At 65.6% G+C, this 113734-nt stretch carries 108 protein-coding genes, 2 tRNA genes, 1 other RNA gene and 1 other annotated feature (2 of these 112 running past the window's edge); of the genes, 44 read left to right on the top strand and 67 right to left on the bottom strand.

Translation table 11 applies throughout. From position 1 onward, the window contains the following. Together QYM46_RS05135 and QYM46_RS05130 are read left to right on the top strand one after the other, a co-directional pair. On the top strand, positions 1–452 hold the 3' portion of the coding sequence (locus QYM46_RS05135; protein WP_432791120.1) for a hypothetical protein. The gene continues 13 nt to the left of window position 1, outside the view; 452 of the gene's 465 nt are visible here — the last part of the coding sequence; its start codon lies beyond the left edge, outside the window; it ends in the stop codon at positions 450–452. Positions 453–956: 504 nt separating this feature from the next. Beyond that, positions 957–1691, top strand: a complete 735-nt coding sequence (locus QYM46_RS05130; protein WP_432791119.1) for a hypothetical protein — start codon at positions 957–959, stop codon at positions 1689–1691. On the opposite strand, the gene QYM46_RS05125 is transcribed toward QYM46_RS05130, so the two are convergent. The 3 genes from QYM46_RS05125 to QYM46_RS05115 form a co-directional block, all read right to left on the bottom strand. Continuing rightward, positions 1688–2038 (bottom strand): hypothetical protein, encoded by a 351-nt coding sequence (locus QYM46_RS05125; protein WP_432791118.1) that lies wholly within the window; start codon positions 2036–2038, stop codon positions 1688–1690. The two genes, QYM46_RS05130 and QYM46_RS05125, sit on opposite strands and share 4 nt — an antisense overlap. Beyond that, a complete protein-coding gene (locus QYM46_RS05120) occupies positions 2035–2553 on the bottom strand; it encodes an IS3 family transposase (protein WP_432791117.1) in 519 nt (172 codons plus the stop codon). The genes QYM46_RS05125 and QYM46_RS05120 overlap by 4 nt, the downstream gene beginning before the upstream one ends. Next, positions 2539–2667 (bottom strand) — a sequence feature (AL1L pseudoknot). Its footprint overlaps the gene before it by 15 nt. Continuing rightward, positions 2628–2945, bottom strand: a complete 318-nt coding sequence (locus tag QYM46_RS05115) for a transposase (RefSeq protein ID WP_432791116.1) — start codon at positions 2943–2945, stop codon at positions 2628–2630. (Overlaps the previous feature by 40 nt.) An 18-nt stretch (positions 2946–2963) precedes the next feature. Here QYM46_RS05115 and QYM46_RS05110 point away from each other — a divergent pair, with 18 nt between their 5' ends. Beyond that, positions 2964–4097: a site-specific integrase gene (locus tag QYM46_RS05110; RefSeq protein WP_432791115.1), complete on the top strand. Its 1134-nt coding sequence runs from the start codon at positions 2964–2966 to the stop codon at positions 4095–4097. 78 nt (positions 4098–4175) lie between these two features. Here QYM46_RS05110 and QYM46_RS05105 read toward each other — a convergent pair. Then, positions 4176–4248: transfer RNA gene (locus tag QYM46_RS05105), tRNA-Thr, on the bottom strand. A 209-nt stretch (positions 4249–4457) separates the two neighbouring features. On the opposite strand from QYM46_RS05105, the gene QYM46_RS05100 reads away from it, so the two are divergent. Next, positions 4458–5576, top strand: a complete 1119-nt coding sequence (locus QYM46_RS05100) for a M20/M25/M40 family metallo-hydrolase (protein ID WP_432791114.1) — start codon at positions 4458–4460, stop codon at positions 5574–5576. A 39-nt stretch (positions 5577–5615) separates the two neighbouring features. On the opposite strand, the gene QYM46_RS05095 is transcribed toward QYM46_RS05100, so the two are convergent. Both QYM46_RS05095 and tmk read right to left on the bottom strand, forming a co-directional pair. Further along, the gene (locus QYM46_RS05095) at positions 5616–6773 is read right to left on the bottom strand and encodes a DNA polymerase III subunit delta' (RefSeq protein ID WP_169251593.1); all 1158 of its coding nucleotides are present in this window, start codon (positions 6771–6773) and stop codon (positions 5616–5618) included. A gap of 1 nt (position 6774) precedes the next feature. Then, positions 6775–9597, bottom strand: coding sequence for a dTMP kinase (gene tmk / locus QYM46_RS05090; protein ID WP_432791718.1), 2823 nt, complete (start codon positions 9595–9597; stop codon positions 6775–6777). Between the two features lie 109 nt (positions 9598–9706). On the opposite strand from tmk, the gene QYM46_RS05085 reads away from it, so the two are divergent. Together QYM46_RS05085 and QYM46_RS05080 are read left to right on the top strand one after the other, a co-directional pair. Then, a complete protein-coding gene (locus QYM46_RS05085; RefSeq protein WP_432791113.1) occupies positions 9707–10462 on the top strand; it encodes a lipoate--protein ligase family protein in 756 nt (251 codons plus the stop codon). Between the two features lie 9 nt (positions 10463–10471). Continuing rightward, entirely contained in the window at positions 10472–10966 is a 495-nt protein-coding gene (locus tag QYM46_RS05080) for a GNAT family N-acetyltransferase (RefSeq protein WP_169251591.1), read from the top strand. 141 nt (positions 10967–11107) lie between these two features. Here the strand turns inward: QYM46_RS05080 and topA are convergent, their stop codons facing one another. Together topA and QYM46_RS05070 are read right to left on the bottom strand one after the other, a co-directional pair. After that, a complete protein-coding gene (topA, locus tag QYM46_RS05075; protein WP_432791112.1) occupies positions 11108–13927 on the bottom strand; it encodes a type I DNA topoisomerase in 2820 nt (939 codons plus the stop codon). A gap of 169 nt (positions 13928–14096) precedes the next feature. Beyond that, the gene (locus QYM46_RS05070; protein ID WP_432791111.1) at positions 14097–15755 is read right to left on the bottom strand and encodes a methyltransferase; all 1659 of its coding nucleotides are present in this window, start codon (positions 15753–15755) and stop codon (positions 14097–14099) included. A 34-nt stretch (positions 15756–15789) separates the two neighbouring features. On the opposite strand from QYM46_RS05070, the gene QYM46_RS05065 reads away from it, so the two are divergent. After that, positions 15790–18066, top strand: a complete 2277-nt coding sequence (locus QYM46_RS05065) for a DEAD/DEAH box helicase (RefSeq protein ID WP_432791110.1) — start codon at positions 15790–15792, stop codon at positions 18064–18066. 8 nt (positions 18067–18074) lie between these two features. Here QYM46_RS05065 and QYM46_RS05060 read toward each other — a convergent pair whose 3' ends face one another. The 9 genes from QYM46_RS05060 to QYM46_RS05020 all read right to left on the bottom strand — a co-directional run bounded on the left by QYM46_RS05060 (position 18075) and on the right by QYM46_RS05020 (position 26106). Then, positions 18075–18392, bottom strand: coding sequence for an Rv3654c family TadE-like protein (locus QYM46_RS05060; RefSeq protein WP_432791109.1), 318 nt, complete (start codon positions 18390–18392; stop codon positions 18075–18077). After that, positions 18389–18775 (bottom strand): TadE family protein, encoded by a 387-nt coding sequence (locus QYM46_RS05055; protein ID WP_169251587.1) that lies wholly within the window; start codon positions 18773–18775, stop codon positions 18389–18391. The genes QYM46_RS05060 and QYM46_RS05055 overlap by 4 nt, the downstream gene beginning before the upstream one ends. Before the next feature lie 6 nt (positions 18776–18781). Next, complete coding sequence (locus QYM46_RS05050; RefSeq protein ID WP_169251586.1) at positions 18782–19027, bottom strand: DUF4244 domain-containing protein; 246 nt, start codon at positions 19025–19027, stop codon at positions 18782–18784. Positions 19028–19214: 187 nt separating this feature from the next. Next, positions 19215–19817: a GNAT family N-acetyltransferase gene (locus QYM46_RS05045; protein WP_169251585.1), complete on the bottom strand. Its 603-nt coding sequence runs from the start codon at positions 19815–19817 to the stop codon at positions 19215–19217. Between the two features lie 42 nt (positions 19818–19859). Further along, complete coding sequence (locus QYM46_RS05040; RefSeq protein WP_169251584.1) at positions 19860–20450, bottom strand: type II secretion system F family protein; 591 nt, start codon at positions 20448–20450, stop codon at positions 19860–19862. Between the two features lie 2 nt (positions 20451–20452). Then, positions 20453–21148, bottom strand: coding sequence for a type II secretion system F family protein (locus QYM46_RS05035; protein ID WP_432791108.1), 696 nt, complete (start codon positions 21146–21148; stop codon positions 20453–20455). Further along, positions 21145–22317 carry a TadA family conjugal transfer-associated ATPase gene (locus QYM46_RS05030; protein ID WP_432791107.1) on the bottom strand — a complete coding sequence of 391 codons (1173 nt, stop codon included), beginning with the start codon at positions 22315–22317 and terminating at the stop codon, positions 21145–21147. The genes QYM46_RS05035 and QYM46_RS05030 overlap by 4 nt, the downstream gene beginning before the upstream one ends. Then, entirely contained in the window at positions 22314–23321 is a 1008-nt protein-coding gene (gene ssd, locus QYM46_RS05025) for a septum site-determining protein Ssd (protein WP_432791106.1), read from the bottom strand. Before ssd ends, QYM46_RS05030 begins: the two co-directional genes overlap by 4 nt. 244 nt (positions 23322–23565) lie before the next feature. Beyond that, a complete protein-coding gene (locus QYM46_RS05020; RefSeq protein WP_432791105.1) occupies positions 23566–26106 on the bottom strand; it encodes a hypothetical protein in 2541 nt (846 codons plus the stop codon). A gap of 336 nt (positions 26107–26442) precedes the next feature. On the opposite strand from QYM46_RS05020, the gene acs reads away from it, so the two are divergent. Both acs and QYM46_RS05010 read left to right on the top strand, forming a co-directional pair. Beyond that, positions 26443–28380, top strand: a complete 1938-nt coding sequence (gene acs, locus QYM46_RS05015) for an acetate--CoA ligase (protein WP_432791104.1) — start codon at positions 26443–26445, stop codon at positions 28378–28380. A gap of 177 nt (positions 28381–28557) precedes the next feature. After that, positions 28558–28965: a phage holin family protein gene (locus QYM46_RS05010; RefSeq protein WP_169251578.1), complete on the top strand. Its 408-nt coding sequence runs from the start codon at positions 28558–28560 to the stop codon at positions 28963–28965. A 95-nt stretch (positions 28966–29060) separates the two neighbouring features. On the opposite strand, the gene QYM46_RS05005 is transcribed toward QYM46_RS05010, so the two are convergent. After that, positions 29061–29792 (bottom strand): NUDIX hydrolase, encoded by a 732-nt coding sequence (locus tag QYM46_RS05005; protein ID WP_432791103.1) that lies wholly within the window; start codon positions 29790–29792, stop codon positions 29061–29063. Further along, the gene (nth, locus tag QYM46_RS05000) at positions 29789–30565 is read right to left on the bottom strand and encodes an endonuclease III (RefSeq protein WP_432791102.1); all 777 of its coding nucleotides are present in this window, start codon (positions 30563–30565) and stop codon (positions 29789–29791) included. Before nth ends, QYM46_RS05005 begins: the two co-directional genes overlap by 4 nt. Positions 30566–30810: 245 nt before the next feature. On the opposite strand from nth, the gene QYM46_RS04995 reads away from it, so the two are divergent. After that, on the top strand, positions 30811–31488 hold the full coding sequence (locus tag QYM46_RS04995; protein ID WP_025778077.1) for a Crp/Fnr family transcriptional regulator: 678 nt from the start codon (positions 30811–30813) through the stop codon (positions 31486–31488). A 137-nt stretch (positions 31489–31625) separates the two neighbouring features. Here the strand turns inward: QYM46_RS04995 and QYM46_RS04990 are convergent, their stop codons facing one another. The 15 genes from QYM46_RS04990 to QYM46_RS04920 all read right to left on the bottom strand — a co-directional run bounded on the left by QYM46_RS04990 (position 31626) and on the right by QYM46_RS04920 (position 48690). Continuing rightward, positions 31626–32390 (bottom strand): MBL fold metallo-hydrolase, encoded by a 765-nt coding sequence (locus QYM46_RS04990; RefSeq protein WP_432791101.1) that lies wholly within the window; start codon positions 32388–32390, stop codon positions 31626–31628. Further along, positions 32387–33361 (bottom strand): hypothetical protein, encoded by a 975-nt coding sequence (locus tag QYM46_RS04985; protein ID WP_432791100.1) that lies wholly within the window; start codon positions 33359–33361, stop codon positions 32387–32389. The genes QYM46_RS04990 and QYM46_RS04985 overlap by 4 nt, the downstream gene beginning before the upstream one ends. Next, positions 33351–33824 (bottom strand): RidA family protein, encoded by a 474-nt coding sequence (locus QYM46_RS04980; RefSeq protein ID WP_432791099.1) that lies wholly within the window; start codon positions 33822–33824, stop codon positions 33351–33353. The genes QYM46_RS04985 and QYM46_RS04980 overlap by 11 nt, the downstream gene beginning before the upstream one ends. A gap of 82 nt (positions 33825–33906) precedes the next feature. Continuing rightward, positions 33907–34062 (bottom strand): hypothetical protein, encoded by a 156-nt coding sequence (locus tag QYM46_RS04975; protein ID WP_009883339.1) that lies wholly within the window; start codon positions 34060–34062, stop codon positions 33907–33909. Between the two features lie 281 nt (positions 34063–34343). Further along, positions 34344–36668, bottom strand: a complete 2325-nt coding sequence (locus QYM46_RS04970; RefSeq protein ID WP_432791098.1) for a transglycosylase domain-containing protein — start codon at positions 36666–36668, stop codon at positions 34344–34346. Between the two features lie 103 nt (positions 36669–36771). Then, on the bottom strand, positions 36772–37719 hold the full coding sequence (locus QYM46_RS04965) for a metallophosphoesterase (RefSeq protein WP_432791097.1): 948 nt from the start codon (positions 37717–37719) through the stop codon (positions 36772–36774). Positions 37720–37807: 88 nt separating this feature from the next. After that, on the bottom strand, positions 37808–38716 hold the full coding sequence (locus QYM46_RS04960; RefSeq protein WP_432791096.1) for a metal ABC transporter permease: 909 nt from the start codon (positions 38714–38716) through the stop codon (positions 37808–37810). Beyond that, a complete protein-coding gene (locus tag QYM46_RS04955) occupies positions 38716–39582 on the bottom strand; it encodes a metal ABC transporter ATP-binding protein (protein ID WP_432791095.1) in 867 nt (288 codons plus the stop codon). Before QYM46_RS04955 ends, QYM46_RS04960 begins: the two co-directional genes overlap by 1 nt. 2 nt (positions 39583–39584) lie before the next feature. Next, positions 39585–40622 carry a metal ABC transporter solute-binding protein, Zn/Mn family gene (locus tag QYM46_RS04950; RefSeq protein ID WP_169251568.1) on the bottom strand — a complete coding sequence of 346 codons (1038 nt, stop codon included), beginning with the start codon at positions 40620–40622 and terminating at the stop codon, positions 39585–39587. A gap of 400 nt (positions 40623–41022) precedes the next feature. Continuing rightward, complete coding sequence (locus tag QYM46_RS04945) at positions 41023–42075, bottom strand: aspartate-semialdehyde dehydrogenase (RefSeq protein ID WP_432791094.1); 1053 nt, start codon at positions 42073–42075, stop codon at positions 41023–41025. Then, positions 42072–43397 (bottom strand): aspartate kinase, encoded by a 1326-nt coding sequence (locus QYM46_RS04940; RefSeq protein ID WP_432791093.1) that lies wholly within the window; start codon positions 43395–43397, stop codon positions 42072–42074. Before QYM46_RS04940 ends, QYM46_RS04945 begins: the two co-directional genes overlap by 4 nt. 363 nt (positions 43398–43760) lie before the next feature. Beyond that, positions 43761–43994, bottom strand: coding sequence for a helix-turn-helix domain-containing protein (locus QYM46_RS04935; RefSeq protein ID WP_432791092.1), 234 nt, complete (start codon positions 43992–43994; stop codon positions 43761–43763). Further along, complete coding sequence (locus QYM46_RS04930) at positions 43994–44623, bottom strand: hypothetical protein (protein ID WP_432791091.1); 630 nt, start codon at positions 44621–44623, stop codon at positions 43994–43996. Before QYM46_RS04930 ends, QYM46_RS04935 begins: the two co-directional genes overlap by 1 nt. 147 nt (positions 44624–44770) lie before the next feature. Then, positions 44771–45376, bottom strand: a complete 606-nt coding sequence (recR, locus tag QYM46_RS04925) for a recombination mediator RecR (RefSeq protein ID WP_025780860.1) — start codon at positions 45374–45376, stop codon at positions 44771–44773. Next, positions 45373–48690: a DNA polymerase III subunit gamma and tau gene (locus tag QYM46_RS04920; RefSeq protein ID WP_432791090.1), complete on the bottom strand. Its 3318-nt coding sequence runs from the start codon at positions 48688–48690 to the stop codon at positions 45373–45375. Before QYM46_RS04920 ends, recR begins: the two co-directional genes overlap by 4 nt. Positions 48691–48782: 92 nt before the next feature. On the opposite strand from QYM46_RS04920, the gene QYM46_RS04915 reads away from it, so the two are divergent. Genes QYM46_RS04915 through QYM46_RS04880 form a run of 8 tightly spaced genes read left to right on the top strand, consistent with a single transcriptional unit; the run spans position 48783 to position 54572 of the window. After that, complete coding sequence (locus QYM46_RS04915; RefSeq protein ID WP_432791089.1) at positions 48783–49445, top strand: DUF1707 SHOCT-like domain-containing protein; 663 nt, start codon at positions 48783–48785, stop codon at positions 49443–49445. Next, a complete protein-coding gene (locus tag QYM46_RS04910) occupies positions 49442–49696 on the top strand; it encodes a hypothetical protein (RefSeq protein ID WP_432791088.1) in 255 nt (84 codons plus the stop codon). Before QYM46_RS04915 ends, QYM46_RS04910 begins: the two co-directional genes overlap by 4 nt. 31 nt (positions 49697–49727) lie before the next feature. After that, on the top strand, positions 49728–50756 hold the full coding sequence (locus tag QYM46_RS04905; RefSeq protein WP_432791087.1) for a GNAT family N-acetyltransferase: 1029 nt from the start codon (positions 49728–49730) through the stop codon (positions 50754–50756). A gap of 24 nt (positions 50757–50780) precedes the next feature. Further along, on the top strand, positions 50781–51431 hold the full coding sequence (locus tag QYM46_RS04900; RefSeq protein ID WP_248279116.1) for a DUF4178 domain-containing protein: 651 nt from the start codon (positions 50781–50783) through the stop codon (positions 51429–51431). Then, entirely contained in the window at positions 51431–52042 is a 612-nt protein-coding gene (locus QYM46_RS04895; RefSeq protein ID WP_432791086.1) for a DUF2617 family protein, read from the top strand. The genes QYM46_RS04900 and QYM46_RS04895 overlap by 1 nt, the downstream gene beginning before the upstream one ends. Then, the gene (locus QYM46_RS04890; protein ID WP_211168068.1) at positions 52039–52476 is read left to right on the top strand and encodes a hypothetical protein; all 438 of its coding nucleotides are present in this window, start codon (positions 52039–52041) and stop codon (positions 52474–52476) included. Before QYM46_RS04895 ends, QYM46_RS04890 begins: the two co-directional genes overlap by 4 nt. Positions 52477–52494: 18 nt before the next feature. After that, entirely contained in the window at positions 52495–52923 is a 429-nt protein-coding gene (locus QYM46_RS04885) for a DUF350 domain-containing protein (protein ID WP_169251558.1), read from the top strand. Then, positions 52920–54572 (top strand): polyamine aminopropyltransferase, encoded by a 1653-nt coding sequence (locus tag QYM46_RS04880; protein ID WP_432791085.1) that lies wholly within the window; start codon positions 52920–52922, stop codon positions 54570–54572. The genes QYM46_RS04885 and QYM46_RS04880 overlap by 4 nt, the downstream gene beginning before the upstream one ends. A 111-nt stretch (positions 54573–54683) precedes the next feature. Here QYM46_RS04880 and QYM46_RS04875 read toward each other — a convergent pair whose 3' ends face one another. From QYM46_RS04875 to QYM46_RS04865, 3 genes are all read right to left on the bottom strand, one after another. Continuing rightward, entirely contained in the window at positions 54684–55085 is a 402-nt protein-coding gene (locus tag QYM46_RS04875; RefSeq protein WP_432791084.1) for a DUF4190 domain-containing protein, read from the bottom strand. 103 nt (positions 55086–55188) lie between these two features. Continuing rightward, entirely contained in the window at positions 55189–55779 is a 591-nt protein-coding gene (locus QYM46_RS04870) for a TIGR03085 family metal-binding protein (protein WP_169251556.1), read from the bottom strand. Positions 55780–55846: 67 nt separating this feature from the next. After that, positions 55847–56758, bottom strand: a complete 912-nt coding sequence (locus tag QYM46_RS04865) for a Sir2 family NAD-dependent protein deacetylase (protein WP_169251555.1) — start codon at positions 56756–56758, stop codon at positions 55847–55849. A gap of 167 nt (positions 56759–56925) precedes the next feature. Here QYM46_RS04865 and QYM46_RS04860 point away from each other — a divergent pair, with 167 nt between their 5' ends. From QYM46_RS04860 to QYM46_RS04845, 4 genes are all read left to right on the top strand, one after another. Then, positions 56926–57375, top strand: coding sequence for a flavodoxin family protein (locus QYM46_RS04860; protein ID WP_432791083.1), 450 nt, complete (start codon positions 56926–56928; stop codon positions 57373–57375). A 156-nt stretch (positions 57376–57531) separates the two neighbouring features. After that, complete coding sequence (locus QYM46_RS04855; RefSeq protein WP_169251553.1) at positions 57532–57954, top strand: hypothetical protein; 423 nt, start codon at positions 57532–57534, stop codon at positions 57952–57954. A 13-nt stretch (positions 57955–57967) separates the two neighbouring features. Then, the gene (locus QYM46_RS04850; protein ID WP_432791082.1) at positions 57968–58330 is read left to right on the top strand and encodes a winged helix-turn-helix domain-containing protein; all 363 of its coding nucleotides are present in this window, start codon (positions 57968–57970) and stop codon (positions 58328–58330) included. Between the two features lie 70 nt (positions 58331–58400). Continuing rightward, positions 58401–59807 (top strand): amidase, encoded by a 1407-nt coding sequence (locus tag QYM46_RS04845; protein WP_432791081.1) that lies wholly within the window; start codon positions 58401–58403, stop codon positions 59805–59807. Between the two features lie 15 nt (positions 59808–59822). On the opposite strand, the gene QYM46_RS04840 is transcribed toward QYM46_RS04845, so the two are convergent. From QYM46_RS04840 to QYM46_RS04825, 4 genes are all read right to left on the bottom strand, one after another. Next, entirely contained in the window at positions 59823–60488 is a 666-nt protein-coding gene (locus QYM46_RS04840; protein WP_432791080.1) for a DNA alkylation repair protein, read from the bottom strand. Between the two features lie 108 nt (positions 60489–60596). Continuing rightward, positions 60597–61667 carry an FUSC family protein gene (locus QYM46_RS04835; protein ID WP_432791079.1) on the bottom strand — a complete coding sequence of 357 codons (1071 nt, stop codon included), beginning with the start codon at positions 61665–61667 and terminating at the stop codon, positions 60597–60599. Between the two features lie 181 nt (positions 61668–61848). Then, positions 61849–63063: an RNA polymerase sigma factor gene (locus QYM46_RS04830; RefSeq protein ID WP_432791078.1), complete on the bottom strand. Its 1215-nt coding sequence runs from the start codon at positions 63061–63063 to the stop codon at positions 61849–61851. A 24-nt stretch (positions 63064–63087) separates the two neighbouring features. Next, positions 63088–63495: a YciI family protein gene (locus QYM46_RS04825; RefSeq protein ID WP_432791077.1), complete on the bottom strand. Its 408-nt coding sequence runs from the start codon at positions 63493–63495 to the stop codon at positions 63088–63090. 275 nt (positions 63496–63770) lie between these two features. On the opposite strand from QYM46_RS04825, the gene QYM46_RS04820 reads away from it, so the two are divergent. The 3 genes from QYM46_RS04820 (at position 63771) to QYM46_RS04810 (ending at position 66948) form a co-directional block, all read left to right on the top strand. Then, positions 63771–64469: a hypothetical protein gene (locus QYM46_RS04820; RefSeq protein ID WP_432791076.1), complete on the top strand. Its 699-nt coding sequence runs from the start codon at positions 63771–63773 to the stop codon at positions 64467–64469. A 250-nt stretch (positions 64470–64719) separates the two neighbouring features. Further along, on the top strand, positions 64720–65253 hold the full coding sequence (locus QYM46_RS04815) for a type 1 glutamine amidotransferase domain-containing protein (RefSeq protein ID WP_169251545.1): 534 nt from the start codon (positions 64720–64722) through the stop codon (positions 65251–65253). A 114-nt stretch (positions 65254–65367) separates the two neighbouring features. Next, positions 65368–66948: a SpoIID/LytB domain-containing protein gene (locus QYM46_RS04810; protein ID WP_432791075.1), complete on the top strand. Its 1581-nt coding sequence runs from the start codon at positions 65368–65370 to the stop codon at positions 66946–66948. A 102-nt stretch (positions 66949–67050) separates the two neighbouring features. On the opposite strand, the gene sfnG is transcribed toward QYM46_RS04810, so the two are convergent. The 3 genes from sfnG to QYM46_RS04795 all read right to left on the bottom strand — a co-directional run bounded on the left by sfnG (position 67051) and on the right by QYM46_RS04795 (position 69898). Beyond that, the gene (gene sfnG / locus QYM46_RS04805; protein WP_432791074.1) at positions 67051–68199 is read right to left on the bottom strand and encodes a dimethylsulfone monooxygenase SfnG; all 1149 of its coding nucleotides are present in this window, start codon (positions 68197–68199) and stop codon (positions 67051–67053) included. A gap of 569 nt (positions 68200–68768) precedes the next feature. Beyond that, positions 68769–68856, bottom strand: a tRNA-Ser gene (locus tag QYM46_RS04800). 145 nt (positions 68857–69001) lie between these two features. After that, on the bottom strand, positions 69002–69898 hold the full coding sequence (locus QYM46_RS04795; protein WP_432791073.1) for a helix-turn-helix transcriptional regulator: 897 nt from the start codon (positions 69896–69898) through the stop codon (positions 69002–69004). Positions 69899–70019: 121 nt separating this feature from the next. On the opposite strand from QYM46_RS04795, the gene QYM46_RS04790 reads away from it, so the two are divergent. The 3 genes from QYM46_RS04790 (at position 70020) to QYM46_RS04780 (ending at position 73362) form a co-directional block, all read left to right on the top strand. Beyond that, complete coding sequence (locus QYM46_RS04790) at positions 70020–71561, top strand: MFS transporter (RefSeq protein ID WP_432791072.1); 1542 nt, start codon at positions 70020–70022, stop codon at positions 71559–71561. Between the two features lie 2 nt (positions 71562–71563). After that, an RNA gene (gene ffs, locus QYM46_RS04785) (signal recognition particle sRNA small type) lies at positions 71564–71659 on the top strand. 191 nt (positions 71660–71850) lie between these two features. Beyond that, positions 71851–73362: an Ig-like domain-containing protein gene (locus QYM46_RS04780; RefSeq protein WP_432791071.1), complete on the top strand. Its 1512-nt coding sequence runs from the start codon at positions 71851–71853 to the stop codon at positions 73360–73362. Between the two features lie 47 nt (positions 73363–73409). On the opposite strand, the gene QYM46_RS04775 is transcribed toward QYM46_RS04780, so the two are convergent. Beyond that, complete coding sequence (locus QYM46_RS04775) at positions 73410–74438, bottom strand: iron-siderophore ABC transporter substrate-binding protein (protein ID WP_432791070.1); 1029 nt, start codon at positions 74436–74438, stop codon at positions 73410–73412. A gap of 178 nt (positions 74439–74616) precedes the next feature. Between QYM46_RS04775 and QYM46_RS04770 the strand changes: the two genes are divergently transcribed. After that, on the top strand, positions 74617–74976 hold the full coding sequence (locus QYM46_RS04770; RefSeq protein ID WP_432791069.1) for a helix-turn-helix domain-containing protein: 360 nt from the start codon (positions 74617–74619) through the stop codon (positions 74974–74976). Here QYM46_RS04770 and QYM46_RS04765 read toward each other — a convergent pair. The 5 genes from QYM46_RS04765 to QYM46_RS04745 form a co-directional block, all read right to left on the bottom strand. After that, positions 74973–75302 (bottom strand): SHOCT domain-containing protein, encoded by a 330-nt coding sequence (locus QYM46_RS04765; RefSeq protein ID WP_248279111.1) that lies wholly within the window; start codon positions 75300–75302, stop codon positions 74973–74975. The genes QYM46_RS04770 and QYM46_RS04765 overlap by 4 nt on opposite strands. Before the next feature lie 71 nt (positions 75303–75373). Then, entirely contained in the window at positions 75374–76048 is a 675-nt protein-coding gene (locus tag QYM46_RS04760; protein ID WP_432791068.1) for a response regulator transcription factor, read from the bottom strand. Then, positions 76045–77355 carry a sensor histidine kinase gene (locus QYM46_RS04755; protein WP_432791067.1) on the bottom strand — a complete coding sequence of 437 codons (1311 nt, stop codon included), beginning with the start codon at positions 77353–77355 and terminating at the stop codon, positions 76045–76047. The genes QYM46_RS04760 and QYM46_RS04755 overlap by 4 nt, the downstream gene beginning before the upstream one ends. Positions 77356–77435: 80 nt before the next feature. Beyond that, positions 77436–78017, bottom strand: a complete 582-nt coding sequence (locus QYM46_RS04750; protein WP_432791066.1) for a ClpP family protease — start codon at positions 78015–78017, stop codon at positions 77436–77438. Further along, positions 78014–78649 (bottom strand): ClpP family protease, encoded by a 636-nt coding sequence (locus QYM46_RS04745; protein WP_432791065.1) that lies wholly within the window; start codon positions 78647–78649, stop codon positions 78014–78016. The genes QYM46_RS04750 and QYM46_RS04745 overlap by 4 nt, the downstream gene beginning before the upstream one ends. A 145-nt stretch (positions 78650–78794) precedes the next feature. Here QYM46_RS04745 and QYM46_RS04740 point away from each other — a divergent pair, with 145 nt between their 5' ends. The 3 genes from QYM46_RS04740 to QYM46_RS04730 all read left to right on the top strand — a co-directional run bounded on the left by QYM46_RS04740 (position 78795) and on the right by QYM46_RS04730 (position 80749). Then, a complete protein-coding gene (locus QYM46_RS04740; RefSeq protein ID WP_432791064.1) occupies positions 78795–79433 on the top strand; it encodes an endonuclease in 639 nt (212 codons plus the stop codon). 52 nt (positions 79434–79485) lie between these two features. Next, entirely contained in the window at positions 79486–79791 is a 306-nt protein-coding gene (locus QYM46_RS04735; RefSeq protein WP_248279110.1) for a hypothetical protein, read from the top strand. A 136-nt stretch (positions 79792–79927) separates the two neighbouring features. Then, a complete protein-coding gene (locus QYM46_RS04730; RefSeq protein WP_432791063.1) occupies positions 79928–80749 on the top strand; it encodes a YidC/Oxa1 family membrane protein insertase in 822 nt (273 codons plus the stop codon). 98 nt (positions 80750–80847) lie between these two features. Here the strand turns inward: QYM46_RS04730 and QYM46_RS04725 are convergent, their stop codons facing one another. From QYM46_RS04725 to QYM46_RS04710, 4 genes are all read right to left on the bottom strand, one after another. Then, positions 80848–83397, bottom strand: a complete 2550-nt coding sequence (locus tag QYM46_RS04725; protein ID WP_432791062.1) for an ATP-dependent Clp protease ATP-binding subunit — start codon at positions 83395–83397, stop codon at positions 80848–80850. Positions 83398–83513: 116 nt separating this feature from the next. Continuing rightward, positions 83514–84305: a DUF3152 domain-containing protein gene (locus QYM46_RS04720; protein WP_432791061.1), complete on the bottom strand. Its 792-nt coding sequence runs from the start codon at positions 84303–84305 to the stop codon at positions 83514–83516. Between the two features lie 105 nt (positions 84306–84410). Continuing rightward, on the bottom strand, positions 84411–85079 hold the full coding sequence (locus tag QYM46_RS04715) for a VOC family protein (protein WP_432791060.1): 669 nt from the start codon (positions 85077–85079) through the stop codon (positions 84411–84413). After that, on the bottom strand, positions 85067–85768 hold the full coding sequence (locus tag QYM46_RS04710) for a VOC family protein (RefSeq protein ID WP_432791059.1): 702 nt from the start codon (positions 85766–85768) through the stop codon (positions 85067–85069). The genes QYM46_RS04715 and QYM46_RS04710 overlap by 13 nt, the downstream gene beginning before the upstream one ends. A 192-nt stretch (positions 85769–85960) precedes the next feature. Here QYM46_RS04710 and QYM46_RS04705 point away from each other — a divergent pair, with 192 nt between their 5' ends. Genes QYM46_RS04705 through QYM46_RS04680 form a run of 6 tightly spaced genes read left to right on the top strand, consistent with a single transcriptional unit; the run spans position 85961 to position 93721 of the window. Beyond that, a complete protein-coding gene (locus tag QYM46_RS04705) occupies positions 85961–87670 on the top strand; it encodes a TIGR04028 family ABC transporter substrate-binding protein (protein WP_432791058.1) in 1710 nt (569 codons plus the stop codon). Further along, positions 87667–88746, top strand: a complete 1080-nt coding sequence (locus tag QYM46_RS04700; protein ID WP_432791057.1) for an ABC transporter permease — start codon at positions 87667–87669, stop codon at positions 88744–88746. Before QYM46_RS04705 ends, QYM46_RS04700 begins: the two co-directional genes overlap by 4 nt. Then, on the top strand, positions 88743–89603 hold the full coding sequence (locus QYM46_RS04695) for an ABC transporter permease (protein WP_432791056.1): 861 nt from the start codon (positions 88743–88745) through the stop codon (positions 89601–89603). Before QYM46_RS04700 ends, QYM46_RS04695 begins: the two co-directional genes overlap by 4 nt. Next, positions 89600–91294 (top strand): dipeptide ABC transporter ATP-binding protein, encoded by a 1695-nt coding sequence (locus QYM46_RS04690; RefSeq protein ID WP_432791055.1) that lies wholly within the window; start codon positions 89600–89602, stop codon positions 91292–91294. Before QYM46_RS04695 ends, QYM46_RS04690 begins: the two co-directional genes overlap by 4 nt. A 5-nt stretch (positions 91295–91299) precedes the next feature. After that, positions 91300–92382 (top strand): putative FMN-dependent luciferase-like monooxygenase, encoded by a 1083-nt coding sequence (locus QYM46_RS04685; RefSeq protein WP_432791054.1) that lies wholly within the window; start codon positions 91300–91302, stop codon positions 92380–92382. Between the two features lies 1 nt (position 92383). After that, positions 92384–93721, top strand: a complete 1338-nt coding sequence (locus QYM46_RS04680; RefSeq protein ID WP_432791053.1) for an alkylhydroperoxidase domain protein — start codon at positions 92384–92386, stop codon at positions 93719–93721. A gap of 92 nt (positions 93722–93813) precedes the next feature. Here QYM46_RS04680 and QYM46_RS04675 read toward each other — a convergent pair whose 3' ends face one another. The 5 genes from QYM46_RS04675 to QYM46_RS04655 all read right to left on the bottom strand — a co-directional run bounded on the left by QYM46_RS04675 (position 93814) and on the right by QYM46_RS04655 (position 97206). Then, positions 93814–94233, bottom strand: coding sequence for a DUF779 domain-containing protein (locus tag QYM46_RS04675; protein WP_410710827.1), 420 nt, complete (start codon positions 94231–94233; stop codon positions 93814–93816). Next, the gene (adh, locus tag QYM46_RS04670; protein ID WP_432791052.1) at positions 94233–95756 is read right to left on the bottom strand and encodes an aldehyde dehydrogenase; all 1524 of its coding nucleotides are present in this window, start codon (positions 95754–95756) and stop codon (positions 94233–94235) included. Before adh ends, QYM46_RS04675 begins: the two co-directional genes overlap by 1 nt. Before the next feature lie 171 nt (positions 95757–95927). Further along, on the bottom strand, positions 95928–96548 hold the full coding sequence (locus QYM46_RS04665; protein WP_432791051.1) for a M23 family metallopeptidase: 621 nt from the start codon (positions 96546–96548) through the stop codon (positions 95928–95930). Beyond that, positions 96539–96982 (bottom strand): GNAT family N-acetyltransferase, encoded by a 444-nt coding sequence (locus QYM46_RS04660; protein WP_211168067.1) that lies wholly within the window; start codon positions 96980–96982, stop codon positions 96539–96541. Before QYM46_RS04660 ends, QYM46_RS04665 begins: the two co-directional genes overlap by 10 nt. Continuing rightward, entirely contained in the window at positions 96979–97206 is a 228-nt protein-coding gene (locus QYM46_RS04655; protein ID WP_432791050.1) for a hypothetical protein, read from the bottom strand. Before QYM46_RS04655 ends, QYM46_RS04660 begins: the two co-directional genes overlap by 4 nt. A 58-nt stretch (positions 97207–97264) precedes the next feature. Between QYM46_RS04655 and QYM46_RS04650 the strand changes: the two genes are divergently transcribed. After that, the gene (locus tag QYM46_RS04650; RefSeq protein ID WP_169251522.1) at positions 97265–97489 is read left to right on the top strand and encodes a hypothetical protein; all 225 of its coding nucleotides are present in this window, start codon (positions 97265–97267) and stop codon (positions 97487–97489) included. 17 nt (positions 97490–97506) lie between these two features. Here QYM46_RS04650 and QYM46_RS04645 read toward each other — a convergent pair whose 3' ends face one another. After that, positions 97507–98577, bottom strand: a complete 1071-nt coding sequence (locus tag QYM46_RS04645) for an AI-2E family transporter (protein WP_432791049.1) — start codon at positions 98575–98577, stop codon at positions 97507–97509. Between the two features lie 94 nt (positions 98578–98671). Here QYM46_RS04645 and QYM46_RS04640 point away from each other — a divergent pair, with 94 nt between their 5' ends. Both QYM46_RS04640 and QYM46_RS04635 read left to right on the top strand, forming a co-directional pair. Beyond that, positions 98672–101254: a M3 family metallopeptidase gene (locus tag QYM46_RS04640; protein ID WP_432791048.1), complete on the top strand. Its 2583-nt coding sequence runs from the start codon at positions 98672–98674 to the stop codon at positions 101252–101254. After that, positions 101235–101993, top strand: a complete 759-nt coding sequence (locus tag QYM46_RS04635) for a queuosine precursor transporter (RefSeq protein WP_432791047.1) — start codon at positions 101235–101237, stop codon at positions 101991–101993. The genes QYM46_RS04640 and QYM46_RS04635 overlap by 20 nt, the downstream gene beginning before the upstream one ends. Before the next feature lie 273 nt (positions 101994–102266). Here the strand turns inward: QYM46_RS04635 and tgt are convergent, their stop codons facing one another. Then, entirely contained in the window at positions 102267–103523 is a 1257-nt protein-coding gene (gene tgt, locus QYM46_RS04630; RefSeq protein WP_432791046.1) for a tRNA guanosine(34) transglycosylase Tgt, read from the bottom strand. A gap of 21 nt (positions 103524–103544) precedes the next feature. Here tgt and mmuM point away from each other — a divergent pair, with 21 nt between their 5' ends. Continuing rightward, on the top strand, positions 103545–104462 hold the full coding sequence (mmuM, locus tag QYM46_RS04625; protein ID WP_432791045.1) for a homocysteine S-methyltransferase: 918 nt from the start codon (positions 103545–103547) through the stop codon (positions 104460–104462). Positions 104463–104466: 4 nt separating this feature from the next. On the opposite strand, the gene QYM46_RS04620 is transcribed toward mmuM, so the two are convergent. Further along, positions 104467–105474: an isopenicillin N synthase family dioxygenase gene (locus tag QYM46_RS04620; RefSeq protein ID WP_432791044.1), complete on the bottom strand. Its 1008-nt coding sequence runs from the start codon at positions 105472–105474 to the stop codon at positions 104467–104469. A gap of 105 nt (positions 105475–105579) precedes the next feature. On the opposite strand from QYM46_RS04620, the gene QYM46_RS04615 reads away from it, so the two are divergent. Further along, positions 105580–106185: a flavin reductase family protein gene (locus QYM46_RS04615; RefSeq protein ID WP_432791043.1), complete on the top strand. Its 606-nt coding sequence runs from the start codon at positions 105580–105582 to the stop codon at positions 106183–106185. Between the two features lie 18 nt (positions 106186–106203). Here the strand turns inward: QYM46_RS04615 and QYM46_RS04610 are convergent, their stop codons facing one another. Next, entirely contained in the window at positions 106204–107580 is a 1377-nt protein-coding gene (locus QYM46_RS04610) for an FAD-binding oxidoreductase (protein ID WP_432791042.1), read from the bottom strand. A 32-nt stretch (positions 107581–107612) separates the two neighbouring features. After that, entirely contained in the window at positions 107613–108674 is a 1062-nt protein-coding gene (locus QYM46_RS04605; RefSeq protein ID WP_432791041.1) for a pyridoxal phosphate-dependent aminotransferase, read from the bottom strand. Positions 108675–108888: 214 nt separating this feature from the next. On the opposite strand from QYM46_RS04605, the gene QYM46_RS04600 reads away from it, so the two are divergent. Further along, the gene (locus tag QYM46_RS04600; protein WP_432791040.1) at positions 108889–110364 is read left to right on the top strand and encodes a malate:quinone oxidoreductase; all 1476 of its coding nucleotides are present in this window, start codon (positions 108889–108891) and stop codon (positions 110362–110364) included. A 101-nt stretch (positions 110365–110465) separates the two neighbouring features. Here the strand turns inward: QYM46_RS04600 and QYM46_RS04595 are convergent, their stop codons facing one another. The 3 genes from QYM46_RS04595 to QYM46_RS04585 form a co-directional block, all read right to left on the bottom strand. Continuing rightward, the gene (locus QYM46_RS04595) at positions 110466–111290 is read right to left on the bottom strand and encodes a bifunctional allantoicase/(S)-ureidoglycine aminohydrolase (RefSeq protein WP_432791039.1); all 825 of its coding nucleotides are present in this window, start codon (positions 111288–111290) and stop codon (positions 110466–110468) included. Between the two features lie 34 nt (positions 111291–111324). After that, positions 111325–112632 carry a DUF6986 family protein gene (locus tag QYM46_RS04590; protein ID WP_432791038.1) on the bottom strand — a complete coding sequence of 436 codons (1308 nt, stop codon included), beginning with the start codon at positions 112630–112632 and terminating at the stop codon, positions 111325–111327. Positions 112633–112738: 106 nt separating this feature from the next. Then, positions 112739–113734 carry the 3' portion of an NAD-dependent malic enzyme gene (locus QYM46_RS04585; protein WP_169251513.1) on the bottom strand. It continues 387 nt past the right edge of the window, so 996 of the gene's 1383 nt are visible here — the last part of the coding sequence; the start codon falls outside the window, past its right edge — the gene reads right to left on this strand; its stop codon occupies positions 112739–112741.

Here is a 113734-nt window from a genome sequence, read left to right as displayed (position 1 = left end):
CCCGCAGTATCGTTGGAGTACTTGCCACCGTGGCTCTCGCCGGCACAATTGCCGCGAGCCCCGCAAATGCTTCAACCAATCCCCAAGTCGAGCAGAACACTGACGGAAGCAAAGATGTAATCTACCCAATCACAGACAACAACTCTAAGGCCGGAGTCGTCTACGAAAAGGGTGTCCAGCCTCAACTCAGCGGCGGAAAAGACGGCAACGAGTTCTACGTCAAGCTCTCACCCAAAGATGTCAAAGCCGCCAAATCGGCTGCTGGTGGCGCAGCTGGCTGGGTTGTCGGAAAGCTGGCCGGTTCAGCAGCCGCAGGCATAGGCGCGGGGATACTTGCCCCATACTTTGCCGATATCCCGTGCAAGGCGGATGAAACTTACACAATCCGATGGAAGCCAGTCAACGCTCCCGAGCCCTATAATTACAAGGTAACGGGCACTAAGTGCGGGTGATGCAGATTGCCGAAAGACTCTATGATACGGAACTTTAAATTCTCAATAATTCTCGGAGTCTTGTTTCTGATTCTGGGAACACTCAGTCCATACTTCACCGATTTCATTCCCTTCTTTCGCGAGCATGAGCCTGCGCGCCTTGCTTTGGCGATAGTGTTCCCGCTGATCGGGGTTTCAATAGGGAGTCAGATTGATAAACGGTTGCAAGCGTCAAGCACAGCCGATTTGGACGACGCGTAGCGATAGTCCTGAGTGACGGGCTAGATCCTGAGCCAGCGTGTTCAGCAGTGTAATGCTGCGGGGCACGCTGGCTCAGTGACGCCCTGACTCGGATGGCCCGCATCACTGGCTCAGGGTGCGGTTGTGCTGCATGCAAACAAGCCGAGCCTAGACGCTTGCGGGCGGAACGGTTCGCATTCGAACGACCGCAAGGCCGATGGAAGACTTTCATGCGATAGTTCATCCCGTGACGCTGGATGTAGTTTTCCGGGGTAGGATGCTCGGATGAGTGACGACTTCAGCTTCATCTATTCCGAGCAGTTTCGGGATCACCTGAAAAGCATCAGGCAAGTAGCCATGAACACGCCGCAGGTGCGAAGTGCCACTCAGGCCGCGCTAGCGGCATCCCGTGCGGTCGGGCCCCAAAGTGTTGCCTCCGCTTACATGAGGACTAGCACGCCGGTAATTTCACGCGACATGCTAGCCACGATCTCAAAGGCAAATGCGACTTCAACTCGTGCAATTGTTGACGGCCTAGTCGGGCATCTACGGATGAACCCGCCCGTAGCAAAATTCGCCGCAGTCCCGGCTTCGACCTTGCCGGCTCTTAGCCGGATGGTGGCCACGAGCACTGTAGTTGGATCCCAGTTTGATACCAGTACGATCCAGGCACTATTTGAGCAGGTCCGGCGAGCTCCGCCTAAGGAGGAAGAAGACGTCCCTCCCGAGCTCGCGGGAGTGGTCAACGAAGAGTTCGAATCGATCCCGGAAAGCGATCGGCAGACTCTTACTCCACAGCAGGTGCGGCTGATCAAAGAGGTTGTCCGAAATCTTGTTATTTCAGCTCTTGTTTGCCTGTATCTCACCGCACAGGAAGGCAGTGACCTTTTTAAGCAGGCTGCAGATCTACTCGGTTTATGGGCGATTTTCGACAGGAGGGTAAGCACGATTGCAGACCGGGTAGTCGATTGGGCGGCCGCGCCGGAGGGCAAGGAAGACGCGGACGACGACGAAAGCTAAATGCCTCGTTCGTGCCCGCATCCGGGCCAGTGGTGTTCCGCGTCGGCGGCTGACTCACGATGGTGTGGTGGCGGGTAGACGTGGCCGATTCTGAGCTCTTCCGCCGTTGGTCTGTATGGGTCTTTCGGGTGGACGATGGTCAAGGTTGCCAGTTCCGGCCCGTCTTCCCCGATGGTCTTCCACCCGTAGCCTTTGCGCATGTCGGGGTTACTGGTTTTAATGTACTGTCCGCTCGTGAGCAGCCAGTGACGGTGCCATTCGCCGGGCGATTCTGTGGCCATGTGGTTCCAGTACTTCCGGCCCGGCTGGGGGCGGACGGTGCGGTTGATGTAGTCGCTGTCGGTCATGGTTTCTCCTTGATGAGATGCCGGCTGTGTGAGGGCACGTGGTCTAGCCAATGGCGGCCGTACTGGAACTGCTCGTATGTGATCCTGTGGCCGATGAGTCCGATTACCGCCTCCGTGGAGATCGGCGCTCCGAACTTCCCGCTCAGGTTCTCATCAACTCGGTCGACGACCTGCCTACAGTTCGCGCATATTGGCGGTTGGTCGCTGTAACCGCGCCCTGGTAGCGGCGGGTCTTCGATGTACGCCTCAGCGCAGAGCTGGCAACGTCGTCGGCGTGGTAGCAGCTGGAATCCGAGGTCTTTCATCAGGCGTTCGATCGTGCATCGGGCCACATGCCCGCGCCCTAACGGGTCGGGTTCGCGGTTGAGGACGATATGCATCTTCCTGGCTCCGAACGCATCGTAGTTGTTCGCGTGCACCGTGCTGATCTCCTCTTTCAGGATCTCGTCACGTATCTGCCTGTTCGAGGCTGGGCGCTGTTTGCGGGCATAGTAGGTACTCGGAGCGATCTTCACGCCGGCGGCACGCAGCGTGGCACAGATCGGCTCGACTCCGAATTCGTCCTTGTGCTCGTCAATGAAGTCGACGATTACTTCGAGGGGCGGTCGAGCTCCGCCGCGAAGAAAGCCGAGGCTGACTTCAGGATTTGGTTAGCCCGGCGTAGTTCCCGGTTCTCTTTCTCGAGATCCTTGATCCGCTGGGCATCAGCGGTGGTGGTGCCGGGCCGGTCGCCGGCATCGACCTGGTCCTGGTTGACCCACGACCTCAGTGTTTCCGGGTTCACGCCGAGCTGGTCACCGATACGGCGGAAAATGCCGCGGCGGGCACCAGGGTCAGCTTCGAGCGCATCGAGGACCATGCGGACCACTCGTTCACGAAGCTCGAGGGGGTATTTCTTTTGCGGCATGACACGGAAGTCCTTTCCGTGGCTTCACTGTCTCCATTATTCCCGGGGCGAATCAGTTCCGGCAGGCCTAATGGCAAGACCGTACCGCCGTTCCGAACCGGGGCCACAAAGGAAGCCGCACGCAACGCACTACTCGAACACCTGACCGAGTTGCGTGCGCAAACGATCGCCGGGGAAGTATCCGGCGCGGTCACCCTTGGTTCGTTCGCTGACGACTGGTTCACCCGGTGGCGCGAATCCGCGAACCCGCCGGCCTCCACTGTTTGCACCTACCGGGCTGCGGTGAAGTGGATCAAGGAAGAACTCGGCATGCTCCGGCTCACAGAATGCACCACAGGGCGCCTCGAACGAGGTGTTGGGCGTATCAGTGAAGCGCACGGGCAAACGACCGCGAAACAGGTACGTTCTGTGTTGCGGAGGATCTTCGCTAACGCGGTACATCTGGACGCCCTCACGGCGAACCCTGCTCTCGGTATCTCCACGGTGAAAGAGCAGCTGCAAGAAATTCGGGCGATGACCGCGGCCGAAGTTCAACAGCTGCGCACCGCGGCCCGAACATGGGAAGCGACACCGGTGACAGCGAACAAACCCGTGCGCCGAGAAATTGCGGACAGCATTGACGTCATGCTCGGCACCGGTGTTCGCATCGGTGAGCTCCTCGGCATTCGCTGGGACGACGTCGACCTCGAAGCCACTCCCCCGACGATCTCAGTCATGGGCACTGTCACTCTGGGTGCGGATGGTGGTGGGATGCAGTATCAGCCGGCTCCGAAATCGGAGACCTCGAAGCGGATACTATATCTGCCGACAATCGCTGTCGAAGCTTTGCGGCGACAGTTTGAGGACCGGGAGTTCAGGCCAGAGTCTGAGGCAGTGTTCGCGTCCGAGACGGGGACGTGGCGGGATCCGTCGAACTATCGGGCACATTTCCGACAGGTGCGGAAGATCGCGAAACTGGATTGGGTGACACCGAAGACGATCCGCAAGACCGTCGCCACGACGATCTACACCGCGGACGGCTTGGACAATGCGTCCCAGCAGCTTGGACACTCTGAGGTTGGGGTGACGGCGAAACACTATGTGCAACGGCTCAATATCGGCCCCGCCGGTGTAGTTGGGGTGCTCGACGAGTGGTTGCAAAGCGCATCGTAACCGCAATATCGGCGGGTGCCGGGCATGAAAAAATCCCCTCCCCCAGACCGTTAAGCCTGGTGGGAGGGGCTGTTGCCGAGCCGCCTGCGGGAATCGAACCCGCGACCTATTCATTACGAGTGAATCGCTCTGCCGACTGAGCTAAGGCGGCAACCGACCTAACTTTAGCCAACTTCTCTCCCGGCGGTCAAAACGACGATCGCCCTCCTGGGCGGTTCCGACCGAGAGCTTCGTCACCCCACGCTGACAGGCGACAGCCGAGCAACTGTACCGCCGTCGAGCGGGTGCCTCCGGGTATCGACGCGACACCCGTTAACCTTGAAAGGACAGTTGACACACAGACACGAGGGAGAGACATCCATGGCAGAGTTCGACTCCGACGACTTCATGAGTGACTTCCAGGCGCTCATCGAATGTGAGTCGTTCTCCCAGGATCCCGAATCGCTGGCTCGCAGCGCCCGACTCGTCTCGCGCATCGGCACCGGAATGCTCGGCGCCGCACCTCGGATCATCGAGACCGACGGACACCCGCATGTCCTGTGGCGGTTCGGCTCAGGACCCCGCAAGGTCGTGCTCATCGGCCATCACGACACCGTCTGGCCTACCGGCACGCTCGCCGACTTCCCGTATTCGGTCAAGGACGGAGTGGTCCGCGGACCCGGCGCCGATGATATGAAGGGCGGATTGCTCATCGCCATCTATGCGTTGGCGCTGGTCCGTACCCGGCTCGGCAGCCTCGACGGTGTCAGCCTCCTCATCACCGCCGATGAGGAACTCGGTTCCCCGGGCTCCCGGCAGATCATCGAGGACGAAGCGCGCGGAGCGAAGGCGGCTCTCGTGTTCGAAAGCGGCGCTGCCGACGGTGCCGTCAAGATCGCTCGCAAAGGTGTGGCGATCTATCGGCTCGAGGTCACCGGTCTGGCATCGCATGCCGGGGTCGAACCGGAGAAAGGCATCAACGCCACCATCGAGGTGGCGAACCAGGTCATCGAGATCGCGGCACTGCACAAACCCTCGGTCGGCACCTCCGTCGTCCCGACCGTGATGGCCAGCGGATCGACGACGAACACCGTGCCCGCCAAGGCCGTTGTCGGCATCGACTCCAGAGCAGCCTCGGTGGATGAACAGGTGCGCATCGATGACGCTCTGCGCGCGCTGACGCCCACAGTGGCCGGTGCGAAGATCGAACTCAAAGGCGGAATCAACCGTGCCCCGCTCGAAGAGAAGATGGCGATGGGCCTCTATGCCCGTGCCCAGCGACTGGCCGGACGGCTCGGACATCCCCCGCTGCGGTCGGTCGCCGTCGGCGGCGGATCTGACGGCAACTTCACTGCCGGGGTCGGCACCCCGACCATTGACGGCCTCGGCACCGTCGGCGGAGGATCCCATGCCCGGACCGAACACGCTCTGCAGATCTGGATTCCCCGCCGCATCGAGCTCACCGCGGCACTCGTCGCCGAACTCCTCGGCGACGACTGAAAGCCCAATCACTCCCCCAGCACCGGCGAACGTCGGCGATCAGATCGCGCCGGTGCGGTCCTCCTGCAGCCAGGGGTTCGACAGCAGCACGAAGGCTGCTTCGACGATGAGCACGGGCGACATGTTCGTCTGCAGTCTCTGCCGGGCCTCGGCGATCGCATCGATGCGCAGCAGCGTGGTGTCGGGTCCGTCCCGGTTCGCCTGTTCGGAGATGAGATCGATTTCGCCGGCATTGATCCATCCGTCTCGGATCCCCAACTGGTACATGAGGATGTCGCGGTAGAGGCTCATCAGCTCGAGGAAGATCCGGTCGAGTTCATCGTTGCGGGCCCGCACCGAGCGGCGTTTCTGCTCCTCCTCGAGCTTTCTGATCTGCGCTCTGGCCGAAGGCGGAATCGTCTTCTCCCCTTCGACACCCAACGTGGTCAGAAGCTGAGTCCGTTCGGCGGCATTGCGCTCTTCGACTCGTGACTTCGCGGTCTCTGCGGCGGCGTCGACGATGCGACCGGCCAAGCGGATCGTCGCCCCCACGGAGGTGAGTTTGCCCGGAATGGCGAGGATCTGCTTGCGTTCGGCATCGGCCGACTCGTTGAGCGCCAGATACTTCGCGCGCCCGATATGATTCTGAGCCACGGCCGCAGCCCAATGAGCGCGGTCCTCGGAGACGTTGTCACGCTGCATCAGCAGCTGCGCCACAGCATCCCGAGAGGGGATGCGCAGTCGCACCGGTCGACACCGCGACCGGATGGTGGTGAGCACATCGATCGGACTCGGCGCACACAGCAGCCACACGGTTCCCGGAGGCGGCTCTTCGATGGCTTTGAGCAGCACGTTCGCCGTGCGCTCCATCATCCGATCGGCATCTTCGATGATGACGACACGCCATTTCGAGTTCACCGGCGACGCCTGCGCCTTGGACACCAGTTCGCGGACCTCTTCGATCGAGATGACCGATTTCTGCGTCGACATGATCGTCAGGGACTCATGATGGCCCGACAGCACCCGGGCGGTCGCATCGTTCGATTCCGTGCCCCCGGAGATGAGCGCGGCGGCGAAGGCGCGTGCCGCGTTCGACCTCCCCGAGCCGGGAGGCCCGGTGAATAGCCACGCATGGGTCATCGCCGCCGGGTTGTCCAGGGCATAGCCGAGCTGGGTGATGACGTCATCCTGGCCGACGAGTTCGTCGAAGACGCTCACTTCAGGAATCCTCCGGGTTGGTGAAGCGACGGTTGCTGCGTTCGCGCTGCCTGCGCAGACGCTCCCTGGCCTGCCGTTCGATCTCGGCCTGGGCCTGCAACCGCTCACGGCTCATCTCACGTGCGCTGCGGACCGGCAGAACCGTGGTCTCCGCGTCCCCGGCAGCGGCCGAGTCATCGGCCGCGTCATCCGCCTCGGCCTCCACAGCCGGTTCGGGACGGTGGACCACACGGGTTTCGGCCTCATCGGGATCGACGCGGTTGACGATTCGGGTCTCCGCTTCGTCGTCCGTGGCGATTCGGTCCGTCGGCACTCCGTCGGCATCGTCGCTGTCGTCGATGAGCGCTTCCGAGGCGGACCCGCTGGCCGGCAGCACAGTGGTCGCCGCGTCCTCGTCAGAACTGCGCGTGCCCTTCGCCTCTAAGAAGGACGGGGGTTCCTCCCCCGCCGAGGCGGCCCGATCCTCCCGCAGATCGGCACCGAGGTCGACGCGTTCGGTGGGAACGGCGCCGGAGATCTCAGCATCGGCGTCGGTGACGGCAGAGGGAACGAACCGGTCGCCGGAGGCGGGAACGAAACGGGGTCCACGTTCGTGTACCGCGTCATCGCCGATCGTGTCGTTTTCGTCGGTGTCGCTGTCGTCTGCGACTGTTTCGTCAGCCTCGTCATTGCCGTCGACGGCGGTGTCGTCGGGCTCGCTCTCACCGTTCACATCTGCGGAGCTCTCACCGGACGCGTCGGCGGCCTCGTCGTCGGCCTCCGCCGGATCACCTTCGTCCGCGGTGCCGGCGGCCACGGCAGCGATCGGCACGGAACTGCGTTCCGGACCGCTGTCGGGCTCAGCGTTCGACGTCGAGGTGGGGGCCGCCTCGGTGCCGGTATCGCGTTTGACCAGCGTCTGCGGAAGCCTGGCGCGGATGGCGGCGAGGATCTGTTCGGTGAGTTCATCGGCGTCGACCGAGGCGTCGAGGACGACATACCGGTCGAGTTCCTTATGCGCACGGGACAGGTAGGTCTGGCGCACGCGCTGATGGAACTGCTGGTTCTCCTGGTCGAGGTAGTTGCTGTCGCCGCGCTTGCCCATCCGTTCGGCCGCGACCTCGGGTTCGATGTCGAGGACGATCGTCAGGTTCGGCACGAGCCCCTGGGTGGCCCACCGGCTCAGTGCGAGGATCGTCTTCTCGTCGAAGCTGCGGCCGGCCGACTGGTAGGCGATCGTCGAATCGATGTACCGGTCGGTGATGACGATGTTTCCGGCATCGAGGCTGGGGTCGACCAGGGATGCCACATGGTGGGCCCGGTCGGCGGCGAAGAGCAGGGCTTCGGTGCGCGGGCTCGGCGGATCCGAGTCGAAGAGGACGGAGCGGATCTTCGTGCCCAGCTCGGTGCCGCCGGGTTCGCGCGTGGACTCCACGTGATAACCGTCATCGGCCAGGGCAGCGGAGATGCGTTTGATCTGCGTGGATTTGCCCGAACCGTCTCCGCCTTCAATGGCGATGAAGAACCCGGCGCCGAGGCGTTCGGCGGAGTTCCCGAGTCCGCCGGCCGCGGTCTCCGGCTGGCTGGGCGGACGGAATCCGTGGACGATGTCGACGGACAGGCCCTGCAGTCTGTGCGGGTCGAAGGTGAAGAGTCCGATGATTCCGGCGATGAGAGCGGCGATGCCGAAGACGAGGAATGCGACGTCGCTGGGTGCCAGCACCCAGTCGGGGCTCGAGCCGACTTCGACCGTGCCGCCGAGGTCGAGTGCGTTGATCACCAAGGCCAGGCCGGCGCCGGCGACGGCACCGTAGCGGCGGGAGAAGTCATAGGGCTGAGCGCGCACGCCGATGCCGACGAGGAACGCGATCGCCGCCGAGAGCACGACCTTGCCGGAGAGCTCGTTGATGCTGCCGGTGGCCAGGAGGAGCACACCGGAGACGAGCAGAGCGAAAGTGGACACGCGCGGACGGGACATTCCGGGAGCGAAGGTCGGCCCCATCTCGAATCCGATGGCCCAGCCGACGAGGCAGCAGGCGATGATGACCGCGAAACCGGCCTGACCGTAGCCGTGGCCGATCGCAGTCGGCTGAGCGAGCATGAAGGTCGCGCCGAGGGCGGCGAAGAGGCCGATGCACACCCACGGGTTCGCGATCGCCTCGGCGGGACGGGCCACCCGGGCTTTGAACTCGGGGAACTGCCCGGTCGTCGCGGACTCCGCATGCAGGGCACGTTCGGGGGTGAGGAAGATGATGACGGAACCGGCGGCCATGCCGATGCCCACCAGCAGAGACACCCAGCCGAGAGCTTGGGTTCCCGCTGCGGAGCCGCCGAGGATCTGGAAGGCACAGGAGACGAAGACGAGGACGGCCGCGGGAATGCCGACGCGACGCCACGGCTTCTCGTGTCTGAACGGGTTGATGCTCATGAGCAGGCCCACCACGGCGCCGAGGAACAGGGCCGCGACCCACGTCAGCCACGCACTGGGAGCGAGGCTGAGGACGACGAGGAGTGCGGCTTCGACGATCGCAGTGATGCTCAGAGCGGTCTTGCGCACCGCCGGAGGTCGGGAGGCGAACACCTTGGCAGGGATGAAGAGGCCGGCGCAGGAGAGGGCGAAGACGATGAGCAGAGACAGACTGCCCATCTGGTTGTCGAATCCTCCGGCGCTCAGCGACTCCCCCATGGCGGTGTACGCGCGTCCGCCCACCGTCGCGACGAGTCCGCTGGTTCCTGCCACGACATAGCTGATCGCGACAAGAACGATCAGGGCACCCCAGGCGGCGGTCTCGGTGACCAGGCGGCCGGGGGCTCCGGGCAGTCGGTGTCCTGTAGTCGTCAACATGCTCACAGCCCTACACTATCTGCCCGAACTGACATATCTCTTGGAAACGAGTGCGATCTGCGACAACCCGAACCCGACCGACGCCTGCCGATCCTCTACTCTTGAACTCGTGCACAGAGACTCACAGGCGATGACCACGGTGGCCGCAGACGGCTTGGGCCCGGTGGAGGAACTCGCGTTCGCCCGCGTCCTTCTCGATTCGGTCAAGGCCGGACGTCGCGGGGCGACTCTGCGGATGTACCGACCGGCCCCGACCTTGGCGTTCGGCGCCCGGGATCGTTTCCTGCCCGGTTTCGCCACCGCTGTCGAAGCGGCCCGTGACCACGGCTTCACGCCTGCTCTGCGCAGCCTCGGCGGACGTGCGGCTGCCTACCATCCGGGGGCCCTGGTCATCGATCACATCGAACCGAGTGATGCGTTCATCACGAACACCAATGCCCGGTTCACCGGTTTCGGGCAGGACTATGTCGAGGTGCTGCGGAGGCTGGGCATCGATGCCCGCCTCGGCGAGATCCCCGGCGAATACTGTCCGGGTGAACACAGCGTCAACGTGGCCGGTCGGATCAAGGCGATCGGCACCGCGCAGCGGGTGGTCTCCGGGGCGTGGCTGTTCTCGTCATCCGTCGTCGTCGAGGATCCGGATCCGATCCGCGCGGTGCTCACCGATGTCGAAGCCGCCCTCGGGATCGATTGGGAGCCGTCCACGGGCGGATCGATCAGTGAGATCCACCCCGAGGTGACGATCGATTCCGTCGCCGAGGCGTTCGCCGCCTACTATTCCGATGCGAATCCGCATACGCCTCTGTCCCCCACTGCCGAGGAGCTGGTCGATGTGGCCGCTCATGCGGACAGACATCGCCTCTGAGGACACACCATGACCGTCACCATTCGTGAAGCACAGCCTGCGGATCTGCCCGACATCCTGCGGCTCGTCCGCGAACTGGCCGTCTATGAGAAGGAACCGGATGCGGTCGAGGCCACCGAGGCGGACTTCGCGGCAGTGATGTTCCCCGACGATGGGCACGCGAACACGTTCGGTCTCGTGGCCGAGGCGGACGGCGACGTCATCGGCATTGCGATCTGGTTCCATTCGTTCTCCACCTGGACGGGCAGGAACGGCATCTGGCTCGAAGACCTCTTCGTCTCCCCCGACCATCGCGGCTCGGGCGCCGGGAAGGCACTTCTGGGTCGGCTGGCGCGGATCTGCCAGGAGCGCGGACTGACCCGACTCGAATGGTGCGTGCTCAAATGGAACACACCGTCGATCGGGTTCTATGAATCTCTGGGTGCGAAGCCGCAGGACGAATGGGAGACCTATCGCCTCGACGGAGAGGCGCTCACCGATTTCGCGGATTCATCGCGCGACTGAGCTCGCCCCTGAGGCACTGCTGACCTCGTCCCAGCAGTCACAGGCCACGGGAGAAGAAACGACTTTCGCCACCGGCCCGGAACTTCAGGCAGGTGGCGAAAGCAGTCCAAAGCGAATGCCGCGGGCTCGGCGGCCGTCGGCTCAGGGAGTCTTCGGCTTGGCCGTGCTCGTCTTCTTCGCGGCAGTGGTCTTCGTCCCTGTCGACTTCGTCGCTGCGGACTTCGTGGTCGTCGACTTCTTCGCGGCAGTGGACTTCGCCGCCGTCGTCTTCTTCGCTGCCGTCGTCTTGGCTGCCGTCGTCTTCTTTGCGGGTGCCTTCTTCGCCGGAGCCTTCTTCTTCGCCGGTCCCTTCGCGCGCTTCTCAGCGAGCAGAGTCGCGGCGCGTTCGAGCGTCACGGCTTCGACGGAGTCGTCCTTGCGCAGGGTCGCGTTCGTCTCGCCATCGGTGACGTATGGTCCGAAGCGGCCGTCCTTGACGACGACGGGCTTCTTCGTCTCCGGGTCCTCACCGAGTTCCTTCAGCGGTGCCGCGGCACGACGACCGCCGCGCTGCTTCGGCTCGGAATAGATCTTCAGCGCCTCCTCGAGGGTGATGTTGAAGATCTGCTCCTCATCCGTCAGCGAACGGGAGTCCGTGCCCTTCTTCAGGTACGGTCCGTAGCGGCCGTTCTGTGCGGTGATGTCCGTGCCCTCTTCGTCCTGACCGACCACACGCGGCAGGCTGAGCAGCTTGAGCGCGGTCTCGAGGTCGATCGAGTTCAGATCCATCGACTTGAACAGCGAACCGGTGCGCGGCTTCGGCTTCTTCGCGCCCCGCTTCGGCTTCTCCTCGGGCTCGGGCAGCACTTCGGAGACATAGGGTCCGAACCGACCGTTCTTCGCCACGATGGTGTGTCCGGTCTCCGGGTCGACACCGAGCTCGCGGTCGCCGTCGCCCTGGGATTCGATGAGTTCGGCCGCCTTCGCCGCCGTCAGCTCATCGGGTGCCAGATCGTCGGGGACGGAGACCCGCTTCGGGTCCTCGCCGTCCTTCTCCGCGGCGACCTCGAGGTAGGGGCCGTAGCGGCCCACCCGCAGGTTCACACCTTCGCTGATGGCGACGGTGTTGACCTCGCGCGCATCGATATCGCCGAGGTCGTCGACGATGGCCTTGAGGCCCTCGCGGTCGTGGACCTTGTCGCCGAAGTAGAACCCGGCCAGCCAGTCGTTGCGGTCCTCCTCGCCCATCGCGATCCGGTCGAGTTCGGATTCGAGGTCGGCGGTGAACGCGTAGTCGACCAGACCGGTGAAGTGCTCCTCGAGCAGGCGGACGACGGAGAACGCCAACCAGCTGGGCACCAGTGCGTTGCCGCGAGTGGTCACATAGCCGCGGTCCTGGATGACGGAGATCGTTGCAGCATAGGTCGAGGGACGGCCGATGCCGAGCTCTTCGAGCTGCTTGACCAGGCTGGCTTCGGTGAAACGGGGCGGCGGAGCTGTGGTATGTCCGTCGGCTTCGGCCTTGATGACCGACAGCGACTGGCCCTCTTCGACCTGCGGCAGCCGCGACTCCCCGGACTTCGTGTCGTAGCGGGACGCGTCCTGGCCCTCTTCATAGGCGGCGAGGAACCCGCGGAAGGTGATGACGGTGCCGCTGGCGCTGAATCCGGCTTCATGACCGTCGGCGAGAGCGGCACTGACCTTGATGGTCGCGGTCTTGCCCTTCGCATCGGCCATCTGGCTGGCGACGGTGCGCTTCCAGATGAGGTCGTAGAGACGGAATTCGTCGCCGTTCAGCTGCTTGGACACCTGCGCCGGGGTGCGGAACGAGTCACCGGCGGGTCGGATCGCCTCGTGGGCCTCCTGCGCCGATTTCTGCTTGCTCGCGTACTGGCGCGGCGAGTTCGGAACGAATTCGGGACCGTAGAGTTCGGTCACCTGCTTGCGGGCGGCGGCGATGGCCTGGCCCGACAGCGCCGAGGAGTCGGTACGCATATAGGTGATGTAGCCGTGCTCGTACAGCGACTGGGCGGTGCGCATGGCCTGACGGGCGCTCATGCGCAGTTTGCGTCCGGCTTCCTGCTGCAGGGTCGAGGTCGTGAATGGTGCGGCCGGGCGACGGGAGTAGGGCTTCGACTCCACCGCGGTCACCGTCAGCGCATCCTTGGCGCTGCCGTTCAGCTCCGTGGCCAGGGATTCCGCGCGGGCCTGGTCGACGATCGTCGCCGAGGTGTTCTTCAGCTCTCCCTTGTCGTTGAAGTCTCGGCCGGTGGCCACCCGCGACCCGTCGAGGGTGGTGAGGTTCGCGGCGAACGGGTTCGTCCCGTCCGGCAGACCGAGGTCGATGTCGAGGTCCCAGTAGTCGGCGGGCACGAAGGCCATGCGCTCGCGTTCGCGTTCGACGACGAGTCGAGTGGCCACGGACTGGACGCGTCCGGCCGAGAGCCCTGCGCGGATCTTGCGCCACAGTACGGGTGAGACCTCGTAGCCGTAGAGGCGGTCGAGGATGCGGCGGGTCTCCTGCGCGTCGACGAGCGAGGTGTCGATATCACGGGTGTTCTCCAGGGCACGGTCGATCGCCTCAGGCGTGATCTCGTGGAAGACCATGCGCTTGACCGGGATCTTCGGTTTGAGGACTTCGAGCAGATGCCACGCGATGGCCTCTCCTTCGCGGTCCTCATCCGTTGCCAGATAGAGTTCGTCGGCGTCCTTGAGCAGGCGCTTGAGTTCGGTGACCTTCTTCTTCTTGCCCGGGTCGATCCGATAGTAGGGGTCGAAGTTGTTGTCGACGTCGACAGCGAACTTTCCGTACGGCCCCTTCTTCATATCGGCGGGCAGCTCCGAGGGAGTGGGCAGGTCGCGGATATGACCGACTGAGGCCTCGACGTCATAACCGTCGCCGAGGTATCCCACAATCGTTCGCGCCTTCGTCGGAGACTCGACGATGACGAGGCGACGGGGCTTCTTCTCGGTTGTGGTCACGCTTTCACATTCCTCTCACGGCATCAGCTGCCCGCTGCAACGGACGATCCGGCCCAATGTAACACTGTTGATCGGGCACGTTCCTCATCGGCCCTTGCGGCCCGGACGCTGCCCGGACATCGTCCGATCTCGGCTCGGGCACGGGGTCAACGGTTTTCCGATCCTATCCCTATTCCGCAGACGACCGAGTCGCCGAGCTCTCGAGTCCACCGCTGACGGGCAGCAGCGCTCCCGCCGCGCACAGGGCTCTGACCTGTGCGACGAGCTGGTCTTCCAGGGCCGTGGGATCGACTTCGAGAAGCTGAGCCAGGGCCCCGGCCGTCTGTCTCAGAGTCAGTGTCCCATCCGCGACGGACACGAACCCGGCCAGTGCCGTATCGAGGTCGAATACCTGCCCGAAGCCGATCCCCTGTTCCAGGGTGATCGAGTTGGGTTCCGACGCTCCGGGAACGAAATGGCGATGTTCGACGAGGTCGGGTGAGCGGGTGAAAGCCGTCCCGGCGATCTCCTCCGGCCCGGCCGCTGCCAGCCAGGATCGGATCGCGATGATCGTGGAGAGGAACTCCGCGAGTCCGTGCGGATTGTGCGCCAGCGCCGAGGTGACTCTCACCCGGGCCTTGAACACTCCCTCGGCCGTGCCCGACAGTCCACCGACGAGGCCCGGCTGATCGTCACCGACCGCGGAGTCCGGAGAATCAATTGTCGGCGCATCGTTATCGGACTTTGTCATCGATACGTACCCGAAGACGATTTCGTCCACAGCTCTGGTGGCGAAGTCGTCGAGCCATGCGGCGACTGCGTTATTCCAGACGGTGCTGGCGCGAGGGGTCCCGCCGTCGCGGATCCACGTTTCGGCGTAGGCGATGGGGTCGAGGGCCTCGCGTTCGATGACGAACACCGACGTGTCGTCATCGCCGACCCAGGCCTCCGGCCCTTCGTCCGTCCCCGAGGCGGATTCCCAGTTTCCGAGGCAGACGCTGCGTCCGCCCGGGGTGAGGATCTCCGGGATCCGGGTGAACAGCTCCCGGACGAGGCGGTCTCCGGTCATTCCGCCGTCCCGGTATTCGAAGGTGGTGTCCGTGCTGCGCGGGGTGATGACGAACGGCGGATTCGACACGAGCAGATCCACGGGTTCGTCCAACGGTTCGAGGAGGGACCCGTGCCGGAATTCGATCGTCGTCACCGCGTTGAGTCCGGCCGAGAGTTCGGCTAGGCGCAGGGCTCGACGGGAGATGTCGGTGGCGATGACTCGGTCGCTGTGACGGGCCAGCAGCAGAGCTTGGATTCCGCAGCCGGTGCCGATGTCGGCGGCCACACCCACGTGGTCACGCGGGGTGATCGACACCAAAGTCCGGCCGGCTCCGCCGAGTCCGAGTACGAATTCTCCGTCGAGGACATCCGGTGTGGTCAGGGTGCCGTGGTCGGCCACGAGGTAAAGGTTCTCGTCCCCGGGACGGAAGCCGCGCGGGACACCGACGGGAAGATCATAGGGGGTCAGGGCGAAGGGGGCGACCACCTCGTCGTCGTCCACGGTGATCAGCCCCGCCTCGGCGGCGGTGTCGAAGGACTCCCCCAGCAGCGCTCGGACGTCGGTGACCGGGACTGTGCGGTGGAAGTGGAAGAGCAGCGCCGCGCTGGCCAGGGCCCGGTCGGCGACCGTCGACGACTGGTCCGCCAGCGTCCGGGTGCAGTGGTGGATGGCGGGTGCGGCGTTGTTGCGCAGCAGCGCCTCCGAGGTCGGGCCGCCCCAGAACTGGCGCAGCCGTGGTTCGGTGTATCCGGAATGGTAGAGGGTCTCGCCCAGGTGGGCCAACGGCAGATCAGTCACAGAAGAATCCTAGCGACTGCGCCATAATTGACTCATGGCCTCCTCTGCTCTTCTCGACATCGTCACCGGTTTCGGTGCCCGGAATGAGCGGATCGTCCATGTCCGCGATATCCCGCAGCGTTTCGAACGCGACGCCGCGTGGCCTGACTGGATCGACGAGGAACTCAAGCACGCATGCCATGCCATCGGCGTCGACGCTCTGTGGCAGCACCAGCTCGAAGCGGCGCAGACGGCCAGGGACGGTTCCGACGTCGTCATCGCCACCCCCACCGCCTCAGGCAAGTCTTTGGGATTCTGGCTGCCGGTGCTCGAAGCGATCCAATCGACTCGCGGGAAGCTGCGCACCGCCTCGGCGATCTATATCGCGCCGACGAAGGCACTGGCCGCCGATCAGCTGGCCAAACTCGAACGGTTCGTCATCCAGGGCATGCGTCCTGCCAGCTATGACGGGGACACCTCGCAGGTCTCGAAGGACTGGGCCAGGCAACATGCGAACATCATCTTCACCAACCCGGACATGCTCCACCGCAGCGTTCTGCCCCAGCACGAGCGCTTTTCCCGGATGTTCAAGAACCTGCGATTCATCGTCATCGATGAGGCCCATCGCTACCGCGGAGTCTTCGGCTCCCATGTCGCACTCATCCTCCGCCGCCTGCTGCGCATCGCCGCCCATTACGGGGCAACACCGGTCGTCATCGGAGCTTCGGCGACGATGGCGGACCCGGACGCAGCCTTTGCGAAGCTGACCGGGCGGTCCGCGCATGCGGTGACCGAGGATTCGTCCCCGCGCGCAGCCGGCAGCTTCGCCCTGTGGGAGCCTCCCGTGTCTCCCGGCGGGGACCGGCGCAGCGGTCTGGTCGAAGCCGCCGATGTCATCACCGATTCCATGTGCGCCGGTTTTCGGTCGATCACGTTCATCGCCTCCCGCCGCGGCACCGAAGCCCTTGCCCAGACTGTCCGCGACCAGGTGGGGCAGGTGGATGAGACCCTGACCGGCAAGGTCGCCGCCTACCGCGGCGGGTATCTGGCCGAAGAGCGCAGGATGCTCGAGACCGCGCTGCGTTCGGGTCAGCTGCTGGCCGTGGCGTCGACGAATGCGCTGGAGTTGGGCATCGACATCTCCGGACTCGACCTCGTCATCATCTCCGGCTGGCCGGGAACCCTGGCCTCCCTGTGGCAGCAGGCGGGGCGCGCCGGCAGAGCCGGACAGCGGTGGATGGCCGTGTTCATTGCCCGTGATGATCCGCTCGATACGTTCGTCGTCCATCATCCCGAAGTCATCTTCGACTCCCCCGTCGACGCCGGCGTCATCCATCCGGGCAACCCGCATGTGCTCTCCGGTCACCTGTGTGCGGCCGCCGCCGAGGTGCCTCTGAAGTCGGCCGACCTCGTGCACTTCCCGGACAATTCGCCCGCCGTCATCGACGACCTCGTGGAGGCGAAGATGCTGCGGGCACGGCCGACCGGATGGTTCTGGGCAAAGGACCAACCGGCGGCCGACCTGTCCGATATCCGCGGCGCCGGCGGCGGACAGTTCAGCCTGGTCGAGGCGAGCACCGGCACCCTGCTGGGCACGGTCGACGAATCGGGTGCACATACGGGAGCCCATCCGGGAGCGGTGTACACGCATCAGGGCATCGACTTCACCGTCCTCGATCTCGACCTCGAGGACCGGATCGTCGCCGTCGAACGCGCCGAGGTCGACTACACGACTCAACCGCGCTCGCAGACGGAGATCTCGATCGTCGACACCGATGCGCAGCGGGTCCTGCCCTCCGGGGTGGCTGTGTGCAGCGGAACCGTCGACGTCATCGATCAGGTCGTGGCCTACCGGATGCGGGCCAAACGCGGTGGAGCGATCATCGCCGAACACGAGCTCGACCTGCCCGAGCGCACGCTGCGGACGAAGGCCGTGTGGTGGACGATTCCGCAGAGCATCCTCGACGAGGCCGACGTCGTCTCCGGAGACCTGCCCGGAGCCGTCCATGCCGCCGAGCATGCCTCGATCGGTCTGCTTCCGCTCTTCGCCGGCTGTGACCGCTGGGACATCGGCGGTGTGTCGACGGCGCTGCATGCCGACACCGGACTGGCGACGGTGTTCGTCTATGACGGTCTGGCCGGGGGCGCCGGGTTCGCCGAACGCGGCAGCGAGGTCATCGAAGAATGGTTGGGTGCGACCAGGGACGCCATCGCCGCATGTGAGTGCATCGACGGCTGCCCGTCGTGTGTGCAGTCGCCGAAGTGCGGCAACGGGAACGAACCGCTGGAGAAGGACGCAGCGCTGCGGCTGCTGCGCACCGTGCTCAGGTAGCAATCCCCTCATTTCCCGGCGACGGCCTCCTCTCTGACCTTCGGCAGAGGCCCAGGGATGTCGACTTCGATGACGACGTAGGCGGATTGCTCACTCAGCGAGGCACGGCAGTCCTTGAGGTGACCGCCATTGCGAATCGCCACCTCCTTCGCCATCTCACACGGTTCTCCGGTGGCCAGTCCGCGCACGGCGTCCGCGGCGGCGAGCGCCGCCAGGTCCGCGGCGCTCTGCGCCCGACTGTGGGCCACGAAGGCCTGGCCGAGGCTGCCGATGGCGGCGACGAGGACGAGCACGGTCGAGCAGAGCCCCACAACGATGTTCGTCATGACGGCCCGGACCTGTCCCCTTCGAATCGCGCAGTGGCATGCGCATCGACGGCGTCGAGGAAGAAGATCGCAGCCGGCAGTTCGATCGTGACGGTCACGACCGAGTATCCGCCGTCGGCTCGGACGCGGACCGACGAGGACTCACCGGCGTGCTTCTTCGCTTCGGACACGACGGCGGCTCGGGGTTCGCCGCGGGCGATCTCACGGGCCGCGGACCGGGCTGCGTCGAAGGCTCGCAGCTGGGAGAAGCCGACCGCGGCGGCTCCCGTGAGCAGCACGATGAGAAGCACGACGGCCGGCATGACGACGGCGAATTCCGCGGTCGCCGTTCCCGAATCGCGATCCCAACCTCGCTGCCGCTGACGGGAGCGTCCGCGTGCCATGACGGTTCAGCTTCCCAGACCGAGCGCCGTGGAGATGACCCCGGTGATGAGTTCCTTGATCGGTTCTGATTTGAGGACGACGACGAGCAGTGCGGCGAATCCGCATGCGGCCAGAGTGGTGATCGCATACTCTGCGGTGGTCGCTCCGGTGTCGGAGTCCCAGAACTGGTCGATCTCAGTGTGGTCGGCGACCGGTTCGATCTGACCCGTCGGCGGATCCTCGATCTCCGGGGGCGGTGAAGTTGTGGCCATGCTCTCCTCCTTGGCTGAAACCCCGTTCGCACTCTGCGAGCGGACCTTCAGCCTGGGAGTGAGCGCACTGTCGTGTCCAGACGCGGTTTCGTGCCTGTGGAAACGGGTTCGGCGTCCACAGGCTCACCATGGACGAGTGGAGAGGTCGTCCACAGGAATCGGCGTGCGAGTCAGCGCCGCCGGTGCCTCAGGTGTTGCCGGCCCAGTCGTCTCTGAGGATGGCCATGATGACTTCGTCGTGGCGGCGGCCGTTGAAGAACACGGCTTCTCGTCGACGGCCTTCTTCGACGAAACCGGCCTTGGTGTAGGAGGCGATTCCGCGGGTGTTGAACGCCCAGGTCTGCAGCTCGATGCGATTGAGTCCCAATTGGAGGAACCCGTACTTCACGGCCAGTCGCACCGCATCCGATCCGTAGCCGCGCCCGTGGAATTCGGGGCCGAGGACGATCGCCAGAGTGGCGGACTGGTTGATGGGGTTGCGTCCGTAGAGGGTGACGTGGCCGACGAATTCTTCGGTTTCGGTCAGCTCGATGCTGAAGCCGACCGCTTCGCTCGATCTGTTCGCGCTCCACTGTGAGAACTGTTCGGACACTCCCCCTTCCGGCCGCGGCAGAACCGTGTGATTCTGCAGGACGACGATCGAGGGATCGAACCACCACTGCTCGAGATAGGGCAGATCATCCTCCCTCAGAGGCCGCAGACGCACGGATCGGCCGACGAAGAGGTTCTCGGCGTAGTCCTCGGCTTGTTCGACAGTGGACAGCTGATTGAAGGGTGTGACCGGTGCCATGTCCCGAGCCTATCGGTCGAGTCTGAAAACCAGGTCACCACTTCAGAAGAACACGGTCGTGAGGTCGGTCAGCAGCGAGATGACGACCGGGACGACCGAGAGCAAGAGGAACGCCGGCAGAATGCACACACCCAAGGGCAGCACCAGCTGCACACCCAACGAGGCGGCGGCCTCCTGCCGACGCCGGCGTGAGGACGCCCGCAGCTCCTCGGCCACGGACTCGATGAGTGGTGCCGGGCCGACACCGGTGTGTTCGGAGAATTCGAAGACTTCGAGCACCGGCAGCAGCCGATCGTCGTCGGCGAGCCTGCGCCCTCCGATCGTCATCGCACGGGCGATCCTCTGCAGATCCGATCGGTCATCGGTCGCCTCGGCGGTCAAGGTCAGCGCCACGGGAATCGGCAGGCCCGAGGTCAGACAGATCGCTACGAGATCGAGGTCGAATGCCAACTGATCATCGGCCACTGCCGGCTCTGTCCCCGACTCGGCCGGACCCGCCTCCGGGGTGGCCGCCTCGGTGCCGGTCGGATCGGTCCTGCCCTCGCCGAGGAGGCTCTGCAGTCTCCGGCGGGTCGATCCGGACCACAGCAGCACGCCGAGTCCGACACAGGCACCGATGAGCACAGCAAGCATGGTCACCTCTGCGCTCGCAGCATCATCGTCCGCATCCACCATCGGCCGGCCCCGTACAGGAGGAGTCCGGCACCGATGCTCAGCTGTCCCGGCAGCCCGCTGATGAGTTCCAGGGGTCGGACGCCGATGAGCAGTCCGAGACCGACGCCGATGAGCGGCAGCCAGCTGAGCACCCGCACCGTCGACCGCGGGCCGGCCATGGCGATGCGACGTTCGCGTTCGGCGTCGAGGGCGTCTCTCTGGGCGGCCGCGTAACGCAGGATCATCTCGGCTGCGGGGGCTCCGGAACGTTCGGACACCGTCCACACGGCGGCCATTCCGGTCAGTACGTGAGCGGCGGCCTCCGACAGCGCGCTGCTGCGGGTGGCGATGGCGCGTCCGGGCTCCTCACCCAACGAGATCGCTCGTGAGATCGGGGCCAGTGCGTCATTGTGGCGGCTGAGCGTGGTCATCACCGCCTGCGGAGTCATCCCCACCTTGAGCAGATGGGCGCAGTTCTCCACCGCGGCGATCGCCCACAGCCGCTCGGCCTGATCATCGGCGGTGTGGCCGCCTCGGCGAAAGACGGCACGCACTCCTTTCGGCACTGATTCGCCGTCCTCTGCACGGTGCAGGAGTTCCCGCAGTCTGACACCCGGGTCCGGGGGCGCCGCAAGGACGATCCCGGCCGCGATCAGAGCGGCGGTGAGGACGATCATTGTGCGGATTTCTGTTCGAGCACGGCTTCGAACCGGGCCAGGGCCCGGCGGTTGACGGTGCCGGTCGTCGACGGCGAGGGGCGGCCCCACACCGGTTCCATGACGACTCCCTCGGCTCCGACCCTCGTCGGAATCGCCAGTTCCGTGATTCCCCGCTCGGAACCGCTGCGACGCAGATGAATGACGAGGTCGATGGCGGTGGAGAACTGCGAATACACGGCGTCCGGACTCATCTGCGCCAACGCACCGAGCGCGGCCACCCGGCTGGGCACGGCTTCGGCGGTGTTCGCGTGGATCGTTGCACACCCGCCCTCATGACCGGTGTTGAGCGCGGTGAGCATGTCCCGGACCTCCGCGCCGCGGCATTCCCCGACGACGAGGCGGTCGGGCCGCATCCGCAGGGCGTTGCGCACGAGGTCGGTCAGAGTCACCTCGCCGCCGCCTTCGACGTTGGCCTGGCGGGCTGCGAGTTGGACGGTGTGCGGGTGGGTGACGATGAGCTCGCGGGAGTCCTCGACGATGACGATGCGCTGGATCGTCTCGACCAGGGACAGCAGAGCACCGAGGAGGACTGTCTTCCCCGTGCCCGTCCCGCCGGAGATGAGGATGTTCGCCCGTGACGTGACCGCCTCGGCGATGAGGGGGCTGATCTCATCGGGGACGAACCCTGAGTCGCAGAGTTGGGAGTAGGGGAATCCGGAGCGTTTCGGCACGCGGAAGCTGATCGTCGTCGTGTCCCCGGAAATGGGAGGGACGATCGCGTTCATCCGCACCCCGTCGGGCAGGCGCACATCGACATAGGGAGAGGAATCGTCGAGGCGACGCCCGCCGAGGGCGGCCAACCGGACAGCTAGGGACCGCACCTCCTCTTCGGATCCCAGGGACAGGTCGAGCAGCCGAGGCCCGCCACCGGTGTCGGCGAAGATCTCACGCGGTCCGTTGACGAACACGTCCGTGGTGCCGGGCACCTCAAGCACGGACTGCAGGGGTCCTGCCCCGGACAGCTGCGCGGACAGCCGGGTGACGAGTTCGAGCAGGGCGGACGAACCGAGCACGCGTCCGGTGCGTTGGACCGCCTCGGCGACGGCGGCCGTGGTCACCGGTCCCGGCTTGTCGAGCAGCGTTTTGCGGACATCGGCGACCAGCGAGGCGTCGAGCCATTCGCTCATTCGACCCACTCCCCCAGCAAGCGGTCGACGAGGCGGCCGAGGTGCGCGCCACCGGGGATGCCCTCGCCGCGGTCGACGGCGGCGGACAGTCCCCGATCATCGCGGATGCTCCCGGCCAAGCTCAGACCGATGGAGTCGGCGAGGAGCTCGGCGTCGAGGCCTCCGGGTCCGGTTTCGCGGACGACGAGGCGCACATCGGGGTGGGCCTGGGACAATCGCTTGGCCACTTGGGAGGAGGCGACGGCCGACCGGACCCGGGCCGGGGAGACGAGAAGGACATGATGGCAGCGTCTCGTCCACTGCGGTGGGGCGTGGCGGGGCAGATCGACGATGACGAGGTCGAAGGCCTGACCGGCTGCGGCGAGGAAGTCGTCGAAGACGTCGGGGTCGAGGTCGACCGTGTCGTCCCGACCCCAGGACAGCAGCGCGAGTCCGTCGTGGCGGGGCAGCGCATCGGCCAGGGCAGAGGGGCGCAGCTGTCCGCGAGAGGCGCTGAGGTCGGTCCACCGGGGCCCGGGCACCGCTTCGGCGCCGAGGACGAGGTCGAGTCCCCCGCCGAGCGGGTCGGCGTCGACGAGAACTGTGCTGTGATCAGCTCCGGCCCGTCGGGCGAGTGCGCATGCGAGCACGGAGGCTCCCGCTCCTCCGCAGCCGGCGACGACGCCGACCGTGGTCCCGGGTGCACCAGGCGGTTCGACGGCGGCGATCATCCGTCCGCTCAGCCATTCCGCAGCGGCGGGCAGCACGGCGAGCTGGTCGACGCCGAGGTGGGCGGCCTTCGCCCAGGTCGAGGAGGGTTCGTCATCGTTGAGGACGACGAGGATCGTGTCCGATCTGTCGGTGGCGGGGGCTTCGCGGACGTCTTCGCCGAGGAGGATGAGCGACGCTGACTGCCAGCCTCCGGAGTCGGGAGGCAGAACGGTCAGGGAGATGCCGATGCTTTCGGCGACTCGGGCGCATTCTTCGGTGATCGCACCGAGGTCGGTGATGAGGGCTACCTGCATGCACCGAGCCTGGACTCGAGCGGTAGCCTCCGGCCAGGTCGGAGCGCTGCCCTGTGGAGGGGACGACGAAGGGGCGCCTCCTGTGAGGTTGAGTCACAGGAGGCGTCCCAAGTGGCAGCCTGCAGCTTCCATCCAGGTCAGCCGCGGTGGGTCGGCCGCTCGGTCACATCATGTGGTGCCGATGGGCACCGGCTCGACCGCGGCGTGTCCACAGCGCTGACGTGCGAGTGGAAGCCGGACCGAATCAGCCGCGCTGGATTCCTTCGATATTGCGCAGGACACCGGTGGTGCTGCCGTCGGAGTCGCGGACCTTGAACGAGGATCCGTTGTCCTCGAGACTGAGGTACCAGTCGCCGGGGTAGATCGTGAACACCGGCATTCCGGTGGTCTCGTCCACGGCTTCGCGCGGCTCGGGAACGGCGAACCAGAACGCCTGGATGATGGGGCGTCCACCGTCCTGGTTCTGTGCCTGACCGTTGTCCTGACCGGCGTTCCGGCCGTTGTTCTGCTCATCAGCAGACCGGTTCTGACCGGCATCGGCGGGCACCGGCTGGTTGTCGACGGCCGTCTGCGCCATGGTCTCGTCGGTCGAGCTGTCCGGGCGCCCGTCGGTCTCCGGACGGTTGGCATAGTCGGCGACGGGAACGTACTGAGTCGGCTCTTCGCTTTCGGGAGCGATCGTCCGCTCCGCACTGGTGGCCGGCTCCATCACAGCGGTCGCCTGCCCGTCGTCGTCCCCCGCCGTGTCGTCGCCAGCAGTTGCCGTGTCATCGCCCGCAGACGCCGTGTCATCGGCCGGAGTGCTGACAACCGTAGCCTCGGTGGAGCGGACATTCGCATCGTCGTCTTGACCCTGCACCGGGGCTTCGTCGGTCGAGGCCGAAGAATCCGATGGCGAGGCGGTCGAGGACTGTGCAGCCGATCCCGCGCCGGCGACTTCTGTGTCTTCTGCGGAGTTCGTATCCGAGGACTTCGCGTTGACCTTGGAGACCAGGTCGCTGCTCTCGGCCGGCGACACGACCGTCGGGGTGTCGTCCTCCTTCGCCGAGGCGGCCATGGACCTGTCCGCAGACGTGTCCTCGTTCGCCGCATCGGTCTCAGCAGCCGGCACGGAGTCGGTCTCCGATTCGGGAGCGGCGTGGCGGCCACGCCGACGTTCGGAGTCCGAGTGTGCGGCGGCGACACCGGCAGCACCGGCGCCGATCACCCCGGCGCCTGCAGCAGCGGCCGCAGCGCCCGGGTGTGTCTTGTCTCCTGTCTCGGTGGGCTGGGCCTCGGCTTCAGCGGCCTGGCCGCTCGCGCCGGTGGGCTGACCGTCGGCCGCATCGGCCTGCGGCCGGCCGGCTCCGACTCCGAATGTCTGAGTCGGTTCGCTCTGCGAATGCTGCGGGGCGTCCGAATCGCGACGGCCCAGATAGGTCTGACCGTCACCGGTGCTGTGCACCGGTCCGTCGGCCGAGGCCTGATCAGTTGTCGCGTCCTCGTATCCGGGCGCAGCGCCCGCCTCCGAGGTGCCGGCAGGTGCGGCGAAGGAGCTGGCAGAACGCTCGGCGTCCTGCTCCTGCGGCGGAGCGTAGGGGCTGGGCTGGTTCTGCTGTTCCGGACCGCCGAAATGACCCGACTGACCGAACTGGTCCTGCTGACCCTGCTGTGCAGGCTGACCCGACTGTCCCGGGCCGCCGAACTGGTCCGACTGTCCCCGACCGCCGAACTGACCCGACTGTCCTGACGCACCGAACTGAGTCGACTGGCCCGACTGTCCCGGCGCACCGAACTGAGTCGGCTGGCCGGACTGTCCCGGGCCGCCCGGCTGACCGAACGGAGACGGCTGGCCGGGTCCCTTCTGTCCTGCACCGGCCGGAGCGGCACCATACGGTGCGAATCCGGGTGCGCCGGCACCCGGTCCGGTCGCACCGGGCACATTGGCCACTGGTGCCGGATGCTGGGTGTGCTTGGTGACGGGGCGAGCCTTCGGATGGGTTTCGATGTCCTCGCGGCCGGCGAATTCCTTGGCGAAGAACGGCAGCATCGTGAACACACCGGCGAAGAATGCGATGAGCCCGGCGAAGAACGTCAGGTACGAGCCCACATGCCAGTAGACCGCCGAGGTGAGCAGGTCGATGAACACATAGGTGAAGGCGATCGCCGAGAGCACGGAGATGAATTGGTCGAGGCTGAGGGATCCGACCCGCAGTCGGCTGCTGCCGAGCTTGTTGACGAGTACGGCCGCCACGAGGAGCAGGATCGTGAGCACCCCGAATACGAGCGCGCCCATATCCGCGACGTTCCAATGCCACAGAGTCGTCGTCTCATGTCCGAAGCCGTAGCTGTAGCTGCGGTAGGGCACGAACAGGGCGATGAAGGCGAGCAGACCGGCGAAGAGGAGGAAGAGATCGCGCAGAGTCAACGGGCCGAGGATTCCCGGGCCGGTCTTCCGCTTGGGCGCAGGCGCTTGGCCGAACTGACCCTGGCCCGGCGCTGAGCCGTACGGTCCCGGTGCCGATCCGTACTGCCCGGGAGCAGAACCGTATGGTCCGGGTCCCGACCCGTACTGGGCCGGAGCCGATCCATAGGGTCCTTGCGCGGCGGGCTGTCCGGGTGCCGAACCATAGGGCCCGGGTGCGGAACCATAGGCCGGCGCGGGAGCCGCACCGAACTGTCCCGGTCCCGACCCGTAGGCTGGCGGCTGACCACCGGGCTGCTGCGCGTTCTGACCCGGGTACTGCGGGGGCTGATCCTGCCACGGCTGTGGCCCGGACCCGGTTGGATGCTGCGGCGAACTCATCGCTGACTCCAGTCGATCTCGGGGAAAGGTAACAGTGTTTCCGTGTCCGCGCGGGTCGGATCCCGACGGACTCTGACCCCATCCTTGCAGAACACAGGCCTCCTGTGCACTCATACGCGCTTTCTCAGGCACGTCGGGAACCGCGCATTCCCGCACCGAGGAGGCTCTTCGGTGACCTCATCACCGTCGAAGCCATGTGACCCATACCACGACAATTGCGCGGCGGCTACCCCCGATTTCCCCGTTCATCGGATGAAACTGCCCTCCACTGCCCCCGACCACCGGTATACAGTGCAACTAGAATTTTCGATCCACCAAGGAAGTCGGAGGGAAAGCATGACCGAAACCGCTGCCGAGCAGACAGAGACGTTTGCCCCGCCTGAGCAGTTCGCCTCAGACGCCAACGTCAAGGCCGACGAATACGAACGTGCCGAGGCAGACTACTTGGGCTTCTGGGCCGAGCAGTCCCGCGAGCTCGTCGACTGGCACGAGGACTTCGATGAGGTCCTCGATTGGACGAATCCGCCGTTCGCGAAATGGTTCGTCGGCGGGAAGCTCAATGTCGCCTATAACTGCCTCGACCGCCACGTCCTCGCCGGCAACGGCGACCGGGTGGCCATCAACTTCGAAGGCGAACCGGGCGATTCCCGTGCTTTCACCTATGCCGAACTTCTCGCCGAGGTGTCGAAGGCGGCGAACACGCTGACCGACCTCGGCGTCAAGAGCGGCGACCGGGTCGCCATCTACCTGCCGATGATTCCCGAAGCCGTGATCTCGATGCTCGCCTGCGCTCGCCTCGGTGCTGCACATTCGGTCGTCTTCGGCGGATTCTCCGCCGATGCACTGCACTCGCGCATCATCGACGCCGAAGCCCGCGTCGTCATCACCGCCGACGGCAGCTACCGTCGCGCCAAGCCCACGAGCCTCAAGCCGGCCGTCGACGAAGCGATCTCCCGGGGTGACACTCCGGTCGAGCACGTTCTCGTCGTCAAGCGCACCGGACAGGACGTCGATTGGGTCGAAGGCCGCGACCAGTGGTGGGAGGATTCCGTCGGCCGGGCCAGCGACGAACACGAATGCGAGTTCTTCGACTCGGAGCACCCCCTGTTCATCCTCTACACCTCCGGGACGACAGGAAAACCCAAGGGCATCCTCCACACCACCGGCGGCTACCTCACTCAGGTGCTGTACTCGATGAAAGCGGTCTTCGACATCAAGCCCGAGACGGATGTCTTCTGGTGCACCGCCGACGTCGGCTGGGTCACCGGTCACTCCTATGTCGCCTACGGCCCACTGGCCGCCGGCACCACTCAGATCATCTACGAAGGCACCCCGGACACTCCGCATCAGGGTCGCTGGTGGGAGATCATCGAGAAGTACAAGGCCACGATCCTTTATGCCGCCCCGACGGCGATCCGCACGTGCATGAAGTGGGGCGAGGAGATCCCGGCGAAGTACGATCTGTCCAGTCTGCGCCTGCTCGGCAGCGTCGGCGAACCGATCAACCCCGAGGCCTGGCGCTGGTACCACCGCGTCATCGGCGGTGAGCGCTGCCCGATCGTCGACACCTGGTGGCAGACCGAGACCGGGGCCCATATGATCGCTCCCCTGCCCGGCGTACTGTCGACCAAGCCCGGCTCCTCACAGCGTCCGATTCCCGGCATCTCCGTCGATGTCGTCGATGATTCGGGTGAGAACCCGGCCGGCCCCGAAGGCGGGCTGCTCGTCATCCGCCGCCCATGGCCGTCGATGCTGCGCGGGATCTGGAAAGACCCGGAGCGCTTCAAGGAGACCTACTGGTCGCGGTTCGAAGACACGTACTTCGCCGGCGACGGGGCCCGCCGCGATGAGGACGGGGACATCTGGTTCCTCGGCCGCGTCGACGATGTGATGAATGTGTCCGGTCACCGCCTGTCCACCGCAGAGATCGAGTCCTCGCTCGTCGCGCATCCCAAGGTCGCCGAGGCGGCTGTGGTCGGCGCTGCCGACGATACGTCCGGTCAGGCCGTCGTCGCGTTCGTCATCGTCTCCAATGGAGTCGAGGACTCGCCAGAGACCGCTGAGGAGCTGCGTCAGCATGTGGGCAAGGACATCGGCCCCATCGCGAAGCCGAAGAAGGTCCACATCGTCACGGACCTGCCCAAGACCCGCTCCGGCAAGATCATGCGTCGCCTGCTCAAGGACGTTGCCGAGAACCGCGAGGTCGGCAATACGTCGACCCTCGCCGATGCCTCGGTGATGGACCAGATCGAAAAGTCCGTCGCAGAAGCCTGAACCTCGCTCTGAGGCCGAGGTCGGATGACCCGTCGGTGACAGACGGCCCTGCCGCATAGCGGCCGTCGTCGGGATCCGACGGGTTTTCCAGGTTCCCCGCCGATTCGCCTTTGGCCGCAGGGCGCGATCAGACTACTCTTAAGTTAGATTGTCCTCGTTCTCGATTTAGGAGCTCTCATGGCCGAACGGTCCATCAGCGAACTGATCAAAGGCATCAGCGACGATTCCAAAGCGATCGCCGAAGAAGAGATTGCCCTCGCCAAGGCCGAAGCCACTGCCGGCGCGAAGAACCTGGGCATCGGAGCCGGACTGGCCGTTGTCGCTCTCTTCCTGCTCTTCCTGTCCTCGTTCATGGTGATCTTCGCCGGTGCGGCCGCATTCCATGAGGGACTGGGCTGGCCGTGGTGGGGCAGCTTCCTCATCGTCTTCGGTATCCTCGCCGTCATCGCGATCGTCCTCGTTCTCATCGCCCTTCCGCTGTTCAAGAAGGGCAACCCGGTTCCCGGCACCGCGATCGGCTCGGCCAAGTCGCTGGTGGCCTCCGTCAAGCGCGCAGTGAAGAACCCCTCGGGACCCAGGTACTGACACTCCTTGCGATACTGAGAACCGCGGCAGGAACGAAGGCGGCGCCGGACATCAAGTCCGGCGCCGCCTTCGCATCTGCCTCAGAAATCGATGTCTCAGAAATCGATCGCGATTGGAGCCGTCTTGTCCCATGCGCCCGCCCAGCCGAGGTGGTCGAGGGCGAAATCGAGGATGCCGGCAGTGAAGCCCCAGACCTTGAGCACTCCGACGTCGAAGGCCGGGGTCGAGATCTTCAGATCGGGACGGGAGAAGGTGCCGCGATTGGCAGGGGCGACGAGATCGGCGATGGCCACCCGGTAGACAGAATACGACTCCCGCTGATCCATCACATGCACCCGACCGGGCTGACGCCAATAGCCGACCACCGGTGTCACCTCGAACTTCGAAACCGGGATATAGAGCGGATCCATCTCTCCGAGCACTTCGACGGTGTCCGGGGCGATTCCAGCCTCTTCCTCCGCTTCACGCAGTGCGGCGGCCGCCATGGAATCGTCTTCGGGGTCACGGCCCCCTCCGGGAAAGGCGACCTGGCCGGGATGATGGCGCAAGGTCGCAGCCCGCTGGAGGAGCACGATGTCGACATCGGCGACGCCGAGTTCGGTCAGGCGCTTCTCTTGTGCTTCTCCCGCCTCGGTGCGGGCTTCTCCCCCACGCCCGAAGAGCATGAGCACGGCGGCGTCACGGGCGGCAGCCTCGGCCGTTCCCTTCTGTCGGCGCAGCCACAGCGGGGACCCGTGCGAGACGGCGAGGGCTTCGAGCTGCCCGCGCAGGGCTCCATCGGCGATCGTCGCCGATTCGGGTGGAAGGTCGGGGATTCGGGCGCTCACGGTCCGTCCTCGGCGACAGCCTCCTCGGCGGGAGTGGCCAAGGGTGCCATTTCGAACCGGAGCATGGCGCGTGCCTTCTCCGGGTCGAGCTCCCCGATGCCGAACGAGGGGCACAGCGCGGTCAGGGGGCAGGCTCCACAAGCGGGCTTGCGGGAATGACAGATGCGGCGGCCGTGGAAGATCACCCGATGCGAGAGCATGGTGAGGTCCTTCTTCGGGAACAGGGCCGCGATCTCATGTTCGGCCTTGACGGCATCGGTCTCCTCCGTCCACCCGAAGCGGCGCGCCAACCGTCCCATATGGGTGTCGACGGTCAGTCCTGGAGTGTCGAAGGCGTTGCCGAGGACGACGTTCGCGGTCTTGCGCCCGACTCCGGCGAGCTTGACGAGCTTGTCCAACTTGTTCGGCACCACACCGTCGTACTCGTCGACGAGTTCGTTCGCGAGCTTGACGATGTTGCGGGCCTTCGCCCGGTAGAACCCGGTGGAGCGGATGTGCTCCTCGACCTCGATGAGATTGGCCACGGCCAGGGCATGAGCGTCGGGGAAGGCGGCGAAGAGGCTCGGGGTGACCGAGTTGACGCGGATATCGGTGGTCTGAGCGGACAGGACGGTGGCGATGAGCAGCTGGAACGGAGTCTCGAAGTCGAGCTCGCATTTCGCGTTCGGATACACCTCGGCGAGGATGCGATGGATCTTCCGGGCCCGGCGGGTCCGCCCCAGCAGGGTCTCCTTCGCGAACTTCCGCGCGCTCTTCTCTGCCACAGTCAACACGACTCACCATCCTAATCCGTGCCCCGCCATTCCGCAGTCACGCCGGTCACACCCTCGGCTCAGGCATGTGTGCCCGGATCCGCGCGCCGGGACGCGACCGTCTGCGGAAACGGTGAGGTCGGGAGTCGCGTCGGGCGATGCGGCAGAGGTTTTCAGACTGATGGGCCACACTCCCGCGTCTTTGCTGGTATCGATGCAGATGACCAGGTAGATTTATGTGTGATTATCACGACAAGGAGGAACCAGTGGATATTGAAGTGGTGCGGGGCGCGACGCTCTTCGCAGGTCTGGACGATGAAGCCACCAGTGCATTGATGAAGTTCATGAACCCGCGGAGTCTCCGTCGGGGAACCGTGCTCTTCCATGAGGGCGATGCCGGTGACGAGCTCTACATCGTCTCCTCGGGCAAGCTCAAGATCGGCCGCGAGTCCTCCGATGGCCGTGAGAACCTGCTGTCCGTGGTCGGCCCGGGCGAGATCATCGGCGAGCTCAGCCTCTTCGATCCCGGCCCACGTTCGACCTCTGTCACCGCGGTTTCCCAGTCGGAGCTGCTCAGCCTCAGGCACGAGGACCTCACCACCTGGCTCAACGAGCGCCCGCAGGCCGCGATGAACCTGCTCAAGGCTCTCGCCCAGCGTCTGCGCCGCACGAACGAGACCGTCGGCGACCTCGTCTTCTCCGACGTGCCCGGCCGTGTCGCCAAGGCCCTGCTCGACCTGGCAGCCCGCTTCTCGAAGCCGGCACCCGACGGTGTGCTCGTCGCTCACGACCTCACCCAGGAAGAGCTCGCTCAGCTCGTCGGCGCCTCCCGTGAGACCGTGAACAAGGCGCTGGCTGACTTCGCCGCCCGCGGCTTCATCCGTCTCGAGGCTCGCTCCGTCGTCATCCTCGACATGGACAGGATGCGCAACCGCGCCCGCTGATCCTCCTCGCGGCGTCGTAACCGCCACAGCGCACGAACGCCCCAGCCGCTTCGGCTGGGGCGTTCGTCCTGGTCGGGACAATTGTGCGACGTGACCGGCGCTCGCCGTCGAAGTGGCTGTCGCGTCAGCGGCGTGCTTCAGGCATCGGCTGCGGGCAGAGCGTCGAGGTAGGCCAGCTGGGCCTTGACGATCTGTTCGGCTGCCGGCCGCACGCTGTCATCGACGTCGTGGTAGACGATGTCACAGACCCCCGAGGCGGTGCTCGCTCCCTGCTCGAGTGCCGCTTTGACCTGCTCGATGCGTTCGAGTCGGTGGGACCGGTAGTAGTCGATCACCTCGGCGGGTGCGTCGATACGCTCGCCGTGGGCCGGCTCGATGATCGCGAACTCACCGGCGTCGAGCAGTTCTCTCAACCGGTCGAGGGAATTCAGGTAGTCACGCAGCGAACCTTCCGGGTGGGTGACGATCGTCGTCCCCTCCCCCAGGATCGTATCGCCGCTGTAGAGGGCACCGGAGTGGATGAGGCTGATGCTGTCGCTCGTGTGGCCGGGGGTGGCGACGACGCGCAGGACATCCGCCGGGGTGCCGCCGAAGGCGACCTCGTCGCCGTCGACCACGGGATCCGTGTGCCGGGCGAAACGCTCGAGCACAGCATAGACGGGCACCTCAGGGGCCCACTGGTCGATGCTTCCGAGCATCTCGGAATGGTCGGCGTGCTGGTGGGTGAGAACGATCGCCGCCAGATCACGGTCGGCCACCTCGGCGAGGAAATTCTCACGGTGATCGGCCATCTCCGGTCCGGGATCGATGACGACCGCGGAGGTGTCGTCCTGACTGGTGAGCACGTAGGTGTTCGTTCCGGTCAGGGTCATCGGGCTGGGATTGTTCGCACGGATTCTCATGAGTCGTCGCTCTCCTCGTCTGTCGTTTCGTCGTCGTCATCGCCGCTGAAGGTCAGGAAGCCGGGGTTCTGGTCGGTGTCGGTCTCGCCGACGGCAACCGCACGGTCGCGCAGACTGCCTTTGCTGTGAGGGTCCTTGCCGGTGTGGATGACCACTTTCCAATCGCCGTCTTCGGCGATGATCTCCGGCCGCAGCGGGTGAACGTTGCGGATCTGTGCCATGGCCGCCCCCACAGACGGGACCCCGGTGAGGCTTTCGACGATGATGCGGGCGGCCGCGCTGATGCGGTTGGGGTCCCCACCCACCTCGGCGAGGATCTGTCCGGGGCGTTTCCAGCCGGCGGAGGTCTCGTTCGGGGACAGGAAGTCGACTTCCTGGCCGAAGGGGACGGTGGCGATGAAGTAGGTGGTGTCGAACCGGTGCAGCTGGGTGGGAGTGTTGATCCAGCGCAACCACGGTTTGCACAGATCGGGACGCAGCCGCAGGTCACGGTCGCGTAGGACCTGCGACCAGGACACCTCGTTCGAGAACAGCCTCGACCGGGTGGTGTGCCAGTCTGTCTGCGGTGAGGCCACGATCTCCCGGTCGACATCCTCGGCGAGCAGGATTCCGGTGGCGGCGAAGGTGATGCGGGCGGCCGCGGAGAAGTGGTGAAGGGCGCGGGATTTGTTCTCGATGCTCAGCGCACGCGCGCACCGGGCCGAATTCCATCCGGCCAGAGGCAGCTTCCGCACATCTCCCGGGCGCAGGCTGCTGGTGGGAAATGCCCACCGGTTGCGGTCTTCGACGCCGCGAGCGTCGAGCTGCCGGGTGATGAAGAGTTCCAGCCCGTCCGCGGAGTCCCGGATCAGCACGATCGCCGAGGTGGGGCGCGGGGCTTCGGGGACGGGCCACCGTCCGTCGGACTGCCAGTGGTCGAGCAGCCACCGCAGTTCCGACGAGACGGGAAGAGTGCGTCCGCTAAGCGGCATCGCCTGAGACCTCGACGATGACTTCGACCTCGACGGGGGTGCCCAGCGGCAGGGTGTTCACGCCGACAGCGCTGCGGGCGTGCTGCCCGCGGTCTCCGAAGATCTCGCCGTAGAGTTCGGACACGCCGTTGATGACGGCCGGCTGCTGGGTGAAGTCATCGGCGGAGTTGACGAAGCCGGTGACCTTGACGACGCGCACGATCTGATCGAGGTCGGCGATGACTCCGGCGATAGCGGCAAGGGCGTTGAGCCCGGCTGTGCGTGCCAGCTGGTAGCCGGTGTCGAGGTCGACGTCCGTGCCCAGGTGTCCGGTGGCGGGCAGTTTGCCGTCGACAACCGGAAGTTGGCCGGAGGTAAAGACGTAGTTCCCGGTGCGCAGTGCAGGGACGTAGGCGCCGGCAGGGGTGGCGATCTCGGGCAGTTCGAGGCCGAGTTCGGTCAGACGCTCAAGGGTCTTCGACATGGTTGCTCTTTTCGACGTAGGTGGTCAGGAGGGTGATGGTGGTGCGGGGATGCTCAGCAGCCGCCTCGGTGCCGGAATCGGATCATTCCTTCGGTCGTTTGAGGTAGGCCACGAGTCCGTTGTTGTCAGGACCCGGGACGACCTGCACGAGTTCGTATCCGTCCTCACCCCACTGGTCGAGGATCTGCTTCGTCGCATGGACGATGAGCGGCACGGTGACGTATTCCCACTTGGTCATGATTCTCCTCAGTTGTAGATGCGTCGCCGAGGCGGTCCGAAAGTGATCCGGTGTGCCGACTATCTCTGATCTGATCGACGACGCTGGTCCGTTCCCCACACTAGCCCAGACCGGGCGAGCCGGGCACCTGCGTTCCGTGACGGCCGTGTGCTCGGCTCAAGTGGGTGCGGGCCTGCAGGCACACGGGACTGTGAAGGCGGGGAGGATCTGGTCCTCCCCGCCTTCACAGGAACGGTGTCCGATGGCTTCTATCAGCCGGTCACGGTCACGAGGTCACCGGTTCAGTTGCCGCCGAGGCCGGGAGCTTCGTCGCCGTCGTTGCCACCGTTGTTGCCACCGCCGTTTCCGCCGCCGTTGTTGCCGCCGCCTCCGTTGTTTCCGGAGTTGCCGCCTCCACCGTTTCCGCCGTTTCCGCCGGTGCCTCCGCCGCCGGTTCCGCCGTTGCCTTGGCTGCCGCCACCGCCGCCTCCACTGCGGTTCGTGCCGGACGAGGAGCTGCCTCCACCGGACCCACCGCCCTGGAAGAACTTGCTGCTGGGCTTCGGGAAGCCGGTGTTGCCCTTGGTCTCCTTGACTGCCTGGCTCATATACGCCTGCCAGGTCTTACCGGAGATCGTGGCACCGTAGATGTGGCCGCGAACAGCGCCGGCACCGTTCGTGCGCCAGTCATGCGTACCGCTCGGGTCTCCCGTCCAGACCGCGGTCGACAGGGTCTTTGTGAACCCGAGCAGCCAGGTGTGACCGACCTCGAAGTTCGTCGTACCGGTCTTCGCACCGGCCGGGACGCCGATTTTCAGCTGACTGGTCGTACCGCCGTTGAACGTCTGCGTCAGTGCGTAGGCGACGCCCCTGGCCACATCCTTCGACAGGACTCGCTTGCAGCCTTCACCCGGCAGGTCGAGCTTCTCGCCCTTGCGGTCCTTGATCTCGAGGATTGGTTTGGGACCGCAGAACTCACCCTCGTTGGCGAAGGTGGCGAACGCCGCGGCCATGGCGATGGGCGTGGTCTCCGTCGTTCCGAGGATCGACGACGGGGACAGGGCCTGGATGAAGCCGGACTTGTCTTCATAGTCCAGGGTCTCACCGCTTCCGTAGCGGATGCCCAGATCCATCGCGGTGTCCATGATGTCGCACATGTTCATCTGGTTGCCCATGGCCGCGTAGCCCGTATTGACGGAATTCTTCGTTGCCTCGAGCGCGGTCATTGAGCCCTTGCCTTCGCCGTCGCCGGCGTTGTTCGGGTCCCAGTCTCCGGCCATGTTCGGACAACCGTCGTACTTCCAGGAGCTTGCCGGGAAGTTGCGTTTCGTCGCATTGACCGTGGTGTTGAGGCTCTTGCCTTCCTTCAGCCAAGCCGTGAGCACGAAGGGCTTCCACGTCGAACCGACCTGGAATCCGCCGCCGCCGTTGTGCTTCTTGTCGACGGTGTAGTTGATCGAGGTCTTCTTGTTCTTGTCCTTCTTCTTGACTTCTCCCGCGGTGTACTCACGGTTCTCTGCCATTGCGATGACTTCACCGGTTCCCGGTTCGATCGTCACCAGGGCATGTCCGGCGCCGGAGGGGTCGCCGACGGGGACGCGCTTCTTGACCTCTTTGTCCGCGATCTTCTGAATATCCGGATTGAGGCTGGTCTTGATCGTCAGGCCCCCGCGTTGGAGGAATGCAAGTCTCTCGTCGGCAGTATCCCCGAAGGTCTCATCATTCATGATGACGTTCTGTACGTAGTTGCAGAAGAATTCGCCTTTGCTCTTCGCCGCGGAGCAGCCATTCGGCGTCTCGTGCAGATCGAGATCGAGGTCGGTCTTGACCGCCTTGTCGTATTCCTTCTGCGTGATGTGATCGTACTTGAGCATCTGTCCCAGCACGGTGTTGCGACGCTTGAGCACCTGATCGGGGAACCGCTGCGGGTTGAACGCCGAGGGGTTCTGCACGATTCCGGCGAGCATCGCCGACTGCTGGATGTTGAGATCCTTGGCGTGGATTCCCCAATACCGGTAGGCGGCAGCTTCGACGCCGTAGACGTTCGGGGATCCCGAGTAGTTGTTGATGTTCATGTAGCGGTTGAGGATTTCCTTCTTGTCGTACTTCTTCTCAACCGCGACAGCGAGTTTGGCTTCGCGCAGCTTACGTGCGTAGCCGGCAGTGCCTTCGGACTCCTTCGCCGCCGCCACGCCTTCGGAGTTGTCCTCGGCGTGCGCGTTCTCTGCGAGCACGTTCTTCACGTACTGCTGGGTCAGCGTCGATCCGCCCTGAGTCGTCGAGGACACCATATTGTGCACCGCTGCACGAGCGATGCCTTCGATGTCGACACCGCCGTGTTCGAAGTACCGGTAGTCCTCGACCGCGATCGTCGCGTTCTGCATGTCCTGCGAGATCTTATCGAGAGGCACTTCCTGGCGGTTCTGCCAGTAGAACTCCGCGAGCTCAGAACCGTCGGAGGCGAGCATCGTCGACTTCTCTCCGAGGTCCTTGATCTCCAAGGTAGCGGGAAGCGAATCGAAGATCTCGACAGCACTGTTCGCACTGGCTGTTGCGACGCCGACGCCGGGAATGGCCAGACCGGCCGCGACGATTCCCGCCACCGCACTGACGGCCACGAACTGCATGAACGCGCCCATTTTTGTGGGTGGGGCGTTTGACTCAGGAGACACCATGGTAGTCAGTTTAACGAATTCGCCTTGTGCAGATCTTCAGAAATCGCTGAACGGCCTAGGCTCTTGCAACGAGTTCCAGGACGCTGACTTCCGGTCGGCAGGCAAAACGCACTGGTGAGTACGGTGAGAAGCCGAGTCCTGCGGAGATCGTGACGAGACTCTGCCGGTAAGGGAAAACTCCGCGTGCGCGTGTCCGATCGAGGTCGCAGTTCGTCACCGGTGCGCCCCAGAAAGGCACACGGATCTGTCCGCCGTGCGTGTGTCCGGCCATGATGAGATGCGCCCCCGCCGAGGCGAATGCCTCCAAGGTCCGCGAATACGGAGCATGTGTCACTCCCACTTTGAGACCGGCCGACGGATCGAATTGCGGATGCTCGAGGTCGCCCTCCCCCGGTTCTCCCCCACTCCAGCGGATCCGATCACGGTCGATATGGGCGTCGCCGAGGCCCGAGAAGTGGATACGGGTGCCCTTGATCGTCAGGGCCGCCTCGGTGTTGTCGAGGGAATGCCATCCCTGCCCGCCGGCCCTGGAGACCGACGCGGATGTCGGTTCTTCGAACCCGCGGACGAGGGACTTGACGTCGAGGTCGGGGTTGACGCGGTGCTTGACCTGGGACGGTGAGCGCAGATACTTCGCAGGGTTCTTCAGCTGCGGGGAGAAGAAGTCGTTCGACCCGAGGACGAACACACCGGGGATGTTGAGGAGTCCCGAGTAGACGTCGAGGACCTCGGGCACGATGTCGGCGGAGAGGTTGTCGCCAGTATTGACCACGAGGTCGGGTTCGAGGCGAGTGAGCGCTGTGACCCAGGCGGCGCGATGCTTCTGCCAGGGAGCCAGGTGCAGGTCGGCGACGTGGAGGATCCGGATGGGCTCGGCTCCGGCAGGCAGGATCGGCAGGGTGTGGCGGCGGATGGCGAAGAGGTGCGGTTCGATGACCGCACCCCAGATTCCGGCGGCCGCGGGAACGGCAAGAGCACCGGCGAGGAGAGCGCGCTTCTTCATTCCCCCAACTCTATCCGCTCCCCCAATTGCTACCTGACGGCGGCCCAGCAACCTCGCGCGAGGTTGCTGGGCCGCCGTCAGGTAGTAATCAGGGGGTGGGGATGGGGGTGTTGTGTTCTTTGGCGGCACGGTGGGCGCGGCGGCGGTGCAGGGATCTCATCCGGCGGCGACCGACGAGGCGGCAGATGACGTAGATGAGGAACGAGATCGTCGTGACGAACGGGCTGATCGGCACCACCGGCGAACCGAGGGCGATGAGGATGCCCCCGACCGAGGCAGTCACGGCGAAGATCACGCTGAGGACCGGCACCCACACCGGGGAGGCCGAGAGCTGAGTCGCCGCGGCGGCCGGGGTGATGAGCAGCGCAAGGACGAGGAGGACTCCGACGACCTGCACGCTCAGTGCCACGGCAAGTCCGAGGGTGAGCATGAAGACGATGGTGAGCACGCTGACCGGCACGCCCTTCGCCCGAGCCACGTCAGGGTCGAGGCTGGAGAACATGAGCGGACGCCACACGATCGCCAACACCACGAGCACGGCCAGCGCGCAGATGATGAGAGTGAGGATCTGGCCGGGAGTGATGGCGACGATCTGGCCGGTGAGCAGCCCGAATTTGCTCGCCGCCCGCCCGTCGTAGAGGGCAAGGAAGAGGATCGCCAGGCCCAGGCCGAAGGGCATGAGGACGCCGATGATCGCGTTCTTCTCCGAATCCTTGGCCCCGCCGATGCCGATGATGAGAGCGGCGACGATGGATCCGACGATCGACCCGGTCACGACGTCGAAACCGACGAGCAGAGCGAAGGCGGCACCGGCGAAAGAGAGTTCGGAGACTCCGTGAACGGCGAAGGGAATGTCGCGGGCCATGACGAAGACGCTGATGAGACCTCCGACGACGCCGAGGAGCCCAGCGGCGATGAGCGAGTTGGCCAGCAGCGCGACGAGTTCGCCGTAGTCCTCGAAGGTGAAGAGGTTGGCAAAGATCTCAGGAACACTCATCAGTTCACCACCGTCCCGTCGAGGTCGAAGGAGTCATCGGGCAGATTGTGGTGGTCGACGCACTCCTCTTCACCGCCGACGACGACGAGGCGTCCGCCGACGCGGACCACTTCGACCGGGGAGCCGTAGAGCCGGGACAGCGATTCGGTGGTCATCACTTCAGAGGGGGTGCCGATGAGGAAATGCCCGCCGACGATGTAGAGGACCCGGTCGACGTACGGCAGGATCGGGTTGATCTCGTGGGTGACGAAGACGACGGCGGCATCGCGTTTGACCCGCTGTTCGTGCAGCAGAGCGGCCACCACCTGCTGGTGGTGCAGATCGAGCGACAGCAGCGGTTCATCGCAGAGCAGCACTGCGGGATCATTGGCCAGGGACTGAGCCACTCGCAGCCGCTGCAGCTCTCCGCCGGAAACCGTGCCGGCGGGGGCATCGGCATAGTCGGTGGCGCCGACGGAGGCCAAGAGTTCCTCGACCTTCTTCTTCCGACCCCGGGACAGCAGGCCCATCCCCCACCGGTGACCGTCGATGCCCATACGGACCAGATCGCGGCCGCGCATCGGGGTGTGCGGGTCGATTCCGCGCTGCTGCGGAATGTAGCCGATGGCAGGGTTGCCCTTATGCACTTCCCGACCATCGACCTCGGCGGTTCCGGCCGACAGTGTGTTCTGCCCCAGCAGCACCTTGAGCAGTGACGTCTTTCCTGTGCCGTTGGGGCCGAGCACGGCGAGGAACTCCCCCGGCGCGACGTCGAGGTCGAGATCGTGCCAGAGCACCCGCGGGCCGAAGCGCAGTTCGGCATCGCGCAGTCGAATCACCGGCTCCCGGGGTGCAGGTTGTGCGGAAGCGTCGGATTCTTTGGCCATAGTCAGTGCTTGTGTCCTTCGAGTGCTGTCGAAATATCGGTGATGTATCCGTCCATCCAATCGACGTAATGCTCGCCGTCGGGCATGGTCTCGGCGAGGTCGACGACCGGAACATCGGAGTCGTCCGCGGCAGACTTCAGCGCTTCCGCCTGGGGACCTGCCGCCTGAGTATTGTATCCGAGCAGCACCGCCTCGCCGTCGGAGATCTGCTTCTCCGCTTCCTTGAGCACGAGCGGCGGCACATCGTTGCCTTCTTCGACGGCTTCGAGGAATTCGTCCGACGTGATGTTCTCCAGGCCCATATCGGCGAACAGCCACAGCGGCACCGGCTCGGTCGCCGCGACCTTCTCACCGTCGTGGTCCTTCTTGGCCGCGTCGATCTTCGTCTGCAGTTCGCCGAGGCTCTTCTTGTACTCATCGGCATTGGCGGTGAAGTCATCCTTGTGCTCCGGCACCGCCTCGCCGAGGTGGATCGCCGCCTCATCGACGAGTTTGGTCATCGTGGGCACCGAGTACCAGACATGTTCGTTGAACTCGCCGTGGTCATGCCCCTCATGGTCGTCGCCCTCATCGGAGTGCTCGTGGCCGTCGTCGTGCGTGTGTCCGCCGGCCTGAGCCTCGTCTTCGTCGTGGCTGTGGTCATGAGGTTCGTTTCCGAGATCCTCGGATCCGGGCAATCCCGAGATCGAGACGGCATCGATCACCTCGGGATCGGCGTCTGAAGCCTCGAGCATCGTGGTCATGAAGGCGTCGTAGCCGCCGCCGTTCTCGACGACGAGGTCGGCTTTCGACAGCTTGAGGCGGTCCTGGGTGGTCGCTTCGTAGGAGTGCGGGTCCTGATTGGGATCATCGATGATCGGGCTCACCTCGGCGTAGTCGCCGGCGACTTGGGAGACGATGTCGGCGTAGACGTTCGTCGAGGTCACGACCCGCAGCTCGCCCGATTCCGAACCGGAGGCTCCTCCCCCGCAGCCGCTGAGGACCAAGGCCGTCGAAGCGGCGATGGCTCCGGTGGTGAGAGCGATTCGCGAAGATGTCATGAGGAGCCTTTCTAAGGCATCGAGGATCAAACAACATCATCGACGATACTCAGATCAGAAGTCCGGCACTAATATAAATATTTATATATAGCAACGCTTTTATACGTCCCCACCCCTTTCAGCACTCTGCGCGTACGCCCAGGGGTTTTCGGCCGAATGGCGTGTATGAGCGGCTTCAGAATTCATACGCGGTGATCTTGATCAGGGCGTATGAATTTCGAAGCCGCGAGTGCCGACTTTCCGTGGGCCGTGTGCCGTCCGCTCTTGCGCTTGTACGAGTCTGATGGGCAGTCGAGCACAGTCGCCGGAGACGACGAACCGCCCGGAAGCGGGTGCTTCCGGGCGGTTCGTCGGCCGCTTCGCCTCACCGATCAACACCGGGGGGCACCAGCAGAGTTTCTCAGGCGGCCTTCGCTTCGAGCTTGGCAGCCAGCAGGGCAGCGATCTGCACGGTGTTGAGTGCCGCGCCCTTGCGCAGGTTGTCGTTGGAGACGAAGAGGACGAGCCCCTTGCCAACTGGCGCCGACTGGTCGGCGCGGATGCGACCGACGAAGCTGGCGTTCTGACCTGCGGCCTTGAGCGGGGTCGGGACCTCGTCGAGGGAGACTCCGGGTGCCTGCGACAGGATCTCGGCGGCCTGTTCGGGGCTGATGTCGGAGTCGAATTCGGCGTGGATGCTCAGGCTGTGTCCGGTGAAGACAGGCACGCGCACGCAGGTGCCGGCGACGAGGAGGTCGGGCAGTCCGAGGATCTTCCGGCTCTCGTTGCGTAGCTTCTTCTCTTCATCGGTTTCATTCTGCCCGTCGTCGACGACCGATCCGGCCATCGGCAGGACGTTGAACGCGATCGGTTCGACGTAGTTGTTCGGCTCCGGCAGATTCACCGCAGTGCCATCGGTGGTGAGCTTGCGGGCATCGGGCAGACCCGCTTCGAGCTGGCCGGCGAGTTCCTCGACTCCGGACAGACCCGAACCGGACACGGCCTGGTAGGTGGCCACGATGAGACGGGTCAGCCCGGCCTTGTCATGGAGTGCCTTGAGCACGGGCATGGCGGCCATGGTCGTGCAGTTCGGGTTCGCGATGATTCCCTTGGGCGGCTCGTCGAGGGCGTCGGGGTTGACCTCGCTGACGACGAGCGGAACCTCCGGGTCCGAACGCCAGGCCGAGGAGTTGTCGACGACGGTGACTCCGGCGGCGGCGAAACGCTCCGCCTGCGCCTTGGACGTCGCCCCACCGGCGGAGAACAGAGCGATGTCGAGTCCGCTCGGATCCGCCTCGGCGGCATCTTCGATGGTGATGGGCTGGCCCTTGAAGTCGATCGTCTTCCCGGCTGAACGGGCCGAGGCGAAGAGCCTCAAAGAGCCGATCTCGAATCCGGGATCATCGGCCAGGAGGTCGAGCATGACTCCGCCGACCTGGCCGGTTGCTCCGACTACTCCGATATTGACGCTCATCGTCCGGTACCTCCGTACACCACTGCTTCGTTGTCTTCGCTGTCGAGTCCGTAGGCGGCATGGGCGGCACGGACCGCGTCGTCGAGCAGGTCTGCTCGGGTGATGACGCTGATGCGGATCTCCGAGGTGGAGATCATGTCGATGTTGACCTGGGCTTCGCTGAGCGCTTCGAACAGGGTCGCGGTCACGCCCGGGTGCGAGCGCATTCCGGCGCCGACGACGGAGAGCTTACCGATCTGGTCGTCGTAGCGAACCTGGTCGAAACCGATCTCGGCCTTCACCGCGTCGAGAGCTTCAAGCGCCTTGGCTCCGTCGTCCATGGGCAGGGTGAAGGAGATGTCCGTCTTGCCCGGTTCACGGGTGGAGATGTTCTGGACGATCATGTCGATGTTGGCCTCCTGCTTGGCCAGAGTCTTGAAGATCTCAGCGGCCTTGCCGGGGACATCGGGAACACCGACGATCGTGACCTTGGCTTCCGAGCGGTCGTGGGCGACGCCGGAGATGATTGCCTGTTCCATGGTGGACTCCGTTTCTGGTTCCGCTGCCGGGATCGATGAACCCCGGCCCTGGCGGAAGGCTTCGGGGATGGGTGAATCGGTCACCCAGGTTCCTTGGTTGCGAGAGAATGAGGACCGCACATGTACGGGCACGTTGTAGCGGCGCGCGTATTCGACACAGCGGAGCATGAGGACCTTGGCGCCCGAGGCGGCCATCTCCATCATCTCTTCGTAGCCGATCTCATCGATCTTGCGTGCCGTGGGCACGATGCGCGGGTCGGCGGTGAAGACGCCGTCGACGTCGGTGTAGATCTCGCACACATCGGCATCGAGCGACGCGGCCAATGCCACAGCCGTGGTGTCCGAGCCGCCGCGGCCGAGGGTGGTGATGTTCTTCGCGGTCTGGCTCACACCCTGGAATCCTGCGACGATGGCGACGTATCCATCGTCGAGGGAGGACCGGATGCGGCCGGGAGTCACGTCGATGATGCGGGCCTTGCCGAACTGCTCATCGGTGATGACTCCAGCCTGGGAACCGGTGAAGGACTGGGCTTCGAAGCCGAGGTTGGCGATCGCCATGGCCAGGACCGCCATCGAGATGCGCTCACCGGCGGTCAGCAGCATGTCGAGTTCGCGGGCGGGGGGCATGGGGGAAACCTGTTGGGCCAAGTCGATGAGATCATCGGTACTGTCACCCATGGCCGAGACCACGACAACTACTTCGTGGCCGGCTTGACGGTACTCGACAATTCGTTTGGCCACCCGCTTGACCGATTCCGCATCGGCTACCGAGGACCCACCGAACTTCTGGACGACTATGCTCACTGCAGTATCTTCCTTATCGCTGATAAGTTCCGTGCCAGGCGATCGATTCCATGGTTCCAAACATGGAGGTCTCGTGCTGCATCGATCAGGATTTCAGCCGTGTCGGGCTCCCGGCACCTGAACCATTGTATGAGGTAGGTCATTTCGGTTCACCTTCGCCCGTCATTCAGACACCGCCTGACCGGGCCGAACGCCCAGTCCTGCGACCCCGCGCGATGACCGTGCACACGGGCGAGACGGCGGTTGGTCACCGTGCACTCAGCCCCTGCTCAGAAATCGTTATAAATGGTGGCCTGCGGAACGCCGGATCCACCCGCCGAGGCGGCTCGCCGGCTTCGTGCCGACGGGGGCTCCCCTTGACGATCAGTCTGACCGTCGCTCCACCGTGAAGAGGTCACCGGGCTGACAGTCGAGGACCTCACACAGGGCGATGAGCGTCGAGTAGCGCACGGCCTTCGCTCTGTTGTTCTTGAGCACGGAGAGGTTCGCCAGCGAGACCCCGACGCGCTTGGACAGTTCGGTCAGGCTCATGTCTCGCCGGGTCAGCAGACTCTCGAGGTGGCAGACGACCTTGGCGGAGTTGAATTCCTCGACCATCAAACGAGTCCTTCGAGCTCTTCTTGAGCCGCGCGTCCTGACCTGAAGCACCGCCGCAGCAGTTCGGCGCCGCCGACGATCCCGAGAACGAGGAAGGCGTGGACGACGGTGAGCCCCGATCCCACGTCGTCGGCAATGCCGATATCGGCGGAGATCCAGTTGCCGCCGGGAATCTTGGTGACGAAATGCAGGATCCACCCGATTGCCACGATCCATTCGAACGCCGCGAACGCTCGGCATGCCCGAGGCGTGAAGGGTGTTCCCGCTGCGATATCTCGGATGACAGGCACCAGGGAGATCGCGGCGGCCAACACCGTGAGGATGAGAGTGACCTCGGCGATGATCACGAGCACCACCGCTCCTGCCGAGACGTCGGCCGTCGGAACGACGATCTCGGTGAGCCCGGTCAGCGATGCCGCTCCGGTCCCGGCGTCGAGCGAGGATTGTGCGCCTTCGGAAAAGTCCACCGTCACCGCCACTTCGGAGTGGATCATTCGTGTGACGAGGTCAGTGACGGCGTAGATGACGTAGAACCCGACCGCCAAACCGATCCAGAGTTCGTACCCTGTGCCGAAAGCTTTGCGCTTCTGTGGTTCGTCGTCCGGCTTCTGTTCTGCAGTCGGTGTCATGACTGTGCCTTCCCGTCTCGGCGAGGAGCTGGCGAGCCTATTCCTCTGACCTCTGCCCCATTCGATGACTTATCGTTTGTCGATATATCGATAATCAATATGTTTCACGATTATCGATATGGTGTCAAGAGGGCGAAACTGAGGCGGTCAGTCGATCTCGCGGCGGCCGGAGAACGCCCGGCCGAGAGTGACCTCGTCGGCGTATTCGAGGTCTCCGCCGACGGGCAGCCCCGAGGCCAGGCGGGTGACGGTCACACCGAGCGATCCGAGCAGCCGGACGAGGTAGGTGGCGGTGGCTTCACCTTCGAGGTTCGGGTCGGTGGCGATGACGGTCTCCTTGACCTCGCCGTCCTGCAGGCGGGTCATGAGCTCCTTGATCCGCAGATTGTCGGGCCCCACCCCGGCCATCGGGTCGATGGCTCCGCCGAGGACGTGGTACAGCCCCCGGTACTCCCGGGTCCGTTCGATCGCGACGACGTCCTTGGGTTCTTCGACCACACAGATCATCGACCGATCGCGGCGCGGATCCTGGCACACCGTGCACTCGGCTTCCTCGGAGACGTTTCCGCAGATCTCGCAGAACCGCACTCGCTTCTTCACATCGGTGAGTGCCTGAGCCAGCGCATTGACGTCCTGCGAGTCAGTCTGCAGGATGTGGAACGCCAGACGCTGGGCCGATTTCGGCCCGATGCCCGGAAGCTTGCCGAACTCCTCGACCAAGTCCTGGAGGGCACCTTCATATACAGCGCTCATACTTCTCTTTCGTCAATGATCTCGCCGCCGAGGACCCGTGCGATCACGTCGACGCCCATCTGCGGCGCTTCGGAGACGTCGAGGTCCGTTTCCGGATCATACTCGTCCTCGTCCGATCCCGACCGCTGCGGGGAGGGGTTCGGTCCCGGCGCCGAGGCGGCACCCGGTCCCGATCCGCCCGCCGGGTTGACCGTGGGTGCAGATCCGTAAGCGGATCCGGCAGGCGGAGTGGTGGTGACACCGTGCTTCTCGGCAAGAGCTGCAAAGCGCGATTTGAACGGCTTCTCTCCTCCCTGAGTCGAAGCCGGCGGCGGAGACTGCACGGCAGGTGCCGACTGGTCGAAGGAGCCTCCTCCGAAGCCGCTCGGGGTGTCGGCGAGATCAGGATCGTCGAGATCGTCGTCGGGCGGCGGAACGACGACGGCTCCGACGTCGACGGCTCCGCTGCCTGCGCTCGTCTCGTCGATGTCGGCCGAGGCTGCGGCGGTCGACGCAGCGCCTGTCGGTGAGATGTCGATCGGCGAGGGGCCGTCGTTCCAGCTCGGTTCCTCCCACCGCGGTTCGACGTACTCCATCGGCGAATCGTCGCCGAATTCGGATGACCTTGCTGGCGCTGGTTCCTGCCGGCGGGAGTGGTCAGACCGGCCGAAGTCGTCTGCCGGTGCATTGCCGGAACCTGTCGAATCGGTTCCGGCGTCCGTCGGCGTACCGAAGAAGTCGTCGTCGGACAGATCGGGCACTACGACATCCGGGACGGCTGTTTCGGAAGAGTCATGGTCAGGAACGCTCGGTTCAGGAGCGTTCCAGTCTGGGGTTTCGGAGACGGACGAGTCCGAAGCGGGAACCTGTTCGACCGAGGATTGTGGATCAGAACCAGCCGATTGCTCTTCGGTCTGCTCAGCCGGTCCGACGGGGTTGTCCTGAGGTGTGGGTTCAGTTTGTGGACCCGGCTGTTCTCCCTCCTCGTCGTCGGAGGACCAGGGGCCCTGTGTCGGACCACTGGGTTCCCAGAACTTCTCGTGGTCGACCTGGGGTTTGTCGACTTCACGGGTGCCGACGACTGCGGCGACTTCCTGCGGGCTCGGGCGGCGCTGGCTCGGCGCCGGTCCGTGATTTCCTCCGGAGTCGTTCACGGGCGGAGCAGAGGACCCCTTGCCCTGGCTGCCACCGCCGGCACTTCCTCCGCCGATCCGACCGACATCGCCGATGTCGATTCGAGCCTGGATGCCGAGGACGTCGTTGATCGCTGCCGCGAGTTTGGCCGCATGATCGCGCTGCTGGAACCCCTGGACGGATCCGGCATTGTTGAAGCCGAGGTAGACGACTCCATCGGAGAACGATTGGGGAATCGCATTGGCTGCGATGATCGCGCGAGTCAGACGGCTGCGCTTCTCCACCGAGGCGAGGATGCTCGGCCAAGCGCGGCGGATCGCTTCGATCTCACCGCCGATGTCGCCGGGTCCCGCCACCGAGGTGGCTTCCGGTGCCGCTGCCTGCTCGGTCATCTGACGCTGATGCTGGTCCGCCGGCGCCGAGTCCGGCGCCGAATCCGGCGCGGAGTCCGGTCCGGAGTCCGTTGCGGAACTGGGCGCTGAGGCACCGGCAGGGTCGTACCTCTGCTGATTGTCCTGCACAGATTGCGACTCAGTTCGCGGCGCACCCGCCGCTTCGACCGAAGGCTCGGGCGACGAATCGGCCGAAGGCTGCGGTTCCTGCGCCGGCCGGCCCACATCTGCGCTCCGGGGGTCATCAGCAGGCTGCTGCTGCGGACCCGCGTCCGCGGTCTGAGATTGCGGCTCGGACTGCGACGCCGGCTCCGGCTCGGTCTGACGCTGTTGCCCCTGCTCAGGTTGTTGCCTCGGCTGCGCCGGAGATTCGTTGAGCATCGACTCGGCAGCTGCGGCCATGGCTGCGATGTCGTCGAAATCATCGTGAGCTGCACTCTGAGACTTCCCGGCGGGCGCATTCGCAGCAGGTGCCTGCCCCTGGCCTGCCCCATCCGCCGACGGCCGACCGCTCGCGTGTCCCTGGTCAGCTGCAGGTGCCTGCCCCTGCCCTGTCCCGCCGGCCGGAGCTCCCGGCCCAGCGCCCTGATCGGCACCCTGGTCCGGGGTCTGCGCCGGCGGCATGTTTGCGGCCACGCCGGTGGCCGACATCCCGATGCGACGCTCCATCCGCTCGACGCGGCTGAGCACAGCGTCTCGGCTGCGACCGGAGCCGGGCAGCAGAATGCGGGCACAGATGAGTTCGAGCTGCAGCCGCGGCGAGGTGGCACCCGACATCTCCGTCAGGCCCACATTCAGCAGGTCCGCGGCACGGGAGAGCTCGCCCTGTCCGAAGCCGTTGGCCTGCAGGGTCAGCCTCTCCAGACGGTCCGGCGGCACTTCGGGCAGGAAGGCATGGGCCGCCTCGGGGGCGGCATGGATGACGATGAGATCGCGGAAGCGCTCCAGCAGGTCCTCGACGAAGCGCCTGGGGTCCTGACCGGATTCGATGACCCGCTCCACCGCGCGGTACACCCCGGCCCCGTCACCGGCGGAGAACGCATCGACGATGTCGGACAGCAGCGAATCCGGAGTGTATCCGAGCAGAGCGACGGCTCGACCGTAGTCGACCCCGTCGGGCCCGGAACCGGCGATGAGCTGGTCGAGGACCGACAGCGTGTCACGCACCGAGCCTCCGCCGGCCCGGACGACCAACGGCAGCACGCCCTTGGCCACCTGCACACCTTCACGCGTGCACAGCTCGTCAAGGTAGTTGCCCAGGGCCTCCGGCGGCACCAGGCGGAACGGATAGTGGTGGGTCCGCGATCGGATCGTGCCGATGACCTTCTCGGGCTCGGTCGTGGCGAAGACGAATTTGATGTGCGGCGGCGGCTCTTCGACGATCTTGAGCAGAGCGTTGAAGCCCTGCGAGGTGACCATGTGGGCCTCATCGAGGATGAACACCTTGTACCGGTCGCGCGCGGGCGCATAGACGGCGCGCTCACGCAGGTCACGGGCGTCGTCGACGCCGTTGTGACTGGCTGCGTCGATCTCGACGACGTCGAGTGAACCGGGTCCGCCGTTGGCCAGATCCCGACAGCTCGGGCACTCCCCGCACGGAACCGGAGTCGGCCCCTGCTCACAGTTGAGGCACCGAGCCAGGATCCGCGCCGAGGTGGTCTTTCCACACCCGCGCGGGCCGGAGAACAGGTAGGCATGGTTGATGCGGCCACGTTCGATGGCGGCCTTCAGCGGATCGGTCACATGCTCTTGACCGATGACCTCGTCGAAGGTCTCTGGGCGGTATCTTCTGTACAGTGCGGTGGACACGTCCCCTAGCCTAATGCCAACGACTGACACGGGATACGGCTCCCCGAGTCCCGCCGTTGTCGCTGACCTCCCGATCAGGCACGATAGAGATCATGAGCTCAGCCACCCCCTCCCCCGGCGAGAACGACCCCGCGAAGACCTTCCGCATCGGCCACAAGGAACGCGACGAGGCGATCGAGACCCTCCGCGAGGCCGCCGGCGACGGTCGGATCACGGTCGACGAGCTCGACGAACGGATGGAGAAGGTCCAGGCTGCGAAGTTCCCCATCGACCTCGACGCGGTCCTCGCCGACCTCACCACCGAGCTGCCCTCCGATCGCTTCCGTCCCACCTCGGCGCTCGCACCCGCCGCCGGTCACGCCATGGCGATCCAAGGCCACGACCGCTTCGATCCGCTCGTCATCAGGGCCGGCTGGGAGTCCGAGGTCCGCCGCGCGCGATGGGCTGTCCCGCCCTTCATCCGCTGCGAACCCTCGATGTCGAACATCGAGCTGAACTTCCTCGAGGTCGAGACCGATCTCGAGGTCATCGAGATCGAGGTCGTCGCCGGTATGGGCTCGGTCACCGTCGTCATCCCCGACGACTGGGCGGTCAACGTCGACCAGCTCTCAAAGTCCTGGGGAAGCGTGAAATCCGTCGTCGACGCCGTTCCGACCGGCCGCCGTCCTCTCGTGCGCGTCGGCGGATCGATCGGGATGGGAACGTTCAAGGCCCGCTTCGCGAACTACTTCGACCGCCGTCGATTGGCGAAATGATGGAGACCGGACTCGGCGCTGTCATCTTCCTCACCGTCTGCATCATCGTCGTCTTCAGCATCGGCGCCTGGCTCGTCTATCGGGTGATGACGAAACCGGGTGCGCACATCGGCTCCCGCCTGCCCAAACACGACCCCCACATCGAGGCGGCCCCCACCGACCCGCCCGACCGCGGATCCGCTGCGGACCGAACCGGAGCAGACGACCCCGACGACCCCGACAGTCCCGATCACGGTCACCGGCATCCTTGAAAACCGGTCCCCGCCGTGATCGACTTTCACTATGTCTGAGATCCAGATCACGCGCATCGCTGCCGACGATGAGTCTGCGCTGCTGACATGGAACGACGTCATGCGCACCGCCTACACCGAGGGCCGCACCGCCGCCTGGTGGCGCAGCGCCGAGACGACGTTGACCCAATTCGCCCACCCGCGCCCGGGAGGGCAGGACATCGCCCTGGTGGGCCGCCTCGGCGAGGAGATCGTCGGCGGCGTCGAGATCAGCCTCTCCCCCGACACACCGACAGATATCGAACTCGGTGTCCTCTCCGTTCACCGTCGTCGAGGTTTCGGCACGGCCCTCGCCGAGGCGGCCGCGCAGTTCCTTGGAAACGATGACCGATCCTCGGCGATCGTGCAGACCGAAACCTACTGCCCGGCCGGGGTCGCCTTCGCGAAAGCGCACGGGATGAGCATCGGCAACGCAGAGCACCGGCTGCTGCTCGACCTGCCCGCCTACCTGGCGGCCGATGCGAATCGGTACAAGGATTCGGGGGCGTCGACGGTCGTGCCCGTGATCAGGGAGGACCCGGACTTCTCGGTCACCTCATGGATCGGAGCCTGCCCCGAGGACGTGTTGGAATCCTGGACGCAGCTGCGGGAGCAGATGGATGAGGACGTGCCCGTCGGCGACCTCACCCGCTCCGCCACCCATGCCAGCACCGCAGCGATCCGCAGCCATGAGGAGCGGATGGAAGAGCAGGGCTGGACCTTGGTCAGCTCGATGGCGCATGTGGGCGACCTCGCCGTCGGCTATACGGAGATCATGGTCTCCGCCCACGATCCGCAGATCGTCATCCAGGAGGACACGCTCGTCGACCGTGCCTTTCGAGGGCGTGGGATCGGTCGGGCCCTCAAGGTCGCGAACCTGCGTCAGCTGCCCGCGGTCGCCGCGACCGCCTCGGCGGAATGGGTGCAGACGTACACGGCGACGGACAACGAACCGATGCTCGCACTCAACCGGGACCTCGGGTTCGTCATCGCCGATACGATGACCGCCCTCGAGAAGAAGATCGAGCGCAGCCACGCGTGACAGTCCGGTCGACTAGAGTGGACGGTGACCCGTCCGGCCATCGAATCGAAGCAGACCGCCGTGCCCTCAGAACTCCTCATCGCCGTCCTCGTCTTCATCATCGTCGTCCTCGTGACCGTGCTCGTCATCCGCTCCCGTGCGAAGAAGGCCCGCCACGACGCCGAAGCGAAAGCACCCGCCGCCCCACGCGATCCCTTCGCCGCCGACCAGAACACCGGCGGTGACCCGGAGACCATCAAAGCCGGGGACCTCCTCGAATTCGGCAACGAGAAATTCTTCGTCCGCGGCACCCTGCGCATCTCCGAAGGCGGCTACGACTGGGCCGAGCACTTCTTCCAGGCCGACGCCTCGGCGACCCGCATGTGGCTGAGCGTCGAACGCGACCCCGATGTCCAGATCGCCCGCTGGCGCGACCGCCCCGACCTCGACATCGAACCGAAGGCCCGGACCATCACCATCGACGGCACCGATTACGACCTCGTCGAACACGGCACTGCCTCCTACCGGTCCGAAGGCACCACGGGACTGAACGAGAAAGGCGGTGTCGACTATGTCGACTACGAATCCGGCGACGGCCGCCTGCTCGCCTTCGAACGCTTCGACCACGGGCGCTGGGAAGTGAGCACCGGAGAGACCATCCCGACCGGCTCCTTCACCATCTACTCCGGCAGCTGATGCTCACCCTCCCCCGCCCGCTCGACGTCCCCTTCACCGACACCAGTGCCGAGGCGCTGCGGCTCAGCCTCGACCACGACCGGATCGCCCCGCTGGCTGCCCGCAGCATCGATGTGTCCACCGTAGCTGCACCCACTGACACAGGGTCCACCTTCGCCGAGGCGGCGCCAGAGCTGACCCTGACCCTGACCGTCATCGGATCTTCTCACCAGGCGATCCTGAGCGCCGGGCCCACCGATGCGTTCACCGAGACCTTCGCCTGCCTCGGCGAGGATGCCGACGATTCGTCTCCGAACCGACCGCAATGGGACCGCGAAGTCATCCGCCACGGTCGGTGGGCCGGTTTCACCGAACACCGATTCACCGCGACCCGCACGAGTGTGCACGGGGATTTTCCGGGCGCCGCCGCCGAGGTGCTCGCCGCCGGTGCCGACCGCGCCCTTTCTGCAGACGACCACCTTTCGGTCGCGTTCCCCGGACAGCCCGGCGCACTGACGGCATTGTCGCTGACGTGCGCGGGACCTGACCGGATAGCCTGGCAGTCGTGGCACTGCTACCCGCAGCATCAGGAGATCGTCCACAGCAGCTCCGAACTGAGGAGGTCGACATGAGTCAGGGACCGAACGTCTCGATGAGCGGAGGCTCCTTCGACTTCGACCGTGCAGGAGGCGGCGGGAACGGCCCGCAGCGCCCCGGCGGACCGCATCGTCCCGGCAGCGGACCCGGGCGAAAGCCGCGCCGCGTCGGCTGCGGAACCATCATCGGAATCGTCATCGTCCTCGTCGTCCTCGGCAATGTCTTCCGCGGCTGCGGATCGTCCGCGAGCGCCGACTGCGGTGACTACGACCTGACCAACGGCCAATACGTCTCGAACCCCGGCAAGGGCGACTACGAGAAGAACGGCAGCAGCTATGACTACGTCGGCTGCGACACCTCCCGGTCCGGAGGCGGCGGATTCTTCTTCCTCCCTTTCTTCACCGGCGGCGGATCGAACTACGGCGACGGCTCGGGCTTCCGCGGCGGCGGACCGGGCACCGGAAAATAGGCACAGCGAAAGGCAGACATGCTTCTGAACTACCTCATCTACGAGACCGGAGTCGTCCTCTCCTATGCGGGCTGCGGACTCCTCCTCATGGTCATCGGCTACTTCGTCGTCGACCTGCTCACCCCGGGCAAGCTCCACGTCATCCTGTGGGAGCAGAAGTCGCGCAATGCCGCAGTCCTCGTCGCCTCCGACCTGGCCGGAGTCGCGATCATCGTCATCGCCGCCATCCGTGCCAGCTCCGATGACCTGGCCGCAGGCATCCTGTCGACCCTCGTCTTCGGCATCCTCGGCATCATCCTCATGGCCGTGAGCTTCCTGCTCATCGGGCTGCTCACCCCGGGCAGGACCGGCGACCTCATCAATTCCCCGCAGATGCACCCCGAGGTCTGGGTCAACGCCACCGCCCACCTGGGCATCGCCGGCATCATGGCCGCAGCCCTCCTTTGAGCACCGCTGACGAATCCGGTCAGACGTCGGCCGAAACCGCACCGACCGACACGACCACCGACACCGTTACCGCCACCGAGGCGGCCCGTCCGATCACCCTGCCGATGCGTCCGGGTCCGGCTCGGTTCTTCGTCCTGCTCGCCGTGTTCATCTGCGCGAGCTGCGGAATGGTCTACGAGCTCGCGCTCGTGGCCTTGGGGTCCTATCTGCTCGGCGACACCATCGTCCAGGCTTCCATCGTCCTGGCCGTCATGGTCTTCGCCATGGGTGTGGGGTCGCTGGCGACCAAACGGCTGACCGGGTTCGCCGCGGTCTCCTTCGCCCTCATCGAAGCGGCCCTGGGCATCATCGGCGGCCTGTCCGTCATCCTCCTCTATCTCGCCTTCGCCTTCGCTGACGTCTACACGGTGGCCATGGTCGCCCTCGCCTTCGTCATCGGCGCGCTCATCGGCGCGGAGATCCCGCTGCTCATGGAGCTCGTTCAACGCATCCGCGCGCAGAAGGCCTCGAGCGCGGTGGCCGACCTCTTCGCCGCCGACTATGTGGGCGGACTCATCGGCGGGCTCGCCTTCCCGTTCCTCCTGCTGCCGCTGCTCGGACTGCCGCGCGGTGCCCTGGCGGTGGGGATGACGAATGCGCTGGTGGGCATCCTCATCGTCCTCTGGCTCTTCCGCTCCGAACTCAGCCGTGCCGCGACACTCATGTTGGCAACGCTGCTTGTGCTCATCCTCGGCGGGCTCACCGTGGTGTGGGTGTTCACCGATGACATCGAAGTCACCACCCGGCAGCGTCTCTACCGGGATCCGATCGTGTATTCGCAGCGGTCGGACTACCAGGAGATCGTGCTCACCGAGGCGAAGAGGACCGGCGATACGCGGCTGTTCCTCAACGGGGATCTGCAGTTCGCCTCGGCCGACGAGTACCGTTATCACGAAAGCCTCGTCCATCCTCTGCTGAACGGTCCTCGCCGCAACGTCCTCGTCCTCGGCGGCGGCGACGGACTGGCGGTGCGCGAAATCCTCAAGTATCCCGACGTCGAGTCCGTCACCCTGGTCGACCTCGACCCGGCAGTCCTCGAGCTTGCGAAGACCTCGGAGCACTTCACCGCGTTCAACGACGACTCCCTCGACGATCCGCGGGTGAGAACGATCGCCGCCGATGCCTTCACCTGGCTGCGGGAGGCGAAGCACACCGCCTATGACGCGGTCATCGCCGATCTGCCCGATCCCGATGACGTGGCGACGTCGAAGCTCTACAGCATCGAGTTCTACGGGCTCATCCGCCAGGTGATGTCCGCGGAGGCGCGCCTCGTCGTCCAGGCCGGCTCCCCATACTTCGCCCCTGAAGCCTACTGGGGCATCGGTGAGGCCGTCGCCGAGGCGGGACTGTCGACGACTCCGTACCACGTCGATGTTCCCAGCTTCGGTGATTGGGGATACTTCCTCGCCGATCTCGGCGGAAAGGGCCCCGAGGTGTCCGTGCCCGATGATGCTCCGGACGGGTTGAAGTTCGCCACCGCCGAGGTGCTCGCCTCCTCGACGACGTTCCCACCGGACCGTGATCGCGCGTCTGTGGGCACGGTCGAAGCTTCGACGCTGCTGCACCCGCGGGTGCTCGATCAGGAACGCGGAGCCTGGGTCGGCTACTGACGGCGGCGTCTGACACGGGCTTCTGACAACGGCGTCCGACTGCGGCAGAGGGCCGACCCAAGCGGGTCGGCCCTCTGCCGTTCCTCTGTCGGTGTTGCCTCGTTGTCGCGGTCAGCCGGCCATGAGGCTGGCCAGGCCGCCGACGATGCCGAAGGAGATTCCGAGTGCCCATCCGAGGACGAGGAGTCCGAGGAAGACAAGGCCCAAGATGAAGCCCCATTTGCCCATCTCGTTGTCTCCGTACCCTGCTTCCTGTGAGCGCTTGCGCGCCATGTGTCCGGTGATGATGCCGATGACTGGTCCGATGAAGTTGAATCCGAGGAAGGTCGACAGACTCGCCACGAGCGAGACGATGCCGAGCACCCTGCCCGGATCCTCCTCGGCGCGCTGGCCGTAGCGATTCTGCGTCGGATAACTCTGCGGTGCCTCGTACTGTCCGGCGGACGGGTGGGGGTACTGACCCGCGGAGGTCTGATCGAACTGATCGGGCGTCGGGCCGGGTGCTGCGTTCATGGTGCTGGTCTCCTCTGTATCGGCTGTTGGCACCAGCCTAGGAAGACCTCACCGGCTGCCGACAGGGACCAATCCCCCGACCCGGAGGGGGTTTTCCCGATATTCAGTGCACGTCGACAAGTGCGTGGTCTTCTCGTCCCATGAGATAGAGAAGCAGCTCGAGCGGTGCCCCGGTGATCGTCGTGGCCTCACCGCTGCCCTTCTTCCCCGCTGTGCGGGTACCGAAGCCCGGAGCTTCGATCGTCACGGGACCCTTCGCCTTCGCCGCGTAGGGCAGGAGGGCCACCTTCGTCTGTGCCCAGACGGTCGCGGTCTCTGCTTTCGACAGCCGACGCGGAATCCACTCGATCGCGGCGCGGCGGATGTCCTCGTGGTGGACGAGGAACTCGGTCGTGTTCATCACCGTCTCCACTCCCGGCAGGGCGCCCGGGGTCCACTTCGGCGGCGCGGCGACGAGTCCGAGCAGCCGACTGAACGGCATCTCGGCGTACTCGTCTTCCTTCGCCCGCAGGCGGTCGGAGAACCTCGGCATGAAGATGCCCGCGGCTGCCCGTGGGTGGCGTTCGCGGATGACGAGGTGGGTGGCAAGGTCCCTGACCGTCCACCCCTCACACAGGGTGGGGGCGTCGTCCCCGGCGCGGCGGGCGGTGTCGACAAGGCGCAGTCGTTCGGCTCGAGCCAGATTGTCTCTCATGATTCTCAGTCTTCCATTCCCGGCTTGGACTCTCCTGGATGCCTGGCCGAACCGCCGCCCGATCGCCTCACCGGCCCGCCCACGCGGTGACGAAGTCGGCGACGCGGGAGATCGACCGATAGTCGGCGAGCTCGTCACCGCGGGTCGGTCCGTCGGTGACGATGACGACGGGTTTGCCTTCTTTCGCGGCCGCCCTGACGAAGCGCAGTCCCGACAGCACCGCCAGCGAGGACCCGAGCACCACGAGACCTGCGGCTCCGTCAGCGATCCGATTGGCTGCCTGGACCCTGGCGGCCGGGACGGAATCGCCGAAGTAGACGACATCGGGTTTGAGCAGCCCACCGCATTCGGGGCAGTCGAGGACGGCGAAACCGGCGGTGTCCTCGAGTTCGACATCGCCGTCGGGTGCGGTTTCGACGTCGATGGGGTCGATGCCGACCTCCTCGGCGAAGTCCGGGTTGAGTTCGCTCAGTCGCCGCTGCACCCAATCGCGGTCGAACAGGTGCCCGTTGCTCAGGCAGATCACCCGGTCGAGGCTGCCGTGGAGGTCGATGACGGGACTCGGCGCCGGCGCTCCGGCACCGTTCCCCCGGTCGGCGGCGACCGCCTCGGCGGCGGCCTGATGGAGTCCATCGACGTTCTGGGTGATGATTCCGGCCACGGACAGCTCGGCCAGGGCGAGGTGGGCGCGGTTGGGTCGGGTGCCGCGCATCCGCGGCCAGCCCATCCATGATCGCGCCCAGTACCTGGCTCGCTGGTCGGGGTGGGAGTGGAAGGTCTGGATCGTCATCGGCTTCCGCGGCGGGGAATCCGGTCCGCGGTAGTCGGGGACGCCTGAGTCCGTGCTCATTCCCGCCCCTGTCAGCACCGCCCAGTCCGCATTCGCATGCTGCCTGGTGAGGACGTCGATGATCTCGGCATCGGAGTGGCTCGCTTCCGGACGCACACGTCCGCGCAGGGGGTCGAAGATGACTGCCATGGCTCCACTGTAGACATCGGATCCGCCCCGTCGCCCAGTTAGGTGGGGCCAGATTGCCATTTTCGCGTCGAGAATGTGCAATCTGGCCCCTCTTAAGTCTCGCCGGCGGGGCGCGCCTGCGACAGCACGGGGCTGACCGGGCGCTCGCCGAGGTCTAAGGTGGGTGCATGGTCACAGTTCTGCTCGTCCATCATTCCCCGTCAGCGGCGACGGTACAGATCGCCGAGGCGGCCGAATCCGGACTGCGCATGCCCGAGCTCGGCGACATCGACGTCACCGTCGGTCCGGCGCTGGAGGCGAGCGTCGAGGATGTGCTCGCCGCTGATGCCTATGTGCTCGGCACGACCGCGAACTTCGGCTATATCTCCGGTGCCCTCAAGCACTTCTTCGACACCACGTATGACGCGGTGCGCGAGCCGACTGCCGGCAGGCCGTTCTCCTACTGGATCCACGGCGGCTATGACACGACCGGGGCCGAGACCGCGATGAAGCAGATCACGACGGGCCTGGGCTGGAAGCTCGCCTTCGACCCGCTCATCTTCACCGGCGAAGTCACCAAGGCGCATTTGGAGCGGGCCACTGAGCTGGCCGCCACAGTCGCAGTCTCCACCCCCTAATTGCTACCTGACGGCGGCCCAGCAACCTCGCGCGAGGTTGCTGGGCCGCCGTCACGTAGTAATTGGGGAGTTTTTGGTGAAAGTACTTTCCAATATGGAAAGTAGTTGGTACTGTGGAATCACTTCCACAGAGCAACCCCAATCAGAGGAACCGACATGAACGCCAACCCCACCCCGCAGCAGGCGGCAGATCTTCTCAGCCAGGTCGAAGCGAACCAATCCCAGGCCCGCGGCGGAGATGCGTGGCCGCTGGTCACACTGCTCTTCGTCCTCTCTACAGGACTTTCCGTCGGGCTCATGGCCATCGGCATCATCGACGACAACACCACCCAGCTCGTCGTCGCCGGAGCCGGACTGAGCTGGATCATTCCTGCCCTGGTCGTCTACCTCGTCAAGGCCCTGTCCTGGAGCCGCCGCTCCACGGCTCTGCTGCTGACATGGCTGGGCGTCATCATCCTCGCCTTCGTCGCCGGCGTCATGGCCGATTCGTTCGCAGTCGGCGGTCCGATCCCGTTCATCGCCGCAGGACTGCTGTGGGTCGCCGCCCCGTTCTTCTCCCTGCTGGCCCTGCGCCGCTGAGGAGGGACCGACGATGACTGCGAAACACAACTCCGCGACCGAACCAGAGGACGCGCGCACCGAAGACGAGACGATCCCCCACCTCGGCGACTCACTGACCCGGCTCGAACCGGAGCTCAACAACCCCACGAGGCTCGGCATCGTCTCGAGCCTGAAGAACCGGGACAGAGCTGAGTTCAAACTGCTGCGCGACAGTCTCGGCGTCTCCGATTCCGTGCTCTCCCGGCACATCACCGCACTCGAGAAAGCCGGAATGATCGAGGTGAAGAAAGGGTACGTGGGCAAACGCCCGCGCACCTGGGTCTCGATCAGCAAAGACGGGAACACCCGTCTCGAGGCACACATCCAAGCACTGCGGGAACTGGCCGGCGCATAGGCCTGAGAATCACTGTTCCCCCTGGTGAGAAGATCAGTTAGGGTGATGGAAACCGATGCAGGGAGGCATGATGACCACACCGACGAGCACCGAGATCCCGCTCCTCGAACTCCACGAAGTCTCGACACTCATTCGGACCAGGCAGCTGTCCTCGCGTGAGGTCACCGAGGCGATGCTCGAGCGCATCGACACCCTCGAACCCCGACTGCAGGCCTTCGCCACGGTCATGGCCGAATCGGCCCTCGCCGAGGCCGACCGCGCCGATGCACTCCTGGCCCGCGGAAACTGGCTCGGCGATCTGCACGGTGTCCCCGTAGCGGTGAAGGATCTCGCGAACACCCACGACGCACCGACTGGTGCGGGCACTACGATCCACTCAAACTTCCGCCCCGACTTCGATGCCACCGTCGTTTCCCGACTGCGGTCCGCCGGAGCCGTCGTCCTCGGCAAACTGCGTCTGACCGAGGGCGCGTTCACCGGCCATCATCCGGACCTGCCGACCCCGGTCAACCCGTGGGATGCCGACACCTGGTCGGGGGTCTCCTCCTCCGGTTCGGGTGTGGCCACCGCGGCCGGGCTCTGCTTCGCCTCACTCGGCTCGGACACCGGTGGATCGATCCGCCTGCCGTCCTCGGCCAACGGCGTCACGGGACTCAAACCGACCTGGGGCCGGGTCTCCCGCCACGGCGTCTTCGCCCTCGCACCCAGCCTCGACCACATCGGGCCGATGACCCGCAGCTCCCGTGACGCCGCGATCGTGCTGCGCGCCATCGCCGGCCACGATCCTGCCGATCCCACCTCGTCGCTCGAACCGGTCCCCGACTATCCACAGGCTCTGCGCGTCGACCGGGCCCCGGTCGTCGGCTTCGACCGCAAGTTGGCTGAAGAGCACTTCGATGCCGCGACGAATGCGATGCTGGAGGACACCATCGAAACGATCACCGACCTGGGATGGCGGGTGCTCGAGGTCGAGACTCCCGGTTTTGAGGCCGCGGCCAAGGAATGGGCGGCTCTGTGCGGGGTCGAGACCGCCGGTGTCCATTCGGAGACGTATCCGGCCCGGGCGGACGAATACGGTCCCGACCTGTCCGGTCTCATCGAGATCGGGCGCGGACTCTCCGCCGTCGACTACCATCGGCTGCTCGAATCGCGGAGAGACTTCACCGGCCGTATGCGCACTCTCATGGCCGATATCGATCTGCTCCTGCTGCCGGGAATCGGCGTCGGCTCACCGACGATTGCGCAGATGGCGAATCTGGGGTCCGATCAGAAGCTGTTCGCCGCGGTCACGGTGCCGACGGCTCCGATCGACAACTGCGGAATGCCGTCGATCACTCTGCCCGCAGGGTTCACCGAGCGGGGCACTCCCCTGGCCGCGCAGTTCGTCGGCGGTGACTTCCAGGAGGCGCACGTTCTGGCCGCCGGTCACGCCTTCCAGCAGGTCACAGGCTTCCACACCCGCCATCCGGCAGTGTAGAAGCAGCACCGCGGCTCACTTCGCCGCGCTGCGGGCCACCATCTCCGTGATCCACGTCGGGGCGAAGGGCGAGGTGCATCCCGGTGAGGTCGGGTAGTCGCGGAGCACGCCGAGGCGCTCACCGATGTCGATGGCCCGGTTCCGCAGGTCCGGGTTCTCGATGCCGATATAGGACAGCGTCTCGTTCATCGCCCATTGCAGACGTTCGGGTGCCTCCGCCATCTCCGCTTCGATTGTGTCCAACAGTCCGGACAGATCGAGGCCATCGGGTTTCCGGTTCACCCGCTCGCTCGTCAGCGCCCATCCGGCGGAGGCGACCACCGGGTCCGGATCGTCCATCCAATCCCGGCGCAGCGCCTCGGCGTGGGGCGACTTCTTGACGATGTAATTGACCAGCCACCCGTGGACCTTCGGGACTCGGGAGTCACGCAGCATCTCATCGAGCTGTGCTTGACTCCAGGCCTTCGGGCGCATGATGAGAATTGCGACGAGGCGGGCCGCGGTGTCTCCCGACGCCCAGAGTTCAGCGGCGAGTTCGTCGTTCTTCTTCAGGTCTTTCGCTACGGCCCGCAGCTTCGTGAGGTTGACCGCGTGGTCGTCGCCGTGGCGGGCGTTGACGGCACGGATCTTCTCATCCTCGAGCGAGGCCAGAGTGGCGAGCACTTCGGTGCTGGTGGTCATGGTGTCCTCCCGGATCGGGTCCGTGTCGGCGCCGAATGCGCGCATCGGTGTGAGCCGATGATAGCCGACGCACAGGCGACGCGGCAGAAGTTCTGTCGGCAGTCCGGCTCAGTCGTCAGCATCAACATGAGGTGAGGCATCGAATTCGGTGCGCGCCTTCTTCGCATGGCTGAAGCCGACGATGACGACGATCATGCCGACGGCGGCGCCGATGACGGTTTCGATGGCGCGGGAGGCCAGCAGCTCCGGAACCGGGTGCGGGGCGCCGATCTGGGTCATGAGCAGGGCCAGCAGTGTGATGAAGAGCAGAGCCACCGAATAGTTGCGCAGCACGAAGATCTCGGCGAGGAACTGCAGCAGGATCACCCACACCACCAGCTGCCACGCCTCGGTGGGGAACGACAGCAGGAACGCGGTGACGATCACGCCCAGCAGGGTTCCGACCACACGCTGGACGCCGCGCTTGAGACGGGCCGAGCGGCCGGGCGGAGTGATCGGGGCGACCGCCGCGACCATCGCCCAATAGCTGTGGGACAGAAGCGGCAGCACATCGATGAGCAGGGTGCCGAGAATTCCGGCGATGAACGGGGCGATCGTGAATCGGGCGGCATGGGCTGCCAGGTCGGACTTGCCCACCGGCGACAGCCCCACCCGCACATAGGTCTCCTTCTCCGGAGGCATGCGTTCCCCGGCGAAGTGGGCAAGCGCTCCGAGACCGATGCACACCAACGCCGAGGCAGCCGCCACTCCCATCGCCACCGGCACCGATGCGCCGCCCGGAATGGATCCGACGGCTCCGGTGGCGAAGATGAAGAAGATCGACCCGCCGGGTTTGAGCCGGAAGCGCAGGGCGATGGCCGCACCCGCACCGGACACGAGCGAAGTGATGACGACGAGCACCCACACCGAGGCTCCGAGGCTGCTGAGCAGGGCCCCGATCCCCACGCAGATGACAAGGACGGCGGCTGCGATCGACTGGCGTCTGGTCCGCGATCGTGGGGATTCGAAGCGCGCGTAGATACCGGTGAACGCACCGAAGGCGGCATAGACGGCGAGGTCGAGGCGGTCGATTCCGAGCAGCACGAGGAGCGGGACGGCGACTCCCAAGGCGATGCGGAACGCGGGAATATGGTCGCGCTCGCCCGGTGGGATGCGGAAGAACTCCTGTACGTGGCTCAAACGGATTCGGCCTCTTTCGACATCGGAAACGGACCCCGGTGACGGGATCGCTGACATGGGTGGGTGAGCTGAGTGCTCCCTTCGATCGTAGTCCGCCGCAGGCGCGCTTCGATGTCATCTGCCGACAGGAGTGATCAACCTCGCTCGCCGAGGCGACCGACCGAGACCGTGAACGCCACCGTCAACGTCGACGAGGCCGAATGCGGTCATCCTGTCCCGTCCGAACGCGTGCCGCCTGCCGGTTGAGATGGTCGCGTTCGGCGAGGCTGCCGGCACGTTCGGCGGCCCGAGCGTAGAGGTCGGCGGCCCGCTGCGGCTCCCCTGCCCGTTCGCGCAGGTGCGCTTCGACGGCGAAATAGCGCGGCAGGCCCTCGTCCAGGCCCCGAAGCTCGGTCAGGCCCGCCGCCGGCCCGTCGGCCTCCCCGACGGCCACGGCCCGATTGAGACGCACTATCGGGGTATCGCGCAGCGCCAGCAGTTCGTCGTACCACTGAACGATCTGCACCCAGTCGGTGTCCTCGACACTCTGCGCGTCGGCGTGGAGAGCCGCAATGGCAGCCTGCGCCTGATATTGGCCGATTTCGTCGCGGGCAAGCGCCGCCTGCAGGAGATCAATGCCCTCGACGATGAGCCGTCGATCCCACAGGGTGCGGTCCTGATCGGCCAGGGCGATGAGTCGGCCGTCCGGGCCGAACCGGGCGTCGCGGCGGGCGTGGTGGAGGAGCATGAGGGCGAGCAGTCCGTCCACCTCGGCGGAGTCGATCATCGACGTAAGCGTGCGCGTCAGGCGGATCGCCTCGGCGACGAGGTCGACGTCTCCCGAGTGACCTTCGTTGAACACGAGGTAGAGGGTGGTGAGCACCGAGGACAGGTCGCCGGGTCGGTTGAGCCGCGCCCCTGCGATCGTGGCCTTGGCGCGGCTGATGCGCTGGGCCATCGTCGACTCGGGCACCATATAGGCTTCGGCGATCTGCTTCGTCGTCAGTCCACCCACCGCCCGCAGGGTCAGGGCCACCGCCGAGGCGGGGCTGAGGTCGGGATGGGCGCAGAGGATATAGAGGTCGAGGGTGTCATCGGCGTTCGGAACGCCGTCGGTCCCGGGTTCGGCCGAGGCTCCGGGTGAGGCGAGGGTGGCGGCCATGACCCGTTCCTCACGTTTCATCCGCGATCCTTCAGATCGCACGGTGTCGAGGAACTTCCGCCATGCCACCGTCACGAGCCAGCCCCGCCGGTCACGCGGCGGGTCGGACGGCCACGATCGCAGGGCTTCGATGAGCGCGTCCTGAACGGCATCCTCGGCGGTCGGGAAGTCTGCTCCACGACTGACGAGGATGCCGATCACGGCGGGGACGAGCTCACGCAGCTCCGCCTCGGCGAGGGGATCCGGATCGATCATCGCGGACTCCGTTCGCTTCCCTGATCATTCGTCCACGCTGGGTGCGTGGTCGAGGAACGGGCGCAGTTCGAGCCATTCGTTGATCGGCTCCCCTCCCTTGCCCGGTGCCGCGGACAGCTCGCCGGCGAGTTCGAGAGCGCGGTCGTAGTTCTCGACGTCGATGACCATCCACCCGGCGATGAGGTCCTTCGTCTCCGGGAAGGGACCGTCGGTGACCGGAGGCTTGCCCGGTCCGCCGGATCGGACGAAGGTGCCTTCGGGCGAGAGCGCCTGGGAGTCGACGAATTCGCCGGAGTCCTTGAGCTTGTCGGCGAAGGCGTTCATGTACGCCACATGCGCGTCGACTTCGTCGGGACTCCACTGATCCATCGGGGTGTAGTTCATGAGGTCGCTCGACATCCGATAGTGCTTGAGCATGAGGTACTTGGCCATGATGGTCTCCTTGTCTCGTGCCGCTCGCACGGGTTGTGCTCGCTGACATGTCTGGGACGCAGCCGGACTCGTGTTCTCGACATCGCCGGCGAAGAATTCTCGATCTTCTTCGGCGCCGAAGCCGAACACAGTCCCAGAATAGGCCGATGTGTCCGTCCTGGAACATGCGTCACCGGATCCGAACACGAATCGGCCCAGGTCACGGCTCCGCGCTGAGAGGCTTGTCTTGTACGAAACACCGACAGCCTTTTGCACACGAGACCAAGGAGCAGATCATGAAGGCACAGACACTTCTCAAGACCATCACCGTTGCCGGAGCTCTCGCCGCGACCCTGACGCTCTCGGCCTGCGATATGAATATCACCTTCGGCCCCGAGGGCCAGGGGCAAGAGCAGGGCCAGGAGCAGGGCGGCCAGCAGGCGCAGCAGACCGAGGACACCGAGACGACCGCCGAAGAACCGGCATCGGATTCGGGCTCCACCTCGGACTCCGCCGGTTCGGACTCTACCGGATCGGATTCGACGGGCACGACGGATAACGGCACCACCGACACCGGCACCACCGGCAGCGGCGGATCCACGGACTCCGCCAGCGCCTCCTCGGCGAGTGATTCCTCCACATCGAACGGATCGTCATCGAACGGTTCCACATCGAACGGATCCTCGTCGTCGAGCGGAACGACCGACAACGGCTACCAGGGCCCGCGGATCGGCGAAGACGGAGTCGAACTCGATGCCGACGGCAACGGCAAGATCCCCGCCGACGTTCTCGAGGCGGACATCAAGAACGCCTACGCCAAGCAGGGCACCACGGTCGACAACGTCGACTGCTACTCCGACCTGCGGATCTTCTCCCACAGCGGCTCGCAGAACTGCACCGTCACCGCTGCCGGCAAGAATCACTACGGCACTGTGAAGATCACTTCGGCGTCGCAGTCCGGCATCGGCTACAGCCTCGAATTCCCGAACATCTGAGCCGACCCCGCACGCTCGCCTCATCGGCGCAGCGATCTCGATCCGCTCTCCTCGAGCAGCCGCGATTCGCCTGACGAAGTGCGCGCATCCCCACCCGTACTCCCCTGGCCCGCATCGGCCCGGGGAGTGCGGTCATTCACGTCGTGGAACACGTCGGCTTCCTGTGGTGTTGTTCTGAGGCGGTTGCTGACAGAGACGGCAGCCGCCAGGACAGACAGTCTGCACGACAGAGACAGATAGGAGCACCATCATGGCCATCACCGATAAGAAGGTCGCATTCCTCCTCACCCGCGGGGTCGAGCAGATCGAACTCACCAGTCCCCGCGCCGGACTCGACGAGGCCGGTGCGACGACCGTCATCGTCTCCCCGTCAAAGGGCACACTGCAGGCGATGGAAGGCGATTGGGAGCATGCCGAGACCTTCGACGTCGACGTTCCCGTCGCCGAGGCCTCGGTCGATGACTTCGACGCCCTCGTCCTGCCCGGCGGCACCCTCAACGCCGATGCCCTGCGTCTGGATGAGGACGCCGTCAACCTCGTCAAGGCGTTCTTCGCCGCCGACAAGCCCGTCGCGGCAATCTGCCATGCCCCATGGATCCTCGCCGAGGCGGGAGTGGCCAAGGGACGGAAGCTGACGTCCTTCATATCGACGAAGACCGACCTGATCAACGCCGGTGCCGACTGGACCGACGCCGAGGTTGTCGTCGACGGCAACCTCATCACCTCCCGCAACCCCGGCGACCTCGACGCGTTCAACAAGGCGATCGCCGAGAAGCTGAGCTGACCGGAAACGTCGACACAATCAGGGCAAGCCTCGACGAGCTCCTCGGAACGATCGTTCCGGGGAGTTCTTCTGTTCGACACCTGAGGTATTGACAGCCCCGATTATGATCTACTCATGTCAGCTTCCCCGTTCGTCAAGGCGACGACTCCTGCCCTCGCGGCCGTTCTCATCGGACTGCTCCTCACGCTCATCGCAGCCCCGTCCCCCGCGAACGCCGCGTATCCGACCGCGGGGGCGATCGGGACGATGCACAAGTCGCTCGGCGGAAACGGCGGCAAGCTCGGTCCGGCCGTCGGTCCGCAACGCTGCACGCTGGTCCAGAAGGGCTGCTATCAGTCGTTCAAGAACGGCAGCATCCATTGGACGAAGTCGACCGGTGCGCATGCCACGTGGGGTGCGATCCGCACCGCGTGGAAGAAGTCCGGCTGGGAACGCGGAGTTCTGGGATATCCGACGAGCAATGAGTACCGCTCCGGGTCCGAGACCCGGCAGAAGTTCCAGCACGGCATGATCGTGTGGACGGCGAAGTCCGGGGCGAAGGTGCAGGTGACGAAGACGGCGGCTCCGGCGTCGTTCACAGTATCGGGATCGGGGTTCGGCCACGGCGTCGGCATGAGCCAGTACGGAGCGCGTGGCATGGCCGCAGCCGGGAAGACATCGACTCAGATCCTTCAGCACTACTACACCGGCGCGAAGGTGACGACGACGTCGAAGAACGCCGACGACAGGCTGAGGGTGCAGCTGCTGACCGGGAAGAAGTCGGTGACGATCACTCCCCGGTCCGGGAAACTGAGGGTCAAGATCGGGTCGAAGACCGTCGAGTCGGGAGCGACGGTCACGGTCGAGCGCACCTCGACCGGCACGGTCAAGGCGAAGGTCGGGTCGAAGAGCTATGCGGCCTCGAAGCTCATCGTCGAATGGCAGGGAACTCGCTATTGGAAGTCATCCTCGGCGACGACGGTGTCGGTCAGCGGTGCACAGAACGGGGCGACCGGCGCCTACCGGCACGGGCGGATCGAGATCGGGCAGCTGAAGAGCTCGCTCAATGTCATCAACGTGGTGGGTCTCAACAGCGAATATCTGCCGGGCATCGCCGAGGTGCCGGCATCATGGCAGTCCGAGGCACTGCGTGCTCAGGCCATCGCCTCCCGCACCTATGCCTATCGCAACCTCGGTACTCCGAAGTCCGCGTGCGACTGCAATGTCTACGACGAAGTGGCCTCGCAGCGTTTCCTCGGGTGGACTCATGAGAACGCAAGCGATTCGGGTCCGTGGCGCAAGGCCGTGGCGGCGACCCAGACGATGAGCGGTTCGACGGTGAAGTCCGCGCGCGTCGTGACGTACAAGGGCAGCCTCATCGACGCCGTGTACTCCTCTTCTGCCGGGGCCAAGACGCATTCGGCCGCCGAGGTGTGGGGATCACCCGTGCCCTACCTCGTCTCCGTCGATGACTCACCGTCGAAGTATGCCTCCGCGAAGAACCCGAACGCCTCGTGGACGGTGACGATCAAGCAGACCGCTATGGCGCGGGCCTTCGGGCTGGCAGATGTCCGGTCTGTGACGGTGACGAAGACCGGGTCAGGTCTGGTGAAGACGGTGAAAGCCACCTCGGTGAAGGGGAAGACCGCGAGCCTCACCGGCAGTCAGCTGCGAACGAAGCTCACACTCAAGTCCGCATCGTTCGGTGTGAAGTGACATGACGTCGTGAGATGAATCGACGTGCCCCGACACCCTCTTCCGGGTGTCGGGGCGCGGTTATGGTCTCCGACCGGTTCGAACGCTGGCTCGGGCGCCGGATCAGACGCCGGCAGGGGTGAGCAGACCCCGGTCGACGAGTTCGGCTTCCTTCTCGCGCACGATCGGGATGACGGTCTTGCCGAACGCCTCGAGTTCCTCCTGGAAGTGGAGGAAACCGGTGAGGATGAGGTCGACGCCGATCTTCTTGTACTCGATGATGCGGTCGGCGACCTGTTCGGGAGTGCCGATGAGCTGGGTGCGGAAGCCGTCGTTGTACTGGACGAGGTCTTCGAAGCTCGAATCCGCCCACATGCCCTTCTTATCGTGAGTCGAGGCACCGGCCTGCTGCACGGACTTGCGGAATCCTTCGACGGCGCCTTCGTCGGCTTTGGCAATGATCTCGCGCAGCTGTTCGCGGGCCTTGGCTTCGGTGTCGCGGACGATGGCGAACCCGTTGAGTCCGAATCGGACCTTCCGATTGTGCGCCCGAGCCACCTCGGTGACATCGTCGTACTGTTCGCGGAATCCGTCGCAGTCCTTGCCGTTGGAGAAGTACCAGTCGGCGTGCTTGCCGCCGTTGATGCGCGCGGCCGACGAGTTTCCGCCTTGGAAGATCTCCGGGTGGGGGCGGCCTTCGACCGGGTAGGGTCCGGGACGGAGGGTGAAGTCGTCGACGGTGTAGAAGTTGCCGCGGTACTCGACGTTCTCCTCGGTGAAGAGCTTGCGGACGACGTCCATGAACTCCGCGGACCGGCGGTAGCGTTCGCCGTGTTCGAGCCAGGGCAGGCCGAGGCGGGTGTACTCATCCTTGAACCAGCCGGAGACGACGTTGATCGCGGCCCGGCCCTTGCTGAACTGGTCGGCGGTGAGGATGAACTTCGCGAGCACGGCCGGTTCCCAGATGCCCGGATGGATGGCGGCGATGACCTTGAGCTTCTCCGTGGCCAGGGCCAGCGCGAGCGAGGTGGCGGTCGACTCGTGCTGCTGGGCCGCACCATAGCTCGAGAGGTACCGAACCTGACTGAGCGCGTATTCGTAGCCGACGGCCTCGGCGGTCTGCGCAAGCTTGACGTTGTAGTCGTAGCCCCAGTCGGTGCGCTGTTCGATGTTCGACACGACCAGGCCGCCGGAGACGTTGGGCACCCAGTAGGCGAACTTCAGGTCTTCGGGCTCACCGGTATAGATCGGGTTGGCGTGGATGTTCGTCATTGTGTGTCCCTTCCCATCGAAACTGGCATGAGCACCGTGTCCGCGGGTCGTGCGCTGCGCAGGCTGCGGGTTGCGCGATCTGTCCGCCCCGGACCGGTTGCTGCGACGTCATCGGGCCAGTTCCCTGAGGTCGCTCGTGATGTGTGCAGGTGTGCAATATCTTGTGTGCAGGTGTGCTGTGCCAGACTACTGAGACGCAGACCACACGCGGCGGACAGATTTCGCGAAGCGACGCACGCCGTCACAATGACGCACTTCGCCAAGAACCGTCATCCGATTTGCGTTCCGGCAACGGCCGTCTGCTGCACCCAGCTCCGCATCCCTCACCCTTGGCGGCACACCACCTCGTTGCACCGGTGCGTGGAGGCAGGAACGATGAGGGATGCGGACGCACCTGGAGGAGGTGGCACGAATGGCGTGAACTGCCACGAACGGTGTGGGATGCTCGAAAACACCATCGGTCACCCCGCCTCATTGAGGTCAACGCGCACTGGCCGAGCTGTCGAGGGTCAGAAGCCGGTGAATCGACGAAGTCCCGGCCCGCAGAAACTGCGAGACCGGGACTTCCGTGGCGGAGGATAGGGGATTCGAACCCCTGAGGGCGTTAACCCAACCCGCGTTCCAGGCGAGCGCCATAGGCCACTAGGCGAATCCTCCGCGGATCAGCTTATCCGAGTCATGACGACAATGCGAAATCGCGGTGGCCGAGTGTGAAGCATCCCACTTCCCGCAGGTGAACAGGCGACCTCGGACTCGGCTTCCGACCGCGAATATTCGACCTCATCACCCGACGGCACACGGTTCAGTCGGCCACGGCGCGCAGATGCCGTTGTGCCTGCGGCTGCGCCTCGGGACGCCTGCGTTCGATGCTGCCGTCGTTGACCCAGCCGTGCAGCGTCTCCAAGCGAGACCGCGACACCGTGTCCACGGGCTGATAGGCCGAGAGCGTCAGCCTCTGGTTCTCCTGCGCGATGAGCGTCGTCATCGTCAGCTTGAGCGTGCCCACATACGGGTTCTCAATGGTCTTGACCCGCCCCACGGAACGACCGACCGTTCCCGAATCCCAGAGTCGGCAGAATTCCGGATTCCTGCGCAGCCGCGACAGCAGCGGCGACCATTCCGGATCGTCGATCGACTCCGCGTAGGAGGCACGCAGTTTCGCCACGACCTGCGCCCGGTGGCCGTCATCGGAGTGGAAGGTTCGCGCCCATTCCGGGTTCTCGAAGGACTGGATCGCGCAGTTCCGGTCGGCCGGAGTGAGTGCTTCGAGGTCGGAGGCGAGATACCGTTCGACGGAGTTGAACGCGAGGATCGTGTACCGCGGGTCGGTGACCATCGCCGGCAGCGGCAGCAGTTCGTCGAGCAGGCTGCGCATCTGCTCGCCGACCGCCGAGTCCCCGGGGTTCGCCACCCGGTCCGGGTATCCGCCCAGCAGGAAGAGATGGGCACGCTCCTCACGGTCGAGCAGCAGCGCCTCGGCGATGGACTCGAGCACCGACTCCGAGGGATGGACCTCACGCCCCTGCTCCAGCCAGGTGTACCAACTGGTGCCGATGTTCGCGAGCACCGCGACCTCTTCACGCCGCAGTCCCGGCACCCTCCGCCGAGTACCGGCCGCAAGACCGACCTCGCAGGGCCGCACCCGATTGCGTCGCGAGCGCAGGAATCGTCCGAGCTCCTCGGTTCTCACTTGTGCCATGCCTCCATTGTCCGCCCGACGGTCAGGCTCTTCCACCCTGTCACCGCTCTCAACCTGGTGGTCCGACCAACACCATCGACACGCCCTCCCACTGCCCCGCGGCCCATCGCAGACTGGATCCATGAGAGATTCCCACACGCAGACATCATCGACCTCTGCCGATGAGGTTCCGACATCGGCCCCCACCGAGGCGGCTCCCGGTCACGGACCCAACGTCGACCCCGCGCCCACCGCAGGCCATCCCGCCCCGGTGCTTTGGCCGCTTCACCTCGGCGCGTTCCTCGCGACGTTCATGTTCTCCGTCTCGAACGTCGCAATCCCCGCGGTGAAGGCCGACATCGGTGCGAGTGATGCGACCTCGGCCCTCATCGTCGGTCTGTTCTCCGCAGCCTTTGCCTCCGGCCTCATCCTCTGCGGTCGCATCGGGGACCGCTTCGGGCGTCGCCGCCTGTTCATGATCGGCACGGGCGCACTCGTCATCACCTCAATAGCCGTCGGACTGGCACCCGATCCGCTCTTCCTGCTCGTGGCTCGCGCAGCCCAGGGCTCGGCAGCGGCGATGATGATGCCGCAGATCCTCGCGAGCTTCCAGCATTCGCTCTCCGGGGCCGCACGGCTGAAGGCGATCAGCCTCTTCGGCGCGTTCTCCGGAGTCGGCACCGTCGGCGGTCAGGTCCTCGGCGGAGGACTCATCTCCCTCTTCGGCGAGACCTGGGGGTGGCGAGCGGCGTTCCTCAGCTGCGCGCTCGCCGCCGCAGCCGCCTATCTCGGTTCCCTGCGACTGACCGAATCACGCAGCACCGATCCGGCACCCCTCGACGCCCCCGGCGCGATCCTCCTCGGCGTGGGCATGATGAGCCTCGTCACCGGACTGGCGCTGGGACCGGTCACCGGCTGGCTGCCCATACCGGCGATCCTGCTGACGGTCAGCGCCTTGAGCTTCGCGACTTTCGTCGTTTGGCAGTCCCGAGCCGACGCGACAGGCAGGTTCCCACTCATCCCGCCCGCCGTCGTCGCGGTCCCAGCCGCGTGGGTGGGAATGCTCATGGCCTTCGTCTTCTTCGCGGGGTTCGGCACCTTCCTCTTCAACTTCTCCTTGGTCTCCCAGACCGGACATGCCGATCCGGCATATATCTCGGGTCTCACCCTCGCCGTTTTCTGCATCGCGTTCCTCGTCTCCTCTCTGTACGTCCATAGTCTTGTCGGATTCTTCACCGGTCCAGGCACCATGCTGCTGGGCACCTGCCTGCAGATCGCAGGACTTCTCGGCATCGCATGGGTCTCTTCGAGCGCAGGAACAGGGTGGCACCTGTGGTTCCAGGGTCCTGCGCTCGTCCTCGGCGCGGGGCAGGCCATGCAGTTCGGCCCCTTGGTGGGCACAATCGTCGGCGCCGTCCCCGACCGAGTCGCCGGGCTGAGCGGCGGTCTCATCGCAACAATGCAGCAAGCGGGGATCGCTGTGGGCGTGGCGCTGCTGGGCGCGCTCTTCCACTCGTTCACAGCCGCCTTCGGCTTCGACGTCGCGTTCGGCATTGCCTGCCTGGTGCAGATTCTGCTGAGCTTCGTCTTCGGCGCCGGCGCGTGGTATCTGCGCCATGCGGCCCGTCCGCGTGTGGCCCCGCCCACTCGTTTTGTCCGCCGAGGCCGCTCTCGACTAGACTGATTCACGGCTCCCCGTGCGGCGTCATCTTGTGAACTCCCCCAGGGCCGGAAGGCAGCAAGGGTAAGCGAGCTCTGTCGGGTGCACGGGGAGTCCTCTATTCCCCGACAACTCCCCAACATCACAATTCCACAACTCCCCTTATCCCCCATCTGCCCAGGTCAGCTCTGCCTCCACGGCCATTCGGTCACCGGATTCGGCGCCGCGATGCAAATTCGTTAATACTTTCGTGATTTTGCTTCATTACCATGAATCGCAGTTCTCATCCCTGTGCTTGAACGAGGTTTCCCTGTTGTCCACGAAGATCCACGGGGCCGTTGCCGCCCTGTCGGCACTGGCCCTGCTCACGGCGTGCACGCCGTCGAGCGATGATCCCGATGCCACCCGTGATGGCGCGAACAAGACCGCCGAGGCGGCCGCGGATCCCGTATTCCGCGTCGGATCCATCACCGCCGAAGCAGCAGAATCCGCGACCGAATCGACGTCGACGTCCCAGCCCAGCGACGATGCGACCTCCACCGCGGAACCGAGTCCGGCCACCGATGCTGCGACCGCGATGCCCGGCGCCGGAGACTTCGGGGAAGTGACCGAATCCGGCGACGAGATCGATCTGGAAGCCGGCCAGAGGATCGGCATCTCCGTCGAGAACGCCGACCTCAGTGACATCTCCGTCACCGAGGAGGCCCACCCCCGAATCGCGCACGATCCCGGCACATTCTTCGATGCTTCCGGTACCGCGCTCGAGTCAGAGGAGGACGCCCAAGCCGGTTCGTCGACACCGAGCTCCACCGAATCCGGATCCAGCGACGACGAGTCCACGGAAGAGTCGAAGGGCAGCGATTCAGAGAGCAAGGACGATGCCGAAGCGGTCTCCGCCCCGGATGACTCCGCCGCCTGGATCTCGACCTACGGCCTCGTCGCCGACAGCGAATACACCGTGAAGGTCACCGCCACTGCTGCTGACGGAGACGAAGTCGACCTCGACGCAACGATCACTGTCGGCGCCAGCGACGGGGCACCGATGTCGGTGCGCACGACACTCGCCGATGACCAGACGGTCGGCGTCGCGGCCCCCATCATGCTCAACTTCGGTTCCACCGTGTCCGAGGAATTCCGTGACGATGTGGAACGTCGACTCTCGGTCAAGGTCACCGACGAAGACGGCGAGGAGCGTGAGGTCGAAGGCTCGTGGGGTTGGCTCTATGACGATCCGCAGTCCCGCCTGCACTTCCGTCCGAAGGAGTTCTGGCCCGCTCATTCCAAGGTCTCCGTCGACGTTCCGCTCAAGGACGTGCCGACGGGTGAGAACAGCGTGGGACAGAACGATCTCACCCTCGATTTCGAGATCGGACGCAAACAGGTCGTCAAGGCCGACGTGAAGACCCACCGGATGACCGTCACCCGTGACGGCAAGACGGTCATGGACTTCCCGGCCTCCCTCGGCGCACCGAAGTCACCCTCGTACAACGGCACGCACGTGGTGATGTCGAAGGCCGCCGACTATACGATGACCTCCGAGCAGTGGGACTACGAGACCGATGTCCAGTGGGCTGTGCGCATCCACAACAACGGCGAATTCATTCACGCTGCTCCCTGGTCGGCAGGCGTGCAGGGTTCTCAGAACGTCTCGCACGGCTGCGTCAACCTCACCACCGCACGGGCGAAGGAATACTATGACTCCGCGATCTTCGGTGATCCCGTCGAGATCACCGGTTCGCAGGTGAGCCTGTCGACCAATGACAGCGACATCTCGGACTGGGTCTATTCCTGGGATGAATGGAAGAAGCTGAGCGCCCTCGATTGAGAGCGCCCAGCTCGCCCGGCTGATTCGGCTGCTGCTTCGCCGTCGACCTACTTGTCGAGCTTCTCGACAGCTTTGTCGATCATCGGCACATAGCGCTCGAGCGTCCAGGGGACGGTGAGCGGGTTGATGATCGAGGAGCCGGTGACGAAGGGCTGGTCATCCGGAGCCACGACGGCCCCGGCTTTGATCGCCGGAATGTTAGCATACAGTCCCTGCGATTCGATCTCTTTCCTGTTCTTCTCATCGGAGTAGAAGGTGAAGATGAGGTCCGAATCGTTGAGCTTGTCCGCGTTCTCCAGACCGATGAGCGCTGAATCCGTTCCGGGCTCGTCGTAGTCCTCCTTCAGCTCGTCGATGATCGGATCCGGGGTCAGCCCGAGCGCCGAGACCATCGCCACCCGCTGCTCGTTGGGGTAGAAGACGCCGAGGGTGCCGGGACCCGAGTTGTAGATGAAGGAGAATGTGAGGTCCTTGTATTCCTCCCGCTTCGCCTCTTTCAGCTGCGTCTTGATGTCGTCGACGAGTCCTTCGGATTCCTCTTCCTGGCCGAGCGCCTTGCCGATCGTGGTGATCTGCTCATCCCACTTGATCGTCCACGGCTGCTTCGGGTACGCCACGGTCGGGGCGATGGCATCGAGCTGCTCATACTGGTCGGCCGTGATTCCCGACCAGGGAGCGAGGATGACATCGGGTTCGAGCTCGGCAATGGCCTCGACGTCGAGTTCCGTATCGCCCTGGAACTGTTCGGGCAGCTTCTCGCCCTTGTCCTTCACGGCCTCGTAGATCCACGGCATATAGCCGGTGTCATCGGATCCCCAGGCGTATTCCTCCATACCGACCGGAGTCTTGCCCAACGCGATCGCGGTCTCCGTCGATCCCTGACCGAGGGTGACGACGCGCTCGGGCTCGGACTCGATGACCGCTTCGCCGAGTGCGTGCTTGATCGTCACGGTCTCGAAATTCGCTGACCCGGACCCCTCCGCGGCCTGCGATCCCTGCCCGCAGGCGGTGGCGGTGAGCGAGAGTGCGACGAGCGCTCCGGCGATGACGGCCCGGCGGCTGTGAGGAACTGACATTCCTGTCCTTTCGACAGTGGTCGGAGCCGGTTGCGGCTCCTCGACATTAACGTAGGACAGCCTAACTTAACCAAGGGCGCACTTGGCAATACATGTGACTCACTTCACGTCAATCGTCTTCATCTGCTCACAGCGGAAACCCTCGCCGAGGCGACCATGCGAACCGTAGGCTCACCCCATGACCGACATGCTCCCGCACAGCTCGACCCCGCCGCTGCTGTGGCGTGAAGCGCTCGGCCGCGCTCTCCGCCTGCGCCGCACCGATCTGGGTCTCACCCTGGCTCAGGTCTCCGCCCGGTCCGGGGTCTCGACCCAGTTCCTCTCCGAGATCGAACGCGGCCTCAAGGACCCGTCGTCCGAGGTCATCGAGGCCGTGGCCGAGGTACTCGGGCTCCAGCTGCCGCAGATCCTCGTGCTCGCGGCCCTCGGCCTGACCTCTGGTGTTCCTGCAACCGCGCTGCTGTCGGCGACCGGGATGACGCAAGCCGCACCTGCTCCGCCGGCAGCGGGTCAGGTGCGGCTCGCTCTGGCGGCTTAGCCGTTCCCGGCCTCGGTCCTGTTCGCCCTCAGCACCTCGAGGCGGGCGCGATATTCGGCCTCCTCGATGTCACCCTGGGCGAAGCGCTGCGCCAGAGTCGCCTCGGCGCTCCTCGTTCCTTCTCGTGCCGCAGCCGCCCACGGCGGTCCCCCGGCCTGCCGCCACCGGCGACGGTTGAGCGTCACGATGAGAGTGACGATGAGTCCGATGACGAGGACCCAGAAGATCGGGATGAGGAAGAAGAACGGCCAGGCCAGCGGTCCGTGTTCCATGTGCATGATGCCTCCTTGGCGGGTGTCCACGCCGTTCGTGGACCTGGTATCCATGACACACCTCGAACCGGTCGCAGCGAATCCGCTGGTGGGAGTCACCTGTCCTGCTCCGCACGGAGCACCACTCAGTGCTCGTTCAGCCAGCCGGGCGAGACCAGCCCCGATTCGTAGGCGAGGACGACGAGATGAACACGGTCCCTGGCCCCGACCTTCGTCATGATGCGCGAGACATGCGTCTTCGCGGTCAGCGGGGAGAGCACGAGCGAGTCGGCGATCTCATCGTTCGACTGACCGCGGCCGACGAGCGCGAGGACTTCGCGTTCGCGGTCGGTCAGCACGTCGAGTCCCGCATCCGGCTCTGCTTTCAGGCCCAAGGACATGCGGGAGAGCAGGTACTTCGTGACTTCGGGTGAAAGCAGAGCCTCACCGGCGGCCACGACGCGCACGGCGCGGATGAGGTCGGTCGGATCGGTGTCCTTGAGGAGGAATCCGCTGGCCCCGGCCCGCACGGCGCGGACGATGTATTCGTCGAGCCCGAAGGTCGTCACGAGCACCACGCGCACGGCGTCGAGCCGCGGATCGGCGGCGATCTCCTCCGTCGCCCACAGGCCGTCTCCGTCGGGCATGCGGATGTCCATGAGAACGACGTCGACGGGTGCCGTGCGCAGCGCTTCGAGCAGGGCCCGCCCGCCGGAGGCTTGGATCGTGACCTCGATATCGTCCTCGGAATCGAGCAGTGAGGCGAAGCCGGCGCGCACGAGCTGATGGTCATCGGCAATGGCGACTCGGATCGGTGTCATCGCTGTGCCTCCTCGTCGCGAGTCTCTGCAGGGTCGGCGTTCCAGGGAAGGTCGACGTCGACGGTGGTTCCCCGCTGGCCCTCCGACGTCAGGGTGAGTGACCCTTGGAGCAGCTTCGCCCTCTCACGCATGCCCATGATTCCCGTCCCTTCGACTTCTCCGGACATTCCCGATCCGTCATCGCTGATGCGCACGTGCAGCCGGTCCGAATTCCGCTCGATCACGACACGTGCACTGTCAGCGCGAGCATGTCTGAGCACATTGGTCAGTGCTTCCTGAATGATCCGATAGGCGGCTGCGTCCGTCGATTGACCGGGCTGCTCCCGCGCTCCGTCGGAGTCTGTGGCTCGCCGATCGTCCACGCTGATGTCCGTGGAGCCGACGAGGCGGGAGACCAATGTCGGAACAGCGTCGAGGCCGAGCACCGGTGCCAAGGGTGCCGGTCCAGAGGCTTCCGCAGCACCGGTGTCGGAGCGCATCGTGTGCAGCACGGTGCGCACTTCGTTGAGTCCGGTGCGGCTGAGTTCTCTGATGGCCGCAAGTGCCGAACGCGCCTGTTCGGGATCGCGGTCGATGAGGTGTTCGCCGACTCCGGCTTGGACGTTGATCTGGGACAGTGCATGGCCGAGGACGTCGTGGAGATCCCGGGCGATGCGCAGCCGTTCGGCCTGGACCACCTCGGCGCGGTGGGCGCTCTGCTGGGCGGCCTCCTGGCGACGCAGTTCGCTGCGGCGGCGGACGAAAGCACCGATGCCCACGGCAATGGCCAGTCCGATCGTCGCCGAGACCACTCGCCCCACCGACCACTCGATTCCCAGCAGGGGACCGAGCAGCAGGCTTCCCAACCAGACTCCCACCGCCGAGGCGATCGCCCAGAGTCCACGTCCGCGAACCATCGCTGCGACGACGGCGAAGAGGAAGGCGGCGTAGAACGGCGTCGCTCCTGGTCCGGCCGGTGACCACGGTCCGTGGTCGCCCCACGCGTCCGGTCGCATGCCGACGTCGCCGGGGCCCGAATCGGGCGTCGCTGCCGCCCACACCAGGATGTCGAGGACGACGAGTCCTGCCAGTGCGGCCACGCGCGGTCCGGGCCACCTCGCAGCGAAGAGGAAGACCGCCGGGGAGACGACCGCAGTGCCGATGCGCACGATCATCGCGGCCGCAGACGTCTCGGTGTGGAAGGCGAGGACGATCGCGAAGGGCAGCTGCAGCACCACCGCGGCGACGGTGAGCAGGACGATTCGTCTGCGTGTGCGCGGCGAAGATCCTGCCGCGCGGGCGCGACGATCTCGACGGTCCGGTCTCATCCTCCGATCGTAGCGACCCGGCCAGGATGTCGTCGTCATCCTCGGGGAGTACGTTCGACCACCACGCGGGGAGCAGTGAGTCAGAGGATGACGTCGACGAGTCCGAAGTCCCGCGCCGCTCTTGCGTCGAGAACGAGATCGCGATCGAAGTCACGGTGGATCTGCTCCGGGGTCCGTCCCGTGCTGTCGGCGAGCATCTCTTCGACGTCACGGCGCTGCCGGACGATCTCGTCTGCGGCGACGATGAGGTCGGGGATCGTGCCGCGTGCACCTTCGGCATGCGGCTGCCGCAGCACGGCGCGGGCGTGTGCGAGCATGGCCCGCCGGCCCGGTTCTCCGGCGGCCAGGAGCACGGCCGCATCGGCGACCGCCTGCCCGACGCAGGTGGTGGCCACGGGCGCACCGATGTGGTGCATTGCGTCGAAGATCGCGGTCATCGCGGTCAGAGAGCCGCCTGGGGAGTTGATGTACATGCTGATCGGCAGGTCCCGGCTGCTCGAATCGAGGTGGAGCAGCTGCGCAATGATCGTGTTCGCCACTCCGTCGTCGATGGGCACGCCGAGGTAGACGATGCGGTTGCCGAGCAGGTGCGAGTAGACGTCGACGATCTTCTCGCTGCCACCGGTCCGGTCGACGACGTTGGGGATCGTGTACTGGCTCATCGCCCTCCTCCGATCTGGACGTGCAGGTCGGCCGGGGAGTCGATGATGCGGTCGATGAGTCCGTACTCGATCGCCTCCTCGGCGGTGAACCACCGGTCTCGCAGGGAGTCTTCGAAGATGCGTTCGTAGGTCTGCCCGGTCGCCTCGGCGATCCGGTGCAGGACGGTGTCCCTGACCGAACGGAGGTCGTCGCCCTGGAGTTCGATGTCGGCGGCGGCTCCGCCGATCCCGCTCGAGCCCTGGTGGAGGAGGATGCGGGCGTGGGGCAGAGCGAGTCTTCTTCCCGGCGTGCCCATCATGAGCACGAACTGTCCCGCCGAGGCGGCCCACCCGAAGGCGATCGTGACCACGTCGTTGGGCAGGGCGGCGATGGTGTCGGAGATCGCGTGCATCATCGGCACTGACCCGCCGGGAGAGTTGATCCACAGGTGGATATCGGAGCGCGGATCCTCGGCGGAGAGGAGGACGAGTCGGGAGATGATCTCCATTCCGTTCTCGTCCCGCAGCTCGCCGTTGAAGACGACGGATCGGTAGGCGTAGAGCATGCGCTGGGATTCGGGGATCGCGGTCGTCGTCGGAGACTCGTCGGCCTCGGCGAACACCGATGGGTTGGTTGCGATTCGTGTGTGCATGTCTCAACTGTGCGACCCAGCGACGGCGGCCCGAGCACGGATCCGCTGGAAGCGGGACCGTGCCGCTGTGAGCGGACGGGCACCGGCATCTGAGGCTCCGGCGACCCTTGACTCTTCGACCGGGCGCGGACTTAGGATCGACGGCATGAGCACACAGCGAGATCGGGCCGGTCGCCTCATCGATGTGCACGGTCGCACATTCGCCGCGGAGGCCGGGATCACACTCCAGGACAAGCCGGCCCCGCTGTGGCAGCTGCTCGTCCTCAGCCTGCTCCTGTCCACGCGCATCAGTTCCGACATCGCCCTCGCGTGCGCGCGCGAGCTGTTCTCAGCGAAGTGGAGAACGCCGCAGCGTCTGCGCGCGAGCTCGTGGCAGCAGCGCGTCGATGCGCTCGGACGCGGCGGGTATCGCCGCTACGATGAGAGCACCGCCACCCGTCTGGCCGAGGCCGCCGATCTGCTCATCGACCGATGGGACGGGGACCTGCGGAAGCTGCGCGATGAGGCCGAGGGGCAGCCTCGTCGGATTTCGGGGCTCCTGCAGGAATTCACCGGGATCGGTCCGACCGGGGCATCCATCTTCCTCCGAGAGGCCCAGCAGGTCTGGCCCTCGGTGAGGCCTGCATTCGACACTCTCGTTCGCAAGGGCGCGAAGACGGCCGGGCTGCCGGAGCAGGACGAGAAGCTGGCCGCATTGGTCGATGACGACGACCTCGCAGGACTCGCGGCCGCGCTCGTGCGTCTCGCCCGAGATCCGGACCTCTCCGCCGACGCAGAGGACTGAGACCTCCGCCCAGGCCCGCGTGTTAGCATCGTGGCGTCTGAAAGGGGACGAGATGATGGCGAATATGTGGCTGACGCTGCAGCTGCTCGTCGTCGTGCTCTCTTCCGACCTCGACTCGGTCGTGCCCCAGTCCCCCACTCATCTCATCGTCCTCGCCCTCCTCGGTGCAGCCCTGCTGACGCCGATCGCTGCATGGGCGAGCATGGCTCTGCTGCGTGTGCTCTCACTGTCGGCACTCCCGCCGTCTCTGCCGGGCACGCGCCGAAGCATCCGCGAATTCCGTATGCCGGAGGAACCCGGCACTCCGGGTACGGCTCTGCCCAGAGCCCCCTCTTCCGTCGTTCACGCCATCGCCTGAACGACCTCGATCGCGTTCCGTACGCAACTCCTCCCCCGCCTCGGCGCGGGTGATCCTCATCAGTCATCACGGTGATGGCCGCACACGGCCCATTCAACCGCGCCTCAGTGCGCCTAAGTCCGAAGGACGATCACCTGTGAACATCTACGAATTCCTGCCCATCCGCCTGCTCGTCGAGGCCGCCTACACAGTGGTCACGGGGATCAGCGACATTCTCGAACCGCTCGCCGGCGGCTTCAGCGCCGCTCTGGCCGTCATCGTACTCACCGTGCTGGTCCGCGCCGTGCTCATCCCCGTCGGGGTGTCCCAGGTCAGGGCCGGCATCACTCGAAAACGGCTGGCCCCGAAGATCAGAGAGCTGCAGACGAAGCACAAGAAGCAGCCCGAACTCATGCAGCAGAAGCTCATGGAGCTGTACAAAGAGGAGAATGCCTCCCCCTTCGCCGGATGCCTGCCGGTGCTGGCACAGACCCCAGTGCTCATGGCCGTCTATGGCCTCTTCATCAATGCGACGATCGGCGGGCATGCCAATGAGCTGCTCGATCACACGCTCTTCGGTCTGCCCCTGAACACAAGCTTCGTCAGACTGCTCGGCGCCGGGGATCTCACCGGCACGGCCATCACGGTCTACCTCATCCTCGTCGTGCTCATCACCATCGTCGCCGGCTTCTCCCGCCATCTGCTCACTCCGGCTGCGCCCGAGACCCCGGCCGTTCCCGCGGGGAATCCGGGGAAGAACGGGTCGGATGCTCCGACGATGCCGGATCTGTCCGGGGTGATGAAGACCCTGAGCTTCATGCCCTTCCTCACCGCGATCTTCGCGCTCTTCGTCCCCTTGGCCGCCGCACTCTACCTGGCGACGACGACCACGTGGACGCTCGGCGAACGGCTCGTCCTCAACAAGCTCCTCGGGGCGAACGACCCCCAACCCGAACAGTCCTCTGCCACCCGCGGCTGAACCGGGACGCGACGCTCGCAGCAACGACAGAGCCCGGGACGAAAGAACGGAGTCCTTCGTCCCGGGCTCATGCGGGGACCGCCTCGGCGATCGAGGGATCAGGCCATGATCGGCTCCGGGCGAGCACCGGCCATGACCCTGAGGTCGCCGCCTTCGACGGTGGCACGCACGGTGCCGCCCTCGTCGACCGCCTCGGTGACGAGGAGATCGGCGATGCGGTCGTCGAGTTCGCGCTGGATCACGCGGCGCAGCGGACGGGCACCGAACTCGGGCTCGTAGCCTTCATCGGCGAGCCAGTCGAGAGCCTCTGCCGAGACGTCGAGGGCGATGCCCTGAGCCTCGAGACGCTGCTTCGACGCGGCCAGCTGCTGATCGACGATGGAGCGCAGCTGCTCGCGATCGAGGCGGGCGAAGATCACGGTGTCGTCGATGCGGTTGATGAACTCCGGCCGCATGAATTCCTTGAGCCGCCCCATGACCTTGGCCTTGAGGTCTCTCTCGGCGTCCTCCGCAGCACCGGAGGCGAAGCCCAGCGGAGTGCCGGACATGAACTCGGACCCGAGGTTCGAGGTCATGATGATCACGGTGTTGCGGAAGTCGACCGTGCGTCCTTGGCCGTCGGTGAGACGTCCGTCGTCGAGGACCTGCAGCAGCAGGTTGAACGCATCCGGGTGGGCCTTCTCGACCTCATCGAGGAGGATGACCGAATACGGGCGACGGCGGACCTTCTCCGTCAGCTGACCGGCTTCGTCGTAGCCGACGTAGCCGGGAGGGGCACCGACGAGCCGGGACACCGTGTGGCGTTCGCCGAACTCGCTCATGTCGAAGCGGATCATGGCCGACTCGTCGTCGAACAGGGTCTGCGCCAGAGCCTTCGCCAGCTCCGTCTTTCCGACGCCGGTGGGGCCGAGGAAGAGGAAGCTGCCGATGGGTCGGTTGGGATCGGCCATACCGGTCTGGCGGCGGCGGATGGCGCGGGAGACGGCGGTCACGGCTTCGTCCTGTCCGACCACTCGGTCGTGGAGGACCTCCTCCATGTTCGCCAGACGCGCCTTCTGGCTCTGCGTCATCCGCTCCGCCAAGATTCCGGTGGCGCGGGAGACCACATGCGCGATCTCCTGCTCGCCGATGATCGCCTCTGCGGCAGCGGTCTTCACGGCCTCCGCGTCCGGGTTCTCGGCTGATTCGATCCGGGCGGCCACCTCGTTGATCTCATCGCGGACGCGGCCTGCGCGCTCGTAATCCTCGACCTCGATGGCGGACTTCTTCTCCGCTTCGAGTTCGGAGAGCTTGAGCTTGAGCGCGTCGATGTCGACCGCGGGTCCGCGCCCCAGCGACATCCGGGCGCCGGCCTGGTCGATGAGGTCGATGGCCTTGTCCGGCAGGAACCGGTCGGTGATGTAGCGGTTCGACAGCTCCACGGCTGCGCGGACCGCCTCGGCGGTGTAGGTGACCTCGTGGAACTCCGCGTAGCGGTCTTTGAGTCCGTCGATGATCGTCACCGCGTCCTCGACGCTCGGCTCACCCACGGTCACCGGCTGGAAGCGGCGTTCCAGAGCGGAGTCCTTCTCGATGGTGCGGTACTCCTTGAGCGTGGTTGCGCCGATCATGTGCAGGTCGCCGCGAGCCAGCCGCGGTTTGAGGATGTTGCCGGCGTCCATCGAGTTCGCTTCGCCGTTGCCGCCGGCACCGACGAGGGTGTGGAGTTCGTCGACGAAGACGATCATGTCTCCGTCATCGGCGATCTCGTTCAGCGCTCCGGTCAGGCGCTCTTCGAAATCACCCCGGTAGCGGGTGCCGGCGAGCATTCCGGGCATATCGAGCGCGATGATGCGCTTGCCCTGCAGCTGCTTGGGCACCTGACCGGAGTGGATGGCCTGGGCGAGGCCTTCGGCGACCGCGGTCTTGCCGACGCCTGCCTCGCCGAGGAGGACCGGGTTGTTCTTCGTCCGGCGGGCGAGGATCTCGATCGTCTGTTCGATCTCCTCCGCACGGCCGATGACGGGATCGAGTCTGCCCTCGGCTGCGAGTTCGGTGAGGTCGGTGCCGAACTTCTCCAGCACGGATTCCTGACCGTCCTCACCCTCGGCTTCCTGGCCGGGGTGCATGCCTGCGGCTTCGGCCGCCTCGGCGCCGGCCTGCAGTGCGGCCTGGGTGACTCCCGCCTGGGCGAGGATCCGACCGGCGGGCATCTCCTGATTGAGCACGAAGGCGAAGAACATGTGCTCCGGATCGATGTAGGTCGATCCGAACGCTCGCGCCACCTGGTAGGCATCGAGCAGGGCGCGCTGGGCGGAGCCGGTCAGTGTGGGAGTGGAATCCGCCTCGGTGTCGGTTGCAGCCGGAAGCCGCTCTTCGACGCTGGCGGCGATGGCCTCGGGGTCGGCGCCTGCCTGGCGCACGGCGGAGATTCCGGGTTCGGAACCGACCATGGTGCGCAGGATATGGAGTGCGTCGACCTCGGACTGGCCGTGGCGGCCTGCGAACTCCGCGGCCGCTTCGATGACCTCATGGCTGCGCTTGCTCAGCAGTCGGTTGATGTCGACGGAACGGCCTCGGCGGGCTCCGGTCTGTCCCTGGAGGAAACGAGCGAGGAACTCGTCGAACGAGTCTCCGCCCGAGCCTGCGGGTCCGAAGAATGTGGCCAAAGCTGACCTCCTCTTTCAAAGTTGAGCGTATACGACTCAATCAACAGAGGTGGGCGCGCGGTTATTCCCGAGTCGGCTGAGTTCGGTGTCACATGCGGTGACGGGCCGACGTGCGGTCAGCCCTTCGAAGGCCAGCCGTTGGGTTCGCAGCCCTGCAGACCCTTCGTCTGCTGCTGCATGAGCGGTGCGGTCTTGCCCGGTCCGGGGCAGGATTCGTGACCGTGGCCCAGCGCGTGCCCGACCTCGTGATTGATGAGGTACTGCCGATACTGGACGATGTCATCGAATTCATCGGTGGCCGCCACCCAGCGTTTGGCGTTGAGGATGACGTTGGGTCCGTTGCGGCACGAAAGCTTGCCTAAGGTCCGCAGAGGCAGGCACATCTCGTCGACGGTGTCAGGGCTGGCGATGGAGATCATCGTGTCCTGTCCTTCGTCGACGAGTTCGATGGAGACGTTGTCGATGTCCTGCCAGCCGCGTTCGTCCTGGAGGGTCTTGATGATGAAGTCGCCGGCCTCGTCGACGTCGATGGGCAGGTTGTCTTCGACGCGCAGAGCGACCTTGAAGGTGGTGCCGTCGTCGCGGTTGGGTCCGGTCTCGTCTTTCGGCCGGTCCCATCGGCCGCTGCCGTGGGTGTCGATATCGTCTTCGCTCACCCCGGCGGCTCCGGCGTCGTCGATGCTCGAGGTCTCGGAGGGCGAAGAGGATTCCGTCGGCTCACCCGACTGCGTGGTCTCCCCCGTCGGGTCGGCGGAGGCGGCAGGGGTCTCGGCGGCTTTCGGAGTCGGTCGGGTCTCGTCGTCGGCTGCGGGCGCGCAGGCGCTCAGCCCGATGAGCAGCGAGACCGCGGCAAGGGAGGTCAGGGTGCGGAGGCGTGGGCGGGAGACGGGGCGGGTTCGACTGAGCACGCCTGTGAGTCTATCCGCTGCCGATTCATCGAGAAACGGGCTGCGTGTCGAGAAACGGGTGTGCACACCCGAGTCTCGGCACTCAGCCCGTTTCTCGGCGAGCGGTCAGAACTCGAGGATGCCGCCGGGCCCGCGCAACCTGGCATGCAGGCGACAATCCGACCCCTCGACCACTGTGGTGTCCCCGGCCCCGAGCACGTCGAGCACCTCCCGTGCAGCCTCAGGTTCTGGACTGTCCACGCGGAAGTCGAGCAGCTCGAGGGTGGGCAGCGCCGCCTCGGCGGGGTGGACGGATTCGCCCCAGTCGATGAGGAACGGCTGCGCACCTGAGTGCGGCAGCGGGGAGCGGGTGGTCAGCCGCCACTCGAGACGCTCACCCTCGGCGGTGTCGCGGGCCATGTCCTGGACCTCCCCGAAGTCGATGCCCGCGGTGTTCGCGGCCGCGATCTTCGCGAGGAATGCCGGCGGGTGGATGGCCCAGGTCTGCAGGGTCGGCTCGGAGGCCAGATGCGCGTCGAGCGGCAAGGTCCCGTCAGCGGGCGGTTCCTGCTGCGGGTCGGGGCCGAGGATTTCCAGGTAGGTGCGCGCCCCCTCCGGCCAGCCCGCCGGGGCGAGCCCGAGGAGATGATTCGCGGTCCCCCGTCCCGGGTGCGAACCGCCGGGGACCGCGCGCAGACCGGTGGCCTCTTCCACGGCGGCGACCCCGGCCTCGAGGTCGGGCACCGTGATGATGAGGTGGTCGAGCTGCGCGGGAATGGTGTTCAGAGTGTCCATGATCCACCCGGACCTTTCAGATGAGCGTGCAGACCCTCAGTCTCCCCTTCTTGGCCGTCGAGGGCAATGATGTCGAGCGCGATGCCGAAGAAGTCGAGCACCGAACCGACCGCGGCCGGAGCGTCGCTGGCTGCCCACAGCTTCTCGAGACGAACCCACGGCATCTCCTGCCTTGCCGGATGGTCGGAGTCCTTCCAGTCGATGAGGAACGGCTGGATTCCCGACCATGGCAGCGGGGTGCGCCTGGACAGGCGCCAATCGAGCACGGTTCCGTCCGGTCTGCGCCGGGTCATGTCACGAACCTCGCCGAGGTGGACCCGCGGTTCCCGTGACCGCGCAGCGGCCGTGACGAGACCGTCGAAATCGTCCGGCCGGATCGCCCACCTCTGCACGGTCGGTGCGATGATCCCGGCCAACCGCGCGGCCGCGAGCGCCGGGTCCTGCTCTGGGTCGGGACCGAGGATCTCGAGATACGTGAGCGGGCTCGGACCTTCTTCACGCGCGAGTCCGAGCGAATCGGCGAACTCATCGCTGAGCTCGAGCCCGAGCAGCGCATTGGCCGTCCCCAGACCCGGATGAGCGCCCCCGTCAACGGCCGCGACACCGAGGCGAACCTCACATTGCTCAACATATTTCTGAAGGTTAGGAACGGCGATGACCAGATGGTCGAAGCAGGAATTACTCAACATGTCTCAATATTAAGCCACGAATTGACTGCGATTGCGCGGATGCGCTTAACTCAGGGCATGCACATCCACTTCGGGTTCCGCGCCGGACACTGCCGCTTCCTGCCGTTAATGGCACCCGCAATGTCCGCAGATTGTTGAACTATCTCTCTCAGTTCCTCCTGTTCCACCCCTTTGACCCGAAGGACCTCTTCTATGACGGACCACCGTCTCTCCACCTCAGCGCCTCTGACTCAGCGGCGCCTCGACCGCCGCTCGGTCCTCAGCCTCGGTCTCGGCTTCGGCGCTCTGCTCACCCTCAGCGCCTGCACACCGCGTGACTCCGGTTCACTGACCGAGGGCGAACCCGTCCGCGGCGGAGTGCTCACCTACTTCGAACCCCAGACCTGGACGCTGCTCTACCCGCCGTCGGTCGGCTTCTACCCCAACGGCGGGATCATGAACAACATCTCCGCGCGTCTGCTGTGGCAGGATCCGAAGAGCCTCGAGCTCTATCCGTGGCTGGCGACCGAACTGCCGGAGACGAACGCCGATGCCACGACCTACACGTTCACCATCCGTGAGGGTGTGACCTATTCGGACGGTTCGCCGCTGACGCCGGAGAATGTGGCGAAGAACTTCGATCTCTTCGGTCGCGGCGACGAATCCCGCACGCTGCCGGTGTCCGAGCAGATCTCGAACTATGAGCGCAGCGAAGTCCTCGACGAGAATCGGGTGCGGTTCCGCTTCTCGGCCCCCTCCCCCGGTTTCGCGCAGGCGACGTCGACGATGAATGCGGGACTGCTCGCCGATTCGACCCTCGACCTCGATGCCGAGGGCTTCGGCCCGGGCGGAGCCACGCAGATCCACACCTGCGGCCCCTTCCACATCACTGCCGAGACGATCGGCACGAAGCTCTCCGTCCGTGCCCGCGAGGACTACGACTGGGCGCCCCCGCATCTGAAGCATCAGGGCCGGGCCCACCTCGACGGCATCGACTATCTGACGAACAACGAATACTCCGTGCGCATCGGGGCTGTGCTCTCCGGACAGGCCGACGGTGTCCGCGACGTCCAGGCCCCGGATGAGTCCCGTGTCACCGAGCAGGGTCTGCGCCTCTATGCGAAGGCGACGAACGGCATCAACAACAGCATCAATCTCCGGTTCCGCCACGACCTGCTGTCCGATATCGACGTTCGGCGAGCGCTCATCGCCGCCATCGATCGCCAGGAGATCGTCGACAAGCTCTTCACCCCGAACTACCCCTTGGCCACCGGCCTGCTGGCCAAGGGCGCCATGGGATATGTCGACCAGTCGGGGTCCTGGGACTTCGACCCGGAGAAGGCGAACCGCCTCCTCGATCAGGCCGGGTGGAGTGAGCGCAACGGGCAGGGTTATCGCGTCAAGGATGGTCAGCCACTGGCGCTGACGGTGAATATCGCGCTGCCGCAGCCCCGGTCGAACGAGGTTCAGACCCTCATCCAACAGCATCTGCGCCGCGTGGGCGTGCGCCTGTCGATCAACCCCGGTGACCAATCGAAGCAGACTCTCGACGCCCTCGAACTCGACACCGTGCAGATCTACCACTCGATGGTCGCCCGCGCCGACTTCGACAATCTGCGCTCGAACTACTCCTCGATCAACCGCGACGTCTTTCTCAACGGAGTCGACCGCACCGACGCCGACGATGACTCGATCGATGCGAAGATCGACGAACTCCTCGAGACGCTGGCTGCCGAACCGAACCAGGAGAAACGCCAACAGGCCGCCGAGGCGGTCCAGAACTACCTCGTCGACCAGGCCTATGTGCTGCCGTTCTTCGAAGAGCCGCAGGTCTTCGCCTTCCGCCGCCGCGTCCACGGCTTCGCCACCGAACCCGTGGGACGACCCGACTTCTACAGCACCTGGCTGGCAGGAGAGAAATGATCCTCGACACCCGTTACCTCATCCTGCGCCTGGGCCAAGCGGTCCTCGTGCTGCTGCTCGCGTTCACCGCGGCATTCATCCTGCTCAGCCTCATCCCCGGAGACGGCGTCACTGCCCGCTTCGCCGATCCCGCCCTGGGTCTGTCTCCCGATCAGATCGCCGAGATCCGTGAAGCCACCGGAGCCGATGACTCCTGGTTCGGCCGATACCTCACCAGCCTCACCGGGTTCCTCACAGGCGACTTCGGCTACTCGGTCCAGACCGGTGCGGCCGTGTCGACGATCATCGCGGCGGCTCTGCCGTCGACCGCGGTTCTCGCGGCCTCCGGTTTCGTCACTGCCCTCGTCCTCGCCGTGGTCATCGCCGTCTTCGCGACCTTCGGTCCGTCCACCGGGCCGACGGCCAGGGTGCGCCGGGTCCTCGACTCGGTGCCCAGTCTATTCATCTCCATCCCGGTGTTCTGGCTCGGAATCCTGCTCATCCAGGTCTTCTCCTTCCAACTCGGGGTCGTCTCCGTCGTCGATCCCGGCCCCGCCGAGGCGCTCGTGCTGCCGACCCTGACCGTGGCGGTTCCGCTCTCGGCCCCGATCGCCCAGGTGCTCATCCGCTCCATCACCGAGGTGCAGGCCTCCGGCTTCGTCAAGGTCACCACGGCCAAGGGCGCCTCCGAACTGTGGATCCTCGTCCACACCGTCGCCCGCAATGCGGTGCTGCCGGGGCTGACGATCATCGGCCTCGTCTTCGGCGAGCTCGTCGCCGGCGCCGTGGTCACCGAGACCGTGTTCGGCCGCAACGGCATCGGACTCATCACCGCTCAAGCGGTCACCCACCGGGACAATCCGATCCTGCTGGCCGTCGTGGTCATCGCCACCTTCGGCTACGTCATCATCAACCTCGCAGTCGACCTCCTCTACCCCGTCATCGACGTCCGGCTGCGCACGAAACGCAGCGCCGCCTCGGCGGGCAAGGCCCTGCGCAGCCACGACGAACCCACCCGTCGCGCCATGACGGCGACTGCGGCCAGCGTCGGCGTCGACCTCGATTGGGACGACGAGTCGAAGGAGAAGAACTCATGAGCATCGTCTTCACCCGCGGCCAGGTCACCGAGAACCGGCGCGCACGCGGCGGCCGGGCACGCGCCGCGCTCACCCCGGCCACCATCGTCTCCGCTCTGGTTCTGCTCATCGCGATCGCCTGGGCGCTGGCCCCCGGCCTCTTCACCCATTTCGACCCCAACGACGGCGGAGACACCCCCGCGCTGCTGGCCCCGAGCCTCGAGCATTGGTTCGGCACCGACCAGACCGGCCGCGACGCCTTCACCCGAGTCGTCTACGGCGCTTCCCAGTCCCTGTTGGCCGCGCTCGTGGCTGTCGGGGTCGGGCTGATCGTCGGCACCACGATCGGACTCATCGCCGGCACCCGGCGCGGACTCGTCGACGATGTGCTCATGCGGTTCATCGATGTGCTGCTGTCCATCCCCGCGATCCTGCTCAGCCTCTCAATCGTCGTCGTCCTCGGCTTCGGGACGATCAATGCGGCCATCGCCGTCGGAGTCACCGCCATCGCCCAGTTCGCCCGTCTCGCCAGATCACAGGCGGTGCAGATCAATACGAGCGACTTCGTGGCCGCGGCCTACGGGTCCGGCGCCACGTATCTGACCGTCCTGGTCCGCCATACCCTGCCGAATTCGATCTCTCCCGTGCTCTCGCTGGCGGTCCTCCAGGTCGGTTCGGCGATCCTCCAGATCTCCACGCTCGGATTCCTCGGCTACGGCACTCCGCCGCCCACCCCGGAATGGGGGCTCATCATCGCCGAGGGCCGCAACTTCGTCGCCACCGCCTGGTGGCTGACAGTGCTGCCCGGCCTCGTAGTCATGGCCATCGTGCTCGCCACCCACCAGATCGGCAACACCCTGCGAAAGGTGACATCATGACCGACTCCTCACTGCTGCGCATCGACGGCCTGTCCGTCGACTACTCCCACCGAGGCGGCTCCGCGGCACCGGCCGTGAGCGAGCTCGATCTCGTGGTCCGTCCCGGTTCGATGACGGCCGTGGTCGGGGAATCCGGTTCGGGGAAATCGACGACCGCCAACGCCGTCATCGGTCTCCTCCCCTCATCCGCGCAGGTCACGGCCGGGCGGATCCGCCTCGGCGAGGTTGATCTGCTCAGCCTGGGCCCCTCCGGTTGGCGGGGTGTGCGCGGATCTCAGATCGGCTACGTCCCGCAGGATCCGGGGTCCTCGCTCAATCCGCTGCAGACGGTCGGCAGGTCCGTCGCCGAGGCGCTGCGCATCCACCGTCGCGCGGGCCGCGCCGAGGCTCGCGCCCAGGTCGTCGAGCTGTTGGGCCGGGTCGGCATCGACCAGCCGGAGAAACGGGCCGACCAGTTCCCGCATGAGCTCTCCGGTGGGATGCGGCAGCGTGTGCTCATCGCCGCTGCCATCGCGCTGCGCCCGCGCCTGCTCATCGCCGACGAACCCACCTCCGCCCTCGACGTGACGGTGCAGAAGCAGGTCCTCGACCTCCTCGACGAACTGCGCACCGAGACCGGGATGGGCATCCTCTTCATCACCCACGATCTCGCCGTCGCCGGCGAACGCGCCGACGAGGTCGTGGTCATGCAGGGCGGACGCATCGTCGAATCGGGGCCGGCCGGACGGGTCTTCTCCGACCCGGCCACCGATTACACCTCCCGCCTCATCGCCGATGCTCCCGCACTGCAGACGAAGGCACGAACTGCCCGCGCCGAGGCGACCACTCAGTCCGCAGACCCGTTCGTCTCCGTCGAATCGCTGACCCATGTCTTCGACCGTACGGATGATCGGATCACCGGCATCGAGGGTGTGGGTTTCACGGTGGCGCGCGGGACCACGCACGGTCTCGTCGGCGAGTCCGGTTCGGGCAAGACCACCGCGGGCAAGGCGCTGACCGGGTTCCTCACCCCGCAGTCCGGGCATGTGCGCATCGGTGACTTCGACGCCGCGGAGCTCGGGCGCGGTCGTCCCTCACGGCAGCGGCTGCGGGAGTTCCGGCGCACCGTCCAACTCGTGCATCAGAACCCGTTCTCCGCTCTCGATCCCAAACATTCGATCCGGTCGACCCTGACCGAGCCTCTGCGCAACTTCCGCCTCGGCGATCGTGCGTCCCGGCCCAGGCGTGTCTCCGAGGCGATGGATCGGGTGGCGCTGCCTGCCGACTTCCTCGATCGGCGTCCCGCCGAACTCTCCGGCGGGCAGCTGCAGCGAGTGGCGATCGCCCGCGCCCTCATCGTCGAACCCGAACTCGTCGTCTTCGACGAGGCGGTCTCGGCTCTCGACGTTTCGGTGCAGGCGCAGATCCTCACTCTGCTCGATGAGCTGCAGCGGGAGCTCGGTCTCACCTATGTCTTCATCACCCATGATCTCGCCGTCGTCCGCCAGATCGCTGATACGGTGTCCGTGATGTCGCATGGGCGCCTCGTCGACGATGGCGCGACCGAAGAGATCTTCACTCGCCCGCGGTCCGCCTATACCCGCACGCTGCTCGAGGCGATCCCCCGTCCCGCGACGCTCTCGGCCGCAGCAGCGCCTGCGAATGACCGACCCGCGACCCCGACCCTGCTCACCGCAGCAGCAGAAAGCTGAGAACCATGACCCCTCACCCCACCGACCCTCAGGCCACCGACGCTCGGGCCACCGGCACTCAGGTGACCGGACCGAAGCTCGGCTTCTTCACCCGCCTGCTCGAGGACGCTCCGGCCGCAGACCGCTATCGCTTCGCCCTCGAACAGATCGAGACAGCTGAGGACTTCGGCTTCCAATCCGCCTGGGTCGCCCAGCATCACTTCTCCGCGGCAGAGGGCGGACTGCCGTCCCCGCTCGTCTTCCTCTCCCACGCCGCCGCCCGCACCCGCCGGATCAGCTTGGGCACCGCGATCATCACCCTGCCGATGGAGAATGCCGTGCGGGTGGCCGAAGACGCCGCCGTCCTCGACGAACTCTCCGCCGGTCGCCTCGAGATCGGTCTGGGTTCGGGCGGGAACCCGAAGTCGTTCCCGGCCTTCGGAACGAGCTTCGATGAGCGTCGGGAGGTCTTCGCCGACAATCTCGCGACCCTGCGCACACTGTTCTCAGGTGACCGGCTTCCCACCGCTCACGGTCTCTACCCTGCCCCCGATGGGCAACGTCCGAACCTCGAGCGACGACTGTGGCAGGCGACGTTCTCCGCCGGCGGGGCCGGTGCGGCCGGCGCAGCCGGTGACGGACTCATGCTCTCGCGGACTCAGCCGCGCCCCCAGGACGATCCGGCGGCACACCTCGACGAGGTGCAGCTGCCGGTCATCGACACCTATCTCTCGCAGCTGCCGGACGGAGCCGAACCGCGCATCCTCGCCTCCCGTACCGCAGTGGTCGCCGATGCCGAGGATCTGCCCCGGCTGCGTGAGATCACCGAACCGGCGCTGCGGGCCGAGGCCGACCGCCTCGTCGGCTATGACACGTCGTCGCTGACCCTCGCCGAGCTCCTCATCGCCACCGACACCTACCTCGGCACGCCCGAGCAGGTGAGCGAACGTCTGCAGCATGACCGCGTCCTCGACCGGGCCACGGACGTCAGCTTCCAGGTGCACTCGGTGCCGGCGACGAACGAGACCGCCCTGCGGTCGATCGAACTGCTCGCCACCGAGGTGGCACCCGCCCTCGGGTTCTCCGTGACCAAGGAGAAGGTGCACTGAGATGGCCGATATCATCAACCTCCTCGCCGGAATCGCGGCGAACGATCCGCTCGATGAGCTGCGCGGCCACCGGGCGCAGGCGAAGGAGAACGCCCAGCTGAGTTTCGAAGCTCTGCTCGAGCCCGAGGATCCGCGCGGTGTGTCTTACCGGGAGCGTTATGCCGTGGCCGCGTTCACCGCCGGACTGCTCGGTTCGGACCGTGCCGAGGAATTCTACCGCGACCTGCTTCGGGACGAAGATGAAGCCGCGTCGTGGGCGGTCGCGGAACTCCTCGACGAGGCGGTGCTCGCACTCGATTCGCGCGCCGAGGTGCGCGGACCCTACGGGATCGTCGATTCCGCGGCACTGTCGGCGGAGAATGTGCCCGGTCCGTGGTTCACCGCCGACACACAGTCACGCCAGACGTTGGGAGCCCGGCTCATCTCGGGGCTCGAGTTTGCTCATCTCCTTGCGCTCCATCCGCGCGATGCCAGGCCGGCGCACCTCGCCCTGCTGCTGGAATCCGGATGGGACGAGGACGGCATCGTCACCCTGGCTCAGCTCGTGTCGTTCCTCAACTTTCAGATCCGCATCAGCACCGGGCTGGCCGCACTCGCGCTTGCGCCGATCGCAGCCGGTGCCCCTGTCCCGGATTCCCTGTCGCGGGACACCGGCGGGGCAGGCAACGCCGTGGTCAACGAGGACGAGGCGGCCGCCTCGGCGAGGGAATCTGCTGCCCTGACCGCCGTCGGGGATCGAGTGAACACGTACCCGGATCTGGCACGACCCACACTGTTCCAGCAGTCGGGTCTCGGCTGGGTGCCGTGGATCGCGCCCGTCGCCGAGGCGGAGCTCACGGAGACGCAGCGTGACTCGCTCATCGAGGCCGGGCGGGCGAAGAACCCGTACTTCCGACTGCTCGCCCGCGATCCTGCAGCCCTGCGCGCGCGGACGCTGACGGACCTCGACATCTTCTTCAACACCACCGACGGTCTCGGGCGAGCCGAACGCGAACTCGCGGCGACTGCGGCGTCACGGCTCAACGGGTGCCTGTTCTGCGCGTCGATCCATTCCGATCGAGCCACCGAGGAATCCGGGCGTCGGGAACTCGTCCAGCGCCTCCTCGACGAGGGAATCGGCACGAAGAGCCGCCTCGGTGATCAGGTGTGGGACGCCGTGGTCGATGCCTCGGTCGCGCTGACGCTGACCCCGCAGGCTTTCGGTGCCCGGCACCTCGAGCAGCTGCGTGCGGCGGGTCTCGACGACGGCGACATCATCGACGCCCTGAACTGTGCCGCCTTCTTCAACTGGGCGAACCGTCTGATGCTCTCCCTCGGCGAGCCGGAGCAGCTGAAGTAGGCCTCGCCGAAAAACAGGCTGAGTGTCGAAAAACGCATGTGCGCGCGCGTTTCTCGGCACTCAGCCCGTTTTTCAGTGGGAAGGTGCAGACCTCAGCCGACGTCCATGAGCGTCGAGCGGATGATGAAGCGGTTTCCCGTCGGTGATTCGACGCTGAAGCCGCTGCCGCGGCCCGGCACCACATCGATCGTCAGATGCGTGTGCTTCCAGTACTCGAACTGCTCCGTCGACATCCAGAAGTCCAGTCCTGCTTTCTCGGCATCGTCGATGGGCAGGTCGAAGTGGCCGAGCAGCACATCGGCTTCCGAGGTGAGGAAGTCGCCTTCGGGGAAGCACATGGGCGACGAGCCGTCACAGCAGCCGCCGGACTGGTGGAACATGAGCTGTCCGTGTTTGTCGACGAGGCCGGCGAGCAGGTCGATGGCGGCCTGAGTCATCGCCACCCGCGATTTCTCTTCGCCCTCGATCGTCGGTGTCGATTCGAGAGCGGCTGTTTCGGCTGTTTCACTCATCAGAAGAATCCTTGTGCATTTTCGGAGTAGCTGACCAGCAGGTTCTTCGTCTGCTGGTAGTGGTCGAGCATCATCTTGTGGTTCTCTCGTCCGATGCCCGAGGACTTGTATCCGCCGAACGCGGCGTGGGCCGGGTAGGCGTGGTAGTTGTTCACCCAGACGCGGCCGGCCTGGATGTCGCGTCCGGCTCGGTAGGCGGTGTTTCCGGTGCGGGCCCAGACGCCGGCTCCGAGGCCGTAGAGGGTGTCATTGGCGGTGGCGATCGCGTCGTCGTAGTCGGAGAACGAGGTCAGGGCCACGACGGGTCCGAAGATCTCCTCCTGGAAGATGCGCATCTTGTTCGTGCCCTTGAAGATCGTCGGCTGGATGTAGAAGCCGCCGGCGAGGTCACCGTCGAGTTCGGCTTTGTCGCCGCCGATGAGCACCTCGGCGCCTTCATCCTTGCCGATCTTGAGGTACGACATGATCTTCTCGAACTGGTCGTTCGAGGCCTGTGCGCCGACCTGGGTGTCGGTGTCGAGCGGGTTGCCCTGCTTGATGGAGCGGACGCGTTCGACGCCGGCTGCGACGAAGTCGTCGAAGATCGAGTCCTGGACGAGTGCACGCGAGGGGCAGGTGCAGACCTCGCCCTGGTTGAGGGCGAACATCGCGAAGCCTTCGAGCGCCTTGTCTCTGAAGCTGTCGTCGGCGGCCATGACGTCGTCGAAGAAGATGTTCGGTGACTTGCCGCCGAGCTCCAGGGTGACCGGGATGATGTTCTGCGAGGCGTACTGCATGATCAGGCGACCGGTCGTCGTCTCTCCGGTGAAGGCGACCTTGCGAATGCGTTTGTTCGATGCCAGCGGCTTGCCGGCTTCGACACCGAACCCGTTGATGATGTTGAGGACGCCGGGAGGCAGCAGGTCGCCGATGAGTTCGGCGAGGACGAGGATCGACGCCGGGGTCTGCTCGGCAGGTTTGAGGACGACGCAGTTGCCGGCGGCGAGCGCCGGTGCGAGCTTCCATGTGGCCATGAGCAGGGGGAAGTTCCAGGGAATGATCTGTCCGACCACGCCGAGGGGCTCGTGGAAGTGGTAGGCGACGGTGTCGTCGTCGATCTGTGAGATGCCGCCTTCCTGCGCCCGGATGGCCGAGGCGAAGTAGCGGAAGTGGTCGACGGCCAGCGGGAGGTCTGCGGCCAGCGGTTCGCGGATGCCCTTGCCGTTGTCCCAGGTTTCGGCGACGGCGAGCATCTCGAGGTTGGATTCGATGCGATCGGCGATCTTGAGCAGGATGTTCGCACGTTCGGCGACCGAGGTCTTGCCCCAGGCCGGTGCCGCGGCCCACGCGGCATCGAGTGCGGTCTCGACATCGTCGGCTGTGGAGCTGGGGATCTCGGTGAAGGCCCGCCCGGTGACGGGGGTGATGTTCTCGAAGTAGTTGCCGTCTTTCGGCGGCACCCACTCTCCTCCGATGTAGTTCTCATAACGGGGCTTGAACGTAACGAGCGCGCCGTCGGTACCGGGTGCTGAGTAGACTGCCATGACACTCCTTCGTGTGAGTCCATCCACCCCGTCTCTCATGCCGTTTCGCACGCTGCGCCGGGCTTTCGTGGCCGACGCGGAGCGGATGTGTCCGTGTCCTCTCACCCTAAGCCGGAACCGAGGTGCGGACAATAGCCGTCATTGCTTCGTGATCGAGTTCGGAGAGTCCGCTCACGCTTCGACAATGGTGCCATTGGTGGGCAGCGTATCTTCGAATCGAATCGGTACAGCGTCTGCACGGGAGATGTCCATACTGCTGATCGCCTGGACATGCAGATGAGGTTCGGTGCTGTTGCCGGAATTCCCGCAGCGCCCGAGCCTCTGGCCGATCCGGACAGTCTGTCCGACCTGAACTTCGACACTCCCCTGTTGGAGGTGGCAGAGGGCAACAACAGTGACATCACTTCGGATCATCACGTGGTTCCCGGCGAGTGCGGGCCATCCGGCATCGACCCGTCTGCGTTGAGTCATCGCATAGCCGAGCGAAGGCAGACCACGGTAGGCCGGGTGATCTGCCGCGGAGTCGTGGATTGCCGCAACAGTGCCTCTGATAGGTGCGAGTACGTCGCGGCCGAAACCTATGAACTTCTCTGGCTGTTCCGGACGAAACAGCGACTCGAGTCCGAATGCGGCCGACCGCCCGGAGCCATCGACCGGCACGAAATCGATCGCGTACGAACTCGCGAACCGCGTGGTCCCGTGGCTCGGCACACGATCCCCTGGACTGTTCTGGACCAGCCAACGACCAGTGAAAGGGTAGGCGAGCACAAAAGGTTCAGCTGTCATTTCCATCGTCGCCGCATTCCCCATTCGGAAGAAGAAGCTGTGAAGTCGATTGCGTCGCAGAGTCTGCCGCCGATTGTCTGGTGCTCCACGAACAACTGACCGCGGAGATATCCCGCACGTCCAGCCGTGCGAAGAGACGGAACGTTCCAGGGTTCGATATACAGATCGATGCGCTGGATCTGAGGAATCGACAGACCGAAATCCGTCAACGCGATAAGGGCGTCTGTTGAGAACCCACGGCCTTCTGCGTGGCGGCCCTGCTGCCGACGGACCCAAGAACTGGCTTCCGCCTTGTCGGCAGTGCCAAGCAGCGAACCGGTCAACGGCACAGAGGGGTCGGTCGACAGGCTTCGTGCCATTTCGACGTCATGTTGGTCAGCCGGGCGCTGCTGAATCGCCCCGTGGGCTGGAAGAATCTGTGCCCGATTCGGCAGTGTCATCCCACCGGCTTCACCATGATCAGGCACGGCGTATCCGCTCCCCACAGGTCGGTCTCCTCCAGCGGCAGGAAGCCCATCTTCTCGTAGAAGTGACGGGTCCGCGCATAGTTCGGGTCTGCCTTCGACGGTCCGAGGGTCTTCACCTCGAGCAGCTTCGTTCCCCGGGCCCGCGCTTCCTCGGTGATGGCCTCGTCGCGCTGAGCGCTCCAGCCCGCTTCAGTCATGGGCTCCACCCTAGACTCCGCATCGATGCTCCGGTACCCCGTTGCTAGACTCAGCCCCATGAGCGAGCCCGAATCCCCCGTCCTCCGACTGATCCCGTACCTCGCGGCGATCTCTGCAGCAATCTTCGCGGGACTGGCCATGGCAGGAACCGGAGAGAGCAACCTGCTTGTCACTCTGGTCGCGGCAGGAGCCGGGTACTTCGGTGCCTATTTCATCGTCAAGCTCATCATCCACGCCATCGTCACTCGAATCGATTCCGGCGGCCACAACGACCAGAGCTGACGTTCTCTCCGCCGCCCCTACTTCTTCGCCTGCGCGGGCACGACGACCTTGCGGATGATGATGAGCGCCGAGGCGGCCACCGGCACCGCGACCACCGCACCGAGCACGCCGCCCAAGGTCCCACCGGCGATCGCGGCGATGATCACCAAGGCACCGGGCACGTCGACCGCCGCCTTCATGATCCGCGGGCTGAGCAGATACGCCTCGACCTGCATGTACACGAGATAGTAGATGCCGGCCGTGATGCCCAGCCCGGGCGAGACCATCAGACAGGACGCAGTGATGATGATCGCGCCGGTGATCGGTCCCACCAGGGGAATGAGCGAGGCGAGGAACGCCACGAACGCCAAAAGCGCCGGCAACGGGGCACCGATGATGGTGAGGAAGATCGCCGAGCACACACCGTTGACGACTCCCAAGGACACCTGACCGAGGACGTAGCGTCCGATGGAACGGGTGACCTCCTCGGTGACGGATTCGACCGTCGGCCGCGATGAGGCCGCGACCAAGGAGAACATTGCGGATTTGATCGTCGGCATGGACACGGCGAAGTAGATGGTGAGGATGACGACGATGATCACACCGGTGAGGAAGCTGAGGATTCCCGCCCCGATGGACACGACGCCGCCGCCGAGGGAGAGCACATTCTTCGGATCCGAAGCCCAGTCCGAGATGTTGGCGAACACCGCATCGATGTCGATCGCGCCGGTGAACTGCTCCTCGAGCTCGGTGACCCATCCGGTCGTGGCGAGGTTCGCCACGATTCCGGGCAGATCCGCGATGAACGTCTGGATCTGACTGATCACGGCCGGAGCGATGAGCAGCGCAACGCCGACGACGATGAGGATGAAGGCCACGACGACGATGAGCACCGACAGCGACCGCGGCACCTTGCGATCGAGGAGCCACTGCACGATCGGTTCGAGCCCGAGGGCGAGGAACAGCGCCAGACCGATGTAGATGATCACTGTCGCCACGGACTGCAGCGCCGTCATCACCAGGATCGCCAGCCCCACGCCCAAGGCTCCGGTGAAACCGAGCCGGAACGCGCTGTTGAGTGTGAGGGACTTGCCCTGCCCAGTGCCCATGGAAACCAGTGTAACCAGCGATCATGCACTGGTCGGTCGACTCACGTTAGGATCGGAGCGAACCCTCAACCGCTAAGAAAGTGAATCGTCGAGAATGAACGCAGATCCGAACGGCATCGATGTCTGGGAAGCGTTCCTCGACCCGCAGACCGACTATTCGCTGCCCGACTTCTCCGCGGTCACCGCACAGACGCTGCTGACCGCGGTTCACACGGCCACCGATTTCGCCCGCGCCGAGGTGGCTGCCATCGTCGCCGACGACGCCGAGTCCACGTTCTTCTCCACCACGGTGAGATTCGAATCCGCGTCCGTGCCGATGACCCGCATCGCCTCCGTGGCGGCAGCCATCGAGTCGAATCATCTCCGTCCCGAACTCACCGACGCCATCTCCGAGATCTGGGAGCTCCTGTCGGCCGCCCAGACCGAGATCCTGCTCAACGTGGACCTCTTCCACCGCATCGAACAGGTCTCGGTCGCCGACCTCAATCCCGAGGACAAGCGTCAGCAGGAACTGACCATCGACAAGTTCGTGCGTGCGGGAGCCCGCCTCGGCGAAGAGGAACGAGAGCAGATGGCCACGATCGCGGCCGAGCTGACCACGCTGGAGAACTCCTTCTCCCGCGCTCTGCAGCTCGATACGCGCGAGTTGGCCGTCCACCTCAGCGAGGCCGATTCCCTGGCCGGGATGAACGACGATCAGATTGCGGCAGCGGCGAATCGCGCCGCCGAGCGCGGCGTCGACGGCTACCTGCTGCCGCTGAACAACTTCACCCAGCAGGGTGTGCTCGAATCCCTGAACACAGCGCAGACGCGCCGGCACGTGCTGAACAATTCGATGGCGCGCGGTTCCCGCGGCGGCGAGGGCGACACCCGCACCCAGGTCGCCGACACCACGGCGCTGCGTGCGCTCAAGGCGCATCTGCTCGGATACCCCTCTTACTCGTCCTTCGCCGTCGACAATCAGACCGCGGGCAATCCCGATGCCGCTGCCGATATCGTCTCCTCTCTCATCAATCCGGCGAACGCCCAACTCGATGAGGAGCTGGCACAGGTCAAGACCCGCTACGGCCTCGAGACGGTCGCAGCAGAAGACGTCAAGTACTACCTTGCGAAGTTCCGCGCCGACGAGTTCGGCATCGACCCCGACGAGGTGGCCAAGTACTTCGAGTTCGACACGGTCCTGACCGAGGGCGTCTTCCGAGCCGCCACCGGCCTGTACGGCATCACCTTCGCCCCCTACGACGGTGTGACTGCCTGGCATGAGGACGTCCGCGTCTACGAGGTCACCGACGTCACCGAACGTCCCTTGGGGCTCGTGCTCATCGACCCCTACTCGAGGGACACCAAGCGCGGCGGAGCCTGGATGGACCAGCTGGTTCCTGCCTCCCGACTGACCGGGCTGCTGCCGGTCGTCACTCTCTCGCTCAACCTCGCCAAGCCGGGCCCCGGACGCCCGACTCTGCTCAATCCGACCGAGCTGACGACGTTGTTCCACGAATTCGGTCATGTCCTCCACGGGCTGTTCGCGAACTCGACCTACCCGTCGACGGCAGGCACTGCGGTTCCGCGCGACTATGTCGAGTTCCCGTCCCAGCTCAATGAGATGTGGCGCTTCCACCCGCAGGTCCTCCCCCACTTCGCCAAGCACGTCGACACGGGTGAGCCGATGCCGCCCGAACTCGTCGACGCCCTCATCGCCTCAGAGAAGTTCGGGCAGGGCTTCGACACCATCGAATACCTGGCAGCTGCCATGCTCGACCTGTCCTGGCATTCGCTTGAGGCGGGTGAACACATCACCGATGTGCTGTCCTTCGAATCCGAGGTGCTCGCCGCGGCCGGGTTCTCCCCGCTCGTTCCGCCCCGTTACCGGTCGACGTACTTCGGACACATCTTCGCCTCCGGCTATGCGGCCGGCTACTACTCCTACCTCTACTCCGAGGTCATCGCCGCCTGGGTGAGCGAATGGTTCGAGGCCCAGGGCGGGCTCAACCGGGAAGCCGGTGAGGCCTTCCGCGAGGCCATCCTCGCGCCCGGCTATTCGGTCGACCCGATGGCCGCGATCGAACGCTTCTTCGGCACTCGCCCGGATGTCGCCCCGCTGCTGCGTCGTCGCGGTCTCGCCGAACCCGTCACCGAGGCGGACGACGAGGGCGAGGAGGCCACGACCGAGGCCGAGTCCGGAGCCGCCTCGGCGAGGTGGGACCACCCCAACCACGAGGCGGTCGCCGCCGATCTCACGGCTGCGGGCATCGATCCGCGCATCGAGATCTTCGACGGCTCGACGCCGACGGCAGCGGCAGCGGCCGAGGCCCTGGGCACCGAGGTCGGGGCGATCGCGAACAGCCTCATCTTCTCCTCCGGCGGCTCCCCCGTGCTCATCATGGCCTCGGGCGCCCACCGGGTCGACACCGCCCATGTCGCCGAACTCATCGGCGTCGACTCCCTCGACCGGGCGTCGAAGGAACTCGTCCGTGAGGCCACGGGGCAGGTCATCGGCGGGGTCGCTCCCTGCGGTCATCCGGGCCCGATCCCCACGTATGTCGATGTGTCGCTGAAGGACTATCCTGTTCTCTGGGCCGGCGCGGGGACACCGAATTCGATGGTGCCCCTGACGTACGAGCAGCTGCTCACGGTCACCGGGGGAAAGGAAATCACCGTTGTCGCAGAAGAGTCCTGAGTCTGGGCGTTCCGAGTCTGAGTCTGGGCAGCCGGGTCGCACCACCGATCCGGCGCACACCACCTCGGCTGCACGTTTCGCAGCTTTCGCTTCCTCTCGCGGCCGCTACTATGCGGTCTTCCTCGCCGTGTTCTGCGCGGTGCTCATCATCTCGAACATCTCGGCCACGAAGGTCATCGGCTTCGGCCCCGTAGTCACCGACGGCGGCGCGTTCCTCTTCCCCATCGCCTACATCCTCGGCGATGTGATCAGCGAAGTCTACGGCTTCAAAGCCGCTCGCAAGGCTGTGATCACCGGTTTCGGTCTGCAGATCCTGGCCACTTTCGTCTTCTGGCTCGTGCTCATCTCGCCTCCGGGGCCAGGCTACGAGAACCAGGAGGCCTTCGCCGCGGTGCTCGGCTTCTACCCGCGTATCGTCGCGGCCTCCCTCGTCGGCTACTTCGTCGGCCAGCTGCTCAACTCCTGGGTGCTCGTGGCGGTGAAGAAGCGCATGGGCGAGTCGAAGCTGTGGGTGCGACTGCTCACGTCGACCGGCGTCGGCGAGTTCGTCGACACCCTGCTGTTCTGCATCATCGCCTTCGCCGGAGTCATCCCGGGACTCGACTTCCTCAACTACATCGTCGTCGGCTTCGTCTACAAGGTCGCTGTCGAAGTCATCTTCCTGCCCGTGACCTACCGCGTCATCAAGCTCGTCAAACGCCACGAACCCAGCTACGAACTCGACGCGGCTGAAGCCTAGGCGAACCGGACGCCCAGTGCGGGTGGCAGCGGACGCCCAGCGCGGGTGGCAGCGGACGCAGCGTGGTCGGCCAAGCACGAACGGTGGTCTGCGGCGAGTGTCATCGAGTTTCGTCCTCGACCGCATCGACTTCTGTCCCTGAACGCATCGACTTCTGATCAGGTCACCGGGATAAAACTCGATGCGCTGATCAGAAGTCGATGACTGACCGGAACGGACCAGTCGAAGACCGACCGGCACCGGCCGGGGCGACCGTCACCACCGGGTCCGCGCCTACTTCTTCGCGTAGTACCGGCCGAGGACGTCCGTCTCCAGCTCTGAGAAGCGGCCGTCGATCATCGACTGCCGGATCTCGTCGACGAGCGAGACGACGAAGTGCTCGTTGTGGATGGTGCACAGGGTGGAGAAGAGCATCTCCTTCGCCTTGTACAGGTGCCGCAGGTAGGCCCGCGAGTAGTTCCGGCACGTGTAGCACGAGCAGTCGGGGTCGAGCGGGCCGAAGTCTCGGCGGTACTTCGCACCGGTGAGGTTGTACCGGCCGTCGCGGGTGTAGATCGCGGCATTGCGGGCCACGCGGGAGGGGGAGACGCAGTCGAAGGTGTCCGCGCCGGTCTTGATCGCCTCGAACAGGTCGTCGGGTTCGGAGATGCCCAGCAGGTGCCGCGGCTTGTTCTCCGGCAGCTCCTCGCACACCCAGCGGATGATGATGCCGAGGTTCTCCTTCTCCAGCGCCCCGCCGATGCCGTAGCCGTCGAAGTCCATGGCGCCCAGGTCGCGGGCGGCCTTCCGTCGCAGGTCTTCGTACTGCGCACCCTGCAGCACACCGAACAGCGCCTGGTAGGGCCGGTGCGACCGCTCCTCGGTGAGGCGGAAGTGCTCCTCGATGCAGCGGATCGCCCACAGTCGGGTCCGCTCCAGCGACTCCTCCTGGTAGCCGCGAGTGTTGACCAGCGTGGTCAATTCGTCGAAGGCGAACATGATGTCGGCGCCGAGTTCGTGCTGCACGCGCATCGAGATCTCAGGGGTGAAACGGTGCATCGACCCGTCGAGATGGGACTTGAACGTCACCCCGTCGTCGTCGACGTTCGACAGCCGCTCCTTGCCGACGGCGACGAGGTCGTCGTTCTGCTCCCCCGTCGACTCCATCGAGATGACCTTCTTGAATCCCGACCCCAGGCTCATCACCTGGAATCCGCCCGAGTCGGTGAAGGTCGGTCCCGGCCAGTTCATGAACCTGCCCAGACCGCCGGCCTCGTCGATGAGGTCCGACCCCGGCTGCAGGTAGAGGTGGTAGGCGTTCGAGAGCACCGCCTGACCGCCGAGTTCGGCGACCTCGTCGGGACGCACGGCTTTGACCGTGGCCTTCGTGCCGACCGGAATGAACGCCGGGGTCTGGATATCGCCGTGCGGGGTGTGGATGACCCCGGCGCGTCCGCCCGTGTCCATGCGGGTGCCCACCTCGAATCCGAAGTTCGATCGGTCGTTGATGGGTGCGGTCTCGAATGCCGCCGAAGTTTCGTCTGCAGTCACCAGACAAGCTTAACTAAGTCCATGACGTTCACCCAGATGCTCACCCTCTCGGAGGCCGCCCCCATCGTCATCGACGGCGGTCTGGGCAGCGCCGCCGAAGATCGCGGCATCGACCTCGGCCACGCCCTGTGGTCGGCCGAGCTCATCCGCCGTGATCCGGACACCCTGCTGGCAGTGCACTCCGCCTTCGCTGATGCCGGTGCCCGCATCCTTACGACCGCGAGTTACCAGGCGACGCCGACGGGCTTCGCCGAAGCAGGAATCAGCGTCGCGGAAGGCAACCGGATCATCACCGACAGCGTGAGAGTCGCGCGCAGTGCCGCAGAACGCAGAGACGTCCTCACCGCCGGTTCCGTCGGCCCCTACGGCGCAGCTCTGGGCGACGGTGCCGAATACACCGGCGACTACCGCTTGTCCTCGTCCGAATACACCGCCTTCCATCGTCCGCGCATCGCTGCCCTCGCCGAGGCGGGAGCGGACCTCCTCGCCATCGAAACCCAGCCGCGCCTCGACGAGATCGCAGCGATCATCGGCCTGACAGACGAGACCGGACTTCCCTCCTGGGTGACCGTGACTCTACAGACCGGCACGGACACGAACGTCCCGACCTTGCCCGACGGCAGCACCTTGGCGGAGCTCGCGGAGGCGGCGGCCACCTCGGCGAGTGTGCAGGCGATCGGAGTCAACTGTGTGCGCCCATCCCTGGTGACTCCGGCACTGAGAGAACTGTCCCGGCGCACGGATCTGCCGCTCATCGCCTATCCGAACTCGGGTGAGATCTACGACGCGAACACCCTGACCTGGCGCGACGGCGCGGAAGCCGGCGTCGGTTCGTGGCCGGTGGCGGAGTGGACCCGCCTCGGTGCGCGGATCATCGGCGGCTGCTGTCGGGTGCGTCCGGAGGACATCGCAGTCCTGACGGAGCGGACCCGAGCCTGAGTCCTCAGGCCCGAGCTCTCACGAGGTCCGGATAGAACTTCTCGGCGACGTTCGGGTGGGACCGCAGCCGGGAGAGGAAGGCGTTCTCGCCGTACACGGCGTGCAGAGCGTCGCGTTCGTCCTGAGTCACACCGCGGGCATCGGCGGCGAGTTCGGCGGGCAATTCGACCTCGGGCAGGCGAGCGTTCAGAGCCGGGTTGAAGAAGAACGGAATGGAGATGCGGTCCTGCCCGGGTCCGGTCGGCAGGACACGGTGGACGGTGGCTTTGAGGTAGCCGTTCGTGGCGACTTCGAGGAGTTTGCCGATGTTGACGACGAAGGTGTTCTCGATCGGATCCGCATCGATCCAACCGTCATCGGTGAGCACCTGCAGGCCGGTGGTGCCCGGCTGCGGGTAGAGCAGGGTGAGTGTGCCGGCGTCCCGGTGTTCGCCCACACCCTGGGACACGGACTCGGATTCGGCTTCGGGGTAGCGGACGATCTTGATGAAGGATTCGGCATCCTCGGCGAAGGCGGACGCAAAGTGGTCACCGGGCTGGCCGAGGCTCAGCGCCCACTGTTCGAGGAGACGAGCGCCGACCTCGCTCAGCTGCGCGTGCCAGGATTCCGTGGCCTCGCGCAGCTCGGGCAGCGATTCCGGGTACTGGTTGGGACCGGTGAGGTGGTCGAAGTCGTTGACCGGTTCGGTCACGGGTGCGCGTTCTGGGCCGATGTCGATCTGCTCCCGCCAGTCGACGCGGCCTTGGGTGCGTTCGCCGCCGGTGCGGGTGTAGCCGCGGAAGTGCGAGGAGTTCGTGTTCTCGATCGCGAGCTTCTCTTCCTCGGGCAGAGCGAAGAAGCGGCCGGCGACGTCGATGATGCGGGTGAAGTCGGCGTCGGGAATTCCGTGGCCGGTGAGGTAGAAGAAGCCGATCTCATGGGTGATGCGGCGCAGGTCCGCACGGAATGCCTCGGCGGTCGCGGGGTCATCGGCCAGGCTGAGGTCGAGGATGGGGAGCTGGGTGACGGTCATGTCACAGACGATAGGCACGTCCGCCGTCGTCGCAGCGGCATTCCGTCATCGTGCGCAACACTCAGTCACAGTGCGCTCTCCCGGAACTCCTGCTTGAATAGTCGGGTGACCCACTTCTATCGCCCCTCCGAGGGCCACCGCCTGCCGCACGACCCCTTCAACGCCATCGTCGCGCCGCGTCCCATCGGCTGGATCGGCACCCTCGATGCCGACGGTCGTCGGAACCTCGCGCCCTATTCGTTCTTCAATGCGCTGAACTACTCTCCACCGCTCGTAGGCTTCTCCAGCAACGCGTGGAAGGACACCGTCGCCAACTGCCGAGAGACCGGGGAGTTCACCTGGAACCTCGTCACTCGGCCCCTCGCCGAGGCGATGAACGCCTCGTCGACCACCGCTGAGGTCGACGAGTTCTCCGCCGCAGAAGTCGAGGCGGCCGAGTCCGTGGAGATCTCTGCGCCACGCGTGGCAGCCTCACCGGCGACCTTCGAATGCCGAGTCACCCAGATCATCGACCTCCGCACCTCGGACGGGGAGAGCTCCGGCTCGTGGTTCACCGTGGGCGAAGTGGTGGGGGTCCATCTCGACGAATCCCTGCTCGACAACGGAATCGTCGACACAGCCGCCGCCGAGCCGGTGCTGCGCGGCGGCGGACCGACCGCATACTTCGGGATCAGCTCGGATCAGCGCTTCGACATGCGCCGACCGGGCTGAGTTCGATCACCCGAGATCTCAGCCGAGCATCTTTCCCGGATTGAGGATCCCCAACGGATCCACCGCGGCCTTGATCGCAGTCTGCAGCGCCCGCGCACCCGCATCGAGTTCGCGCACCAACCACTCCTTCTTCAGATATCCGACCCCGTGCTCACCCGTGATCGTCCCACCCAGATCCAGACCCAGCTGCATGATCTCCGCGAACGTGGCCTTCGCCTCGGCCACACTCGCGGCATCCGAGGCATCGAAGAGCACACTCGGATGCATATTCCCATCCCCGGCATGCCCGGCCGTAGCCACCTCCACCGTGTGCGCAGCCGCGATCTCATCCAACCGGGCGAAGAACTCGCCGAGGCGGGACCGGGGAACACACACATCATCGACGAGCTCTCCCCCACCGAGACCAGCCACATACGGCTCCATCGCCGGTGACACCGCCCGCCGAGCCGCCACGAACATCTCCGAATCCGCCGGATCCTCGGAGAAGAACACCTCATCAGCCCCCTGAGACTCAGCGATCGCCGCGAACCTCTCCAGTTCGGCCACACCGGCAGGGCCCGGAGCATCGGACTGGACAAGCAGCAGCGCACCGGCCCCATCGGGCAGACCGAAATCCCCGTACGCATTGATCATGCCCACGGTGCCTCCGTCCATGAGCTCGAGCAGCGACGGAGCCGCACCGGAGGCCATGAACTCAGAGACCGTATGACCGGCCGATTCCATGTCCGGGAAGATCCCGACCCCGGTCACCGGCGGTGCCAACAACGGTCGCAACCCCAAAGTGACCTCGACGATGACACCCAGAGTGCCCTCGGACCCGACGAACAGTCCCGCCAGATCGAGACCGGCCACGCCCTTCGCCGTCTGCCGCCCGAGCTTCGTCACGGTCCCATCAGGCAGGACCACGGTCATGCCCCGCACATAGTCCCTCGTCACCCCGTACTTCACGCAGCACATGCCACCGGCGTTCGTGGCCACGTTCCCACCGATCGTCGAGATCGCCACCGACCCCGGATCCGGCGGATACGACAGACCGTGCTCAGCCAGAGCCTGCTTGAGATCCTGGTTGATGACCCCGGGTTGGACCCGGCACGTCTGATTCACCTCGTCGATGTCGACGATCGCGTTCAGTTTCGCGACGTTGAGCAGGATCGCCCCGTCCGTGGCGTTCGCCGCCCCCGACAGTCCCGTCCTGGCGCCCTGAGTGACCACGGGAATCCGATGCTCGGTGGCGAAACGCATCACCGCGACGACATCATCGACGCTGCCCGCCCGCACCAGGGCCACAGCTTCACCGACCGGACAGAACAGGGCCTTGTCCGCCGAATACGACTCGATGACGTCACGGTCGGTCACCAGCGCTCCCGGACTCAGCTCGGCGGCGAGTCCGGACATATCCGCAGTCACTGCAGCGTCTGCACTCATCATCACAGCGACGCAGCGACCTTGAGCACGCGCTCGAGCGCCTCGTCGGGGCCGATGCTCACACGCACGCCGCCCTGCAGGCGACGCACGGCCACGGCCTGTTTCGCACACTCGCCTTCGAAGGCGACGGCCGCCTCGGGGTCGAGCGCGATCCACACATAGTTGCCCTGGGCATCGGGCACGGACAGACCCAGCTCCCGCAGTTCGTGCGCGAACCGGTCGCGCACCGCGGCGATCTCCTTGGCACGCACGGCCACCTCGTCGACCCGGGACAGCGATTCCCGGGCCGCGGCCTGGGCGCCGGCGGTGACGGAGAACGGAGCGATGACCTGTCGCATCGCCGAGGCGATCTCGACGTCGGCGATGCCGTAGCCCACGCGCAGACCCGCCAGGCCGTGCGCCTTCGAGAAAGTGCGGGCGAGCACGAGATTCGGGTGCCGCTTCCGCGCGGCCAGACCGTCGGCCGCCTCGGTGGCGAATTCGAGGTACGCCTCGTCGAGGACGACGATGACGGACTCGGGCACCTCGGCGAGGAATCCGTCGAGTTCGGCGTCCGTGATCGTCGGACCGGTCGGATTGTTCGGCGAGCACAGCAGCACGAGGCGGGTGGTGTCGTCGATCGCCGCAGCCAGGCCGGCGAAGTCGTGGCGACCGTCTGCCAGGAGATCGACGGGGCGCTTCTGGGCACCCCGCGCCGAGGCGAGGATCGGGTACATCTCGAACGACGGCCACGGATAGACCACGGAGGTGCCCGCCTCGAGGGTCGTGTTCGTCAGCGCCGTGAGGACCTCGGAGGCACCGGCGCCGGGGACCACCTCGGCGGGTTCGACATCGAGGTGGGAGGCGATGTCGGCCACGAGCGCGGCCGCGGTGGGATCGGGGTAGTTCCCCGGAGCCGCCGAGGCGGTCGCCACCGATTCGACGATGCCCGGCAGCGGCGGCAGGTGATTCTCGTTCGAGGACAGTTTGAACGGGGTCAGGCCCGGGGATGCGACGGGAGGCTTGCCGGGAACATAGGGAGGGAATTCGGCGAGCGCGTCACGGAGCAGGAAACGTTTGGACATGTGCCCATATTTGCACACCTTGTGGCGAGCAACACAGACTGTCTTGCCAAAGCGTCCGAATGGTCGGATTCGGACGGCTGGGGCGGACACTCATCCGCTGTGAGAATGCTCTCGCCACGCGCAGTTGCCACTGCCCGGGTTACAGGAGTGCTGATGCCGGAGAGTACCCTGAGAGACGAATACACGTAGTCAGAGACGAGGAATGAGAGTCCAAATGCCCTCACCGCAGGAAAAAGTCGACGTCGTCTTGATCGGCGGCGGCATCATGAGCGCCACTCTGGGCGCCATGCTGACCGAACTTCAGCCCGACTGGGACATCCGTGTCTACGAGAAGCTCGACTATGTGGCCACCGAGAGCTCGGATCCCTGGAACAATGCCGGCACCGGCCACGCCGCACTCTGCGAACTCAACTACACCCCCGAGGACTCCAATGGTCAGATCGACCTGGAGAAGGCCTCGAACATCAACCAGCAGTTCCACCACTCGCGCCAGTACTGGTCGCACCTCGTCGACACCGGTGTCATCACCGACCCGAAATCCTTCATCAACCCCATCGCCCACGTCAGCTACGGCCGCGGCGACAAGGGCCGTGACTACATCAAGAACCGGTACGAGACGATGGTGCGCAACCCGCTGTTCGCGGACATGGAGTACACCGACGACCCGGCGACTCAGGCCGACTGGCTGCCGCTGATGTTCGACGGCCGCGGACCGGGACAGGTCAACGGCATCTCGCGGATCAAGAAGGGCACTGACGTCGACTTCGGCTCTCTGTCGACTCAGCTGCTCAGCTACATCGCCGACAAGGGCGCGACCGTGCGCACCAGCCACCAGGTCACCGATCTGCAGCGCTCCTCCGACGGATGGACTCTCACCGTCAAGGACCTGCTCTCGCACGAGACCCACCAGGTGGGCGCGAAGTTCGTCTTCGTCGGCGCCGGCGGCGGCGCGCTGCCGCTGCTGCAGAAGTCCGGCATCCCCGAGGGACGCGGCTACGGCGGCTTCCCGGTCTCCGGAATCTTCCTGCGCACCGGCAACGAGGATCTCGTCGCCCGCCACCAGGCGAAGGTCTACGGCCAGGCGGCACAGGGTGCTCCCCCGATGTCCGTGCCGCACCTCGACACCCGTGTCGTCGACGGCAAGGACTACCTGATGTTCGGCCCGTACGCCGGGTTCTCGCCGAAGTTCCTCAAGAAGGGACGCTTCACCGACCTGCCGTTCTCCGTGCGCGGGAACAACCTCGCCACGATGCTCAACGTCGCCAAGGACAACACGGATCTCGTCACCTACCTCCTCGGCGAGCTGGCGGCGACGAAGAAGGCGCGCTTCGAGGCGATGAACCAGTTCATCCCGAACATCGACCCATCCGACTGGGAGTTCATCCAGGCCGGTCAGCGCGTGCAGGTGATGAAGAAGGATCCGAAGAAGGGCGGTGTGCTCCAGTTCGGCACCGAGCTCATCTCATCGGCCGACGGTTCGATCGCCGCTCTCCTCGGCGCCTCGCCGGGTGCGTCGACGGCGGTGCCGATCATGATCGAGCTGCTCAAGACCTGCTTCCCGCGTGAGTACGCGGGCTGGGAGAAGAGCTTCAAGAACATGATCCCTTCGCTCGGCCGCGACCTCGTCGACGACGAGACGCTGCTCAAGGAGGTCTCCGAGTACACCTCGCGGACGCTGCAGCTCATCTGACGCAGAGCGTCAGCTGACACAGCGCAGGCGAGAGAAGCGGCCTGCCGGAATCACTTCCGGCAGGCCGCTTCTTGTGTCAGGCTAGGTCCCTCAGCAGGGCCTCAGAGCTCGACTTGGCGGTTGACGTCCTTGTAGAGCAGGTAGCGGAAGCGTCCGGGACCGCCGGCATAGCAGGCCTGCGGGCAGAAGGCGCGCATGGAGATGAAGTCACCCTCCTGCACCTCGACCCAGTCGCCGTTGAGACGGTAGACGGCCTTGCCCTCGAGCACGTAGAGGCCGTGCTCCATCTCGTGCGTCTCCGCGAACGGGATGACCGCTCCGGCTTCGAACGTGACGATGTTGACGTGCATGTCATAGGCGAGATCGTCCGGGTCGAGCGGACGGGTCGTGCGCCAGCGTCCGTCGGTGCCGGGCATCGGCGAAGGCTCGACATCGGCTTCGTTGCCGAACTTCGCCGACGGGGTCAGCCCGGACACGGGCTGGTAGCGTTTGCGCACCCAATGGAAGCGGGCCGCCTCGGTGCCGGTGGACTTCGCCGACCACGTCGATCCGGCGGGCAGGAACGCGAACCCTCCCGGGGTCAGCGTGTGCGCGGTGCCCTCGTGGGTGACCTCGAGCGTTCCCGCCATGACGAAGAGGAACCCCTCGACCTCGGGCTGCGGTTCCGGCTTCTCGGAGCCGCCGCCGGGGGCGACTTCGAGGATCGTCTGCGAGAACGTCACCGCTCCCCCGGCCACGGGCTTGCTCAGCACCCACGACCGGGTTCCGGTCCATTCGGGCAGATTCGAGGTGACGATGTCGCGCAGCACTCCGCGCGGGATGACCGTATAGGCCTCGGTGACGAGAGCACGGTCGGTGAGCAGATCGGACTGCGGCGGGTGTCCGCCGGTCGGGGCCCAGTAGGTGTACGGGTCGGTCGTCGTCATGGGCAGGGTCTCCTTCGGTCGGTGGTCAGTGCGCTCAGTCGAGCGAGCCGGTGCGGGCGAGCTGCCCGAGCTGGGTGAGGCTGAGGTTCGTCCGCGAGGTCACGAACTCCTCGGTGTGAGCTCCGCAGACGAGCCCCCGGTCGAGGTAGCGGGCGAGCGCCTTCGCGGTGGCGGGTTCGTCGAGGACCGTCGAATCCGCCTTGAACACATAGTCGTGCAGGCGCTGCGCCGCCCTGGCCCCGCCTTCGCGGTAGAAGGCGAAGGTCGCCAGGAACCGGGTCGGCAGCTGGTGCGGGTGCAGGTCCCAGCCCTGGTAGATCCCCCGCTTGAGGTGGCGGCGGACGAGGCCGGCGTGCAGCGCCCAACCGTGGTGGACCTCTGCGGGCTCGCCGAGCGGGAGGATGTTCGTCGACCCGTCGGAGAGGTGGACTCCGGTGCCGGCGACGGCGAGCATCATCTGGTTCTTCGCGAAGTCCGCAACCGGATGGTCCATCGCCTGGTAGGCCGCGGCCACGCCCAGCGACGCCGAATAGTCATAGGTTCCGTAGTGCAGCGAGGTCACGCGCCCGGCCCCGGCCTGCAGTGCCGTCGCCAGGGGCACGGTGCCGTCGGCGGCGAGGACGATCTGCGGGGTCTCGACCTGGATCTCGAAGGTGATCGTCCCCTCGCCGAGGCGGTGCTCGGTTTCCAGCGCACGCGCGGCGAGCACCATCGCCCTCACCTGGTCGACGGTGCTGACCTTCGGGAGGGTGAGCACGAGGTTGTCCGGCAGACTGCCGCCTGCCTTGATGAGCTCGGTCAGGAACAGGTCGAGGGTGCGCAGACCGCGTTCCCGGGTGGCCGTCTCCATGCATTTGAATCGGATGCCGACGAAGCCGGGGGCTCCTTTCTCGGTGCGCCCGGCCACCGCATCGCGGGCGGCCTGGACGACCCACCGGTCCTCGGTCTCATCGCCCTGGTCGCCGAAACCGTCTTCGAAGTCCAGGCGCAGGTCCTCGATCGGCTCATGTTCGAGTTTCGCGGTGACAGCCTCGGCGAGGAGTTCGGCCTCTCTGGCCACCTGATGGATGCTGGCCACCTGACCGGGGATCGCGGGCCCGGATTCCTTCCGGGCGGCGGTGATGACGCGTTCGGCCAGCTGCAGCATTCCGCCGTGGGCCTCGACGCACTCGAGCGCCTGCTGACCCCACTGGTACGGCAGGTCCGCACTCGTGCGGTGTCCGGGCACGTACACGGTGTGCACGGGCTGACGGACGTCGCGGTCTCCCGGATACGCGGTCGCCAGAAGCTCGTCCGTGTCCCCCAGCAGTGAGTCGATATCGGCCAGTGTTGATCGTTCCACTTTCACATTCTCTTTCTCTGCACGGGGTTCGACGGCGAGGCGGCAATGCCCGGCCCGGCCTCATTGTCTCTCATTCTCCGCCCCCAGGCACGCAAGGCTCTCCGGGTCATCGGGACGAGACGTGGGCGACCGCCTCGGCGACCTTCTTCGCGACTTCGGGATCGAACACGGAGGGGATGACGTAGCCGGGGTGGAGTTCATCCTCGGGGATGCACGAGGCGATGGCATCGGCGGCTGCGACCATGATGTTCTCGTCGACATCGCGGGCTTCGGCGTCGAGGAGGCCGCGGAAGATCCCGGGGAACGCGAGCACGTTGTTGATCTGGTTCGGGAAGTCGCTGCGGCCGGTGGCCACGACGGCGGCGTGCTTCGCCGCCTCGGCGGGGTCGACCTCGGGGTCCGGATTGGCCATGGCGAAGACCAGCGCGTCCTTGTTCATCGCCGCGATATCGTCCCCGTTCAGCACGTTCGGGGCGGAGACGCCGATGAATGCGTCGGCACCGACGACGGCTTCCTTCAGCGTGCCGGAGAAGCCCTCGGGGTTCGTGTTCGCCTGCAGCCACCTCTTGTGGTCGGTGTCGACCGTCGAATCCGGGCCGATCGCTCCGTCCCGGCCGCAGGCGATGATGTTCGTGGCTCCGGCGACCTGGAGGAGGCGGATGATGGCGTTGCCGGCTGCGCCGACTCCCGAGACGACGATGCGCAGGTCCTCGAGCTTCTTGCCCACGACCTTGAGCGCGTTCTTCAGCGCGGCCAAGGTGACGACGCCGGTGCCGTGCTGGTCATCGTGGAAGACGGGGATGTCGAGTTCTTCGCGCAGCCGGGCCTCGATCTCGAAGCAGCGCGGGGCCGCGATGTCCTCGAGGTTGATTCCGCCGTAAGCCGGGGCAATGGCCTTGCAGATGGAGATGATCTCCTCGGTGTCCTTCGTATCGAGAGCCACCGGCCAGGCGTCGACGTCGGCGAACTGCTTGAACAGCACGGCCTTGCCCTCCATCACCGGCATGGCCGCCTCGGGACCGATGTCGCCGAGGCCGAGCACCGCGGTGCCGTCGGTGACCACGGCGACGGTGTTGCGTTTGATCGTCAGCCGTCGCGCATC

It is taken from the genome of Brevibacterium sp. K11IcPPYGO002 (genome assembly GCF_050920635.1).
In the GTDB taxonomy this organism is placed as follows: Bacteria; Actinomycetota; Actinomycetes; order Actinomycetales; family Brevibacteriaceae; genus Brevibacterium.
The sequence above is the reverse complement of the archived record's forward strand: the minus strand, read 5'-3'. Positions and strand labels throughout refer to the sequence as shown.

Excerpts from the sequence above, each read along its gene's own strand:
- QYM46_RS05130 (WP_432791119.1), top strand. The coding sequence starts at position 957 with ATGAGTGACGACTTCAGCTTCATCTATTCCGAGCAGTTTCGGGATCAC.
- QYM46_RS05125 (WP_432791118.1), bottom strand. The coding sequence starts at position 2,038 with ATGACCGACAGCGACTACATCAACCGCACCGTCCGCCCCCAGCCGGGC.
- QYM46_RS05115 (WP_432791116.1), bottom strand. The coding sequence starts at position 2,945 with ATGCCGCAAAAGAAATACCCCCTCGAGCTTCGTGAACGAGTGGTCCGC.
- QYM46_RS05100 (WP_432791114.1), top strand. The coding sequence starts at position 4,458 with ATGGCAGAGTTCGACTCCGACGACTTCATGAGTGACTTCCAGGCGCTC.
- tmk (WP_432791718.1), bottom strand. The coding sequence starts at position 9,597 with ATGTTGACGACTACAGGACACCGACTGCCCGGAGCCCCCGGCCGCCTG.
- QYM46_RS05080 (WP_169251591.1), top strand. The coding sequence starts at position 10,472 with ATGACCGTCACCATTCGTGAAGCACAGCCTGCGGATCTGCCCGACATC.
- QYM46_RS05065 (WP_432791110.1), top strand. The coding sequence starts at position 15,790 with ATGGCCTCCTCTGCTCTTCTCGACATCGTCACCGGTTTCGGTGCCCGG.
- QYM46_RS05060 (WP_432791109.1), bottom strand. The coding sequence starts at position 18,392 with ATGACGAACATCGTTGTGGGGCTCTGCTCGACCGTGCTCGTCCTCGTC.
- QYM46_RS05055 (WP_169251587.1), bottom strand. The coding sequence starts at position 18,775 with ATGGCACGCGGACGCTCCCGTCAGCGGCAGCGAGGTTGGGATCGCGAT.
- QYM46_RS05050 (WP_169251586.1), bottom strand. The coding sequence starts at position 19,027 with ATGGCCACAACTTCACCGCCCCCGGAGATCGAGGATCCGCCGACGGGT.
- QYM46_RS05045 (WP_169251585.1), bottom strand. The coding sequence starts at position 19,817 with ATGGCACCGGTCACACCCTTCAATCAGCTGTCCACTGTCGAACAAGCC.
- QYM46_RS05040 (WP_169251584.1), bottom strand. The coding sequence starts at position 20,450 with ATGCTTGCTGTGCTCATCGGTGCCTGTGTCGGACTCGGCGTGCTGCTG.
- QYM46_RS05035 (WP_432791108.1), bottom strand. The coding sequence starts at position 21,148 with ATGATCGTCCTCACCGCCGCTCTGATCGCGGCCGGGATCGTCCTTGCG.
- QYM46_RS05030 (WP_432791107.1), bottom strand. The coding sequence starts at position 22,317 with ATGAGCGAATGGCTCGACGCCTCGCTGGTCGCCGATGTCCGCAAAACG.
- ssd (WP_432791106.1), bottom strand. The coding sequence starts at position 23,321 with ATGCAGGTAGCCCTCATCACCGACCTCGGTGCGATCACCGAAGAATGC.
- QYM46_RS05020 (WP_432791105.1), bottom strand. The coding sequence starts at position 26,106 with ATGAGTTCGCCGCAGCATCCAACCGGGTCCGGGCCACAGCCGTGGCAG.
- acs (WP_432791104.1), top strand. The coding sequence starts at position 26,443 with ATGACCGAAACCGCTGCCGAGCAGACAGAGACGTTTGCCCCGCCTGAG.
- QYM46_RS05010 (WP_169251578.1), top strand. The coding sequence starts at position 28,558 with ATGGCCGAACGGTCCATCAGCGAACTGATCAAAGGCATCAGCGACGAT.
- QYM46_RS04990 (WP_432791101.1), bottom strand. The coding sequence starts at position 32,390 with ATGAGAATCCGTGCGAACAATCCCAGCCCGATGACCCTGACCGGAACG.
- QYM46_RS04985 (WP_432791100.1), bottom strand. The coding sequence starts at position 33,361 with ATGCCGCTTAGCGGACGCACTCTTCCCGTCTCGTCGGAACTGCGGTGG.
- QYM46_RS04980 (WP_432791099.1), bottom strand. The coding sequence starts at position 33,824 with ATGTCGAAGACCCTTGAGCGTCTGACCGAACTCGGCCTCGAACTGCCC.
- QYM46_RS04975 (WP_009883339.1), bottom strand. The coding sequence starts at position 34,062 with ATGACCAAGTGGGAATACGTCACCGTGCCGCTCATCGTCCATGCGACG.
- QYM46_RS04970 (WP_432791098.1), bottom strand. The coding sequence starts at position 36,668 with ATGCAGTTCGTGGCCGTCAGTGCGGTGGCGGGAATCGTCGCGGCCGGT.
- QYM46_RS04965 (WP_432791097.1), bottom strand. The coding sequence starts at position 37,719 with ATGAAGAAGCGCGCTCTCCTCGCCGGTGCTCTTGCCGTTCCCGCGGCC.
- QYM46_RS04960 (WP_432791096.1), bottom strand. The coding sequence starts at position 38,716 with ATGAGTGTTCCTGAGATCTTTGCCAACCTCTTCACCTTCGAGGACTAC.
- QYM46_RS04955 (WP_432791095.1), bottom strand. The coding sequence starts at position 39,582 with ATGGCCAAAGAATCCGACGCTTCCGCACAACCTGCACCCCGGGAGCCG.
- QYM46_RS04950 (WP_169251568.1), bottom strand. The coding sequence starts at position 40,622 with ATGACATCTTCGCGAATCGCTCTCACCACCGGAGCCATCGCCGCTTCG.
- QYM46_RS04945 (WP_432791094.1), bottom strand. The coding sequence starts at position 42,075 with ATGAGCGTCAATATCGGAGTAGTCGGAGCAACCGGCCAGGTCGGCGGA.
- QYM46_RS04935 (WP_432791092.1), bottom strand. The coding sequence starts at position 43,994 with ATGGTCGAGGAATTCAACTCCGCCAAGGTCGTCTGCCACCTCGAGAGT.
- QYM46_RS04930 (WP_432791091.1), bottom strand. The coding sequence starts at position 44,623 with ATGACACCGACTGCAGAACAGAAGCCGGACGACGAACCACAGAAGCGC.
- recR (WP_025780860.1), bottom strand. The coding sequence starts at position 45,376 with ATGAGCGCTGTATATGAAGGTGCCCTCCAGGACTTGGTCGAGGAGTTC.
- QYM46_RS04915 (WP_432791089.1), top strand. The coding sequence starts at position 48,783 with ATGAGCTCAGCCACCCCCTCCCCCGGCGAGAACGACCCCGCGAAGACC.
- QYM46_RS04910 (WP_432791088.1), top strand. The coding sequence starts at position 49,442 with ATGATGGAGACCGGACTCGGCGCTGTCATCTTCCTCACCGTCTGCATC.
- QYM46_RS04905 (WP_432791087.1), top strand. The coding sequence starts at position 49,728 with ATGTCTGAGATCCAGATCACGCGCATCGCTGCCGACGATGAGTCTGCG.
- QYM46_RS04895 (WP_432791086.1), top strand. The coding sequence starts at position 51,431 with ATGCTCACCCTCCCCCGCCCGCTCGACGTCCCCTTCACCGACACCAGT.
- QYM46_RS04890 (WP_211168068.1), top strand. The coding sequence starts at position 52,039 with ATGAGTCAGGGACCGAACGTCTCGATGAGCGGAGGCTCCTTCGACTTC.
- QYM46_RS04885 (WP_169251558.1), top strand. The coding sequence starts at position 52,495 with ATGCTTCTGAACTACCTCATCTACGAGACCGGAGTCGTCCTCTCCTAT.
- QYM46_RS04875 (WP_432791084.1), bottom strand. The coding sequence starts at position 55,085 with ATGAACGCAGCACCCGGCCCGACGCCCGATCAGTTCGATCAGACCTCC.
- QYM46_RS04870 (WP_169251556.1), bottom strand. The coding sequence starts at position 55,779 with ATGAGAGACAATCTGGCTCGAGCCGAACGACTGCGCCTTGTCGACACC.
- QYM46_RS04865 (WP_169251555.1), bottom strand. The coding sequence starts at position 56,758 with ATGGCAGTCATCTTCGACCCCCTGCGCGGACGTGTGCGTCCGGAAGCG.
- QYM46_RS04860 (WP_432791083.1), top strand. The coding sequence starts at position 56,926 with ATGGTCACAGTTCTGCTCGTCCATCATTCCCCGTCAGCGGCGACGGTA.
- QYM46_RS04855 (WP_169251553.1), top strand. The coding sequence starts at position 57,532 with ATGAACGCCAACCCCACCCCGCAGCAGGCGGCAGATCTTCTCAGCCAG.
- QYM46_RS04850 (WP_432791082.1), top strand. The coding sequence starts at position 57,968 with ATGACTGCGAAACACAACTCCGCGACCGAACCAGAGGACGCGCGCACC.
- QYM46_RS04845 (WP_432791081.1), top strand. The coding sequence starts at position 58,401 with ATGACCACACCGACGAGCACCGAGATCCCGCTCCTCGAACTCCACGAA.
- QYM46_RS04840 (WP_432791080.1), bottom strand. The coding sequence starts at position 60,488 with ATGACCACCAGCACCGAAGTGCTCGCCACTCTGGCCTCGCTCGAGGAT.
- QYM46_RS04830 (WP_432791078.1), bottom strand. The coding sequence starts at position 63,063 with ATGATCGATCCGGATCCCCTCGCCGAGGCGGAGCTGCGTGAGCTCGTC.
- QYM46_RS04825 (WP_432791077.1), bottom strand. The coding sequence starts at position 63,495 with ATGGCCAAGTACCTCATGCTCAAGCACTATCGGATGTCGAGCGACCTC.
- QYM46_RS04820 (WP_432791076.1), top strand. The coding sequence starts at position 63,771 with ATGAAGGCACAGACACTTCTCAAGACCATCACCGTTGCCGGAGCTCTC.
- QYM46_RS04815 (WP_169251545.1), top strand. The coding sequence starts at position 64,720 with ATGGCCATCACCGATAAGAAGGTCGCATTCCTCCTCACCCGCGGGGTC.
- QYM46_RS04810 (WP_432791075.1), top strand. The coding sequence starts at position 65,368 with ATGTCAGCTTCCCCGTTCGTCAAGGCGACGACTCCTGCCCTCGCGGCC.
- sfnG (WP_432791074.1), bottom strand. The coding sequence starts at position 68,199 with ATGACGAACATCCACGCCAACCCGATCTATACCGGTGAGCCCGAAGAC.
- QYM46_RS04795 (WP_432791073.1), bottom strand. The coding sequence starts at position 69,898 with ATGGCACAAGTGAGAACCGAGGAGCTCGGACGATTCCTGCGCTCGCGA.
- QYM46_RS04790 (WP_432791072.1), top strand. The coding sequence starts at position 70,020 with ATGAGAGATTCCCACACGCAGACATCATCGACCTCTGCCGATGAGGTT.
- QYM46_RS04775 (WP_432791070.1), bottom strand. The coding sequence starts at position 74,438 with ATGTCAGTTCCTCACAGCCGCCGGGCCGTCATCGCCGGAGCGCTCGTC.
- QYM46_RS04770 (WP_432791069.1), top strand. The coding sequence starts at position 74,617 with ATGACCGACATGCTCCCGCACAGCTCGACCCCGCCGCTGCTGTGGCGT.
- QYM46_RS04765 (WP_248279111.1), bottom strand. The coding sequence starts at position 75,302 with ATGGATACCAGGTCCACGAACGGCGTGGACACCCGCCAAGGAGGCATC.
- QYM46_RS04760 (WP_432791068.1), bottom strand. The coding sequence starts at position 76,048 with ATGACACCGATCCGAGTCGCCATTGCCGATGACCATCAGCTCGTGCGC.
- QYM46_RS04755 (WP_432791067.1), bottom strand. The coding sequence starts at position 77,355 with ATGAGACCGGACCGTCGAGATCGTCGCGCCCGCGCGGCAGGATCTTCG.
- QYM46_RS04750 (WP_432791066.1), bottom strand. The coding sequence starts at position 78,017 with ATGAGCCAGTACACGATCCCCAACGTCGTCGACCGGACCGGTGGCAGC.
- QYM46_RS04745 (WP_432791065.1), bottom strand. The coding sequence starts at position 78,649 with ATGCACACACGAATCGCAACCAACCCATCGGTGTTCGCCGAGGCCGAC.
- QYM46_RS04740 (WP_432791064.1), top strand. The coding sequence starts at position 78,795 with ATGAGCACACAGCGAGATCGGGCCGGTCGCCTCATCGATGTGCACGGT.
- QYM46_RS04735 (WP_248279110.1), top strand. The coding sequence starts at position 79,486 with ATGATGGCGAATATGTGGCTGACGCTGCAGCTGCTCGTCGTCGTGCTC.
- QYM46_RS04715 (WP_432791060.1), bottom strand. The coding sequence starts at position 85,079 with ATGGACACTCTGAACACCATTCCCGCGCAGCTCGACCACCTCATCATC.
- QYM46_RS04710 (WP_432791059.1), bottom strand. The coding sequence starts at position 85,768 with ATGTTGAGTAATTCCTGCTTCGACCATCTGGTCATCGCCGTTCCTAAC.
- QYM46_RS04705 (WP_432791058.1), top strand. The coding sequence starts at position 85,961 with ATGACGGACCACCGTCTCTCCACCTCAGCGCCTCTGACTCAGCGGCGC.
- QYM46_RS04700 (WP_432791057.1), top strand. The coding sequence starts at position 87,667 with ATGATCCTCGACACCCGTTACCTCATCCTGCGCCTGGGCCAAGCGGTC.
- QYM46_RS04695 (WP_432791056.1), top strand. The coding sequence starts at position 88,743 with ATGAGCATCGTCTTCACCCGCGGCCAGGTCACCGAGAACCGGCGCGCA.
- QYM46_RS04690 (WP_432791055.1), top strand. The coding sequence starts at position 89,600 with ATGACCGACTCCTCACTGCTGCGCATCGACGGCCTGTCCGTCGACTAC.
- QYM46_RS04685 (WP_432791054.1), top strand. The coding sequence starts at position 91,300 with ATGACCCCTCACCCCACCGACCCTCAGGCCACCGACGCTCGGGCCACC.
- QYM46_RS04680 (WP_432791053.1), top strand. The coding sequence starts at position 92,384 with ATGGCCGATATCATCAACCTCCTCGCCGGAATCGCGGCGAACGATCCG.
- QYM46_RS04675 (WP_410710827.1), bottom strand. The coding sequence starts at position 94,233 with ATGAGTGAAACAGCCGAAACAGCCGCTCTCGAATCGACACCGACGATC.
- adh (WP_432791052.1), bottom strand. The coding sequence starts at position 95,756 with ATGGCAGTCTACTCAGCACCCGGTACCGACGGCGCGCTCGTTACGTTC.
- QYM46_RS04665 (WP_432791051.1), bottom strand. The coding sequence starts at position 96,548 with ATGGAAATGACAGCTGAACCTTTTGTGCTCGCCTACCCTTTCACTGGT.
- QYM46_RS04660 (WP_211168067.1), bottom strand. The coding sequence starts at position 96,982 with ATGACACTGCCGAATCGGGCACAGATTCTTCCAGCCCACGGGGCGATT.
- QYM46_RS04655 (WP_432791050.1), bottom strand. The coding sequence starts at position 97,206 with ATGACTGAAGCGGGCTGGAGCGCTCAGCGCGACGAGGCCATCACCGAG.
- QYM46_RS04650 (WP_169251522.1), top strand. The coding sequence starts at position 97,265 with ATGAGCGAGCCCGAATCCCCCGTCCTCCGACTGATCCCGTACCTCGCG.
- QYM46_RS04645 (WP_432791049.1), bottom strand. The coding sequence starts at position 98,577 with ATGGGCACTGGGCAGGGCAAGTCCCTCACACTCAACAGCGCGTTCCGG.
- QYM46_RS04640 (WP_432791048.1), top strand. The coding sequence starts at position 98,672 with ATGAACGCAGATCCGAACGGCATCGATGTCTGGGAAGCGTTCCTCGAC.
- mmuM (WP_432791045.1), top strand. The coding sequence starts at position 103,545 with ATGACGTTCACCCAGATGCTCACCCTCTCGGAGGCCGCCCCCATCGTC.
- QYM46_RS04620 (WP_432791044.1), bottom strand. The coding sequence starts at position 105,474 with ATGACCGTCACCCAGCTCCCCATCCTCGACCTCAGCCTGGCCGATGAC.
- QYM46_RS04610 (WP_432791042.1), bottom strand. The coding sequence starts at position 107,580 with ATGTCCGGACTCGCCGCCGAGCTGAGTCCGGGAGCGCTGGTGACCGAC.
- QYM46_RS04605 (WP_432791041.1), bottom strand. The coding sequence starts at position 108,674 with ATGTCCAAACGTTTCCTGCTCCGTGACGCGCTCGCCGAATTCCCTCCC.
- QYM46_RS04600 (WP_432791040.1), top strand. The coding sequence starts at position 108,889 with ATGCCCTCACCGCAGGAAAAAGTCGACGTCGTCTTGATCGGCGGCGGC.
- QYM46_RS04595 (WP_432791039.1), bottom strand. The coding sequence starts at position 111,290 with ATGACGACGACCGACCCGTACACCTACTGGGCCCCGACCGGCGGACAC.